Origin of the sequence: Rahnella rivi, assembly GCF_019049655.1 — a bacterium.
Classification (GTDB): Bacteria; Pseudomonadota; Gammaproteobacteria; order Enterobacterales; family Enterobacteriaceae; genus Rahnella; species Rahnella rivi.
Genome location: NZ_JAFMOX010000060.1, coordinates 1 through 115,343, shown reverse-complemented (window position 1 = coordinate 115,343; position 115,343 = coordinate 1). Strand labels below are relative to the sequence as shown.

Here is a 115,343-nt window from a genome sequence, read left to right as displayed (position 1 = left end):
CGCGTGTTCAGGGGCTGTCTGAAGTCTTCGAGCGTTACGTTAAAAATCGTATCATCGCGGAATCCATCAGCCTGCCGGAAATTCCTGCTGACGTGCTGGCGCGTTACCCGGGCGTGGTGGAAGCCATCGCTAAACTGGAAGAAGAAGGGTTCCCGATCCTTTCTTACGACGCTTCACTGGGCGGCAATTACCCGGTCATTTGTGTGGTGCTGTTCAACCCTGCAAACGGTACCTGCTTCGCTTCCTTTGGCGCACACCCAGATTTCGGTGTGGCACTTGAGCGTACTGTCACCGAATTACTACAGGGCCGCAGCCTGAAAGATCTGGACGTGTTCACCGCCCCGACCTTTGATGACGAAGAAGTTGCCGAGCACGCAAACCTCGAAACCCACTTCATCGACTCAAGTGGTTTGATTTCATGGGATATGTTCAAACAAGATGCAGACTACCCGTTTGCAGACTGGAGCTTCAGTGGCAGCACTGAAGAAGAGTTCGCGACGCTGATGGCAATTTTCGACAAAGAAGATGCTGAAGTGTACATCGCCGATTACGAACATCTGGACGTTTATGCCTGCCGCATCATCGTTCCGGGCATGTCTGATATTTATCCGGCTGAAGATTTGCTGCTGGCAAATAACAGTATGGGTGCACATTTGCGTGATCAACTGCTGGCACTGCCGGACAGCGATCTGCCAAAAGAAACCTATCTCGAGATGATTACTCAACTTGATGATGAAGGTCTGGATGACTTTACCCGCGTGCGTGAACTGCTGGGTATTGCCAGCGGCAAGGATAATGGCTGGTACACCCTGCGCGTTGGCGAACTGAAATCTATGCTGGCACTGGCGGGCGGCGATTTCGATCAGGCACTGACCTGGGCTGAGTGGGCTCACGAGTTCAACTCATCGGTCTACAGTGACGAACGCAACAACTACTACCGTTGCCTGCAAACCTTATTGCAGTTGTCACTGGAAGAAGATCGCGAGCCAGCGCAGTATTACAACGCTTTCGTAAAAATGTACGGCCAGAAAGCCGTGGAAGATGCCTCTGCTGCAATCAGCGGCGAAGTTCGCTTCCACAGCCTGTTTGCGGTTGATCCTGACCTCAAAGCGCTGCCCGCCCATCAGGCATTGCTCCGTGCTTATGAAAAGCTGCAGGTCGCTAAACGTCGTCACTGGTCGAAAGCCTGATGTAAACGGCACCCTGACTGAACCTGAACCGGCAGAGCACTCTGCCGGTTTTTTTATTTCTGGTTCGTCTGAGCTCCCTTATTTGGATAGCGGGATTTGACTCGGGGCAGGAAATGGCGTGTAATTTCGCGCGCTATACTGACGGGTTAGCATTTTTACAGGATAAATAAATTCCGAAGCCTGAAAAGTTAATTGGGTGTAAAGAAATCAAATTCAAATCAATGACAATAATTAACAGCCGATGTTTTTTATTTACCTATTAAGAAGAATAATTTAAGTATTCATCAACTTTTTTTGTAAAAATTAAAATGTTTTTATTTAATTAATTTCAACAAGTTAAGTTAAAAAGTACCTATGCAGTAGTAGACAATAATGCATCGAAATCAGCCCCGTATGATCCACGTCAATTTTTACGTTATACTGCTTTGCTAGTATCTCGTTGCGCAGTGCATAGCCCTGAATAAGAGAGTTAATGTGAAAACTGACAACCCCTTCGATCTTATATTACCCGCCGCTACAGCTAAAGTTGCTGAAGATGCCGGCGTTTATAAAGCCACCAAACAGCCGTTAAAAACGTTCTTTTTAGCCATTACTGCTGGCGTCTTTATTTCTATTGCCTTTGCTTTTTATATCACTTCCACCACAGGTACCGGCACCGTTCCTTTCGGTCTGGCAAAACTTGTCGGGGGCATATGCTTCTCTCTGGGTCTTATGCTGGTCGTGGTATGTGGTGCTGATCTCTTTACCTCTACGGTGCTGATTGTCATTGCGAAAGCCAGCGGTCGTATCACCTGGGGGCAACTGGCACGCAACTGGGCCAATGTCTATATTGGTAACCTGATTGGCTGTCTGTTCTTTGTCGCCCTGATCTGGTTCTCCGGTGAATATATGGTGGATAACGGTTTGTGGGGACTCAACGTTCTGCAAACAGCCGACCATAAGATGCATCACACCTTTATCGAAGCTGTGTGTCTCGGGATCCTGGCTAACCTGATGGTTTGCCTGGCTGTCTGGATGAGTTACTCCGGCCGCAGCCTGATGGATAAGATGTTTGCCATGATTCTGCCGGTAGCCATGTTTGTCGCCAGCGGCTTCGAGCATAGCATCGCCAACATGTTCATGATCCCGTTAGGTATTGTCGTTAAGAACTTTGCAACACCCGAATTCTGGCAGGCTGTCGGTGCAACACCGGCACAATTCGCAGAACTGAACGTCAGTAACTTTATCATCGATAATCTCATCCCTGTGACCATAGGTAACATCATCGGGGGTGGCTTGCTGGTAGGGTTAACGTACTGGGTTATATATCTTCGCGATGAGAAAAATCACTGATTCAACGTGGATTCTCGTTACGACAGTTTTACACGCGATTTTTAAAGAAATCCAAATTAGAAGGTAGGTGCAAGATGTCCAAGCTCAATGAAAAATTGACCAACGCATGGCAAGGCTTTAGTGCTGGTGAATGGCAGAATGGCGTAAACGTCCGTGACTTCATTCAGAAGAACTACACCCCGTATGAAGGTGATGAGTCCTTCCTGGCTGGCGCGACTCAGGCGACAACCACCCTGTGGGATAAAGTAATGGACGGTATCAAACTGGAGAACAGCACCAAAGCTCCGGTTGACTTCGATACTGACGTTGCGGCTACCATCACTTCTCATGACGCTGGCTACATCAATAAATCTCTGGAAACCATCGTTGGTCTGCAAACTGACGCGCCATTGAAACGTGCCCTGATCCCATTCGGCGGCATCAAAATGGTAGAAGGTTCATGTAAAGTTTATGGCCGTGAACTGGATCCAGCGCTGAAAAAAATCTTCACCGATTACCGCAAAACGCATAACCAGGGTGTGTTCGACGTTTACACAAAAGACATCCTGAACTGCCGTAAATCTGGCGTGCTGACCGGTTTACCAGATGCCTATGGCCGTGGCCGTATCATTGGTGACTACCGTCGCGTTGCACTTTACGGTATCGACTTCCTGATGGCTGACAAATTCGCTCAGTTTCAGTCTCTGCAAGACGACCTGGAAAATGGCGTGAATCTGGAAATGACCATCCAGCTGCGTGAAGAAATCTCAGAACAACATCGTGCTCTGGGTCAGATTAAAGAAATGGCTGCTAAATACGGTTACGACATTTCTGGTCCTGCAACCAGCGCGCAGGAAGCTGTTCAGTGGACTTACTTCGGCTACCTGGCTGCGGTTAAATCTCAGAACGGTGCAGCAATGTCCTTCGGCCGCGTATCTACTTTCCTTGACGTGTTCATCGAACGTGATATCAAAGCAGGCAAACTGAACGAAGAACAAGCTCAGGAACTGATTGACCATCTGGTTATGAAACTGCGTATGGTACGTTTCCTGCGTACTCCTGAATATGATGAACTGTTCTCTGGTGACCCAATCTGGGCAACAGAATCCCTGGCCGGTATGGGTGTTGATGGCCGTACTCTGGTGACCAAAAACAGCTATCGTTTCCTGAATACCCTGTACACCATGGGGCCTTCACCAGAACCGAACATGACCATCCTGTGGTCTGAAAAGCTGCCAATGAACTTCAAAAAGTACGCAGCCAAAGTGTCTATCGATACCTCATCTGTACAGTATGAGAACGATGACCTGATGCGTCCTGACTTCAACAACGATGACTACGCTATCGCTTGTTGTGTGAGCCCGATGGTTGTGGGTAAACAAATGCAGTTCTTCGGTGCTCGTGCAAACCTGGCGAAAACCATGTTGTACGCAATCAACGGCGGCGTTGATGAAAAAATGAAAATCCAGGTTGGCCCGAAAGAAGCGCCAATGATGGATACCGTGCTGGACTATGACAAAGTCATGGATCGCATGGACCACTTTATGGACTGGTTAGCAAAACAGTACGTGACTGCACTGAACATCATTCACTACATGCATGATAAATACAGCTACGAAGCTGCATTGATGGCACTGCATGACCGTGATGTTTATCGCACCATGGCGTGTGGTATCGCAGGTCTGTCCGTTGCTGCTGACTCCCTGTCTGCTATCAAATATGCCAAAGTAAGCACCATCCGCGACGAAGACGGCCTGGCTGTCGACTTCAAAATTGAAGGCGAATATCCACAGTTCGGTAACAACGATTCTCGCGTAGATGACATCGCTTGTGACCTGGTAGAACGTTTCATGAAGAAAATTCAGAAACTGCGTACCTACCGTGGCGCTGTGGCAACTCAGTCTGTTCTGACCATCACCTCTAACGTGGTTTATGGTAAGAAAACAGGTAACACTCCAGACGGTCGTCGTGCTGGTGCGCCATTCGGTCCAGGTGCAAACCCAATGCACGGTCGTGATCAGAAAGGTGCCGTTGCCTCCCTGACTTCCGTTGCTAAACTGCCGTTTGCTTACGCGAAAGATGGTATTTCTTATACCTTCTCTATCGTTCCTAACGCGCTGGGTAAAGACGATGATGTGCGTAAAGCGAACCTTGCGGGTCTGATGGATGGTTACTTCCATCACGAAGCGTCCATCGAAGGTGGTCAACACCTGAACGTGAACGTCATGAACCGTGAGATGCTGTTAGATGCGATGGAACACCCTGAGAACTATCCTCAGCTGACCATCCGTGTTTCAGGTTACGCGGTACGCTTCAACTCACTGACTAAAGAACAGCAACAAGACGTTATTACCCGTACTTTCACTAAGTCCCTGTAATAACTCGCCCTTTCGTTTAGTGTGATAAAAAGGCTCCACATCGTGGAGCCTTTGTTTCATCCGCCCTACTCTTTACTGTCTTCATGACAGTCTGTTTTGCCAGAGCGCTATGGTTGTGGATCTCTGGCAAAGCAGTTCCGGCAATCGCTGGCAATCAACCTTATTGATTGTCTGGTATCATAAACAGATGGTTCCCAGTTTATCTCTGCCAGGCCAGCATCCGCACTTTTAGACTGCTATTCATTGGTCAATATGGAGAATAACCCGCAATGTCAGTTCAAGGTCGAATCCACTCATATGAATCCTGTGGCACGGTAGACGGCCCAGGTATCCGCTTTATTGTTTTCTTCCAGGGTTGCCTGATGCGTTGCATGTATTGCCACAACCGCGATACCTGGGACACTCATGGCGGCAAAGAAATCAATGTCGACGATTTGATGAAAGAAGTCGTGACCTATCGCCACTTTATGAATGCTTCCGGCGGCGGTGTAACAGCCTCTGGCGGTGAAGCGATCCTTCAGGCGGAATTCGTGCGTGACTGGTTCCGCGCCTGCCAGAAAGAAGGGATCAATACCTGTCTGGATACCAACGGTTTTGTCCGCCGCTATGACCCGGTGATAGATGAATTGCTCGATGCCTCTGACCTGGTAATGCTCGATCTAAAACAGATGAACGACGATATCCATCAGAATTTGGTCGGCGTCTCCAACCATCGCACGCTGGACTTTGCGCGCTATCTGGCAAAACGAAATCAACGCACCTGGATCCGCTACGTTGTGGTGCCGGGCTGGTCTGATGATGATGAATCCGCGCACAAACTTGGCGAGTTCACCAAAGACATGACCAATATCGAAAAGATTGAGCTGCTGCCTTACCATGAGCTTGGCAAACATAAATGGACGGCAATGGGTGAAAAGTACGGCCTGGATGGCGTAAACCCACCAACGACCGAAATTATGGATAGAGTGAAAAACATTCTTGCCAGCTACGGGCACAAAGTCATCTACTGATATTTCTGATCAGACAACAGGCTTTTGAAACTAAAAAGACGCCATCTTCGGCGTCTTTTTATTGGGCTGGGTTCAGGTCAGGTTAGCCATTTTTAAGCATTACGCGGCTGCCACCGGGTTGTGGCTCTGATCGGCCTTGCGCATCAACATCACCAGATAGACCAGTGAAACCACCGCGATCATCACAAACAGCAGGCGGTCGGAATAGCTCTGCATCAGCATCGCTGTCATCGTCGGGCCAGCAAGACTGCCGATGGTGTAGCTCATCAGCAGAGCCTGATTCATTGCCACCAGCTCCTCAGAACTGACCTTCTCGCACGCCCACGACATCGCAACCGGATAAAGGGTGAAACCGGCGCATCCGAGAATAAATAGCGTAGGAGCCATCGCATAACCACTGAGCATTGCAATGCTGCCGAGGATGACACAAAAAATCTGGATGCGTAAAACCATCAGACGGCCATAGCGATCGGCAAGACGTCCTACCGGCCACTGCCCGACAATTCCCGCACTGACCAGCAGCGCCATCCAGTAGCCGACATTGGCATCGCTCATGCCCTGATGCGTCAGGAACAACGGCATCAGCCCATACAGCGATCCCAGAACAATGCCGGAAATAATGCATCCGTTAATTCCAAGACGCGCATTACGACGGCGGAACATGGGTAAAACTGAATGACGGGGCTGTTCGCTGTCCTGATTTTGCAGATGAGCAAACAGCAGCGGTAACATGGCGATAACGATGAGCGAGGTTACCCATGGCAATACGCTGAATATCTGCGTTGGCACAGTACCGACCAGAAGTTGTCCAACCACGGTACCGATGTAATACATGATCATGTATGCCGCCAGCAGTTGCCCGCGGTTCTTCACCGTACCGCTGCGCATCAGCGCGCTTTCCACTACCACCCAAATCAACGCACAGCCAACACCGGCAATAAAACGTGCACCAATCCAGCTCCAGAAACTCATGGAAAGCGCCAGACCGGCGGTAGCACCGGCAAACAGGAAGCACGACAAGTAATAACTGCGGTTAAAACCGAAACGCTTTATCAGGCCACCGGCGATCAGCGTACCGAGTAAATTACCGGTAAAATAAGATGAGCTGACGAGGCCAACCTGCCAGGTCGGCAATTGCTCGTGGCTCAGCCACAAAGGGACAAGCGTGTTCAAAACGGCGATAGAAATCGTCAGCAGAAGAAGTCCGCAAAGCAGCAGTGAAACGGGACGGGAATAGGCGGACATAAGGCGTTGATGACCACAAAGACGAAGAAATTGCGCGCATCATGCCACCGGCGAATAAAATGTCAATCTGGCAAAAACCCGTCTGCGCACAAACTGGAGGGTGATGATTGAAATCGTTAATCAAGCGGTGTGATTATGCTTCATGATGATTTAATGACAATCTGATATCACCATGATAACAAACAAGTTTGCATTTCCCGCAGCCGTCACATTTTTCGTCATCAACGGAGGGCTGATTCTGTTGATTAAAAAATATTGCCGTGCGCGGACACGCAATTTCACACATCCTGCACATATCATCCATTCGCCCGAGACATTGTGGCAAATGCACAGGTCGTAACCCGGTATCCGCCCTGACGGAGGCATCCAGTGCGCCGGTTTCACAAGCCTGAGTGCAGGCTCCGCAGAAATCACAGTCTGCATACTCAATGCTCAAGGCTGGCTTACCTTCCTGAAGGTGCAGCATACCGACCGGACAAGCCTGGGTGCAGTTTCCGCACCCGCTACATCTTTGGAGGAATAAGGATTCTGCCACCGCCTGGGGAGGACGGGGAAGCAGACGCTGCGGGAGTGATTCAGCTGGTGCAGCGGTCTGCTCTTTGGTCTGTTTCGCCGAAGCCAGCAAGCCGCGAAATAATCCGCGACGGCTGACCTGGCGAGCGCTCATTCCGCTTTCAGAATTGCTCATCAGAAATAGAGATCTGCTGAAGGGATTTTCAGCGCCAGTTGCTGCTGCCAGCCTGACAATGTCGACCCGGCAAGGAGGGCAACCCCCTGATAAAGCGGATGTTCGGATTTTTGCTGCAACAATTCGAGGTATCGGCCTGACCACGGCAATAAATGCTGCGCCATAAACTCGTTCAGCAATGACGGGGAATTCTCAGCCAACCATGCGCACATCATCAGTAACAGGCCAATATGATCCTCCGGCTCAGCTTGCGTCAGGAGCGGTTCGATATGGTTTTCACGCATCCACTGGCGCAGTGCCAGGGTTGAATCACCAAACACTACCGATTCTTTATCCAGATAGACCGAACCCCACGGCGGAGCGGGCAAAGCGTACGGCCCGATAAATAACCGCTGATAAGCCTGCCCGGCACTTTCTTCTGCCTCATCGATTTGTGCGAATAATTCGGCTGCCTGAGCCTTAATCTCGGCCGTGGCAAACGGCCATAACGGAGCCCAGTCGCTGGTTTTCAACAACGCAATCAGCGGCTGAACCTCTTCCGACGCTGGCGGATAGTACAGCATCGCACCCAATACTTTACTCGTTAAACTTATTGATTCTGCTGACATAATTCACTCATTTTTACGTGGGGACGCGCCACCGACGGCGAGGCGTCCCCAGACAAAGATAACAGTTCTGTAATTAACCGCTTACCGCCATACCCACGGTCATATGCAGACCGTAGAAAATTGCGCGTCCCACCAGTTCTCCCGAGAAGACCAGCACAAATGCCAGAATCATTGAGAGCAGCGCAGGACGTTTACGCATGATCAACGGACAGAACCAGCAGCCTAATCCCAGAATGACCAGCACCAGCCGCCATGCAGACAAGCTGCCATATTGCGGGATCAATGCAGATGCCGCCTGAACCGAACTGTGGATATTCGCCAGACCTGTACTTTGCATCACCACCAGCACCATACTGATCACCAGCCCTGTCAGGCTGATTACCGGTAACAGACGCAGACCACAACCCTGGATATTCGCGCCACGCAGCAGCAGATAGCCGAGAACCGGGCCACCAATCAGAACTGTCAGTCCGAAGCTGAATGCGGTGTAAAGGTTATTCCAGGTAGGCACAGTATTGATTTCATAAACGCAGCACATCGCGTAAACAAACCCGATACCCGCCAGCATAGTGACCACCAGCCAAATTTTACCCAACAGGCGCGGCATTTTGTTGATCATTGCCAGCAGCCAGTAAATGCCACCAAGCGCAAAGAACAGTGAACCGCTGCCAATCTCGTTACTCAGCGGAGAAGCACCGAGACCGTTGAGCGAGTTAAATGCGCGCAGCGGTGAGCCCAGATGCAAGACCGAAGCAATAAACGCCACCGCCATCAGTGCCCAAAGGAAAAACATCGACAGGTGAATACGGCGTTGCTCTTCTGCAGAGCGCTGAGTCAGTAATGCCATAGCCAGCACGATAAATGCCCCTACAACACACTGCCCCAACACGGTAAAGACCATTAAAGGCCATTCATGCCATCCGTTTCCCATCTCAAACCTCCTTCGGGTTAGCCAGATAACCCGTTGTATCGCCTACAGGACGGCAATTCGCATTGGGTTTAATGACGATATTTGGGTGCGTAAAATGCGCAGCCGGCAAGGGTGCCACTTCTGCCAGATCGCCATATTTCGCACGCAGTTCTTCGATCGGTGCCATATCAAGCGCACGCAGCGGGCAGGACTCGACGCAAATAGGTTTTTTACCTTCCGCAACGCGCTCATAACAGCCGTCGCATTTGGTCATATGCCCTTTCGCTTCGTTGTACTGCGGCGCGCCATAAGGACAGGCCATATGGCAGTAGCGACAGCCAATACAGACGTCTTCGTTGACCACAACAAATCCGTCTTCACGTTTGTGCATTGCACCGCTCGGGCACACTTTGGTACAGGCTGGATCTGCGCAGTGGTTGCAGGAAATTGACAGATAATAAGCGAACACATTCTGATTCCAGCCATCACCGTCCTTCTGCCAGTCGCCACCGGCATATTCATAAATGCGGCGGAAATTAACGTCAGGCGTTAAATTTTTGAAGTCTTTACAGGCCAGTTCGCAGGTTTTGCATCCTGTGCAGCGGCTTGAATCAATATAAAAACCATATTGAGTTGTCATTTATTGCTCCGTTAAACCTTAGCCACTTGCACAAGGTTGGTATGAGAGGGGTTACCTTTCGCCAGCGGTGAAGGTCTTTGAGAAGTCAGTACGTTGATGCTGCCCGCACGGTCGATTCTTTTGCTGTCAGGGGTGTACCAGGCACCTTCGCCAAGCGCGACTACACCCGGCATCATGCGCGGCGTCACTTTCGCGGCAATCTGCACTTCCCCGCGATCGTTAAAGATGCGGATCATGTCGCCATTGGTGATACCGCGCTGCGCAGCATCCATCGGGTTAATCCACATTTCCTGACGGCATGCGGCTTTCAGCACATCCACATTTCCGTAAGTTGAATGCACCCGACCTTTGAAATGGAAACCTGTCAGTTGCAGGGGATAACGGCTGGCCAGCGGATCGTCATAGTTTTCGAATCCGGCGGCGTAAACCGGCAACGGATCGATAATGTCTTCTTTTTCCAGCTGCCATTTCGCTGCGATATCAGCCAGCGCGGCCGAATAGATTTCAATTTTCCCCGACGGCGTTTCCAGAGGATTGGCAAGCGGATCTTCACGGAATGATTTGTACGCCACGTGGTGTTGCTCAGGGTCACGCTGCTTGAAAATCCCCTGCTGGCGGAAGGTATCGAAATCTGGAAGCGCGGGAATGGCCTGCACAGATTGCTGGTACAGGTGACGCATCCACTCTTCCTGCGTGCGGCCTTCCGTAAATTTCTGCTCAACGCCCATACGTTTTGCCAGTTCGCTGGTCATCTCATAAATGTTTTTGCATTCAAAACGAGGTTTGATGACCTGATCGGCAAAAATGACATACGCCATATTCCCGGATGAGGCATCGAGACAGAAATCCATCTGCTCAGAGGCCGTGCAGTCGGGCAGGATAATATCCGCGTATCGGGCAGACGCCGTCATGTGATTGTCGATGACCACGATCATTTCACACTGCTTGTCATCCTGCAGGATGTCGTGCGTGCGGTTGATCTCAGAGTGCTGGTTTATCAGACTGTTACCGGCATAATTCCAGATAAACTTAATCGGTACGCTGAGTTTATCTTTTCCGCGAATACCGTCTTTTAAAGCGGTCAGTTCCGGCCCGCGTTTAACCGCATCGGTCCACAGGAAAAACGGAATGCTGGTCGTTACCGGGTTTTCAAAAGCAGGCATGCGTACAAAGGGCAGGCTGTAGAATCCTTCACAGGCACCGGAGTTACCGCCATTGATCCCTACGTTGCCGGTAAGAATTGCCAACATTGCGATGGCACGGGTCGCGAGTTCACCATTGGCATGACGCTGCGGCCCCCAGCCTTGTGCGATAAACGCAGGTTTTGCCTGACCGATTTCACGGGCAAGTTTGACAATTTTGTCTACGGTGATGCCGGTGATCTTTGACGCCCATTCAGGTGTTTTGGCCGTTGCGTCTTCCCCGCTACCCAAAATGTAGGCTTTGTAATGCCCGTTGGCAGGCGCGCCTGCAGGTAAGGTTTTTTCATCGTAGCCGACGCAATACTTATCAAGGAACGGCTGATCGACCAGATTTTCAGTGATCATCACGTGAGCGAGGGCCGCAGCAAGCGCAGCGTCTGTTCCGGGGCGAATAGGGATCCACTCATCTTCACGCCCTGCAGCTGTATCGGTATAACGTGGGTCGATGATGATCATGCGGGCATTGGACTTTTCCCGTGCCTGCGCCAGATAGTAAGTCACACCACCGCCACTGAGCCGGGTTTCGCCGGGGTTATTACCGAAAAACACCACCAGTTTGCTGTTTTCGATATCCGACGGGCTGTTACCATCGGCCCATCCGCCATAGGTATAATTAAGGCCTGCCGCGATCTGCGCCGAGCTGTAATCACCATAATGATTCAGATAACCGCCACAGCAATTCATCAGACGGGCAATCAATGTGGAGCCTGGCGGCCATGAACGGGTCATGGTGCCGCCTAACGTTCCGGTACCGTAATTGAGATAAACTGCCTCATTACCGTATTTGCCGATGATGTCTTTCAGGCTGCCAGAAATCGTCTCGAAGGCTTCTTCCCAGCTAATACGAATGAATTTTCCTTCTCCGCGCGCACCCACCCGCTTCATTGGAAACTTCAAACGATCAGGGTTATACACTCGACGACGCATCGAGCGCCCGCGCAGACAGGCCCTGACCTGATGTAATCCTTCGTAATTGTCATCGCCGGTGTTATCGGTTTCGACATAACGAATTTCACCATCAACAACATGCATTCTTAACGGGCAGCGGCTTTCACAGTTAACCGTACAGGCACTCCATACCACTTTTTCGTCGGTAAGTTTGCTGTCGGTGGCAGTGCCGGCCGCCTGCGCTTGCCTGAAAGGCATCGTTACCCCTCCGGCTGCGGCAACCAGTCCCACCAATGCGGAATTTTTCATCAACGTTCGACGACTTATTCCTGCGGCTGTCCCTGCATTTCCTTGCATTTTATTCGACATATCCTTGCTCCTTAATATCCCTTCATAAACAGCAAAGGGATGAAACGTTAACGACCACTTCTGTACGACGCCTTATCGGCCTTCGCTAATTTCTATATTTTTTCTATTTGAATGAGATTCGTATGTTGCGGATTTCCCTTCGCCAGCGGGGATGGGCGTTGGGTGGTCAGCGTGTTCATACACGCGCCATGGTCAATACGGTCACCTTTCATGTTGGCCTGATGCCATGCGCCCTGCCCCATAGCCACAACGCCGGGCATGATCCGTGGCGTCACTTTTGCCGCGACACGCACTTCACCGCGATCGTTAAAGACCTTCACTTTGTCGCCGTTTTCAATGCCACGGGTTTTGGCATCCAGTGGATTGATCCACACTTCCTGACGGCAGGCGGCCTGCAGCACATCAATATTGCCGTAGGTCGAGTGAGTGCGCGCTTTGTAATGGAAACCGAACATCTGCAACGGGAACTGACTGCGTTTCGGATCGTCCCAGCCTTCAAAGGTCGAGGCATACACTGGTAACGGGCTGATGGTTTCGTCTTTTTTCAATTCCCATTCACCGGCAATTTTTGCCAGTGCAGAAGAGTAAATTTCGATTTTTCCGGACGGGGTTTTAAGCGGGTTAGCCTGCGGATCCTGACGGAATTTTTTATAAGCGACAAAATGCCCTGCAGGGTCTTTGCGCTTATAAATTCCCATGTCACGCAAGGCTTCATAGGCAGGCAGCGCCGGGTCCTTCAGCAGCATTTTGGCGTAGAGATATTGCAACCATTCACGCTGAGTACGGCCTTCTGTGAACTTGTCGTAAACATCAGGCCCAAGACGACGCGCCACTTCGCTCATCATCTCGTAAATGCCTTTTCGCCCGAACTTAGCCGAGGTCGCTGGCTGAATGAAAATCAGATAGCCCATATTTCCGGCGTAATCATTCGGGATGATATCTTCCTGCTCAACGGTCATCAGATCAGGCAGCAGGATGTCGGCATACTTAGCTGAGGAGGTCATGAAGTTTTCGATCACGACAATCATTTCGCAGTCCTGATCGTCCTGCAAAATATCGTGAGTTTTGTTGATGTCAGAATGCTGATTGGTGATGGTATTCCCGGCATAGTTCCAGATGAATTTGATCGGCACATCCAGCTTGTCTTTACCCCGTACACCATCGGCTTTAGCCGTCATTTCAGGGCCACGCGCAATGGCGTCGGTCCAGCTGAAACAGGAAATCTGCGTTTCTACCGGGTTTTCCAGCACAGGCATTCGTTCAATGGTGAGGGTATAAGTCGACTCACGCGCGCCGCTGTTACCGCCGTTAATACCCACGTTACCGGTTAAAATTGGCAGCATAGCAATGGCGCGTGACGTCAGCTCACCGTTGGCCTGGCGCTGCGGCCCCCATCCCTGAGAAATGTACGCAGGCTTAGCCTGACCGATTTCCCGCGCAAGCTTAACGATTCGCGATGCCGGAATGCCGGTGATGTGCGAGGCCCATTCCGGTGTTTTGGGCGTGGCATCCGCACCCTGACCCAGAATGTAAGCTTTATAGTGGCTATTGGCGGGTGCATCGGCAGGCAGTGTTTTTTCGTCATAGCCCACGCAATACGTATCCAGGAAAGGCTGATCCACCAAATTTTCGCTGATCAGCACATGTGCAAGGCCGGCGACCAGCGCGGCATCGGTGCCCGGACGGATGGGAATCCATTCGTCTTCGCGCCCTGCTGCAGTATCGGTATAACGCGGGTCGATCACGATCATGCGGGCATTGGAACGCTGACGCGCCTCTTCGAGGTAGTACGTGATCCCGCCGCCACTCATGCGCGTCTCGGCAGGATTATTACCGAAGAGCACCACCAGTTTGCTGTTTTCGATATCAGACGTGCTGTTGCCGTCGTTGCTACCATAGGTGTAGGGCATGGCGCAGGAAATTTGAGCGGTGCTGTAAGTGCCGTAATGACTGAGGAAACCGCCGTAGCAGTTCATCAGGCGGGCTACCAGTGAGGCGTAAGGCGATGAACGGGTGATGTTGCCGCCAACCACGCCAGAGGTGTAGTTGATATATACCGCTTCGTTGCCGTATTTAGCGACGATACGTTTCAGATTATTGGCAATCTCGTCAAAAGCCTCTTCCCAGCTGATGCGGACAAACTTACCTTCTCCGCGCTTACCCACGCGTTTCATCGGATAGTTTAACCGGTCCGGGTGATTCATACGCCGGCGCATGGAGCGCCCACGCAGGCAGGCGCGCACCTGGTGATCACCATAAATATCATTGCCGGTATTATCCGTTTCAACCCAATACACTTCATCGTCGCGAATGTGTAACCGCAATGCGCATCGGCTGCCGCAGTTAACGGAACAGGCACCCCAGACCACTTTATCCTCAGGCGTGGGATGTTTTCCTTCCCCTATCGCCGCGGCTAAAGCACTTCGTCCAAATGGCAGCGAGACGCCTCCTGCAGCAAGAGCCAGCCCGGCCAGTGAGGAGTTTTTCATCAACGTCCGCCGGCTGATACCTGTATTTTCAGGAATAATTTCTGGTTTTATTTCCGACATATTTCCGCTCCGGTAAGTTGCTTCGTCATCCGGACCGGTGCTTACAATGACACCAGACTTTGACGAAGAATTGAGCGGGCAGAAATGCAAAGCACAGGGAGTATTTGGGTACCCACTCGGAATGCATGGATATTACTCACCATGAGGTAGGAAACTTTGTTTGCTATCAAGATTGGAAAGGATTGGGGAGACGGAACAGCAGAACTCTCGTACAACGCACGATTTCAGACATAAAAAAAGCGCCCGGAGGCGCTTTTCGCTATATTGTAAAGTATATAGCGGCATTAGCCGATATATTCTAAACCGCCCATGTAAGGACGCAGCACTTCCGGCACTTCGATACGGCCATCTGCTTGCTGATAGTTTTCCAGCACGGCAACCAGTGTACGGCCAACGGCCAGACCGGAACCGTTCAGAGTGTGAACCAGACGTGGCTTCTTCTCTGTTTTGCTACGGCAGCGAGCCTGCATGCGACGCGCCTGGAAATCCCACATGTTAGAACACGAGGAGATTTCACGGTACGTATCCTGCGCGGGCAGCCACACTTCCAGATCATAGGTTTTGCTTGAACCAAAGCCCATATCGCCAGTGCACAGCAACATTTTGCGGTATGGCAGATTCAGCAGCTGAAGGACTTTTTCGGCATGGCCAGTCAGTTCTTCAAGCGCCTGCATGGAATCTTCCGGACGAACAATCTGAACCATCTCGACTTTATCGAACTGGTGCATACGGATCAGACCACGGGTATCACGGCCATAGGAACCGGCTTCTGAACGGAAACATGGCGTATGCGCAGTCATCTTCAGAGGCAGTGATTCCTCATCGAGGATTTCGTCACGCACCAGATTGGTCAGAGGCACTTCTGCCGTTGGGATCAGCGCATAGTTGCTGCTGCCCGCTTCTTCGTCCAAAGGCTTGGTATGGAACAAGTCTTCGCCAAATTTAGGCAACTGACCGGTACCATAAAGCGTTTCATGGTTGACCAGATAAGGAACGTACGCTTCCAGATAACCGTGCTGCTCAGTATGCAAATCAAGCATGAACTGAGAAAGTGCGCGATGCATGCGGGCAATCTGCCCTTTCATGACAACGAAACGAGAACCGGTCAGCTTAACCGCAGCAGCGAAATCCAGACCGCCCGCCATTTCACCCAGCGATACGTGATCGCGTACGGCGAAATCATACTGGCGCGGTGTGCCCCAGCGGCTGACTTCCTGATTATCGTTTTCATCTTTACCGGCAGGTACGGAATCATCTGGCAAGTTAGGAATAGCAGAAGCGACATCACGGATATCATTTTGCAATGCGTCCAGTTCAGCTTTTGCTGCATCCAGCTTCTCACCCAGCGTAAACACTTCCTGACGCAGGGGTTCGATGTCTTCGCCACGGGCTTTAGCCTGACCGATAGTTTTCGATCGTGCGTTACGTTCAGCCTGGAGAGTTTCCGTTTCTACCTGCAAGACTTTGCGGCGCTCTTCCTGAGAACGCAGCTTTTCCACATCGAGTTTAAAACCTCTGCGAGCGAGTTTTTCTGCAACTGCGTCTAGCTCATTACGCAGCAGATTGGGATCGAGCATGCTAATCCTGTACGTGTCGTTATTGAATGTTAATTTGATGAAGCACGCCGCGTTAAACGGCAGCGTGTCAAAGAGTTATCCAGGTAACCTTACCGCAACGATAAAGTTAGCGGTAGCGTTTTGTCGGGCTATTTTGATCTTGTTCAGCAAGCCAAGCCAGCTTTTCACCGATCTTGCCTTCCAGACCGCGGGAGGTGGGATAATAATACTGAGTTCGGGCCATTTCCGGTGGGAAATAATCTTCTCCGGCGGCGTACGCGTTCGGCTCATCGTGGGCATAACGATATTCTTTACCCAGCCCCATTTCTTTCATCAGCTTGGTCGGAGCATTACGCAAATGTTCAGGAACATCGTAGTCAGATTTTTCACGCGCATCACGCATTGCTGCTTTAAACGCACTGTAAACTGCATTACTTTTTGGCGCGCAAGCCAGATAGACAATCGCCTGAGCTATCGCCCTTTCACCTTCCGCCGGACCGACGCGGGTGAAACAATCCCAGGCTGCAATCGCCACCTGCATTGCGCGAGGATCGGCATTACCCACATCTTCAGACGCGATGGCTAACAACCGGCGGGCTACGTAGAGAGGATCTCCTCCCGCGGTGATAATACGGGCATACCAGTAAAGTGCGCCGTCCGGAGATGAGCCACGAACCGATTTGTGCAATGCAGAAATCAAGTCATAGAAGCGATCGCCTTTGTTATCAAATCGCGCGCTGCGCTCACCGGAAATTTCGGTCAATAATTCGGGCGTGAGTGTCCGGAAACCTTTTGCATCGACTTCTGCCATATCGGCCATCATTTCGATGCTGTTGAGCGCGCGGCGGGCATCGCCATTCACCAGCTCCGACAACATCCTGCGCGTATCTGGCGGAACACGAATTTTTTCATTGGCGTATCCGCGCTCGGCATTGGTGAGTGCCTGGTCGATGACTTTTTCGATATCTTCCGCAGTGAGGGATTTCAGCAGATAAACGCGGGCGCGTGACAGCAATGCAGAATTGAGTTCGAACGAGGGATTTTCCGTCGTCGCACCAATAAATGTAATGGTGCCGTCTTCGATATGCGGCAGAAATGCATCCTGCTGGCTTTTATTAAAACGATGGACTTCATCGACAAACAGAATAGTACGACGCCCGGCATCACGATTTTGACGGGCGCGTTCAATAGCTTCACGGATCTCTTTGATGCCTGAAGTGACCGCTGAAATGCGCTCGACATCAGCATTTGCATAGCGGCCAATCAGTTCTGCCAGCGTCGTTTTCCCGGTGCCCGGCGGCCCCCACAAGATCATCGAATGCAACTGCCCTGCTTCAATCGCGCGTGGCAAAGGTTTGCCAGGCGCTAACAGATGTTGCTGTCCGATATATTCTGCAAGAGTGACTGGCCGCATTCTGGCGGCCAGTGGCTGAAATTCATTCTGGGAAAAATCGAGTGACATATTACTCAAAGGGGCCTCACTGACGCTGGTCGTCCACCGTCACACCTTGTGGTGGAGTAAATTTAAATTTGGCATCGTCAACGGTCGCATTCTGCTCACCTTTGAGAACGTAAGCGCTTTTCTGCCCGTCCTGCTCGATAGCCGAGAAACTCTTGATGGTGCCGGTCGGCGTCACATTGATGGTGAATTGCTTCAGATTACCGGTTGCGCCTTTAGGCGTTAATTCGAAATCATCGCCTTTTTGCTTCACGTTATATTTCGCCCAGTCACTGCTGTCGTTACGGGTGATCAGCATAAACGGCGTGTTACCGGTCGCATTTTTCAACCAGGTTGCAGTCACTTGCTCAACAAACGGATTGTAGAACCACAGGGTTTTGCCATCGGAAACCAAAATGCTTTCATCTGGCGTGGTCATATGCCAGTTGAACAGGTTCGGACGTTTTACCCACAGCTGACCTTCGCCCTGCTGAACAGCGGCGCCATCATCACTGGTCACGGTCTGCGTAAAGCTGGCGTGGAAGGTGTTCAGTTTGCCCAGGCGGGATTTAAGATCGCTGCTGGCATCCGCCAAAACAGAAGCGGAGGTGAATGCAGTCAGTAAACACCCTACCATTAACAATTTTTTCATTCTTATTATTACCTCAGGGATCCAAAAACTCAGACGATGCCTTTCACACTGGCAAAAGACGTATGGTGCGAACTCTATCCGAGGCGGCGCCCCGGCGGTAGCTCAATCATCTGAAAAACATGTGTTTTACGCATCTTTGCACAAGGGCCGCTTTCGCGACCCTTCTTAACCTAATACGAGCAGTTCAGACAAGGCTCATTCATGCGAAGGGGGTGCCAGTACTTCACGGTTGCCGTTATGGCCCGGCGTACTCACGATCCCCTGTGCTTCCATTTGCTCAACGATTCGCGCTGCACGGTTGTAACCGATACGGAACTGACGCTGTACGCCGGAGATTGAAGCACGACGCTTATCAACAACGAAAGCAACTGCCTGATCGAACAACGCATCAAGTTCTTCATCATCACCCAGACCCAGCCCGCCACCTTCACCATCATCGCCACCGGAAATGATGCTTTCGATGTATTTAGGCCGCCCGCGCGCTTTCCAGTCCTGCACAACAGCGTGCACTTCCTGATCGCGGACAAACGCACCGTGAACACGTACGGGTATCGATGAGTTAGGTGCCATATACAACATGTCACCCATTCCCAGCAGAGACTCTGCTCCCCCCTGATCGAGGATAGTACGGGAGTCAATTTTGCTTGATACCGTAAACGCAATACGGGTCGGAATGTTGGCCTTAATCAGGCCGGTGATGACGTCAACCGACGGACGCTGGGTGGCAAGCACCAGATGGATCCCTGCTGCACGGGCTTTCTGGGCCAGTCGGGCAATCAGCTCTTCCACCTTTTTACCCACGGTCATCATCAGATCAGCGAACTCATCCACCAGCACGACGATAAATGGCTCTTTGCCCAGGAATGGCGGCTCAGCAGCCATTCCGTCGCCTGGCTTCCAGAATGGATCAGGGATCGGGCGGCCCATGGCTTCCGCTTCCTGAATACGTTCGTTATAACCGGCCAGATTACGGACACCCAGCGCAGACATCAGTTTGTAGCGGCGTTCCATCTCACCGACACACCAACGCAGTGCATTAGCGGCGTCTTTCATATCGGTAACCACTTCCGTCAGCAAATGCGGGATACCTTCATACACGGATAACTCGAGCATTTTCGGGTCAATCATGATGAAGCGCACTTCTTCAGGCGTAGCCTTATAGAGCATGCTGAGGATCATGGCGTTAACGCCTACCGATTTACCGGAACCGGTGGTACCCGCCACCAGTAAGTGCGGCATTTTCGCCAGATCAGCCACCACAGGCTCACCGGAAATGTCTTTACCCAATACGATAGTCAATGGCGAAGGACTGTCTTTGAACTTAGCGCAGTCCAACACTTCCCGCAGATACACGGTCTGACGCTTTTTATTCGGTAACTCAAGGCCCACGTAAGGTTTGCCTGGAATGACTTCCACAACGCGTACTGCGACAGCAGACAACGAACGCGCAAGGTCACGCGAGAGGTTCGAAATGCGCGCTGCCTTTACACCCGGTGCCAGATCCAACTCGAAACGGGTGATCACCGGCCCCGGCAATTTGCCGACGACGTCCGCTTTGATACGATAATCGTTCAGTCGCGCTTCAATCAGGTTACCCATTTGCTCAAGCGCAAACTCATCCACAGGTTCAGCTTCTGCCGGCGGAGACGTCAGTAAATCCAGTGACGGCAATGGCGTCGTAGGTTTTACCAGCGGCTGCTCATGACGCATCAGGAACGGGTGGATCAGGCTGTCCATATCCGGTTTAGCGGCAGGCGGTGACTGGCGCGGCGCTTCATACTCTTGCGCATGTTGCACAGGCTGAGGCGATTGCGGCCGTTGGTAAGGTTCCTGTGCAAATGCTGCGGGCTGCGGTTCTTCTTCTGCCTGCGCGGACAAGGTAAACAGCGGCTCGGAAGGCGTATCGTCAACCAGATCAGCCATTGGCGAGAAGCTGAATGCGTCATGCTGGCTGAGCTTCATGGCCGCCGCAGCAAAATCATCCGCTGCAGACGTTGTGGACTCTGCCCGCTGCTGCTGTGGATCATTTGCCTGAGAATGATGATGCTGAACTACGCCACTTTGCGGCTCAACGTCTTGCTGGTAACGGGTCTGTTCACGTGCAGCAAATGCGTGACGTAATTCCGCTTCCTGCAAGGCCGCCTCATCATCAGGTTCATCTTGCGCAGCCGTTTCGCCGTAACGCTGTTGCTGCTGATCGGAAAACGCCTGACGTAATGCGGCTTCCTGCATCGCAGCTTCATCCGCCAGAGACTGCTCGTCCTGATAGACAGGTTCCTGAGTGGCACTCTGCTGCGCCGTTTGCTCTTGCTGCTCAGCCATACGCTGAGAAGGCAGTTTTATCCCGTAGGATGCCAGCTCGCGACGCGTCGGGATCCGCACAGGGTTCGGTCTTGGCAATTCAGGGCCAAAACCTTTTTTGACCTGCGGATTTTCATCACTGACGGCGCTGAATGCAGGCATGAAAGTATTACCGGCAGTGGACGCAGCAGACTGCCCGGCTTGCGCCAGACCGGTTGCCAGCGCTGCCGTGGCAGCCACACTCGCAGCGTGAGCGCTGTCAGGAGTAGGAGAACTGAAGTCAAACGGCGAACGGGTATTGTGTTCCGCCGCGGTCTGCCAGTTACCCATACGTGGCCCGTCATCTTCATTGTGTTCAGGTTGCACCGGCGACGGCGATTGCTGAACAGGCTGAGGATGGCGCGGTACCGGTGTTTCTTCCGGAATTTCGAAGCTGTATAACGGCGGCGCGGCTGGTTCATGGGCTGCAGGAGGTAGTGCAATATTCGCGACCGGCGGCTCTGCGGCATAACGACTGACTGCCTCAGGTGCAACGGGCGACGTTTCAGCCACCGGCACGGCATCAGCCACTGCGGGCTGAGGGGCAGATTCATTCACTGACGGGGCCGAGAACAGCACGTCATCTTCATCTGCATCTGCATCTGCATCTGCAGGCGCGGCTACCACAGGTGATGCGGTTGCCGCTGTCGCTGCAACCGTTGCCGGAGCAGCATGCGCTACCGGTTTTGCATCACCCCCTTCTTCCAGCAACGGATCATCGTGTTCGTCGTCATAATATTCATCGTCGTCACGGCGGGAACGGTTGGTCACAATGTTAGTGACACCGAGCACTGCACCACCAATTTTCTCAGCGATGGTCAGCCATGACCAGCCGGTAAACAGCGTCAGTCCGGCAGCCCAGACACACAGCAGAACCAGCGTGGCACCGACATTGTTAAAGTATGGTGTCATCGCCGTGCTCAGCAAACTGCCGATCACTCCGCCTGAGGCGAAATAATAGAGGTCATCGATGTTGACTGAGGCCAGTCCGCAAGACGTGACAATAAGCGCCAGCGTCCCAATGAGACGCAGCGACCAGGCAAAATAGTCGATGAAATCCTGATTATCGCGCTGACGGAAAGCCGCCCAGCACAAACACAGGATAATAGGGGGGATCGCGTAACCAAATACGCCAAAGATGAAGAACAGCGTATCCGCCATCCACGCGCCAACGCCGCCACCCCAGTTATGAATAGGCCCATGCCAGGCGGTTTGCGACCAGCTTGGATCTGAGGGGTTAAAACTCACCAGTGCTGCTATCAAATACGCAGCAAATATCGCCACCACAACCAGCAACGCCTCCACAATACGGCGGCCATTGCTCAGTCTTTTGAGGGTAACGTCTTTATCTTCTGTATATTCCTGGCTCAAGAAAGGCTCTCCAGGTTCCTGTGAACTGAGAAAAAGCAACAGCGCCGAGAGTTGACCCCGGCGCCATAGCTGTATAGATACACAGGAGTGTAGCTAAAGTTACAAGGTTTTGCACCTGACAATTACCGGGTCTTGATGACCAGGCGATTCGTCTGTTTCACTTCTTCCATTACCACATAGGTACGGGTGTCGTTAACACCCGGCAGACGAAGCAATGTCTCACCTAACAGCTTACGGTAAGCAGACATATCCGGTACGCGGGTTTTCAACAGGTAGTCGAAATCCCCTGAAACCAAATGACACTCCTGAATATCTTCGAGTTTTTGTACTGCCGCATTGAACTGCTCAAACACATCCGGCGCACCGCGGTTGAGGGTTATCTCAACAAAAACCAGCAGCGATGCATCAAGATAATGTGGGTTAAGCAGTGCGGTATAACCATTAATGAAGCCCTGACGTTCCAGACGACGAACGCGCTCCAGACATGGCGTTGGAGATAATCCCACACGTTTGGAAAGCTCGACGTTTGAAATCCGGCCATCCTTTTGAAGTTCGTTGAGGATGTTACGGTCAATACGGTCGAGATCTTTTCCCGGACGTTTTTTGTTGTCTACCATTATTATTGTCTCTCTGCTGTCCTTCCCTGCACCTGCCTACCCCAGCCAACTTCAATGTCTAAGGGTTGTCCCAAGCGAAGACCCGATTATTAAGGTTTACGCATCCAAAAGCCGTGTTTATCCCCTGTCATAAGGAACACGGCCAAAACCGGACACTCAAAAGAAATAACTCTGTGGAATTAATAGATTGGAAACAACCAATCTGATTCACCAAACCCTGCGGCAACACAAAAACCCAAAAGCAACACCAGAACGGGTCGGGTAGCAGCCATTTGGATAAATTCAAGTCACTGACAGGCAGTTAATTTCTTCTTACCCTGATGTTTTCGCAAATGCACAGCGGATTGTCAAAGTAAAAGAAGCAAAATCAGAAGAACGTGCCAGATTGAAAAGCCACCGCCCCCTTTTTAGCTATCTTTTCTCTTTGAACAATAACAATTCCGTTCACACGTTATTTCAGCCATATCCCTACAAATTACCGTGATATGTGGCTATTTTAGCGTGTTATAGACAACGTCCAGACTATCCCGACACTCAGACATGCTGGTTTTTTATGCTTACCATCAATCAGTTACCTGAAACATGGTGAAGCGCGAAATCCTTTTTACGCCGGTTGCGCAGTAAAAACTATCAGACAAATCGCTAACAACATCTGAGTTTGCTTTTTTTAACACGCAGTTTTCCCTACAATCGCTTATCGCTAGTCACCATCGCGGAGTTAGATTGCCCATGAGTACGGTTAAACACAGTAAATTATTGATTTTAGGTTCTGGCCCGGCAGGTTATACCGCCGCGGTTTACGCAGCGCGCGCCAACCTCAATCCTGTTTTGATTACCGGCGTGGAAAAAGGCGGTCAGCTGACCACAACCACCGAAGTGGAAAACTGGCCGGGAGATCCCGAAGGTCTGACCGGTCCGGCATTGATGGATCGCATGCATGAGCACGCCACTAAATTCAACACCGAGATCATTTTCGACCATATCAATAAGGTGGATCTGCAAAATCGTCCGTTCCGCCTGACGGGCGACAGCGGCGAATACACCTGTGATGCGTTGATCATCGCCACCGGCGCCTCTGCCCGTTACATTGGTTTGCCATCCGAAGAAGCGTTTAAAGGCCGTGGCGTCTCAGCCTGTGCCACCTGCGATGGTTTCTTCTACCGCAATCAGAAAGTGGCCGTGGTGGGCGGCGGGAATACCGCTGTGGAAGAAGCGCTTTATCTGGCTAACATCGCCTCAGAAGTCCATTTAATTCACCGCCGCGACAGTTTCCGTGCTGAAAAAATTCTGGTTGATCGCCTGAATGACAAAGTCGCCAGCGGCAACATTGTTCTGCACACCCACAAAACGCTGGACGAAGTGGTTGGCGATCAGATGGGCGTGACTGGCGCAAGCCTGATGGATGTCCGTACCGATGAAAAATCTCAGGTTGACGTCGCGGGTGTATTTATCGCTATCGGTCACAGCCCGAATACCGGCATTTTCGAAGGCCAGCTTGAGCTTAAAGACGGCTACATCAAAGTGCAGTCCGGCTCGTACGGAAATGCCACGCAAACCAGCATCCCGGGTGTTTTTGCCGCGGGTGACGTGATGGACCATATCTACCGTCAGGCGATCACGTCCGCCGGGACCGGTTGTATGGCCGCACTGGATGCTGAGCGTTATCTGGATGGCTTATCGCAAGCACCGGATTTGTAATCCTCTTTTCTGCGATTTATTTTCCATCATCCTGATGAATAAGGCGGCTATCTGGCCGCCTTATTCTTTTTGTTTTCTCCCCTCAGCATGTAACATGTTCAGCCTCCGAACCGGATAGCTGCACAGACTGATGCCTGATGAATAAAACACGACAACAAGAACTTATCCGCTGGTTAAAACAACAAAGCTCACGCGCCAAAGGCTGGATCCGTCTGTCTATGATGCTGGGTTTACTCTCGGGTTTACTGATTTTGGCGCAGGCATGGCTGATGGCCGGTCTGCTGCACAACCTGATTATCCAGCACACGCCCCGTGAAGACTTGCTGCAAAGTTTCCTGCTGATGGCGCTGACCTTTGTTTTGCGTGCCGTGGTGAGCTGGCTGCGGGAACAGGTGGGCTTTATTTGCGGACGTGTCATTCGTCAGGAGATGCGTAAATTAGTGCTCGACCGTCTGGAAAAACTAGGGTCAGCCTGGATACAGGGCAAACCGGCGGGCAGCTGGGCGACCATCATTCTTGAACAAATCGAAGATATGCAGGATTACTATGCCCGCTATCTGCCACAAATCGCTCTTGCAGGGATCATTCCGCTGCTGATTCTGGTCAGCATTTTCCCGATCAACTGGGCGGCAGGGATGATTCTGCTGGTCACTGCGCCGCTGATCCCAATTTTCATGGCGCTGGTCGGTATGGGTGCTGCCGATGCGAATCGTCGCAATTTTGTCGCCCTCGCGCGTCTGAGCGGCAACTTCCTCGACAGCCTGCGCGGCCTCGACACCCTTCGCCTCTTCCACCGCGGCACTGCGGAAATCGAACAGATCAAACGCTCTACCGAAAGCTTTCGTGCGCGCACCATGGACGTACTGCGCCTGGCTTTCCTCTCCTCCGCCGTACTCGAATTTTTCGCGTCAATCTCTATCGCCGTTGTGGCGGTTTACTTCGGTTTCTCTTATCTCGGCGAACTGAATTTCGGCAGCTATGGCACGCCGGTCACCCTTTTTGCCGGTTTTCTGGTGCTGATCCTCGCCCCTGAATTCTTCCAGCCGCTGCGTGATTTGGGTGCCTTTTATCATGCCAAAGCGCAGGCGGTGGGTGCAGCCGAAAGTCTGGTGACGTTCCTGACAGCCGAAAGTGCAGAGATGGGCGACGGCAGCCAGAACTGGCCACAGGGTGAGAAAGTGTCACTGCACGCCCGTGAGATGTTGATTCAGTCGCCGCAGGGCAAAACGCTCGCCGGCCCGCTGACGTTCAACATTCATCCTGGCCAACGCATTGCGATTGTAGGGCTGAGCGGTGCCGGAAAAAGCTCGCTGCTCAATGCCCTGCTGGGCTTTTTGCCTTATCAGGGATCGCTGACGGTCAGCGGCATTGAACTGAAAACCTTGCGCAATGAGGAATGGCGTAAGCGGCTCAGCTGGGTCGGACAGAATCCACATCTGCCCGAACATACCCTGCGTGACAATATTCTGCTGAATCAGCCGGATGTCAGCGAGCAGCAACTCCAGTCAGCCATAGAGCGTGCGTATGTCAGTGAATTTTTACCGCTGCTGCCTCAGGGGCTTGAAACCGAACTGGGCGACAGTGCGGCACGGTTGTCGGTCGGTCAGGCACAGCGTGTCGCCGTGGCCCGTGCCCTGCTCTCTCCCTGCGAATTATTGTTGCTGGACGAACCTACCGCCAGCCTCGATGCGCACAGCGAAAAACGCGTGATGAGCGCGCTGAACGAAGCGTCTGAAGCCCAGACATCCCTGCTGGTCACCCATCAGCTGGAGGACACCCGTGACTATGATGAAATCTGGGTAATGGACAAAGGTCAGATCGCTGAGCGTGGCACCTTCCCTGATCTGGTTGCTCAGGGCGGATTATTTGCCAGCCTGTTGTCTCAGCGCAGTAAGGAGCTGTAATCATGAAAATTCTACTGCCTTATCTCGCCCTGTATCGCCGTCACTGGTTCCGTCTCTCACTGGGTATCATTCTGGCGATTGTGACCCTGCTCGCCAGCATTGGCCTGCTGACGCTCTCTGGCTGGTTCCTGGCGGCCTCTGCCGTCGCCGGTATCGCCGGGTTGTACACGTTCAATTACATGCTTCCGGCAGCCGGTGTGCGCGGTGCTGCAATCTTTCGTACTGCGGGGCGTTACGCGGAACGCCTGGTCAGCCACGATGCGACCTTCCGTGTACTGGCGCATTTGCGCGTGTTCACTTTCACTAAAATTATGCCGCTCTCGCCGGGTGGCATTGCGCGGTTTCGTCAGGCTGATCTGCTGAACCGGCTGGTCGCCGATGTGGATACGCTGGATCACCTGTATCTGCGTGTTATCTCTCCGTTGATCAGCGCTCTGGTGGTCATTGCGCTGGTGACCTTTGGGCTGAGTTTCCTTGACGTGAAACTGGCCCTGACGCTCGGCGGCATTATGATGGTTCTGATGCTGCTCCTGCCGGTGATGTTCTATCGCGCAGGTAAACCCGCCGGACGCGAACTGACCGCTCTGCGCAGTGATTACCGGATGCAGTTGACGTCATGGTTACAGGGCCAGTCAGAACTGGTGGTATTCGGCGCGCAAGCGCGGTTCCGACAGAAACTGAATGATATCGAACGGCGCTGGATGCTGCGCCAGCAGCAACAAGCCAGGCTCACCGGGCTGTCACAGGCGGTGGTCATTGCCGCGGCGGGTCTGACCGTAACGCTGATGCTGTGGCTTGCTGCCGGCGGGATCGGGACAATCGCAAATCCCGGCGCACTGATTGCGTTGTTCGTGTTTACCCCGCTGGCTGCTTTCGAAGCGCTGGGGCCCGTCGCCGCGGCTTTCCAGCATCTGGGTCAGGTGATTGCCTCGGCGCAGCGTGTCAGTCAGATCATCGATCAGCCTGCCGATGTCACTTTCCCGGCACAAGGTCCGCAGGCCGCAGAACACGTCACTCTGTCACTGAAAAACGTGAATTTCACTTATCCCGGACAGCCGTTGCCGGTGCTTAAAAATATTACGCTGGAAGTGGCTGCCGGTGAGCACATCGCCCTTCTCGGCCAGACTGGCTGTGGCAAATCGACCCTGTTGCAACTGCTGACGCGCGGCTGGGATATCAACAGCGGCGCATTGAGCATTAACGGTCATGCGATAACGACCTACGATGAAGCGTCGCTGCGTCAGATGATCACCGTCGTCAGTCAGCGCGTGCATATTTTCAATAATACGCTGCGTGAAAACCTGCGGATGGCCTCTCCCCAACGCTCCGATGACCAGCTTGCTCAGGCACTCAGGCAGGTGGATTTACATGTTCTGCTTGAAGACGAAGGCCTGAACGCATGGCTTGGAGAGGGTGGCCGTCAGCTTTCAGGCGGCGAACAGCGCCGTTTAGGCCTGGCGCGTGCCCTGCTGCATAACGGCCCGCTGTGGTTGCTGGACGAACCCACCGAAGGGCTGGATGCAGAAACGGAAAACCATATTCTGGCCTTGCTGCACAAGCATTGTGAAAATAAAACGCTACTCTTAGTGACGCACCGTTTACAAGGTCTTGAAAACCTCGACAGAATTTGTGTGATGGAAGAAGGCGAGATTGTGGAACAAGGTGATCACCCGACGTTAGCTGCCTCACACGGCCGGTACGCCCGTTTTCTTGCGCGCGGCTGATGTCTGTAACTGATTTATGTGGCGGCCTGCCAGCCGCCGGATAAGGAGATCTATGCGGTTAGTTAAACTCGAAGCCAGTTCTGTTCATTTTCCGGATCCTGATACTGCGTTACAGGACCCGAACGGCCTGCTGGCTATCGGTGGCGACCTGACCTCACCACGTTTGCTTTCCGCGTATCAGCATGGCATTTTCCCCTGGTTTGAGCCCGGAGAGATGATCCTCTGGTGGTCACCCGATCCGCGCGCAATTTTAGTCCCTGAAGAGCGCCACATCAGCCGGAGTTTGCAGCGGTTCATGCGTAAGATGCCTTTTCGTTTTACGCTCAATCAACGTTTCGAGCAGGTGATCCACGCCTGTGCGATGCAACGTGAAGAAGGCACCTGGATCGGCCCGCTGGTTCAGCGCGGTTATCAGGAATTGCACGAGGCCGGGCATGCCCACTCAGTCGAAGTCTGGGAGGGTGATGAGCTGGTCGGCGGTTTGTACGGCGTATCCGTCGGAAGTCTGTTTTGCGGTGAATCGATGTTTAGCCGCCGTGAAAATGCCTCCAAGTGCGCGCTCATGATGTTTTGCCAACATTTTTCCCGCAATGGTGGAGAACTGATTGACTGTCAGGTGCTCAACCCTCACACTGCGTCGCTGGGTGCGAGAGAGATCCCCCGCCGCCAATTTTTGCAGCAGTTATCCGAACTTTCGCAACGCGCGTTAGCACCGGATTGCTGGTTGCCACAAGACTTATCCCCACATGATGAAGACCTGCCGGTATTTCCGAAGGATAGGGAATAGGTGCGGTCATGAACCATACTTCTTTACATAATGTGGGTTTTTCGGCATTATCTTGCCGGTTAAAAACTATGGTAGTTAGACCTAGAGGATTCGATGGCCAAAGAAGACAACATTGAAATGCAGGGCACCGTACTTGATACGCTGCCAAACACTATGTTCCGCGTAGAATTAGAAAACGGACACGTAGTTACCGCACACATCTCCGGTAAAATGCGTAAGAACTATATCCGCATCCTGACGGGCGACAAAGTCACTGTAGAGCTGACCCCGTACGACCTGAGCAAAGGCCGCATTGTCTTCCGTAGCCGTTAATAAACGGCTCACTCATCGCTGATTTTCCGGCGATACCCGAGGATACCCTCTTCGCCCTTCCTGCACTTGCAAGGGCGTTTTGTGGTATCCGCAATTCGGCATGTGTTCCACTATCCTTTCTGAAATCCCTCACTGATTCCTGCAATTAAATAAAGAATTTCGGAAAGAAAAAAGGCGATGTTTTCACATCGCCTTTTGTTTTTTCATCACCGATGAAAATTAATGCACCGCACCTTCCGGCTTTTTCTTCTGCGCGCTCATGAAGTGGTAAGTCAGCTTATCGGCTTCCTTATCCAGCGCCACAGATACCGAGCCACCGTCTACCAGTGAACCAAACAGCAGTTCGTTGGCCAGCGGTTTTTTCAGGTTTTCCTGCACGGTGCGGGTCATCGGACGCGCGCCCATCGCACGGTCATAACCTTTCACGGTCAGCCAGTCACGGGCTTCATCACTGACTTCCAGCGAGACGCCTTTGGCATCCAGTTGCGCCTGCAGTTCGACGATAAACTTATCGACCACCAGCTGGATCACATCGGTAGACAGATGGTTGAACCAGATCACGTTGTCCAGACGGTTACGGAACTCCGGTGTAAACACCTTCTTGATCTCTTCCATAGCGTCAGGGCTGTTGTCCTGATGGATAAGGCCAATCGATTTACGTTCAGTTTCACGTACACCGGCGTTCGTGGTCATCACCAAAATCACGTTACGGAAATCAGCTTTGCGCCCGTTGTTATCGGTCAGCGTACCGTTGTCCATGACCTGCAACAGCAGGTTGAAGACATCCGGATGCGCCTTCTCGATTTCATCGAGCAGCACCACCGCGTGAGGATGTTTAAGTACAGCATCCGTCAGTAAGCCGCCCTGATCAAAGCCAACGTACCCCGGAGGTGCACCGATCAAACGGCTTACCGTATGACGCTCCATGTATTCCGACATATCAAAGCGCAGCAGTTCGATATCCATCGCTTTCGCCAGCTGAACCGTCACTTCGGTTTTACCCACACCGGTAGGACCGGCGAACAGGAAGGAACCGACCGGTTTGCGATCCTGACCCAGACCCGCACGACTCATTTTGATCGCTTCTGTCAGGGCTTCGATGGCAGGATCTTGCCCGAAGACCAGCATTTTCAGGCGGTCACCGAGATTTTTCAGCACATCGCGATCGGTTGCTGACACGGTTTTTTCCGGAATGCGGGCGATACGCGCCACCACACTTTCGATGTCGCTGACGTTAACGGTTTTCTTGCGTTTACTGACCGGCATTAACCGGCTGCGCGCGCCTGCTTCATCAATAACGTCAATGGCTTTGTCCGGCAGGTGACGGTCATTGATATATTTGACCGACAGCTCCACCGCCGCACGCACCGCTTTCGCGGTATAACGTACATCGTGGTGCGCTTCGTATTTGGTTTTCAGGCCATTGATGATCTGCACGGTTTCTTCGACGGTCGGTTCAGTAATATCAATTTTCTGGAAGCGACGCGCCAGGGCACGGTCTTTCTCAAAGATATTGCTGAATTCCTGGTACGTCGTCGAACCGATCACCCGAATCTTCCCGCTCGACAGCAACGGTTTGATCAGGTTAGCCGCATCCACCTGACCGCCGGACGCCGCACCGGCACCGATAATCGTGTGGATTTCATCAATAAACAGAATGCTGTTCTTATCCTGTTCCAGCTGTTTGAGCAGCGATTTGAAACGTTTTTCAAAATCACCACGGTATTTCGTGCCTGCCAGCAGAGAACCGATATCCAGAGAATACAGGGTGCAGTCGGCCATTACTTCCGGCACGTCGCCCTGCTCGATTCGCCATGCCAGACCTTCAGCAATTGCGGTTTTACCTACGCCGGATTCCCCCACCAGCAGCGGGTTATTCTTACGGCGACGGCAGAGCACCTGAATGGCGCGCTCCAGTTCTTTGTCACGGCCAATCAGCGGATCGATGCCACCTACACGCGCTAACTGGTTAAGATTAGTGGTGAAGTTCTCCATACGATCTTCCCCCGCCGACTGCTCTTCGTTAACTGGGTTTTCCGCATTGTTTGGCGCCTGGCTACCCGATTCATCTTTACGGGTACCGTGCGAAATAAAGTTCACCACATCAAGGCGGCTGACATCATGTTTACGCAGGAGATAGGCAGCCTGAGATTCCTGTTCGCTGAAAATCGCGACCAGAACGTTAGCGCCGGATACTTCACTGCGGCCAGAAGATTGCACGTGGAATACCGCACGTTGCAGAACGCGCTGGAAACTCAGCGTAGGCTGGGTGTCACGTTCCTCTTCACTGGCGGGTAAGGTGGGTGTGGTTTGCTCGATGAAGGCTTCCAGCTCCTGGCGTAATGCCACCAGATCGACTGTACAAGCTTCAAGCGCTTCACGGGCAGCAGGGTTGCTGAGCAACGCCAGCAACAGGTGCTCCACGGTCATAAACTCATGCCGGTGCTCACGGGCTCTTGCGAAAGCCATGTTGAGACTGAGTTCAAGTTCTTGATTGAGCATAGGCACCTCCCAAATAGATTGCCTTAATCAGGCTTTTTCCAGCGTACACAGCAACGGATGCTCATTCTCCTTGGCGTACTCATTTACGTGTGCGACCTTGGTTTCGGCGACTTCGGCGGTATAAACGCCGCATATCGCTTTGCCTCTATAGTGCACCTGGAGCATCAGTTGCGTTGCACGTTCAATATCATAAGAAAAGAACTTTTGCAGAACGTCAATCACAAATTCCATTGGAGTGTAATCGTCGTTGTTTAATATAACTTTATACATAGATGGCGGTTTTACCTCATCCTTTTGCTTATTCGCCGTCAAATGTTCAAAATTTAGCCAGTCTTGTTTGTCGCCCATTGCCTGCTCGTCACCTGTGAAGATCGTATTGGATGCTAAATACCTGACGTGAAAGCTTTCTGCGGGGCTTCACGCGGCTATTTCCCCATTTTACCATCTCTTGCGTCACGGTGCCGCTGCACAAAATGTCCTCTTTGCCATCAGCCCCGCTGGCATATATTTAACAAAATATGTCAATAGCGTTACCTGCTTCAAAGTTTGGTTATCTGCCCCCTTATGACAAATGCCGTTTCCTTGATCTCTAAACCGTTTCCACTAGAGTGTAAATTCGTGAGCTGAACGTCTTTTGAACAGGCCATCACTGGCCAGGTTCTGGTCTTCCCGCTCACCCAACTGGCTTTCACGCTAACGACCAGACTAGTCATGAGAGGGATGAAGAAGCATGCTGACGGGTACAGTGAAATGGTTCAATAATGCTAAAGGTTTTGGCTTCATCTGCCCGGAAAGTGGCGGAGAAGACATTTTTGCTCACTACTCCACCATTCAGATGGAGGGCTACCGGACATTAAAGGCAGGCCAGCAGGTCAGCTTTGATGTTCATGAAGGCCCGAAGGGGAATCATGCCAGCCTCATTATTCCAGTGGAAAGTGCAGCGGTCGCCTGACCTGTTCTGTTACAGCGGTTCGGATAAAAAATAATGCCTGTCACTCACTGACTGGCATTTTTTATTTATGGGGGAGAATGCGTCAGGCTTCAAGCCCTGAACGATAAATAAAGTACATTTTTTAGACACCGATTGCTAAGACACGACACAAAACAAATTAAATCTAAACACAATCTCAACAAATCGCGTTCAATCTCTCCCTCTTTTTGCCCGTTGCGCCCCTGTTTATTGTTGGCCTGTTGAAATAGCCGTTATTGACATCCGGCCAGACACAACAGGTAAATACCATGACCACATTCAGTTACCCATGCGAAGAAAAGGCTCCGCTTTCGGGTCTTCAGTTGATGACGGCGCTGCTCTCCCGTCGTCTGGTACCGGGACCTGCGTGGAAATTGCCGCGCTACCGTTTTAAATTCCTTTTTCGCGCGCTGACCCATCCGCGCCGCACCTTTAGCATGCTGGATTACCTGGCGCAGCATCCGCAACGTGATGAGATCCTGACGGCGCAGCCGAGCCTGCCCTGCAAGTTACACCGCGTCTATCAGGCCGCCAATATCACGCCGGAGCAGGCGATGAAACGCATCACCGATCATTACGACATGATCGGCCACTGCCTGCCGGACGCCATTAACCACGGTTATCTGGGCAAAAAGCCGATGGCGATTGCCACCCTGACCGGTAAAGATGAGCAACGTTTCGCGATCACCTTCAATTCGGTCAGCCGTCTGGACAAAGAAGGTGAAGCAACGCTGACCTTCAACAACCCGCAGGGTGAACCGATCGCCATTGTGACGTTCTCGTTTATCCACTATCAGGGCCAGCCGACGCTGTTCATCGGTGCGCTTCAGGGGCCCCGTGCGCACGTCGATCATCACGAAATACAAACGGCAACCAAAGCCTGCCACGGTTTATTTCCGAAACGTCTGGTCATTGAAGCGCTGACCACGCTGGCTGAGCTGGCGGGCATGATGCAGATTGTTGCGGTAGGAAATCACACCCACATTTACGAAAACCCGCGCTACAAAAAACGTAAAGGTATGGTGTTTGCGGATTACGACAGTTTCTGGGAAACGATGGACGCCAAACAAGGCGAGGACGGTTATTTCCATCTGCCGCGCCAGATAACACACCGTCCGCTGGAAGAAATTGCCAGTAAACGACGCGCGGAGTATCGCCGCCGTTACCAGTTGTTAGATGAGCTGGAAACCCAAATCCGCCAGACATTTTCCAGCGGACATGGGCACCCAGTGCTCACTGAAGAGAGCCGCGCGGCTTAATCTGCCCTGCCGCGTGCCAGCCAGGCGACGCGTGAAAACATTTGCCGCAACAACGGGGGAATCGATGAGGTTCCCCGCAGCGAAGCCGCCTGCGCCACATCTATCGCCAGATCGGGCTTTGAGCTGCGGTGAATGGCTTTGTCGATGATGCGTCTCGGCGACATCGGCACATTCTCCGCAATGGCGGAATGCTTGCGATACACGTCTTCAAAACCTTCCCGATACAGAAAATATTCGATGTCCTGAGAAGGCAGCGCGGTCAGGCGGTAGCGCAGATTATCATCATGATTCTCAACGTTAGCCTTTACCGTCGCCGCATATTTTCGCCCTGCTTCATCGCCGTCCACCAGGGTATGCCACTCAATGCCCATCTGCCGGGCGAAGCGCAGCAAGGGTTTTAACCCGCACTGGGCAAACTCGATCACCTTGATCCCTTCAGACTCAAAATGATAGCCGCACTGACGTGCCAGCTGATTGAGCAGCCAGACTTCGGTTTCCCCTTCCACCAGCAACCAGCAGCGGGCGAAAAGCGACGACGGGCGGTTAAAACGGATATGAAACGCAATGCGGCGGCTGTCCTCCATACTCAGCCCTTCCGGGCCAATGGCATAAGCCGCCACGCGGGATGACTCGCGCACCAGGCGACAAATCTGTTCAACCGGCACCAGTGAAAGTAAATCGCCGGAGTTGGTGGTTGTGATGCGCTGCAACGGCAGCTGATCCAGTAATCCCCACGCCACGGACAGCATAATCGGATGCAGACGGGTTTCGGGGTCTTCGATCAGCAGCAGTGGCCGCGCATCCGGATGCAGCACCACCGAGCCTTTCGCCTGCAACAGCGTGGAGAACATGCCGAGCAGCATCACGCGCATACTGCGGCTGTTCGGCTCGGCAATCATCCGGTTGATATTATCCAGTGAACGCCATGCCCGGCGGCTTTCCGCACGGCCATGACGCTTCTGCTGCCACGGCGCGCTGCTGGACGTGCCCTGCTCGGCAAAATAATGTTCCAGCAGTTGCTGCATGGCCGACAGCCCGCTGCGCAGTTCGCTGTTGGTCAGCGATTGCGGATTGTGCACCAGCCCGCGCGTCAGCTCATCGAGTTGCTGCGCCAGTTGTTCATTATTGGTGGAAAGTCGCGGTGCCAGCGTGTCACTGCGCAGCCGGCGGATAAAGCGCGCATCCCGCAGGCGTAAGACCGGGTTCAGGCGGATCAACGCCAGCGCCAGCGGGTCGATAGTCGTCAGATTCAGCGGCTGTCCGTTGGATGACAGAAAGCTGCGCAGCGTCATCACGCTGCCGTCATCTTCCAGCTCACCTTCCAGACGGTAATAAATGCGGTTCAGACGATCCGGGCATTTCACCCACAGCGGAGACAGCGTATTAAAGCGCGGCGACATATGATGCCCGGCCTGATTTTCGCAGAAGGTAAACACGATATGCAGATACTGCGATTTCGACTCTTTTTCGCCCGCCGGAAAATAAAAATCTTCTTCTTTGAAGCAATACAGTTTGGCTTCGGGCGAAAGCAGCAACGTCAACGCGTCCAGCAGGCTGGATTTCCCCCAGGCATTTTCGCCGATAAGAACGGTGTTGGTCAGAAAGGATTCGGTCTGCCCCTGCTGCGCCGGGCCGGTGATTGATGCCCCCCGTTGCGCAGGCTGAGTCAGGGTCAGAGAGAGCCGGTTAATACCGCGAAAACCGACAATATCAATATGTTCCAGATACATCAGACGCCTCCTGTGCGCTCAGTACTTAGCTGAGCATGGCGTTAAAAATCGGTTTCCGTCAAGGCTGCCCGACGATCTCTGTGTCGCAAAGCTGCTTTACAGTCAGATAACTTTTGGTTAGCGTGACGGGCGGTATTTTCTGTGCCGCCCTCCTCTCAGGGAGCCTCACTTTTCAGGGATTTGATCTCATGTATTCCGGCCTGTTGATTATTCTTTTGCCGTTGATTCTCGGTTACCTTATTCCGGTTAAAAACCGCGCTCTGCTGCACGTTGTGAACCAGATGTTGAGTTGGATGGTGTATGTCATCCTGTTCATTATGGGGATCAGCCTGGCCTTCCTCGACAATCTCAGCACCAATTTATTACTGATTTTCAAATATGCCGCCGTCTGTTTCCTGTGCATCTTTGTGATGAACTACGCGGCGCTTTGGCTGCTCGAACGCCGCCGTCCGTGGAAAACCCAGCATAAACAGGAAAAGTTACCGTCGCGTTTACACATGGCGCTGGAGTCTCTGAAACTGTGCGGCGTGGTAATCGGTGGCTTCGCGCTCGGCCTGACGCAATGGCACTGGCTGACTTTCGCCTCTCAGGCCAGTGAACTCGCCCTGCTGTTCCTGCTGGCGCTGGTCGGTATCCAGCTGCGCAACAGCAGCATGACCCTGCGCCAGATCATCCTTAACCGCCGCGGCATGATAGTGGCGGTGGTGGTGGCGATCAGCGCGTTGATCGGCGGTGCGCTGGCCGCCCTGCTGCTCGGATTGCCGCTCAAAACCGGGCTGGCGCTTGCCTCAGGGTATGGCTGGTACTCGCTCTCCGGCATCGTTCTCACCGACTCTTTCGGGCCGGTCATCGGCAGCGCCGCATTCTTTAACGATCTGGCGCGTGAGCTGTGCGCAATCATGCTGATCCCGACGCTGGTTCGCAGCAGCCGTTCCACCGCGCTGGGGCTGTGCGGCGCAACGTCAATGGATTTCACCCTGCCGGTCTTACAGCGCAGCGGCGGGCTGGATATGGTGCCGCCTGCGGTGGTGCACGGTTTCGTGCTCAGCCTGTTATCCCCGGTTCTGATGGCCTTTTTCTCGGCCTGATGATGCCGTTTTCCCGCTGCGTGATGCGGCGGGAAACGTCCTTCCCTGCCTGCAAAACTTGCGATAAATCAAGTTCAGCTCACTTCCTTTGAAAATCCCTTCATTTTTGAGCCTGCCGGTCTTAGGCTTGCATTAAAACAAGCATTTCAAATGCAACTTTAAAAAAGGACCTGATGATGTTTTGTGTGCAATGTGAACAAACAGTCCGTACCCCGGCGGGCAATGGCTGCGCGTATGCGCAGGGAATGTGTGGCAAAACGGCAGAAACCTCTGATTTACAAGACTTACTGGTCGCAGTGTTAGAAGGCCTTTCCGCCTGGGCGCTGACGGCACGTGGCTACGGCATCATCGATGAAGAGATCGACAGCTTCGCGCCCCGCGCCTTTTTCTCTACCCTGACCAACGTGAACTTCGATTCTGATCGTATCGTCGGCTATGCCCGTGAAGCCATTCTTTACCGTGAATCGCTGGCCGTTCGCTGTCGCCTGATGGACCCGGAGATCACCGTCAGTCACCCGCTGGCCGCACTGGAACTGGTCAGCGATAATCTCAGCGAACTGCAACAACAGGCGCAACAGTTTGCGCTCAACGGTGATAAAGCGCAGATCGGCGATGACATTCATGGCCTGCGCATGTTGTGTCTGTACGGCCTGAAAGGGGCGGCGGCATACATGGAACACGCCCATGTTCTGGGCGAGTCTGATACCGCCATTTACGCCGAATATCACCGTCTGATGGCGTGGCTCGGTACGCAACCCGCAGACATGGGCGAACTGCTCGACAACGCGATGGCGATCGGCAAAATGAACTTTGGCGTGATGGCCATCCTGGATAAAGGTGAAACCGATGCCTACGGCCATCCGCAGCCTACGGCGGTAAACGTCCGTCCGCTGGCAGGCAAAGCGATTCTGATTTCAGGTCACGATCTGAAAGATTTGCAGATGCTGCTCGAGCAAACCGCCGGTACCGGCATCAACGTTTATACCCACGGCGAAATGCTGCCCGCGCACGGTTATCCGGAACTGAAAAAATTCCCGCATCTGGCCGGTAACTACGGCAGCGGCTGGCAAAATCAGCAGGTGGAATTCGCGAAATTCCCCGGCCCGGTGGTCATGACGTCCAACTGTATTATTGATCCGAACGTCGGCAATTATGGCGACCGCATCTGGACCCGCAGCATCGTCGGCTGGCCGGGCGTGCAGCATCTGGAAGGCGAAGATTTTGCGCAGGTCATCTCACAGGCGTTGCAGCTTCCGGGTTTCCGTTACAGTGAAATCGAACAGGAAATCACTGTCGGATTTGGCCGCCAGACTTTGCTCAGTGCAGCCGATACCGTTATTGATCTGGTCGCCACCAAAAAACTGCGCCACATCTTCCTGATTGGCGGCTGTGACGGCAGCCGCGGCGAACGCAGTTACTTCACCGATCTGGCGGTCAGCGTACCGAAAGACTGCCTGATCATGACCCTCGCCTGCGGTAAATACCGCTTCAACAAACTGGATTTCGGCACCATTGAAGGATTGCCGCGTCTGCTGGACGTCGGTCAGTGTAACGATGCCTATTCCGCCATTATTCTGGCTGTAAATCTTGCCGAAAAATTAGGTTGTGGCGTGAATGAGTTACCGCTGAGTCTGGTGCTGTCGTGGTTCGAGCAAAAAGCCATTGTGATCCTGCTGACCCTGCTGTCGCTCGGTGTGAAAAACATCGCCACCGGCCCGACGGCGCCGGCCTTCCTGACCGATAACCTGCTGGCGATCCTCAATGAAAAATTTGGCCTGCGTGCAATCACTTCGGTGGAGCAGGATCTGAAAACCATGCTGCCGGAGTAAACCGAGATGAATTTTCCGTTATTCCCCGATCAGCCAACGGCGCTGTGCCAGAACCGTATGCAGGTCTATTCGGTTGCACAGGAAACGCCTGATGTCTGGACAATTTCCCTGATCAATCATGATGTTTATGATTATCAGCCCGGCCAGTTTGCGCTGGTGAACATCGGCCAGCGCGGCGATGTTCAGCGCGCTTACACGCTCTCCTCCACGCCGGGGCAAAGCCCGTTTATTCAGCTGACAGTGCGCCGCATCGACGGCGGCGCAGGCTCACAGTGGCTGACAACGCAGATCAAACCCGGTGATTACGTCTGGCTGAGTAACGCCCTGGGAGAATTTACCTGCGAAACCCGGCAGCCGTTGTTATTGCTGGCGGCCGGTTGCGGCGTGACGCCGGTGATGTCTGTCGCACGCGATATTCTGGCGCATCATCCTGCGCAAAGTGTGCAGGTGTTTTACAGCGTGCGCAGCCCGCAGGACATTATCTTTGCGCAGGAATGGCAGCACCTGTGCGCAACATATCCGCAACTGGATCTGACCATTCTTGCGGAAAATGGCGCCGGATCCGGGCACATCGCCGGACGGCTGAGCCAGGATTTGCTGCAAAGTCACGTGCCGGATATCCGTGAACGTCGGGTGATGATTTGCGGGCCTGCACCTTATATGCAACTGGCGGGCGACTGGGCGAAAGAACTCGGTGTGGCGGCGGATAACATCGTTAAAGAGCAGTTTCAGGCGACGGAAACCGGGGTGTCTGCCGATCAGCAACTGACGCTGACCCGCCTGACGCCGTTGCAGAATTACCGCGTGCCGGTCGGTTCCACGCTGCTGGCCGTGATGGAGCAGCATAAAATACCGGTCACCGCCGCGTGCCGCGCAGGCGTGTGCGGCAGCTGTAAAACCCGCATACTTAGCGGCGATTACCAGACCACCAGCCGCATGACGCTGACCGATGAAGACGTCGCTCAGGGATATGTGCTGGCCTGCAGTTGTCAGCTTCAGGGCGACGTCACCCTCGCCTGATCCCCGCGTTAACTCGCTGCCCGCACATGATTTTTTACAGTCTGAGCGGGCAGTTTTACAAAATTTCACCCCCCTCCTCTGCATAATTTTGTATGGTTTAAGGCTGAACATTCAAGGATGTAATCAGTGGACTATGCTTAACCCAGTCTTTTTTATGAAATACACCGAGGGAACTGAAGATGAAGCAAAGCGTAGCGTCATATCTGGCGAAAACATTAGAAGCGGCGGGCGTTAAACGCATCTGGGGCGTCACCGGTGACTCACTTAACGGCCTGAGTGACAGCCTGAACCGTATGGGCACCATTGAATGGCTGGGCACGCGTCATGAAGAAGTGGCTGCGTTTGCCGCCGGTGCTGAAGCACAAATCACTGGTGAACTGGCGGTGTGCGCCGGTTCCTGCGGGCCGGGCAACCTGCATCTGATCAACGGCCTGTTCGACTGCCACCGCAATCACGTTCCCGTGGTCGCCATTGCCGCTCATATTCCGTCGAGCGAAATCGGCAGCGGTTATTTTCAGGAAACCCATCCGACCGAGCTTTTCCGCGAATGCAGCCACTACTGTGAAATGGTGACCAATCCCGAACAGTTGCCGCAGGTGCTGGCGATCGCCATGCGCAAAGCCATTCTCAACCGTGGCGTGTCGGTGATTGTGTTACCTGGCGACGTCGCGCTTAAACCCGCACCTGAAGATGCCAAAATCAGCTGGTATCCGCCGGTGCTGCCAAGGGTGATCCCGCAGCAAACCGAACTGGCAAAGCTGGCTGAACTGCTCAACGGTGCGACCAATATTACGATGATGTGCGGCAGCGGCTGTGCGGGCGCGCACGACGAAGTGATCAGGCTGGCTGAAACGCTGAAAGCGCCGGTGGTGCATGCACTGCGCGGCAAAGAGCATATCGAGTGGGATAACCCTTACAGCGTCGGCATGACCGGGCTTATCGGCTTCTCTTCCGGCTTCCACGCCATGATGAATGCGGACACGCTGATCCTGCTCGGCACACAATTCCCGTACCGCGCCTTTTATCCGACAGACGCGAAAATCATTCAGATTGATATCAATCCGGGCAGCATCGGCTCCCATTGTCATGTCGATATGGCGCTGGTCGGTGACATCAAATCCACGCTGACCGCGCTCATGCCGCAGTTACAGGCCAAAACTGAACGCAAGTTCCTCGACAAAGCGCTGAAGCATTATGAAGAAGCGCGTAAAGATCTCGACGGACTGGCGACGCCGAATGACAAGCAGGCTATTCACCCGCAGTATCTGGCGCAACAGATCAGCCGGTTCGCCGCATCGGATGCCATCTTTACCTGTGACGTCGGCACGCCGACCGTCTGGGCGTGCCGTTATCTGCAAATGAACGGCCAGCGCCGTCTGCTCGGTTCGTTCAACCACGGTTCGATGGCCAACGCCATGCCGCAGGCCATTGGTGCGCAGGCGATTGACCGTTCGCGGCAGGTGGTGGCGCTGTGCGGCGACGGCGGATTCGCCATGCTGATGGGGGATTTTCTGACGCTGGCGCAGCAAAAGCTGCCGGTGAAAATCGTCATCTTTAACAACAGCGTGCTGGGATTTGTGGCGATGGAAATGAAAGCAGGCGGGTATCTGACGGACGGCACTGAGCTGAAAAACCCGGATTTCGCCGCCATTGCCGAGGCCGCCGGCATCAAAGGGATCCGCGTGGAGAAAGCGTCGGACATTGACGCCGCCTTGCAGGATGCGTTTGCTTACGAAGGGCCGGTGCTGGTGGATGTGATCACCGCCACCGAAGAACTGGCGATGCCGCCACAGATCAAATTCGAGCAAGCCAAGGGCTTCAGCCTGTACATGCTGCGTGCGGTGATAAGTGGCCGGGGTGATGAAGTCGTCGAACTGGCAAAAACCAACTGGCTGCGATAACCCTGACAGGGCTATAGTGGAAGGTCAGGCGGGCTCTCAGCCCGTCTGATCTTACATTCTAAAAACACAGCAGAAGGAAGCCCACGTTGATCGACTTACGCAGTGATACCGTAACCCGCCCCAGTGAAGCGATGCGTCAGGCCATGGCCCATGCTGAAGTCGGCGATGATGTCTACGGCGATGACCCAACGGTAAATGCTTTACAGGCGCTGGCGGCAAAAATGTGTGGTAAAGAAGCCGCACTGTTTTTACCGACCGGCACCCAGGCAAATCTGGTGGCATTACTGACCCACTGTCAGCGCGGCGAAGAGTATATCGTAGGCCAGAAAGCCCACAATTATATGTATGAGGCCGGTGGCGCTGCGGTACTCGGCAGCATCCAGCCGCAACCGCTGGATATGTCCGCCGACGGCTCCATTGCGCTGGATAAAATCGCCGCCGCCATCAAACCTGATGACATCCATTTCGCCCGCACGCGCCTGCTGAGCCTGGAAAATACGCACAGCGGTAAAGTGCTTCCGCTCGATTATCTGCAAAAAGCTTACGCGCTGACCCGTGAAAAAGGGCTGGCACTGCACATCGACGGGGCACGCATCATGAATGCCGCCGTGGCTCAGGGCGTTGAGTTACGCGAAATCACCCAATATTGCGATACCCTGACCATCTGCCTTTCAAAAGGTCTGGGTGCGCCGATCGGCTCGCTGCTGGTCGGCAGCAAAGAGTACATCCACCGCGCTAACCGCTGGCGTAAAATGACCGGCGGCGGCATGCGCCAGTCCGGCATTCTGGCAGCAGCGGCGATCTATGCGCTGGAAAATAACGTTGCGCGGCTCAAGGACGATCACGATAACGCTCAGTGGCTGGCAGAAGAGCTGACCAAAATCGGCGTGGAAATCGCAGAGCCGGGTGCGCAAACCAACGTGCTGTACATCAGACAAAGCGCTGAGCTGGCGGCCAAAATGGGCCCGTGGATGCGTGAACGCGGCGTGATCATCAGCGCCGGACCGCTGACGCGCGTGCTCACCCACATCAACATCAGCCGTGAAGATCTGCAAAAAGTCGTCGCACTGTGGCAGGAATTCCTGCACCAGCACGCCTGACCACTGCCAGCCTGCGGCGATAATCTCCGGGTTATTGCCGCATTTCCATGATTCCTTTTACCCCTAGCAAAACGGATTATGCACATGCCACGGATCGTCATACTCGGTGCCAGCGGATACATCGGCCAACACCTGACTGCCCACCTGAGCCAAAACGGTTTTCAGGTCACAGCCGCCGCGCGCCGCATTGAATGGCTGCAACAACAGAAATGGCAAAACGTCCGCTGTTGTTTTGCCGACGTCTACCAGAGTAAAACGCTGGCTGCGGCCTTTGAAGGGGCCGACGTACTGGTGTATCTGGTTCACGCCATGACGGAAGACGACGATCTGCTGGAAAAAGAGCGGCAGGCAGCCCAGCACACCTTGCTGGCGCTGAAAGAGTCGTCGATCAAACACATTGTTTACCTCGGTTCGATGCAGCCGGAAGACAGCGATTCTCCGCATTTACAGGCACGTAAACTCACCGGCGATCTCCTGCGTATGAGCCATATTCCGGTGACCGAACTGCGTGCGGGCATCGTGATTGGCGCAGGGTCGGCGGCGTTCGAAGTGATGCGCGACATGGTGTATAACCTGCCGGTTCTCACGCCGCCGCGCTGGGTTCGCTCAAAATCTTCCCCCCTGGCACTGGAAAACCTGCTTGTGTATCTGCGCGAACTGGTGGCGTTACCTGCGCATGGCAATCGCATTCTCGAGGCTGCCGGGCCGGAGTACATCAGCTATCAGACGCTGTTCGAACGCTTTATCGCCATGAGCGGAAAGCGCCGCTGGCTGATCCCCCTGCCGATGCCGACATCGTTCGTCTCCGTCTATTTCCTCAGCCTGATCACCTCGGTACCGACACCGCTGGCAAAAGCGCTTATTCAGGGGCTGAAGCACGATCTCCCAGCCGACAGCGCGCCACTGCAACAGCTGATCCCACAAGAACTGATCCCCGTCGATGAGGCGATCCACACTACGCTGGAAAAAGAACAGCAGCAGGTGATGGATTCACCCGACTGGGGATACGACGCCGACGCCCGTGAACGCTGGCGCGCAGGCTACGGCTATTACCCGAAACAGGCCGGATTTACTCTGGAAACGTCTGCCTCAAAAGCCGCGTTGTGGAAAGTGGTGCAGCAACTGGGTGGCAGCGAAGGGTATTTTTATGCCAACGGCTTATGGAAAACACGGGCGAGAATGGATGATTTGCTCGGCGGCAAAGTGAAATATGGCCGCCCCGAACGCGATTTCCTTAAGCCGGGTGACAAAATTGATGGCTGGAAAGTGATTGGTTTGAAACCACAGCGCGAACTGGTGCTGCTTTTTGGTATGAAAGCACCGGGGCTGGGGCGGCTGACCTTTACCATCACTGATAACGGCGAAAGCCGCAGCCTGGATGTGCGTGCCTGGTGGCATCCCGCCGGTTTCCGTGGCCTGCTCTACTGGTTCAGCATGATGCCCGCCCATCAGTTTATTTTCCGCGGAATGGCAAAACGTATCGCCAGCCTTGCGCGACAGAAAGATCGTTGCGGGCGATAAAGGGTTATTTTACGCGCTTTCAGACATTGCTCACCCCCTTTCCCATTGCAAGCCGCACAAATTCACGAAAGAATGGCACCCTTATTGCTGCGGGGTGTCATCACTTCACAGCTGACAACAATTTTTCTCCATTTATGAAGGCATTGGCCTGTTTATGAAGGTATTGGTCACCGGCGCGAGCAGCGGCCTTGGGCGCAACGCGGTCGAGTTTCTGCGTAATAAAGGCATCAGCGTCAGGGCGACGGGTCGCAACGCCGCGATGGGCTCACTTTTGCAGAAAATCGGTGCGGAATTTATTCATGCCGATCTCACCACCCTGGTGTCTTCGCAGGCTAAAGCGCTGCTCGCCGACATCGATACCGTCTGGCACTGTTCCGGACTGATGTCGCCGTGGGGCAGTGAAAAGGAATTCGAACTGGCAAACGTGCGCGCTACGCGACGTCTTGGAGAGTGGTCGGCGGCCTATGGCGTGGAAAACTTCGTCCACATTTCCTCCCCGGCCATCTACTTCGATTTTCATCATCACCGCGATATTCAGGAAGACTTCCGCCCTCACCGCTTCGCCAACTCTTTCGCCCGCAGTAAGGCGGCCGGAGAACAGGTGATCCACACACTGGCGCTCTCCAACCCGCAAACCCATTTCACCATTTTGCGTCCGCAGGGCCTGTTCGGGCCGCACGATAACGTGCTGCTGCCGCGCCTGCTGCAAATGCTGAAATACGGCGGCACGCTGATGCTGCCACGCGGGGGGGAAGCGCTGGTTGACATGACCTACGTCGAAAATGCCGTTCATGCTATGTGGCTGGCGACGCAGACTGACGCGACAGAATCGGGGCGGGCATTCAACATCACCAACCAGCAACCGCGGCCATTGCGCACGCTGGTCAGGCAGCTGATGGAAAATCTGGACATCAAATACCGCATCCGTTCTGTGCCCTACCCGCTGCTGGATGTGATGGCGCGCGGCATGGAGCGCATCAGCAAAAGCTCGCATAAAGAGCCGGTGCTGACGCATTACAGCGTGGCAAAACTGAATTTTGATCTGACACTTGATACCCGGCGCGCACAGAAAGAACTCGGCTATGTACCGGTGATTTCGCTCGATCAGGGGATTATCCGCACCGCCGACTGGCTGCGTGATCACGGCAAACTTCAGGGCCTGCACGGCATCGGCCCGAAACGCGACTGACCCTTCTCGTCAGCCGCTTTTCTCAGTCATTCTTATCCGGAAACTGCTGCAATAACGCCTGCACAATCGCCTGAGTTTGTGCATCGGCATTGCCGCGGTAGTCGCTCTGCCTGAAATGCATCTGAAACGCGGCAATTACCCGGCGTTGCTGGGCCTGCGTCATGTCATCCGTCACCGTATAACCGTACTGTTTCAGCAAGGCTAGCAGCTGTGCCTGATCAACCGGCTGCTGCGGATCGCGCCCGGCGAGTCTGGCCTGCACGATACCGGCGTCCGGCCATGCGCCAACTCCGCGCTGAGCCATTTCCTGCCACGGGAACAGCGGACCGGGATCGTCTTTACGCTGCGGCGCAATATCGCTGTGTGCCACCACATTGCGCGGCTCTATCTGATAGCGCGCAACAATTTCTTTGCTCAGGTTAGCCAGCAGATCGATTTGTGCAGGCGGAAAAGGATAAAACTTCTTGCCCAGCAAATGTTTACTGTAGCCTTTATTTTCCAGCTCAATGCCGACAGACGTATCGTTCAAATTGGTCCGCCCGCGCCAGCCGCTGGCCCCCGCATGCCACGCGCGCATCTCTTCCGGCACCAGTTGCCACGCCACCGGCTTGCCCTGTTCCAGCGGCGGTTTGGCCGGGATCAGGTAATGCGCGCTGACGTGTTCATCGGTAAGGGTCGTTAATGCGTTGTGGAAATCTTCAGCAGTGTAATGGATCACCAGAAAGCGGACCCGCTGATCCGCGCCCTGTGCCTGATGAGTCGTTTCCAGCCGGAACGGTGAGTTCACCGCTGACGGGCTGCCGTTCTGGCAACCGGCCAGCAGGAGCAGCAAGGCCGCGCACGCACCGGCCTTCAGGCCACGGCACATCATTTGCGATGCACAATCACAGCGGTGCCGGAGATGCTGACCATCAGCATACTGGCGTTTTTACCCACGGTTTCGTAATCGATATCCACGCCGACCACCGCATTCGCTCCGCGCTCTTTGGCCTGTTCTTCCAGCTCGCTGAACGCGATTTCACGGGCTTTACGCAGCTCTTTCTCATAAGCCCCGGAACGTCCGCCGACGATATCGCGCACACCGGCGAAAAAATCGCGGAAAATATTGGCACCTAAAATCGCCTCACCGGTCACCACGCCGCAGTATTCCGCAATGATGAAACCTTCCAGCGTCGGAGTCGTTGAAATTTGCATGAGTATTCCTTATCAGTTGTCGTCCGGGATTCATTTAAAAGCGCCTGAATAGCATAAAGTATGCGCAGGGGAAAAACGTATCATTTTCTCTTCGCCATGCATTAAGCCAAATCGGTTTTATACTGTATGGTAAAGAAAGTCATGGTGAAAACGTTCAATCTTTCAGTAAGGAATACAATGAAAAAGAAAATTCTTGCCGCCACCATCCCGCTGGTGCTGATGCTCAGCGCCTGTACCACGGTCGAACCTGCGTATAAGGATATCGGCAGCCGCGCGGCTCCCTGCATCGACGGCGGCCCGGACAGCGTTGCCCAGCAATTTTACGATTTCCGCATTAAACAAGGCGGCAGCGGTGTACCCAATTCCAGCCAGCTGGCCGCCTACCGCCCTTACCTGAGCACCGGTCTGTATAACGCGCTGCAAAAAGCGCAGTCCCAGCCGAAAGTCGATATCGCCGCCTCTCCGAACGAGAAAGCCGGTGCCGGTTCCGGTGATGGCGACGTGTTCTCCAGCCTGTTTGACGGGCCGACCTCCGCCTCTGTAGACAGCGCCTCGACCATTCCTAATACCGATGCCCGCAATATTCCTCTGCGCGTGACTTTCACGCATGAGAAAGACAAAGGCGCCTCCAGCACCTGGAAAGATGAAGTTCTGATGGTGCGCGAAGGCACCTGCTGGACTGTCGATGACGTCCGTTACATGGCCGATCTCGACTTCGCCTCAAGCGGCACTTTGCGTCAGGTTTTGGAAAATCAGTAACATTATCCTTTCCTGAATAAACGCAATAACGCGTATGCATAATGTTGGTCAAGGGTGAATAACATCATTGACCAACATCTGCGTCACAGTGATGCAACAATATCTTGTGCTACACTTTGGCATTCCTGCGGCTACAGATAATTTTTAAGCCGCGATCGTTGCATAACTATGCTGTGGAAGTTACCATCTGCGGCATCAATGGCTATTCACTATTTGCGCATGAGTATTCAACTTAATAGCATCAACTGCTTCTACGGCGTGCATCAGGCGCTTTTTGACATCCAGCTCAATTGTCCCGCCGGTGAAACCCTGGTTTTACTTGGGCCAAGTGGTGCAGGCAAAAGCTCCCTGTTACGTGTTCTGAACCTGCTGGAAATGCCCCGTTCAGGCACACTGCAAATCGCCGGTAACACCTTCGATTTCACCCGCAAACCGGATGAAAAAGCGATCCGCGAACTGCGTCAGAATGTCGGCATGGTTTTCCAGCAATACAATCTGTGGCCGCACCGCACCGTGCTCGACAACTTACTGGAAGCCCCGATGCGTGTATTGGGTCTGACCAAAGAGGTGGCGGTGCAACGCGCTCAGAAATTGCTGACCCGTCTGCGACTGACTGATTATGCCGATCGTTTTCCGCTGCATCTTTCCGGTGGCCAGCAACAGCGTGTGGCCATTGCCCGTGCGCTGATGATGGAGCCTCAGGTTCTGCTGTTTGATGAACCGACCGCCGCGCTTGACCCGGAAATCACCGCCCAGATCGTCAGCATTATTCGTGAACTGGCTGGCACCGGCATTACTCAGGTTATCGTGACCCACGAAGTGGAAGTCGCGCGTAAAACCGCGAGCCGCGTGGTGTACATGGAAAACGGACGGATCGTGGAACAAGGCGACGCCTCTGTTTTCGCCCAGCCGCAAACCAAAGAGTTTGCCAGCTACCTGTCCCATTAATTTGGTTGTCTATAAATACATTAATTGATGTTTTCTACGGAGTTAGCGATGAAAAAATTAGTAATTGCCGCGGTTCTGGCTACCGTCAGTTTGTCAGCCAGCGCTGCTGACACCATCCGTTTCGCGATGGAAGCGTCTTATCCTCCGTTTGAGTTTGTAGACTCCAGTAACCAGATCCAGGGCTTTGATGTCGATCTGGCGAACGCCATGTGTAAAGAGATGCAGGCGACCTGTACCTTTACTAACCAGGCATTCGACAGCCTGATCCCAAGCCTGAAATTCCGTCGTTTTGACGCTGTTATCTCCGGTATGGACATCACCCCTGAGCGCCAGAAACAAGTGGCGTTCACCAACGCGTACTACGACAACTCCGCCTTGTTCATCGCGCACTCCGGCCAGTTCACTGACGTCGCTGCGCTGAAAGGCAAACGTGTCGGTATGCAAAACGGCACCACGCATCAGAAATACCTGATGGATAAGCACCCTGAAATCACCGCTGTGCCTTATGACAGCTATCAGAATGCCGTGCTGGATCTGAAAAATGGTCGTCTGGACGCGGTGTTCGGTGATACAGCCGTGGTCAACGAGTGGCTCAAGCAGAACAAAAACCTGGCCGCCGTGGGTGACAAAATCACTGACGCGACTTACTTCGGTACCGGTCTGGGTGTTGCTGTTCGTCAGAACAATACCGAATTGCTGACGAAGCTCAATGATGCACTGGCGAAAGTCAAAGCTGACGGCACCTACAAGACGCTGTATTCAAAATGGTTCCAGCAATAAGTTTGCCTATCAATGAATGAATTCCAACCTTTAGCCAGCGCCGCCGGGATGACCGTCGGCCTTGCCGTTTGTGCGCTGATCCTCGGCCTGGTGCTGGCGATGATTTTCGCTGTCTGGGAATCCGCACCCTGGAAGCCGCTCAGCTGGCTGGGCACCGCGTGGGTCACCGTGCTGCGCGGCCTGCCGGAAATTCTGGTGGTGCTGTTCATCTATTTCGGCTCCTCACAGTTGCTGATGGTGCTGGCCGATGGCTTTAGCATCAACCTCGGCCTGTTTGCCATTCCGATCAAGTTGCCCATCGAGAACTTCGAAGTCAGCCCGTTCGTTTGTGGCGTGATCGCCCTTTCCCTGCTCTATTCCGCCTATGCCTCGCAGACATTGCGTGGCGCGCTGAAAGCCGTACCGCAGGGCCAGTGGGAATCCGGTCAGGTGCTGGGCATGAAAAAATCGGCGATTTTCTTTCGCCTGATCATGCCGCAAATGTGGCGTCACGCGTTACCGGGCCTGAGTAATCAGTGGCTGGTGCTGTTGAAAGACACCGCGCTGGTGTCGCTTATCAGCGTGAACGATCTGATGCTGCAAACCAAAAGCATTGCGACCCGCACTCAGGAGCCGTTTACCTGGTACGTGATTGCGGCCTGCATTTATCTGCTTGTCACCCTGTTCAGCCAGTTCGTGATTAAACGCATCGAACTGCGTACCACCCGCTTTGAACGGAGTGCTTCGTGATGTGGGAATATTTACCTGAAGTCCTCAAAGGATTGCACACCAGCCTGACGCTGACCGTGGCAGCATTGGTTGTGGCGCTGATACTGGCCATGCTGTTTACCGTGATCCTGACGCTGAAAGTGCCGGTCGTCAGCCAGATCGTGAAAGCCTATATCACGCTGTTTACAGGTACCCCGCTGCTGGTACAAATCTTCCTGATTTACTACGGTCCGGGCCAGTTTCCGTCGATCCGTGAAATTCCCTGGTTGTGGGAAGTGCTGTCACAGCCGTGGCTTTGCGCGATGTTTGCGCTGGCGCTGAACAGCGCCGCGTACACCACGCAGCTGTTTACCGGCGCGGTGCGGGCCATCCCGTCCGGCCAGTGGCAATCCTGTGAAGCGCTAGGCATGTCGAAACCGCAAACCCTGCGCATTCTTCTGCCGTACGCGTTTAAACGTGCACTCTCGTCCTATTCCAATGAAGTGGTGCTGGTCTTTAAAAGTACCTCACTGGCTTACACCATCACCCTGATGGATGTAATGGGCCACAGCCAGCTGATGTATGGCCGCACCTACGATGTGATGGTGTTTGGCGCCGCAGGCCTGGTCTATCTTTGCGTTAACGGGTTACTGACCCTGATGATGCGTCTGATAGAACGCCGCGCGCTGGCCTTTGAACGCCGCAACTGATTCTGATATGCAAAACGAAAGGGACGAGAAATCGTCCCTTTTTTTACATCCAAATTTCGGTGCACATTCTGCTTTATAATTTTTTAATCAAATTTATTGCATATAAATTCATTTAATGGCACTTTAAACGAAGCCTCACTTCCTGCCAGTTAGCCGATTACATTAATAAAATCAGTAAACTGTATCATGAAGGGAATGTCATTTTTTGAACAGGAATGTATTGCATGAAAAAGCTGATCCTCGCTGCCCTCTTGTCTGCCACTGCTTTTGCCGCCACCGCTGCGGATACGATTCGTTTCGGCACATCGGCGACTTATCCGCCGTTTGAATCGATCGGCGCTGACAATCAGATTATTGGTTTTGATATCGATCTGGCGAACGCGCTGTGTAAGCAGATGCAGGAAACCTGCACCTTTACCAATCAGCCTTTTGACGGCCTGATCCCGGCACTGAAATTCCGTCGTTTTGACGTGATCATCTCCGGGATGGATATCACCGAAGAGCGCAGCAAGCAGGTGACGTTTACTCAACCGTACTACGCCAATACCGCAATGATCATCGGGCCGAAGGGCAAATTCTCTTCAATGGCCGATCTGAAAGGCAAACGTGTCGGGCTGGAAAATGGCACCACGCACCAGAAATACCTGATGGAAAAACACCCTGAAATCACCACCGTCGGTTATGACAGCTATCAGAATGCGATTCTGGATCTGAAAAGTGGTCGTCTGGATGGCCTGCTGGGCGATACGGCGGTGCTGAACGGCTGGCTGAAATCCAACCCGAATTTAGGCGAAGTTGGCGAGCTTATCAAAGACCCGCAATACTTTGGTACCGGTGTCGGTATGGCAGTGCGTCCTGATAATAAGGAACTGCTGGCGAAGCTGAACACGGCGCTCGAAGGCATTAAAGCGAACGGCGAATTCCAGAAGATTAATGACAAGTGGTTCCCCGCTCACTGATTTCTGTCTGATCCTTCTTTAACAGCCGTCTTAAAAGACGGCTGTTATGCGTAACATCTCTCAAAAATGCAAACCAGCTAAAGTTATTACATTCAAAAAGTGACATCCGTCACACTTAGTTCATGAAATGACTTCTACACTGTGAAACCGTAACTACTTCGAGATCGAATGTTTATGCACGCACGTTTTCACACCGCCTTTGCGGCACTCCCTGAAAATCTGTCCTCCGCGCTTGAGCCGCTTTTACGACATGATGACTTCCCGGCAATGCTCACCGCGGCTGACGTTGCGCATGTAAAACAGGCGACCGGACTGGACGACGACGCACTGGCCTTTGCGCTGTTACCTCTGGCAGCGGCCTGTTCCGTTACCCCGATATCGCATTTCCACGTCGGCGCGATTGCACGCGGCATCTCCGGCAACCTCTATTTCGGTGCCAATATGGAGTTCGCCGGTGCGCCAATGCAGCAAACCGTTCACGCGGAGCAGTCTGCGGTCACGCATGCCTGGCTGCGCGGCGAAACTCGTCTGGCTTCCATCACGGTGAATTACACGCCTTGCGGCCACTGCCGTCAGTTTATGAACGAACTGACCAGCGGCACGGCGCTGGATATCCATCTGCCGGATCGTGATGTCGCCACACTCGGCGATTATCTGCCGCACTCTTTCGGGCCGAAAGATTTAGACATCACCACCCTGCTGATGGACAAGGTCAATCACGGTTATCAGCTTGAAGGGGCTGACTCACTGGCTCAGCTGGCGCTGGATGCCTGCAATCAGAGCCATGCGCCTTACAGTCAGTCGCACAGCGGCGTGGCGCTGGAAACCCACAGCGGCAAACAGTTTGGCGGCCGCTACGCCGAAAACGCCGCATTCAACCCGGGCCTGCCTCCGCTCCAGGCGGCACTGATCCTGCTGAATATGTCCGGTGAGGATTGCCTGAAAGTACGCCGCGCCGTGCTGGTGGAAAACGCCGGTGCGCTTATCACGCAAAATGACGCCACCCGCGCCACGCTCAACGCCATCGGTTGCGGGGACGTCACCACCCTGACCTGCTGATAATTCGTGATCGGCATAACACTAATGACTACGTCACCGTAGTCATTAGTTACATAACAGTGCCAGATTTGAATTCCCCGTTTCCTCTCTGTTACCCTCATGCATCTAAAATATAAAAATTAACATTCTGAGCACCGGAAGAGTAAAACGATGGAACTTGAATACGAAAGTAAACGCCCCCTGTATATCCCGCATGCCGGCCCTATCCTGTTAGAATTTCCGTTACTGAATAAAGGCAGCGCGTTCACTGAAGAAGAACGCAACAACTTCAACCTCCACGGTCTTTTACCCGAAGCGGTGGAAACCATTGAAGAGCAGGCAGACCGCGCCTACCGTCAGTTTCAGAATTTCAAAACAGATATCGATAAACACATTTATCTGAGAAACATTCAGGACACCAACGAGACGCTGTTCTACCGTCTGCTGGACAGTCATCTCAGCGAAATGATGCCGGTCATTTACACGCCGACCGTGGGTGAAGCCTGCGAGCATTTCTCTGATATTTATCGTCGCGCCCGTGGCCTGTTCATCTCCTACCCGAACCGCGCACACATCGACGACATGTTGCAAAACGCCACCAAACAGCACGTTAAAGTGGTGGTCGTGACCGACGGCGAACGCATTCTTGGCCTGGGCGACCAGGGCATCGGCGGCATGGGCATTCCGATCGGTAAACTGTCGCTGTATACCGCCTGTGGTGGCATCAGCCCGGCCTATACCCTGCCGGTGGTGCTGGATGCCGGTACCAATAACCCGCAACTGCTCAATGACCCGCTGTACATGGGCTGGCGTCATCCGCGCATCACCGGCGAAGAGTACGATGCCTTTGTGGATCAGTTCATTCAGGCGGTGAAAATTCGCTGGCCAAATGTGCTGCTGCAGTTCGAAGATTTCGCCCAAAAAAATGCGATGCCGATCCTCGCCCGTTACCGCGATGAGTTGTGCTGCTTTAATGATGACATTCAGGGTACCGCGTCCGTGGCGCTGGGCAGCCTGATTGCTGCCAGCAAAGCCGCCGGTGGCAAGCTGAGTGACCAGACCGTTGCGTTCCTCGGTGCCGGTTCTGCCGGTTGCGGGATCGCCGAGCAAATCGTCGCACAGATGAAATCCGAAGGTCTGAGTGAAGAAGAAGCGCGCGGGAAAGTCTTCATGGTAGATCGTTTCGGTTTACTGACCGACAAACTGCCGAACCTGCTGGATTTCCAGAGCAAACTGACGCAAAAAAGCAGCACGCTGACCGGCTGGGGAATGGAAAATGACAGCATTTCACTGCTGGATGTGGTGCGCCACGCCAAACCTACCGTGCTTATTGGCGTCTCCGGCCAGCCGGGGCTGTTCACCGAAGAGATCATCCGCGAGATGCACAAACACTGTGCGCGCCCGGTGGTCATGCCGCTGAGCAACCCGACTTCCCGCGTGGAAGCCACACCGGCGGATATCCTGAACTGGACCGACGGTGCCGCACTGGTCGCCACCGGCAGCCCGTTTGCCCCGGTCAATTACAAAGGCAAACTCTATCCTATCGCGCAGTGCAACAACTCCTTCATCTTCCCTGGCATCGGGCTGGGTGTCATCGCCTCGGGCGCAACCCGCGTCACCGATGGCATGCTGATGGCTGCCAGCCGCACGCTGGCCGAGTGTTCCCCGCTCGCTACCGAAGGTACGGGTTCTCTGCTGCCGGACGTGGATGATATTCAGGGCGTCTCAAAATGTATCGCGATGGAAGTCGCCAAAGCCGCGCAACTGCAAGGTGTGGCGATGGTAACCTCAGAAGATACGCTGTCAAAAGCGATCGAACACAACTTCTGGGCTCCTCAGTACCGCACGTACAAACGTACGTCGTTCTGACGGAGTAATCAGACTGACCTGATCCTGACCAATGCCTTGTGCATTGGTCTTTTTTTTGGCGAAAAATGCAACTCTCTACGCATATCACTAAGTAATTCACTGAAAAGCGCTGAAAAAAACGGCGAAGCCCGAGGATGCAGACTTCAACGTATTGCGTCACCCTGACAGGTACAGTAGCCTTGGATCCGATTTCCATCCGATCATAAACAGGGATAACTATGATTAAGCGAATTATAGCTGGCATTACCGGCATCTTTATTCTGATGCTGGCGGTCGCTATCGGGCTTGATCGGTGGATCAGTTTGCGTACGCAACCCTACATTTATGACGAGGTGCAGTCGTTACCGCACCGTCAGGTCGGCGTGGTGCTCGGTACCTCCAAATACTACCGTACCGGCGTTATCAATCAGTATTATCTCTACCGGATCCAGGGCGCGATCAACGCTTACAACAGCGGCAAAGTAAAATATCTGCTGCTCAGCGGTGATAACGCACAACAAAGTTACAACGAACCGAGCACCATGCGTCGTGACCTGATCGCCGCCGGGATCCCTTCCAGCGACATCGTGCTCGACTACGCCGGTTTCCGCACCCTCGATTCCATCGTGCGCACCCGCAAGGTGTTCGACACCAACGATTTCATCATTATCACCCAGCGCTTCCACTGCGAACGCGCCCTGTTTATCGCCCTGCACATGGGCATTCAGGCGCAATGCTTCGCCGTGCCTTCTCCGAAAAATATGCTCAGCGTGCGCAGCCGTGAGATCTTCGCCCGCCTCGGCGCGCTGACGGATTTGTATTTGCTCAAACGCGAGCCGCGCTTCCTGGGCCCGCTGATCCCGATCCCTGCCATCCACAACGTTCCCGATGATGCTCAGGGCTATCCTGCCGTCACGCCGGAGCAGGTTCTGGCATTGCAGCAGCAACTGGAAGCTGAGAAAAAAGCCGCCATCGCCAAAGCGGCAGCCGAAAAGGCCGCTGCTGACAAAGCCGCAGCCGATAAAGCCGCGGCGGATGAAGCACAAAGACTGAAAACGGAACAGGAAGAGAATGACGCGGCGCAGGATGAAACCGAAGAGGTTGAACCAGCGGCGAAGCCCGAACCGGCGAAACCGGTGGGCAGAAATCCTTTCAGGCAGTGATCGCAGGACCACGCCCTCCCCAGCAAAGGCTGAGCGAGTGACACACCGTCTTTCTTCGCCAAAACAAAAGGCCGCATAAGCGGCCTTTCTTTTTACTGCCTGATATCTTATTTCTTCTTGGCGTACTTCAGGGAATCCAGCGCTACCGCGAAGATGATGATGCTGCCCTTGATGATGTACTGCCAGTACGGGTTGACGCCGATGTACGTCAGGCCGTAGTTGATGACGGTGAAGATCAGTACCCCGGTCACCACCCCTGCCACAGAACCTACGCCACCGGCGAATGACACGCCGCCGACCACACAGGCTGCGATGGCATCCAGTTCATACATAAAGCCGAGGTTGTTGGTCGCACTGCCGATACGCCCTGCTTCCAGCAAACCGCCGAACGCATAGAACACACCAGACAACGCATAAATCATGATCAGGTTTAACGGAACGTTAACGCCGGAAACTTTGGCCGCTTCCGGGTTACCACCGATAGCAAAGATGTTTTTACCAAAGCGGGTTTTGTTCCACAGCACCCAGACGAAACCGATAGCGATCAGCGCGTAGAAGGTGATGTAGGAGATTTTCAGCCCCCCCAGATGGATAAAGCCCTGAGCAAACTGTGAGAAGCCCGGATCAAAACCGGCCACCGGTGAGGAACCCACATAGTCGTAATACAGTGAGTTAATCCCGTAAACGATAATCATGGTGCCCAGGGTGGTAATAAACGGGGTCACGTTCAGGTAGGCGATGATCACGCCGTTGAGCAAACCAATCAGCGCGCCAACGATACACACGGTCAGAATAACCAGCGGGATCGGCACCACGTCAAGATGCGGGAAGACTTTGTTTACGTTGTCCATCGCCTGCAGCATGGTGGCCGCGACAACGGCCGCTAACCCCACCTGACGCCCGGCTGACAGGTCAGTACCCTGCGTGACAATCAGACCCGCGACGCCCAGTGCGATAATAACGCGCACGGAAGACTGCGTCAGAATGTTACTTAAGTTGACCAGACTGAGGAAACTTGGATCCTGGATGATAATAATGGCCAGCAGGACCAATAACACCACATAAATCCCGCCCTCTTTTAAATAAGTGAGCACACTTTTCTTATTTAATGCTTTCATAATAAGAACCCTTAAAAATTAGAGATGCAAGGAAGCCAGGCGTAAAATTTCGTTCTGCGAGGTATGTTTGGTTTCAACAATACCCGCAACCTGTCCATTACTCATAACCAATATTCTGTCAGTAATACCCAGCAACTCCGGCATTTCAGAGGAGATAATAATGATCCCCTTTTCTCTTTTCGCCAACTCGGTGATTAACTGGTAAATTTCAAATTTCGCCCCAACGTCAATCCCGCGCGTCGGTTCGTCCAGCATCAATATTTCCGGTTTGGTGAGTAACCAGCGCCCGATAATGACTTTTTGCTGATTCCCGCCAGACAATGAACCAATACTGGTTTTATGCCCCGGCGTTTTTACCCGCATGGAGTCGATAACCCATTGGGTATCGCTTTTCATTCGGGCGGTATCGAGCAAGCCGACTTTATTTTTATATTGACGAATATTTGAAATCAGCGAGTTAAAACCAATATCCAGATACGCATAGATACCGGTTGAACGTCGTTCTTCCGTCACCAGCGCAAAGCCGTGGTTAATGGCTTCATTCGCACTGTGATTATTAATTTTTTTGCCGTGCAGTTTAATGGTTCCGGAGACTTTCTCACGAATACCAAATAACGTCTCGACGATATCCGTACGCTTTGCACCCACTAATCCGGCGATCCCCAGAATTTCACCTTTGTGCAAATCAAAGGAAATATCACGGATCGACGGCTGGCGCATTGAGGTCAGATTGCGCACTTCGAGGATAACTTCACCCGGCACATTCAGGCGGTCAGGGAAACGCTGGCTCAGTGAACGACCGACCATCATGGAGATAATTTTATCCATGTCGAGGCCTTCGAGCGGCTGCGTGATGATCCACTGGCCGTCGCGCAGGATGGTGATTTCATCGCACAGCTGGAAAATTTCTTCCATCTTATGAGAGATATACACAATACCGCAGCCGCGATCCTTCAGCTTACGGATGATAGTGAACAGATGGTTCACCTCTTTTTCCGTCAGCGAGGAAGTGGGTTCGTCCATGATGACGATTTTTGCATTGTAGGAAAACGCCTTGGCGATTTCGATCATCTGCATCTGCGAAACGGACAATTTACCGACCTTGTCGCGCGGGTCGATATCAATGTCCAGCTCGTCAAAAATCGCTTTAGTGTCTTTGTACATTTTGTCCTGATCGACAAAAATGCCTTTCGTCGGGTAACGTCCCAGCCACATGTTGTCCATGACGGTACGTTGCAACACCAGGTTTAATTCCTGATGCACCATCGACACGCCCGTTTCGAGCGCTTCTTTTGAACTTTTAAAATTGACTTCCTGTCCCTGAAAAAGAATCGTACCGGAGTCTTTGCTGTAAATCCCAAAAAGGCATTTTAATAATGTGGATTTACCGGCGCCATTTTCACCCATCAGGGCATGAATAGAGCTGGGGCGCACTTTTAAATTCACATTATCCAACGCCCTGACGCCAGGAAATGATTTATTGATACCACTCATTTCCAGCAGGAATTCGTCCGGCTTTTCTGTTGGTGTGTCAGATAACGAATTATCGGCCATAGTTATACCTGGCTAAAGATAAAAATAAACGGGTGTATTAATACCTGATGTCAGCCCTGCGTGCGGTCAGTAAACTCACCACACGCAGGGCGACATGACGTCCTGTCAGATAAGCATTAACGTCTAATAACACTTAGTCTTTATTTACGGCTTAACCGCAATTATTTATGCCACTGCTTAGCTTTGTTTTTTATTGCTGTCTGTCTTTACTGCTTGTGCCGTATTTTTTTATTTCACGAAAGAAGACAGATTGTCTTTATCTACCGCTACGTAAGGAATACGAACCACTTTATTTTCGAGCTTCCAGTTGGTGCCATCGGCGGCTGGTTTACCTGCGGCCAGATTTCTTGCCAGATCAAACGTGGCTTTCGCCTGGTTGTTGGCATCGTTAAGCACGGTACCGGCCATCGCACCGGATTTCACCAGCGCCAGCGCTTCTGCCAGGGCATCCACACCGAAGACAGGAATGCTGGATTTGTTATGAGATTTCAGTGCTTCTACTGCGCCCATTGCCATGGCGTCGTTGTTGGCAATAACCACTTCGATTTTGTTAGCATTCGGACCAGACAACCATGCATCCATCTTGTCTTTCGCCTGTGCGGTATCCCACATTGCGGTATCAAGTTGCAGCTGGTCAGTTTTCAGGCCTTCTTTGCCATTCAGGGTACTGATGACGTACTTGGTACGCGCTTCAGCATCCGGGTGGCCCGGCTCGCCTTTGATCAGCACATATTGGATCACGCCGTCTTTGTTCAGATCCCAGGCCGGGTTCGCTTTCCAGTGCTTAGCAATCAGCTCGCCCTGGATAACGCCAGACTCTTTAGAGTCAGTACCGACGTAGTAAGCTTTATCGTAGCTGTCGAGATCTTTACGGGAAGGTTCTTTGTTATAGAAAACAACCGGAATGCCAGCGCCGCGGGCTTTCTCGATGATGACCGGGGCTGCAGCCGGGTCAACCAGGTTGATGGCTAACGCCTTCACACCCTTCGCCAGCATTACATCTACCTGGTCATTCTGGGTGGACTGGCTGTTTTGCGAGTCATTCATCAGCAGTTGCACATCTGGCGTCGCTTTCGCATCTTTCTCGATGGCTTTACGAACTTCAGACATGAAGTTGTCGTCATATTTATAGATGGTGACGCCAATTTTAGTGTCAGCAGCATGCGCGGCAAAACCAAACATCATGCTTGCAGCCAGAGTCGCCAGGGTGAAGACCTTCTTATTCATTTGTATCTCCGGTTATGTAGGGTGTTACAGAATTTGGCACCGGAACTCCATGCGGGAGCAGTACAGTTCCACATCATGTTTGTGGGTGCCTGCCATCCTTGACCTGTCACGTCCTGACTCGCTGTGAAACCAGTCCGGTGATCCGGACTCAAAGTGAATCATGTTGAAAACGAATGAATCATAATGTGCGCGATGTTAATAAACTGTGAAAGTTCTCACAGATTGAAAACGGTTACATCGCGTTATTTGATCAATAAGTGACGGGCGCCACATTTTGCCACGGCGCAACCGAGTGGCGTCTGACCAGCGTCGGCATAAAACAGTGGGAAATGCCTTCTGACAGCTGTTCTGCCGCCCCTTTCAGCGCCAGTTCGGTCGCCAGGGTCGCCATAGAAACAATCGGATAGCGCACTGTGGTCATTTTCGGGCTGGTGTAACGGGCGATCGGAATATCATCAAAGCCCACCAGTGAAAAATCAGCCGGCACATTAATTCCGTTTTCTTTCAACACTGCCATGGCACCGGCGGCCATTGAATCGTTGTAGGTAAACACCGCGCTGAGGTGCAGATTACGCCCCAGCAACTCCACCATGGCTGCTTCGCCCCCCTGCAGATCCGGGGACCCCTGCGCACGCCAGATGGCAGGCGGTGGCTCGGATGTCTGATGTGCCTGCGTCAGCGGCTGCGTCATCGCCTGTAAATACCCCTGATAACGCTGCACATCGTCCTCAATGGCGTGGCTGGAACCGATGTAACCAATGCGCTGATGCCCCTGCGAAAGCAGTAAACGGGTCGCCATTTCCGCGCCGCTGACGTTGTTAAGCCACACGCAGCGGTGCTCGTAGCCGGGGATCACCCTGTTAATCAACACCATACCGGAAACCTGATCCATAAAGCGCGACAGCTCGTCATCGCCCAGCGCCTTGGAATGCACGATCAGCGCGTTACAGCGTTGACGAATCAACACTTCAATGGCGTGCCTTTCTTTTTCAGCAATATGATAGCTGTTGCCTATCAACACATATTTTTGATGCAACTGCGCGACGGTATCCACCGCTTTCACCAGCGCTCCAAAAAAGGGATCGGACACGTCCATGACCACCACACCGATGGTATCGCTGCTTTGGGTCGCCAGCGCCTGGGCATTGGCATTTGGCCGGTAACCTAAGGTTTCAACAGCGCGCAGCACCTGTTCACGCGCCTCTTTACTGGCAATAGAAGGATTGTTCAGAACGCGGGACACGGTGGCGACTGACACCCCCGCGAGCCGGGCGACATCACGAATGGTGACCATGCGTCGCTCCGTGATCTGCCAGGGTTTGGTAAGGAGGAATACGGAAATTAATCACCCAGGAGGTAAGTAATGCAGATAAAGAGAAGCGAGGTGAAGTGCTCATGGCGTTTCCTTATTAGAGTAGTGGTCGTCAGACTGGCACGACCGCTATCCTAATCATTTTGAGGAAACGCCTGCGTGAATCTCGTCACAGGAAAGAAAACGTTTACATACAATTATGCAACGTCCATCCCAAATCTATCATTTAGGATGATGTGACAGTACAAAAATCAGTCAGCCTTGAGTTCAGTGCCCGATGCGCGAAGCGTCAGTTTACGCCACAGCCATTCGACCGGACCCTGACGGAAATGCCGTAACCACAGCAGCGTCACCAGCAGATTGCACGCCCACACCAGCGGTACCAGCGCGACCAGTTGCAACCTGTCGAAGTGCATAAAGAAGCCGAACACATTGAAGAACGTGGTGCAGATGAGGGTCTGTAACAGATAGTTGCTCAGCGCCATGCGCCCGACCTGCGAGATCCAGTGAGTGATGCGCCAGCCGGAAATCACCGACCAGAAACCGTAGCACAGCGCCAGATAGCTGACAGCCTGCATCAGCGAGCCGATTTCACGCGGCACCTGTAACAGAAAACCGCTCCAGCGATAGTCCCAGCCGGTCTTCCATTGCATATAAATCGCCGGGATCTGAATGAGCAATGAAAGCGGTAACAGTGCCGCTGCCACTTTACGATAATGCGACTCGCGAAATTCCCCTTTCAGCCAGCCACTGCGCATCAGCCCTGCCCCTGTCATCATCGCCCCCGCCAGCTCCCAGCCGTATTGCGCGCCAATCGCCAGCAGGCTTGAAGACAACAAGTCGAGCCGGTTTTGTATCGCTTCCCAGCCGCCTTTCAGCTTCCAGAACTGTTCATATTGGATCTCTGCCGGGCCGGGCATCCAGAATGTGCCGGGTGAAGGTGAGGTGATCAGGCCGAGCATCGCCAGCACGGCCACGCCAATCAGATACAAAATGATGCCGGTGGAAATCATCGACTGGCTGCTGCGCCCTTCCCGCACCATGCGCCAGCACACCAGACCGATAAGGCCGTAAGAAAGCAGAATGTCGCCGTCCCACAGAAAAATGGCGTGCAGAAATCCGCATAACAGCAACAGCGATAATCGCGCCTGGATCCAGTGTTTGCCGCGTGGCAGCAGTAAATACAAGCCGCCGCCGAACAGCATCGCGAACATCATCAGGAATTTACCCTGCGCCACGGCGTCGAGCACCGCCCAGGTCCAGACATCTGACGTTGAAGGTGCACCGGCAAAACCTGGATTCAGGTAGGCGGCCTTCGGCAAGCCAAAGGCACTGATATTGAGCAGAAGAATGCCAAAAATGGCGAGGCCACGGGCAAAATCGAGCGTGGCAATACGTGAGCGCATACCAGACGTTCCTGTTAGATAAGGGGGCAAAAAGTTGCGGGCTTCAGACAGACTAACGGCACCCGTAAGGTGCCGCAATATCAAACTTTCTGACCGGTTAACGCGCCGCCGCTTAGCTGGCGTGTCTTACGGTACGCAGGAATTCCTGACGCGTATTCTGGCTCGATTTGAACAGTCCGCCCAGCGATGTGGTGGTGGTGGCGCTGGTCGCGTCCCGCACGCCACGCGCTTTCACGCAGTAGTGCACGGCATCAATAGAGACAGCCACGTTGGTGGTGCCAAGCAACGTTTGCAGCGCCACCAGAATCTGCTGGGTCAGGCGTTCCTGAACCTGCGGGCGCTGGGAGAAGAACTGCACGATGCGGTTGATTTTCGACAGGCCGATCACCGTGTCTTTCGGGATATATGCCACGGTCGCTTTGCCGTCGATGGTCACAAAATGATGTTCACAGGTGCTGGTCAGCGTGATGTCGCGCACCGTCACCATTTCATCCACTTTCATCTTATTTTCGATGACGGTGATTTTTGGGAAATTGGCGTAATCCAGCCCGGAGAAGATTTCATCGACATACATTTTCGCGATGCGGCTTGGCGTTTCCATCAGACTGTCGTCGGAGAGATCCAGATTGAGAAGCTGCATGATGCCGGTCATGTGTTCCTGAATACGCTGTTTGCGCGTCTCATTGTCGATCGGCAGCGCTTCACGCAAAGGGGTTTCCAGACCACGGGCTAACAGGGCATCGTGAACTAAAATGGCTTCTTTACTCAGGGTAGGCATTCTTTCTTCTCCGGCAGATGTAATCACTTTGACGCAGATCACGCTAAAGTGAGGTGGCTTACTGTAGTGGAGAGCGGATTCAGAATCCAGTGATTGTGTTTCATGATGGATGAAATCGCCGCAAGTTATCAGCGGCGGCGAAACACCAGAGCACCTGCAATAATAAATCCTGCCAGGGCGACATACAGCGCAGGTTCCAGACGGTGCGTGAGCGCCGTAGAGATGGCCGACAATATCGGGCCACACAATTGCCCCACGGCGTAGCCGGTGGTCAGCAGCCCCGCCATGTAACGGCTATGATTCGGCGCCAGTTCGCGGCTGCATTGTAAGGCCAGTTGCACCACGCTCAGGAACCCGCCGCCGGTCAGTAACGCTCCCAGCACCAGCCCGCTGACCCCCGGCACCACTTCCGCACATAAAATCCCCAGCGCCTGGATCCACAATGTCAGCGCCAGACGCCGGTGAGTGGTCAGGCAATGACGCGTCAAAATCCCTATTACAATGCCAATGACCGCCGCACCGCCGAACACCGGCCAGACAAACTGTGCAAACAGGCTGTCAGGAAAACGGGCATTCGCCATCTGCGAAAGAAAAGTGGCAGGCAGAATGTAGCCAAACCCCGCCAGACTGTAGCTCCACACCAGGCGTTTCAGCGCGGGCGTCATCACCAGCGGTTCCGTCGCCACGTGCGAGCGGTGCAAATCTCCCTTCCGCGGCAGATTCGGTGTGATGATCGCCACGAAAATCAACGCCAGCACGCCGTATACGCACCAGGCCTGCGCCGAACTGAGCTGCAAACTGTGAATGCCCACGGCTAACATGCCGCTCAGGAAAATCCCCGCGCCCGGCCCGGCAAACACCGCCGCGCTCATTGCCGGACGGCCATAGTGCGCCAGCCGCTCGTTACACCACGCCGACACCATCACCATCGCCCAGCCGCTGGTCCAGCCAATCATAAACCGCACAATGCTGTGCAGCACTTCGCCGGAAATCACCGCCGACAGCAACGTCAGCACCACTCCGCCCCATACGCCGAGCCAGAGACGACGCTCAAGGTGGCGGGTCGCGCGCATGGCGTCAAAAGCACCACACAGATAACCGAGATAATTGAACGCGGCCACCAGCCCCGCACCGGTCAGGCTGAACTGATGTTCAGCTATCATTAAAGGAACCTGCGGCGTAAAGGCAAAGCGCCCGATGCCCATCGCGACCACAAAGGCCAGAAAACCACTTAACGCAATACGAAAAGCCATAACCGCTCCGAAAGGTGAAACCGCGACGCAACATTATAGAAACAGTGGGTAAACATACTGAAAGCGGATCTCCGTTAACAGTGCCTTTCTGAAAAAGAAAGTTGTCATGCATGATGCAGTAAAGTTACAATCACGAAAACTGAATAATACAAACCAAGTTGTTTACGATAAGAGAACACAGGAACTCATCATGGATCTCACCCAGTTGCGAATGTTTTGCTGCGTGGCAGAAACGGGCTCACTGGCGCGTGCGGCAGAGCAGTTACATCGCGTGCCGTCAAACCTGACCACCCGTCTGCGCCAGCTCGAACTCGAACTGGGCACCGATTTGTTTATCCGTGAGAAGCAGCGCATCCGCCTTTCCGCGATGGGCCATAACTTTCTTAATTACGCCGAGCGTATTCTGGCGCTGAGCGAAGAAGCGATGAGCATCACGCATGCAGGCGAACCCGCCGGGAACTTCGCCTTAGGCTCAATGGAAAGCACCGCCGCCACCCGTCTGCCGTCACTGCTCGCGGCCTATCATCAGGCGTACCCGCAAGTGGCCCTTTCGCTGGTCACCGGCACGTCCGGCGAGATCATCGACAGCGTGCGGGCAGGACGTCTTGCGGCTGCGCTGGTCGACGGCCCGATCGACTTTGACGATCTCAACGGCTGTATTTCGTATCGTGAACGGATGGTGGTGATCACCCCGCCGGGTGAATCGCCCCTTGAAGCCCCCGCAGGCCGCAGCGGCCATACCGTTTTCGCCTTCCGCCCGAGCTGTTCGTATCGCCAGCGTTTACAGGGGTGGATTAAGCAGATGAATGTGCCGGTGGCGAACACCCTGGAAATTCAGTCCTACCATTCCATGATGGCGTGCGTTGCCAGCGGTGCGGGCATCGCCATGGTGCCGCGATCGGTGCTGGAGCAACTGCCCGGCCACGAGCGCGTAAATATTCACGAAATCCCGGATGAATTCGCCGATACCGCCACCTGGCTTATCTGGCGGCGGGATGCTTTCAGCCCCAACGTGCGGGCGCTGAAAGAACAGATCATCGTACAAAATGACGGGGTGGTCCCGTTACTGAAACACCCGCTTGCCGGTGAACATGACCCGGCACTGCATCCCACCTATTAAGTAAAAACACCTGACTGGAGCTACATAATGAAAATGATCAAAACGCGCGCGGCCGTCGCCTGGGGCCCGAATCAACCTCTTTCCATCGAAGAAGTGGATTTGATGCCACCGCAAAAAGGCGAAGTGCTGGTGCGTATCGTCGCCACCGGTGTTTGTCATACTGATGCTTACACGCTGTCCGGCAAAGATCCGGAAGGCGTATTCCCGGCGATCCTCGGCCATGAAGGCGGCGGCGTGGTAGAAGCGGTCGGCGAAGGCGTCACCACTCTGGCCGTGGGCGACCATGTGATCCCGTTGTACACGCCGGAATGTGGCGAGTGTAAATACTGTAAATCCGGCAAAACTAACCTGTGTCAGGCAATCCGCACCACGCAGGGCAAAGGCCTGATGCCGGATGGCACCACGCGTTTCTCTAAAGATGGCAAGCCGATTTTCCATTACATGGGCACGTCCACGTTCTCCGAATACACCGTAGTACCGGAAATTTCACTGGCGAAAATCAACAAAGAAGCGCCGCTGGAAGAGGTCTGCCTGCTGGGTTGTGGCGTCACTACCGGTATGGGCGCGGTCATGAACACTGCAAAAGTGAAGAAAGGCGACACCGTGGCGATCTTCGGCCTCGGCGGTATCGGTCTTTCTGCGGTGATCGGTGCCGTGATGGCGGGCGCAGGCCGCATTATTGGTGTTGATCTGAACACCAGTAAGTTCGATCTGGCACGCAAACTTGGCGCAACCGACCTGATCAATCCGAAAGATTTTGATAAGCCGATTCAGGAAGTGATCGTCGAAATGACCGACGGCGGCGTGGACTTCTCCTTCGAATGCATCGGTAACGTCAACGTGATGCGTTCAGCGCTGGAATGCTGCCATAAAGGCTGGGGCGAATCCGTCATCATCGGCGTGGCCGGTGCGGGTGAAGAGATCTCCACCCGTCCGTTCCAGCTGGTGACAGGCCGCGTATGGCGCGGTTCCGCTTTCGGTGGCGTCAAAGGCCGCAGCGAATTGCCGGGCATCGTGCAGCGTTATCTGGATGGCGAATTCGCCCTCAACGATTTCATCACGCACACCATGCCACTGGAAGACATCAATGAAGCCTTTGATTTGATGCACGAAGGTAAGTCGATCCGTACGGTGATTCATTTCAACAAGTAAGGAAGTGTCGATGAGCAGCTCAATTGAACTCCTCGAAGAACACCGGATGTTTGGCGGCTGGCAGCAGCGCTACCGCCATACCTCGGCGAGCCTGAATTGCAGCATGACGTTCAGCATTTACCTGCCGCCGGCGAAGGACGACACGCCGCCGCCGGTGCTGTACTGGCTGTCGGGCCTGACCTGTAATGACGAAAACTTTACCGTTAAAGCCGGGGCGCAGCGCGTCGCGGCAGAACTCGGTCTGGTGCTGGTGATGCCGGATACCAGCCCGCGCGGGGAAGGCGTCGCCAACGATGAGGGTTACGATCTCGGTCAGGGTGCAGGCTTCTATCTGAACGCCACGCAGGCGCCCTGGGCGTCTCATTACCGGATGTACGATTATCTGGTGGATGAACTGCCTGCGCTGATTAACAGCCACTTTAAGGTCAGCGATCGTCAGTCGATTTCCGGCCACTCCATGGGCGGCCACGGGGCATTGATGCTGGCATTGCGTAACCCGCAGCGCTTCCTTTCAGTGTCTGCTTTTGCGCCGATCGTGAATCCGTCACAGGTGCCATGGGGGCGTAAAGCTTTCAGCGCGTATCTGGGGGATGACGAGAGTCAGTGGCTGCAATACGACAGTTGCCACCTGCTGAGTTCACTGCCAGCGGATCAGTACCCGTTCCCGATTTTAGTCGATCAGGGCGACGGTGATCAGTTCCTGGCGGATCAGCTGCAACCCTCAAAACTGGCAGAAATCGCCCGTCAGCGCGGATGGCCGTTACAGCTGCGCGCGCAGCCGGGTTATGACCACAGTTACTTTACGATTGCGTCATTTGTGGAAGATCACCTGAGATTCCATGCGGAGTTTTTGCATCCGAAGGTGTGAGCGCGTAATGCCTTTCGATGCTGAGTGAGAAATTTTTGGTTTCTCAATAACGGTTACCACGTCGCAATGAGTGCAAAACCGGCCAGAGAGGGCGATGACAGCCCTCTCTGGCATTTCCACGTCTTAATCTCCACGCTGCGCGATCCCTTAATTCTTCAGTTTTGGATCCAGCGCATCCCGTAATCCATCGCCCAATAAATTAAACGCCAGCACGGTCAGGAATATTGCCAGGCTTGGGAATATGGCCACGTGCGGTGCCATGACCATGTCGGCGCGGGCTTCGTTAAGCATCGCGCCCCACTCCGGCGTTGGCGGTTGCGCACCCATGCCAAGGAACGACAGGCTGGCCGCGGTGATAATCGACGTGCCGATACGCATGGTGAAATAGACCACGATCGAGGAAAGCGTGCCGGGCAGAATGTGGCGGAAGAGGATTGTGGCATCTGAGGCGCCGATGCTGCGTGCAGATTCAATGTAGGTCTGCTGTTTAAGCACCAGCGTGTTGCCACGCACCAGCCGCGCGAACGCCGGGATGCTGAATATCGCCACGGCAATGATGACGTTCGACATGCCGTTACCCATCACCGCCACCACGGCGATCGCCAGCAGAATGCCGGGGAAGGCGAACAATACGTCGCAAACGCGCATGGTGATGCGATCCCACCAGCCTTCGTAATATCCCGCCAGCAGCCCGAACACCGTGCCGATCGCCGCGCCGAGCACCACAGAAAGCACGCCCGCCGTCAGTGAAATCCGCGTCCCCATCAGAATACGGCTGAAAATATCGCGCCCGAGAGAATCGACGCCCAGCCAGTGAATCATTGACGGGCCTTCGTTCAGCCGGTCGTAATCAAAGTAATTTTCCGGATCAAAGGGCACCAGCCACGGCGCAAGAAGCGCCGCAGCAATCAGCAGCAGGATAAAAACGCCCGCTATCATCGCGATATGCTGACGGCGAAAACGACGCCAGAACGCCTTCCACGGCGTCCTGACAGATTGCGCGCTGGCCGTTTGTGCAGTGACCATCGGCAGACCCGCGAGTACGGCATTTCGCCGCCAGTTTTTCATGCGCTTGCTCACTTGTATCGGATGGAAGGGTTAATCACGGCGTACAACATGTCCACCAGCAGATTGATCAAAATGAATTCCAGCGAGAACAGCAACACTTCGGCCTGGATCACCGGGTAATCACGCATCTCCACCGAATCCACCAGCAACCGCCCTAACCCCGGCCAGTTGAAGACTTTTTCTACCACAATAGAACCGCCGAGCAGGAAACCAAACTGCAACCCCATCATGGTGACCACCGGGATCATCGCGTTACGCAAGCCGTGTTTGACGACCACAAACCCCTCGTGGACGCCCTTCGCGCGCGCGGTGCGCATGTAATCTTCCTGCATCACTTCGACGAACGAGGCGCGGGTAAAGCGCGCCATGATGGCCGCCACCGCCGCCCCCAGCGTAATGGAAGGCAGAATGTAGTGTTGCCAGGTGTCGGCACCCACGGTTGGCAGCCAGCCCAGTTCGACGGAGAACACCTGCATCAGTAACATGCCCAGAGCAAAAGCCGGAAAGGAAATACCGGAGACGGCCAGCGCCATACCGAGACGATCGGGCCAGCGGTTGCGCCAGACGGCTGACACCACGCCAATCACCAGCCCGAAAATCACAGACCACACCATGCTGGTCAGCGTCAGCCAGAAAGTCGGCATAAAACGGGAACTGATTTCATCGATCACCGGGCGCTTCGACACCATCGAGTGGCCGAAATCGCCGGTCAGCGCATTGCCGAAGAAAGTGAGAAATTGCTGATACAGCGGCTTATCCAGCCCCAGATCCTGACGCACCAGCGCCACAACGCTGGCATCCGCGTCCTGACCGGCCATCAGCCGTGCCGGATCGCCGGGCAAAAGATGAACAAACAAAAAGACCAGCACGGCCACGATCAGCAGTGTGGGGATCAATCCAAGCAGTCGTTTTAGAAAATAATTAAGCATGATTCGCTGTCTGTGATTTCACGGTACGACATCCATGTTCCGGCCACACGGAACACACGACTTCAGGGCGTACGGCACTCACGCCGCACGCCCTGAAAACTCCATCGCGAATTATTTCACATCAGCTTCATCAAAGCTGAATGCCGTATCAGGCATGACGTAGAACCCGGTCAGACGTTTGTTTTTAGCCGATACCAGACGTTCGGTCACCAGGAATGCCCAGGGTGCATCTGTCCAGATTTGTTTCTGAGCATCCGCATACAGTTTGGCTTTCTCGGCTTTGTCGGTGGTTTTCAGGGCATCGGACAAATCTTTATCGACCTGCGCATTGCTGTAAAACGCCGTGCCGAACTGTTTCGGCGGAGCCGCCTGCGTGGAGAACAGCGGCGATAACGCCCAGTCTGCTTCACCGGTAGAGGCCGACCAGCCGGTGTAGAACATGCGGACACCCGCTTCTTTCTGCCCGACGTTCTCGACCTGAGCCGCACGCTGCGCGGCATCCATCGCGGTCACGTTCACTTTGATGCCCACCTGCGCCAGCTGCTGCTGCGTGAACTGCAAGACTTTCTGCGAGGTGCTGTTGTTATGCGACGACCACAGGGTGGTCGTGAAACCGTCCGGGTAGCCCGCTTCTTTCAGCAGTGCTTTCGCTTTGGCCGGATCGTAAGGCCAGGGTTTGAATTTTGCAGCGTATTCGATGCCCTGTGGCAACGGCCCTTCCGACGGCACGGCATAACCGGCAAACGCCACTTTGATCAGCGCCTGTTTATTGATGGCATAGTTGATTGCCTCACGCACTTTCACGTTATCAAACGGTTTTTGCGTGACGTTCAGGCTGATGTAACGATGCAGAATCGACGGCGCGGTCACCAGATCCAGCTTCGGATTTTTCTCCAGCAAGGCCGCCTGCTCATAAGGCACCGGGAAGGCGAAATCCGCTTCGCCGGTTTGCAGCATCGCCGCACGGGTGTTGTTATCAACCACCGGACGCCAGGTGATGGTGTCGAGTTTTGTTTCGTCTTTCTTCCAGTAGCCATCAAATTTCTTCACTTTCACGAAGTCAGTCTGATTCCACTGATCCAGCGTATACGGACCGGTACCGACCGGATGGAAACCGATCTCTTTACCGTATTTGGTCAGCGCCGCCGGGGAAATCATCACCGCAGACGGGTGCGCCAGAATGTTGATGAACGCCGAGAACGGTTCTTTCAGCGTGATTTTCACCGTGGTGTCATCCACCGCTTCGGTGCTGGCGATATTTTTGAACAGGTTATAACGCTTGAGGTGGCTGTCCGGGTTGCTGGCGCGGTCGAAGTTCACTTTTACCGCCGCCGCGTTGAAATCCGTGCCGTCCTGGAATTTGATCCCCGGATGCAGTTTAACGGTGTAAACCAGACCGTCCGGGCTGACCGTGTAGCTGTCTGCCAGCACGTTCTCCAGTTTCATGTTTTTATCAAAGCCAAACAGACCCTGATAGAAGGATTTGGCGACCGCCTGAGACAGCGTGTCGTTGGCGTCATAAGGATCGAGCGAGGTAAAATTAGAGCCTACCGCCACCACCACGTCTTTTGCTGCCCACGCCGAAGCGGACGCCAGCGAACCGAAAACAGCGGCAGCGAGCACGGCCTGACGAATAACGTTCTTACCTTTACGTTTCTGCTGATTCATCTCAGTTCCTTTTCCTGTCTAACCCGTTTGTCTTACGAAGATTGGCGGCTCAAAATAAGCCGCCACAAAAATCAATACACGCCGGCAATCGCATGCCGCGCCACGAAATGCCCTTCCGCCACCTGCACCAGCGGCGCAACCAAAGGCTCATCATGCAAATCATGGATCGGGCTGGGAATGTCATCGACCAGCAGCGCCTGCTCTTTTCGTTTATGCGCCGGATCGGCCACCGGCACGGCCGCCATCAGTTTGCGGGTGTAAGCATGCTGCGGATTTTCAAACACCGCGCGGCGCGGGCCGATCTCAACGATCTGCCCGAGATACATCACCGCCACGCGGTGACTGATGCGCTCCACCACCGCCATGTCGTGCGAAATAAACAGAAAGGCCAGGCCAAACTCTTTCTGCAGATCCATCAGTAAATTGATGATCTGTGCCTGGATAGACACGTCCAGCGCCGACACGGATTCGTCAGCGATGACCACTTTAGGATTGAGCGCCAGCGCGCGGGCGATGCAAATGCGCTGGCGCTGCCCTCCGGAAAATTCGTGAGGATAGCGCTGCGCGTGCTCCGGCAGCAGCCCGACTTTTTCCAGCAGCCAGGCAACGCGTGCCTCCGCCTCTTTCCCCTTCGCGATGTGGTGAACCAGCAAGGGTTCCATGATCGAATACCCCACCGTCAGGCGCGGATCGAGCGAAGCGTAGGGATCCTGAAAGATAAACTGAATGTCGCGGCGCAGATGTTGCAGCGCGCTGCCGCTGACGTAGGTCAGCGGCTCGCCGTTAAAGGTGATCGTTCCACCCTGACTTTTCACCAGTTTCAGCAACGAGCGGCCGGTGGTGGATTTTCCGCAGCCGGATTCACCGACCAGCGCCAGCGTTTCGCCGGGGTATAAATCGAAACTGACTTTTTCCACTGCGTGAATGCGCCGGGTGACGCGGTTAAAAATACCGCTGCGCACATCAAAGCGGGTGACCAGATTTTTCACCTGCAAAATCGGCGCGGCGCCCGGCGTCAGGGTATTTTGCACCAGCGCCGGATCGCTCTCTTGTTGCTCAGGCAGCGGAAAGCGCGCAGGGAGCGGTTTGCCGTGCATCGAACCGAGTTTCGGCACCGCCGCCAGCAGCGCCTGGGTATACGGCTGCTGCGGGGCATGGAAAATTGCCGTGACGTCGCCGGTTTCCACGCTGTTGCCTTTATGCATCACCAGCACGCGGTCGGCAATTTCAGCCACCACGCCCATATCGTGGGTGATAAAAATGACGCCCATCTGCATCTCTTTTTGCAGCACGCGGATGAGTTGCAGGATCTGCGCCTGAATCGTCACATCCAGCGCGGTAGTCGGCTCGTCGGCAATCAGCAACGCAGGTTTGCATGACAGCGCCATCGCAATCATCACCCGCTGGCGCATACCGCCGGAAAGCTGATGTGGAAAGCTGTCGAGAATATTTTTGGCTTCGGGAATGCGCACCAGATCCAGCATCCGCAACGCTTCGGCACGGGCGGCGCGATGGTCTTTCCCCTGATGCAGACGGATGGATTCGGCAATTTGTTCGCCCACCGGAAATACCGGATTGAGCGACGTCATCGGCTCCTGAAATATCATCGCCATATCGGCACCGCGCAGGCTGCGCATCTGCGACTGCGACGCGGCCATCAGTTCAACCACTTCGCCGTTACGACGCCGAAACTGCATGTTGCCCTGTGAAATCTGCCCGCCGCCCTGCTCCACCAGACGCATCAGCGCCAGCGAAGTGACCGATTTACCGGAACCGGACTCGCCAACAATCGCCAGCGTTTCGCCGCGCCCGACCTCAAAGCTCAGACGGTTAACCGCCGGGATCACCTGACCCTCATGCGAAAACTGTACGCTGAGATTATTCACCGCCAGAACCTGGCCGGGCGGCAGGATCAGAGATGGGTTCATGGCATCCTTCATGAACGGTAGATACTGACGCTCGGCACGTCGCCCACGCGGGCAAATCCGCGGTACATGCCTTCGCTGTTAAAAGGTAAAACGACGTTGCCGAAACGGTCGATGGCGATCATGCCGCCGATACCGCCGAGCGGCAGCAGCTTTTCCTGCACCACTTTGTGCGTCGCTTCTTCAAGGGATAAACCGGCGTATTCGATCAGCGCCGCCACGTCGTAAGCCGCCACCATGCGCATAAACACTTCGCCGGTGCCGGTGCTGGAAATGGCGACTGTTTTGTTGCTGGCATAGCAGCCCGCGCCGATGATTGGTGAATCACCCACGCGGCCAGCTTGTTTGTTGGTCATGCCGCCGGTGGACGTCGCCGCGGCCAGATTCCCCAGCGCGTCCATCGCCACCGCGCCCACGGTGCCAAATTTATGTTCCGGATCGAGCGGATCGCCGGACGGCGTGGCGCTCTGTGATGCGCCATCGTGATCGAGGATAACGCCGCTGTCTGCGGCGATGGCCCGTTGCAGCTGGTCGTAGCGTTCCTGCGTAAAGAAGTAGTCCGGCCCGACCATCTCCTGCCCCTGTTCGCGGGCAAAGGCTTCGGCGCCCGCGCCGGTGAACATCACGTGCGGGCTGACTTCCAGCACTTTACGGGCGGTGAGGATAGGGTTACGGATGTGATTGACGCAGCTGATGGCACCGGCATCCAGCGTGCGGCCATCCATGATGCAGGCGTCTAATTCGTGGGTGCCCTGATGGGTGAAAACAGCGCCCTTTCCGGCATTAAACAGCGGGCACTCTTCCAGTAAACGCACCGCCTCGGTCACCGCATCCAGCGCGCTGCCTCCCGAGGCCAGAATGGCCTGCCCGCTGGCGACAATGCGCTCCAGCTCGGCTAAATAAAGTTGTTCTTTTTCGGCACTCATCGCCGCGCGGGTGATCGCCCCTGCACCGCCATGAATCGCAATGACCGGACACAACGTGTTCGAAACGGAAGCCGCTGAATTATCAGTAGAAGAACTCATTAGCACTGCATCCTGTGTTGTTGTATTTATGTAAAGAGAAATGCTGACCTGTTTTTGACTATATTTAGCCCGCTACAGTATGTAAAGCAGAAATGTAAAACCACTGATAACGCGCTAATTGCTTAGATTGTTTAAGAAAATTAAATAAGGGGATCGAATAAACATCCAAGACAAATGACTAAAGAACGGGAATAATAAACGTCCTAACCGTGGATAAAAGCACCTCTGGCTAAGCTTCCTGCGGCCTTTTTATATTTTTTCTTTTTAGGAAATCAGTTATGGAAACTGTCTATAACCGCCGTCGGATCAATGTGATCTCCTGGCTCAGTTACTTCTTTACCGGTGGACTGGTTTCCACCCTCGGTATCGTTATCGGGCCAGTGGCAACCGCATTCAACAAAGATCCGGGCTTTATCGGGCAAATGTTCTCATTAATGAATATTGGTTTGTTCCTGCCGATTATGGTCAGCGGCATCCTGATGCGGAAATTTGATCTCGGCAAACAGCTGATGACCGGCTCGCTGGTTTCTGTGCTGGTGTGTATCGCGCTGTTCGTGATGCCGTCTATCACGCTGTTTGGTGTGGGTGTCTTCCTGATTGGTGCCACTGCTGGCCTGATGATGTCTATCGGCAGCTATCTGGTGGTGCGCATTAATGACGATCCGAAAAAGCGCTCGGCCAACCTTATTTTCACCGATTTCTTCTTTGCCCTCTCCGGCATGACGCTGTCGCTGGTGCTCGGTTTCCTGTTCAAGCACGGCGCAAGCTGGCTGGCGATGTACGGCATTATGGGCGTACTCAGCCTGCTGATGATCCTGCTGTGTGCAGGCCAGAAATTCCCGACCGTAGCCCGCCCGGTGAAAACCGAGAAAAACAGCAGTGTCGCGCAGGAACCCTGGGGCATCGCGGTGTTTTTCCTGTGTATCGCACTGTTCGCCTTCGTGTTCACCGAACTGGTCTTTACGCTGTGGATGCCAAGCTGGCTGCATGAGCATTTCGCCATGGAAACCGATCGCGCCGCGATTTACATCACCACCTACTGGATGGTGAAAGCGATTGGCCTGTTCCTGAACCAGTTCACCGTTCGCTTCGTCAAACTGCGCACCTTCCTGCTGGTGTCCGTGGTAGTCGGCATGGCGAGCCTGAGCGTGCTGACCACCAGCAACTCGGCGTCGCTGGTGCTGTTTGCGGTCGGTCTGTTCGGTTTCTGTAACTCCGGCCTGTTCTCCGGCCTGATGAGCTACGGCAGCCTGCAGGTGAAAAACTCTCCGCCAACGCTGACCTCTGCGCTGCTGACCACCAGCTCCGTCGGTACGCTGATTTTTGCGTCGTTCTCTTCGTTCATCTACAACCGATACGGCTTGTTCTGGGCGCTGAACATCGCGACCATTTCCTACGCGTTACTGGTGCTGATGGTGATTTTCGCCAGCCTGAAAAGTAAGGCCGAAAAGATTAACCACGACGTTTCCGCGCACTAAGATGTTCCCTCACAGCAGGGCTCCGGCCCTGCTGCTTCAGACGTCCTCCCCCAGTGAATCCAGAAAACGTGCCGCCGCCGGTATCAGCGAGTCCGCCTGATACAGGGCATACAAATCTACCGGTAACCGTTCGCTCAGCGCGCAGAAACGCACGCCCGGCCAGTGGATCCGCGCATAGCTTTCCGGCAGCAGCGTGATGCCATAACCGTTCGCCACCAGCGCCAGCGCGGTTTGTGGCTCGTTCACCTGATGCCTGACCTGCGGCAAAAAGCCGTGCTGACGGCACATCGAATAGAGATAACCGCCGAGGCTGGACGTGTTCATCGGCATCAGAATGAAATCCTCATGCGCCAGCTCGCCCAGCACCACGCTGTTTTTCGCGGCCAGCGGATGATTTTCCGCAATCGCCAGAGCGACGTTTTCGCGCCCCATCAGCCTGCTGGATAACCCCTGCGGCAGCGTCAGTTTGGCTTCGCGCCAGATACCGATATCAATCCTTTGCAGTTGCAGGGCATCAATTTGCTGCAACGGCGTCAGTTCGGTAATCGACCAGGTGATCTCCGGCGCACTCTCACCGAACCGGTTCAGTGCGGGCATCAGCGGCCCCCACGCGGCGGTGCCCACGGTGCCGAACTGAATATGGCCGACCTCACCGCGCCCGATTTTACGTACCTGATGCAACGAACGGTTGATGCCGTCGAGCATCAGCCCGGCTTCACGCATCAGCGCCGCACCGGCAGGCGTCAGCGCCACCGAACGCGTGGTGCGCAAAAACAGCGGCGTGCCGAGCATCACTTCCAGCTCTTTAATATGCAGGCTGAGCGGCGGTTGCGACATATTCAGCCGCACCGCGGCTTTGCTGAAACTCAGCTCCTCCGCCACCACGCGAAAATAGTGCATAAGCCGCAGATTGATCTGACCCAGATCGAACACCGAATCCGTAAAGGGGCGCGTCATACTTCTCTCCAAAACATCCGTTTATCCCGCATTCATGGCGCATCCGATTTATAGATTTTGACTATAAATCCCGGCCCCGAACGGTATTAGACCTGAACAGCCGCTCACCCTAGCATTGCTGTTAACTCCCACCTACTGTCAACAATGAGAGAAGTGATCATGCTCAATAACCATGCTTTTGACTGCGCAGCGATTATCCGCCAGCGTGCGCCCGGCTTTATTCCTCAGGCTGCGCTGATTTTAGGCTCCGGCCTCGGGACGTTGTGTGACGATATGACCGATGCCATCACCCTTCCCTACAGCGAACTGCCGGGATTCCCGCAGAGCAGCGTCGCCGGTCACGCCGGTGAACTGGTGCTCGGGACGCTGGAAGGCATTCCGGTGATGTGTATGAAAGGTCGCGGCCATATGTACGAAGGCCACGGCATGTCGGTGATGACCAGCGCGGTTCGCACCTTCAAACTGCTCGGCTGCGAGTTCCTGCTGGCGACCAATGCCGCCGGTTCGATGCGTAAAAGCGTGGCGCCCGGTCGGCTGGTTGCGCTGACCGACCATGTCAGCTTTATGCCGGAATCCCCGCTGGCAGGCCCGAATGACGATCGTTTCGGCCCGCGTTTCTTTAGCCTCGCTAACGCCTATGACAAAGACCTGCGTGCGCAGCTCCACGCCGTGGCGGGCACGCTGGGCATCGACGTCGCCGAAGGCGTCTTCGCGGCCTATACCGGCCCGAACTTCGAAACGCCGGCTGAGATCCGCATGATGCAAACTCTCGGCTGTGACGTGGTCGGTATGTCCATCGTGCCGGAAGTGATTTCCGCCCGTCACTGCGGCCTGAAAGTACTGGCGATTTCTGCCATGACCAACTTCGCCGAGGGCCTTTCCGATACGCCGCTTTCACACGAACAGACCCTGAGCTGCGCCAGACTGGCGGTGGGCGATTTCACCCGCCTGATCCGCGCGTTCTTCGCCAGCTTGTCAGCCACTGCAAAATAAGGAACGGCAATGGAACAGACATTCAACCGCCAGCGGATCAATATGATCTCATGGCTCAGTTACTTCTTTACCGGTGCACTGGTTTCCACACTCGGCATCGTGATCGGGCCGGTTTCACAGGCTTTTGGCAAAGATCCGGGCTTTATCGGTCAGATGTTTACGCTGATGAACATCGGCCTGTTTCTGCCGATCATGATAAGCGGCGTGCTGATGCGCAGATTCAATTTGGGCAAACAGCTGATCACCGGCTCAGCGGTTTCCGTGCTGACCTGCGTGGCACTTTTCCTGATGCCGACCATCACCATGTTCGGCATCGGCGTTTTTCTGATTGGCGCCGCCTCCGGCATCATGATGTCCATCGGCAGCTATCTGGTGGTGCGCATTAATGAAGATCCCAAAAAGCGTTCGGCGAACCTGATCCTCACCGACTTTTTCTTCGCGCTGGCAGGCGTGGTGTTATCGCTGCTGCTGGGCTACCTGTTCCAGCACGGCGCAAGCTGGCTGGCCATGTACGGCGTAATGGCGGTGCTGAGTCTGGCGATGATTGTGTTGTGCGTCGGGCAAAAATTCCCGTCGATTCCGCAGGTCGCGGATAGTAAGCCAGGGTCTGAAAGCCAGCAACACCACTGGGGCGTTTCCGTGTGGGTGCTGTGTTTCGCCCTGTTTGCTTTCCTGCTGGCGGAACCGATTTTCACCATGTGGCTGCCAAGCTGGCTCAAAGAGCACTTCGGCATGGCGGCAGACAACGCGGCGTTTTACATCACGACTTACTGGACGGTGAAATCCATCGGCCTGTTTGTGAATCAGTTTACGGTGCGCTTTGTGAAGTTGCGGACTTACCTGCTGCTTTCCGCCATCGTGGGTCTGGCCTGTCTGGCCACTGCGGCGAACAGCGCAAACCCGACGCTTATCCTGATTTGCGCCGGTCTGTTTGGATTCTGCAACTCCGGGCTGTTCTCCGGCATCATGAGTTACGGCAGTCTGCAGGTGAAGAATTCTCCGCCAACGCTGACGTCTGCCCTGCTGACTATCGGCACGATAGGCACGCTGATTTTCTCCACGCTGTCGTCGCTGGTCTACAGCCGTTACGGTTTGTTCTGGGCGCTGAATACCGCCACTCTCGCCTATGTATGCCTGCTGGCCGCGCTGATTATTGCCTCGGTGAGCAGCAAGGCCGAAGCGCTGGAGCAGCAATCCGCGCATTGAGATGAAAACTGACGCATAAAAAAGGGAAGGCATTGAATTGCCTTCCCTTTTCTTATTGTCACTGCCCGATCACATCTGAGGACAGCGCTGCAAACTGTTGAGCCAGGATGTCTGAGGCTGCGCGACCAGACGGCGTGCACGTCCGTGACGACGCAGGATCAGACCTTTATCCTGCATTTCACTGAGATCGCGGCGAATGGTTTCGAGACTCACATCCAGCGATTGTGCCAGTTCGCTTACCTGTAACACTTCATGCTGTTCGACCAGCTGAAGGATGGCCTGATGGCGATTTTTTTTAAGCACCGGTTATTCCTGTTTGTATGACAGTTGTGTGACGGATGTCACAAATAACGGTAAACATCATACCTGCGTTACATTGTTAATTTTGGGATCGATCTCAATTTTTCGAAAATACCCTCAAAGTTTTTCCGCCTGCCGCGATTTTTGGTTCGTCCCGATTCTCTGTCATACTGTGCGCATGCTTTTATAACCGCCCGGCTCCGGCGCAGACACCCGCACCACCGGGACGGTATCACTGAGGAATTTTTATGGAATTCAATACCGCCGGTTTGATCTCACTCCAGGAAGCGCTGGATAAAATGCGCGCTCATGTGCCGCCAAAGCACGCACAAGATGCCGAATCAGTTGCTCTGAATATGGCCGCTGGCCGCATTACCGCCGCGCCGGTGCTTTCTCCGGTGTTCGTGCCTCCTTTTGATAATGCGGCCATGGACGGTTATGCCGTCCGCTGTGGCGATCTGCACGACGACGCCGTGTTACCGGTGGCGGGCAAAGCCTTCGCGGGTGCGCCCTTCCACGGTGAATGGTCTGCCGGAAGCTGTATCCGCATCATGACCGGCGCGCCGGTCCCCCGGGGTGCCGACGCTGTGATCATGCAGGAACACGCCGAGGTGACCGATGCGGGCGTGCGTTTCACCCACACAGCGGAGAACGGCCTGAATATCCGCCTGACGGGCGACGACATCAAACAAGGCGACAGCGTGTTGCCGCAGGGCGTACGTCTGGGTGCGGCGGAATTGCCGCTGCTGGCATCGCTCGGCGTCACGCACGTTGAAGTCTGGAAGCCCCTCAACGTTGCCGTTTTCTCCACGGGCGACGAACTGCAACCGGTGGGGACGCCATTGCAGGAAGGCCAAATTTACGACACCAACCGTTTTGCCGTACGCCTGATGCTGGAACAACTGGGATGCAACGTACTGGATCTGGGCATCATCCGCGATGATCCGCAGGCGCTGCGTAACGCCTTTGAAGAAGCCAATGCCTTCGCCGATCTGGTGATTTCCAGCGGCGGTGTCTCGGTCGGAGAAGCGGATTACACCCGGCAAATGCTGGATGAACTGGGCGAGATTGGTTTCTGGAAACTGGCCATGAAACCCGGCAAACCTTTCGCTTTCGGCAAACTGAAAAACAGCTGGTTCTGCGGTCTGCCGGGGAACCCGGTGTCTGCTGCGCTGACGTTTTATCAACTGGTGCAGCCGTTTATTGCGCAACTGGCAGGCCATACCGCGTGGCAGTTCCCGCCGCGTTTGCAGGCTGTTTCGGTTTCGGGGCTTAAAAAATCAGCGGGCCGTCTCGATTTCCAGCGCGGTATTTTCAGCACCAACGCGCAGGGCCAGCTCGAAGTCCGTACCACCGGCCATCAGGGTTCGCACGTCTTCAGTTCTTTCAGCCAGGCGAATTGCTTTATCGTACTGGAGCGCGAACGCGATAATGTCGCGGCAGGTGAACTCGTTGAAATCGAACCGTTTAACGCCCTTTTACGGAGCTGAATATGGCCACTCTGCCGGAACTGACGGACGCTGAAACCCTGCGTTATAACCGCCAGATCGTCCTGAAAGGGTTTGATTTTGACGCGCAGGAACAGCTGAAAGCCAGCCATGCGCTGATTGTCGGATTAGGCGGTTTAGGCTGCGCGGCGGCGCAGTATCTGGCCGCCGCGGGAACCGGCACGCTGACGCTGCTGGATTTCGACAAGGTATCGCTGTCTAACCTGCAGCGCCAGACGCTGCACACCGACGCACGCATCGGCATGTCGAAAGTGGAATCTGCCGCCATCGCCCTTTGCGCAATGAACCCGCACATCCGTCTGAATCAGATCAATGCGCAGGCCGACGACGACATGCTGAGCGAACTGATCGCCGCCTGCGATGTGGTGGTCGATTGCACCGATAACGTCACCACGCGCAATCAGCTGAACCGGGAATGTTTTGCGCAGAAAAAACCGCTGGTGTCCGGCGCCGCCATCCGCATGGAAGGCCAGCTCAGCGTCTTTACTTATCAGCCGCAGGAACCCTGCTACCGCTGCCTGAGCCGCTTATTTGGCGAAAATACCCTGACCTGCGTGGAAGCCGGTGTCATGGCGCCCCTGGTGGGTACCATCGGCAGTTTACAGGCCATGGAAACCATCAAACTGCTGACAAAATTCGGTGAAACTCCGCGCGGCAAACTGCTGATGTTTGATGCCATGACGTTACAGTTTCGGGAAATGAAACTGATGAAAGATCCGCATTGTGAGGTGTGTGGTTGTCACTGATAGTCGAAAAATAAATGGAACAAGGAATGAAGGGTATTTAGGTTGTTGAACATGGTAGCCGCTACGCAATCCGTTTAACCGATAAAGAATTCACCTTTCTGGAATAAAAAAAAGCCGCAACGTTAACCGTTGCGGCCTTTTTATCGACATCAATAATCAGCTATTAATGCCCTGGCTACGGAGATAGTCTTCGTAGTTACCCGAGAAATCGATAACACGGGTCGGTGTCATTTCCAGAATACGGGTTGCCAGTGAGCTCACGAATTCACGGTCATGGGAAACGAAGATCAGTGTGCCTTCGTACATTTCCAGCGCCATGTTCAGTGACTCGATAGATTCCATATCAAGGTGGTTGGTTGGTTCATCCATGATCAGGATGTTAGGACGCTGCATCATCAGTTTCCCGAATAACATACGACCTTTTTCACCACCGGAAAGCACTTTGACTTTCTTCTTGATATCGTCCTGACCGAACAGCAGACGGCCCAGCACGCCGCGTACAGCCTGCTCGTCGTCTTTCTCGGATTTCCACTGGCTCATCCAGTCAAATACGTTCATGGAGTCATCGAATTCATATTCGTGATCCTGCGCGTAGTAACCGATTTTTGAGTTTTCGGACCATTTCACTGAACCGGTTTCCGGCTCATGCTCGCCGACCAGCGTTTTCAGCAGCGTCGATTTACCGATACCGTTCGCGCCCAGAATGGCGACTTTCTCGCCCACTTCCAGCATCAGACCGAGGTTTTTAAACAGCGGGCCGTTATCGAAACCTTTGGTGATTTTTTCCACTTCCAGCGCATTACGGAACAATTTCTTGTCCTGTTCAAAACGCATGTAAGGGTTCTGACGGCTTGAGGCTTTGATTTCGTCGAGCTGAATTTTATCAATCTGACGGGCACGGGAAGTCGCCTGTTTAGATTTGGAGGCGTTGGCGCTAAAGCGGCTGACGAAAGATTGCAGTTCAGCAATCTGCGCTTTCTTCTTGGCGTTATTGGCGCTCAGAAGTTCACGAGCCTGCGTTGCCGCCGTCATGTATTCGTCGTAGTTGCCCGGATAAACGCGCAGCTCGCCGTAGTCCAGATCCGCCATGTGCGTACACACCATGTTCAGGAAGTGACGGTCATGCGAAATGATGATCATGGTGCTGTTACGTTCGTTCAGCACCTGCTCCAGCCAGCGAATGGTATCGATGTCCAGGTTGTTCGTTGGTTCGTCGAGCAGCAGAATTTCCGGGTCAGAGAACAGCGCCTGCGCCAGCAATACGCGCAGTTTAAAGCCCGGTGCGATTTCGCTCATCAGGCCATAATGTTGCTCTACCGGAATACCCACGCCGAGCAGCAGCTCGCCCGCACGGGATTCAGCGCTGTAACCGTCCATCTCGCCGTATTCAACTTCGAGATCTGCCACTTTATAGCCGTCGGCTTCGCTCATTTCCGCCATCGCGTAAATGCGGTCGCGCTCTTCTTTCACAGCCCACAATTCGTTGTGGCCCATGATCACGGTGTCCAGCACGGTGAATTCTTCGAAGGCGAACTGATCCTGACGTAATTTACCCAGACGCTCGTTCGGGTCGAGTACGACGTTACCCGCTGAAGGCACTAAGTCGCCACCGAGGATCTTCATGAAAGTGGACTTGCCACAACCGTTCGCGCCGATAAGGCCATAACGGTTACCGCCGCCAAATTTCACGTTAATGTTTTCAAATAACGGCTTGCTGCCGAATTGCATGGTGATGTTGTAAGTACTTAGCACAACGCTCGCTCTTAATTGGGAAATGTGATTTGGCGCGCATTATGCCACAACGGCGCGTCGGGATCGCCTCTCGTTGTGTACAAATTTCACTCGATAGTAAAAAAATTCGTCATGCGCGGGAAAATGTTTGAATTACACACACAAAAAACCCGGCCTCAGCCGGGTTTTCCAGTACAACGCCTGAAATCAGAAGTTGTAACCGATCACGCCGTAGTAACCCCAGCCGGTAGATTTCACATCGAAATTACCGTTACCGAAGTTCAGCTCAGCGCCGTCAGCCCACTGGCCGCCGTTGTGGAAGTAACGCGCCACAAACGAGTAATGCCAGTGTGTATAGTTCAGCGAGAGGATATGGCTGGACGCGATAGAGTTGTTAGAACGCGCTTTGTTGCCGTTCAGGTCACGGAAATCGTCGTCGCCCAGTGAGGAACCCCAGTCGAAGTTGGTGAACCCGATGTAGCTCAGGTTACCGCCCCACATTTCAGTCAACGGAACGAAGTATTTCACTTTGAAACGGTAACCGTCCCAGCTGTTTTCGTTGGCCGCGCTGTAGTTTTCCCACTGGTATTTTGCATACACGTTCAGAGACAGGCTCATCGGCAGATGGGTATCAATGTCGGTGCCCAGACCCATGTACCAGGTGTTCTGACGGTTATCGCTGTCCGGACCCATATCGTAGATATAGTTGTTGGCGAAGTACCATTCTTTGAACGGACCGAAGCTCAGATCGGTGCCGGTCAGCTTATCAATAGAGAAACGCGGTTCGATCTCCATAAACAGCGGAGAACCGTTTTTGTCCCAGATACCGGTGTCGTTGCCGTTACCGGCGCCGAAGGTTTTAGGAATATCGATATAGCCGTAGAAATCAAACCAGTCTTTGTGCGCAAACGCTTCATATTCAAGGTAAACGTCGTTACGCAGGGTCGGTCCGAAACGGGTATCGGCGCTGCCTACAACGTTTACACTCTGGTGCCACCAGTCAGAAACAAATTCGCCCTTGCTATCATCAGCGAGCACGGTCGCGCTGTAGGACAAAGCCATCAAAGCGCCTGCTGCAATAATTTTATTTTTCATATTTATACCAGAAGCGGGGGAGGAACAGCGCCTTGCCACTTTCAGACGCTGCATATATCAAACCCTAAAACTGTGATCCGCAACCGATTGCTGCACATAGTATAAAAACATGCAATTACCAGCGACTTCCTACAAGAGTTAACTTTTCTTAGCTAATAAATAGATTTGGTCAAGGTTTGTCAATTTGTGTTTCATCCTGATACATCCTCAATGTGATATCGATCACAGATATGTTTCAGGACGAATTCATTCAGCCGCCTGAAGCGGTGATAAACCCGTGCTGATAAAATGACCATTCGTTATTTGTCATGCTATAATCATGACAAATAACGGTGCGGAGGCACACATCATGAATATCAAAAATACCGGGCTGTCTTCAGGCTCTGTGCAAGATTCTGCAACGCCGCTCTGGCAGTCTGCGGGACTTCCCGCAAGCAGCGGAATCAGTTTGGTTAACGCCATACAAAAGGGCTTTCCGGTTGATAGTATTAGCCGTCTTAATACTGAGCTGGGATGGCCGAAAATGGTGTTACTGGAAATAATGGGCATTAACGAACGCAACTATGCGCGTCGTAAGGCCGGAAACGGATTACTGAAAAGTGAAGAGAGCGAGCGTGTGGCGCGTCTGGTGCGCATTGTGGATGCCGCAACGGATTTGTTCGAAGGGGATCGTATCTCCGCGCTCGAGTGGTTCACCCGCCCTGCGCCGGCGCTGGACGGTTCACGTCCGCTGGAGTTGCTGTCTTCTGAAGCGGGCGCGGTGGAAGTGAGCCGCCTGATTGGTCGTCTGCAACACGGTGTCTTCAGTTGAAGCTGTTTCGCATCGTTCAGAACCGCCATCTGGCAACGGCCTGGTCGGGCGCGGGTGCGCAGCTTTATGGCGGGCGCTGGAATCCACCGGGCAGGCCGGTCGTTTATGTCACCACCAGCATTTCGCTGGCCATACTGGAAATGCTGGTGCACTTACAAAACAGCATGCTGATGCGGTCCTACACGTTGCTGAGTATTGAGGTGCCGGAAGAATTGCTCGACAGGCTGGATGTGTCGGAACTGGCCGCAGACTGGCGAAGCGCATCTCCGCCGGACAGCACACAACGTCAGGGTGACGCCTGGCTGGCGGAAGGTGATTACGTCGGGCTGAAAGTGCCGTCGGTCATTGTCCCGACGGAATACAACGTGCTGCTCAATCCGCAGCATCCTGCGTTTGCGGATTTACTGAGTTCAGTACAACGTGAGCCGATGATGTTTGACCCGCGCCTGCAATAACCTTTGCAACGCGGGCCGGACACTTACTCTGCTTTTCTGTTGCTGCGATAAATCAGGGCCAGCGCGATGACCAGACAAGGTATCGCCGCCAGACGGTGCCATGAGAACGGGATAGACGGATTATCCAGCCAGCCGAAGTTATCAATCAGCATGCCCATCGCCAGTTGTCCCAGAATAACCGCGACCGTCGCCACCGCCGTCCCCACTCGCGGTACTGCCGTCACCATAATGATGATGTAAGGCACGCCAAACAGTGCGCCAGCCAGCTGCCATTTCGGTACGGTCAGTAACGTCGCCTGCTGCGGCGTTTGCAGGAACAGGATCAGCACAGCCGTGATCGCCGCGCCCACGCTGAAGGTCAGGAAGGCACTTTTCAGGACGCCCACTTTTTCACCCAGCTGACCGTTTACCGCCGCCTGCATACTCAGCGCAGCCCCCGCCACAATTGCCAGAATAATCATAATCAGTTCAGTCATCGGTTAACTCCAGGCAATCAGAACAAGGGCGACAACGATAAACAGCAGAGCCAGTAAACGCTCCCTGCCGACTTTCTTGTGAGGCGTACCGAACCAGCCGTAATGGTCGATCAAGACGCTTTTCGCCACCTGCCCTGACAAAATCGCGATCATGGTCATGCCGATGCCAATCACCGGCGTCGCCAGCGTCAGCACCACGACATACACCGGCCCCAGCAAGCCGCCAAGCAGTGTCCAGCCGGGTTGTTCGGTAAACGACGGCGCATTGCGCGGGCTGAAAAACAGCACCAATAATCCGGTCAGCACTGCGCCGACCCCAAAAATACTCAGCGTGGCCCACAGGTGCCCCACTTCCGTCCCTAACGGCCCGATTAAACCGGCCTCCAGCGATAGACCCATCCCCGCCAGAACGACCAGCGGAATTAACATCAGATTCATTAGTAGTGTGCTCATATTATTTTAAGAAGCGGGACTATAGCGTGGCACTGCTTTGCGAAAAACAGCACAATAAGGAAAATACCTTTGCGGATATTGCACAGATGAAAAGTTTCAATCAGATCAACATCCAGTCTTTACGGCTGTTTGTTGCGGTGCTCGACCAGGGAAATTTCTCGGAAGTGGCCCGCCGCGAAGCGATGTCGCCCTCGACGGTATCGCGCGTCATTTCACAGCTGGAGCAGGCATTACAAACCCAGTTGCTGTACCGGAATACGCGTGCAGTCAGCCCGACCGAATCCGGAAAATTGCTGGCTGAACGCGCACGTCAGGTACTGGCTCAGCTTGAACTGGCAGAACTTGATCTGCAGGAGCAGGACAGCGAGCCGGGTGGCCTGATACGCATCAATGCGCCGGTAGTTTTTGGCCAGCGGCATATCGCCCCCTGGCTGCATGAGCTGAGCGCGCGTTATCCGCGTCTGAATATTGAGCTGATGCAGACCGACGATTTCATTGATCCGTTACAGGACAGCATTGATCTGCTGATCCGAATCGGCGTCATGGCAGATTCCACCCTGCAGGCCCGCACGCTCGGACAGCAGAACTTCCGTCTCGCCGCCAGCCCCGCCTATCTTGCCAGTACAGGCACACCACAAACGCCGGAAGAGTTAGCCGCTCACAGTTGTCTGGTGTTTAAAGGATTCGCCGGTTCGCAACGCTGGTACTTCCGCCAGCCTGAACAGGAATGGCGTTCGTACAGCCTGCGCGGCGTCCTGACCAGTAATAATGCGGAAACCCTGACAAAGGCAGCCGTGGATGGCATGGGGCTGGTGGTATTCCCCACCTGGTTAATCGGCGACGCCCTGCGCGACGGGCGGCTGGTCAGCGTGCTGGAAGATCATCAGGTATCCACCTCGCCCGAGCCGCAGACCATATCTGCGCTGTACCCCAATGCACGAAAAGCCTCAATCAAAGTGCGGGCGGTGATTGATTTTCTGGTGGAGAAATTTGGCAGCCCGGCATACTGGGAATGAGTCTGTTGCACTGAAGCTTTTTTAAAGACAGATCGAGAATATTTCGGTTTCTCAGGTGCGGTGATCACTTAACTCACCGCGCCGAAACCGACCAGAGGGGAAAGGCTTTTCCCCTCTGAACTCCCCTCGCTTTTTTCAACACGCGCTCTGCCTGCTGGCTATGTTTCAGGTATCACCGCGACAGGCTGGAAATCTTGCCGCTGCGCGGTGCCTTCTCTCGGTCCTGAAGCCTTAGGTCTTCAGGCCACTCCGTTCAGCAAGATTTCTGAATCGCCCGCAGGATCTTAAATTCAGGAACAGAACAGATTTATCATTTTAGAAAAAGTCGATTGGCGTGCTCAAAATTCTGCTGAACAGAGCGGCTTCGGGACCTATGGCTTCAGGCCACTCCGTTCAGCAAGATTTCTGAATCGCCCGCAAGATCTTAAATTCAAGAACAGAACAGATTTATCTTTTAGAAAAAGTTGATTGGCGTGCTCAAAATTCAGCTGAACGGAGCGGCTTCGAGACCTATGGCTCGAAGACCGAGAGAAGGCAGTGCGAAGCACCTGAATTTACGCCACTCACTGATGCGTCAGAACATGTCCATCGTCCCAGCGAAGCGCGCAGTAAAAAGAGCCCGGGATTCTTAAGGGTGGCGGCGATAAGCCACCCTTAAGGCCGGTGTGGGTGGCAACCCACGGTGTTGACCTTAAAGCTTAAAGCTGAAAGCTGAAAGCTAAAAGCCCCCCAACACCATCCCCACATGCGCTATCCCATCTTCATCATAAATGTCGGTATTCGCCACAAACCCCAGCCGGCCGTAAAACCCTTGTAAATGCGCCTGTGCGGAAATCACCACGCGCGCACCCGGCCAGTGTTTATGGCAGGCTGCCAGCGCCTGTTCCATCAGCTGATACCCCAGCTTCAGGCCGCGGGCTGACGGGGCGACAATCACCCGCCCGATCGCCACGTCATCGGCATGGCGCAGGATCCGCGCGTAGGCGGCAGGTTTTCCCTCCAGCCAGGCGACGATATGCCGGTTTTCACCGGCCAGATCCTGCCCGTCGATATCCTGGTAAACACAGGTTTGTTCCACGATAAAAACTTCCGTTCTCAGCGCCAGAATGGCGTAAAGCTGCGCCGTGTTCAGGTCGCTGTGATGATAATCCTGCCAGTGAAGCGATGATGAGTCGGTCATAAAGAAGTGCCCTGCCTGTTTCTGAAAGCCAAAAAAAAGAGATATTCCTGAGAATATCTCTTTTTAACACAGATTTTACAGCCAAATTATCAGGCGGTTTTTTTCATCGGCTCGGTGCGAACCGGTGCATCGCCTGCGGTGTAATACTCCGCGGTGCTGCGCGGCAGGGGCTTACGGCCACGGATTTTATCGGCAATTTTTTCGGCGATCATGATGGTTGTCGCGTTCAGGTTGCCGGTAATGATCTGCGGCATGATGGACGCATCCACCACGCGCAGGCTTTCGATTCCATGAACGCGCCCTTCGCCGTCCACGACCGCCATCTCATCGCTGCCCATTTTACAGGTACACGACGGATGGAAGGCGGTTTCCGCATGTTCGCGGATAAACGCATCCAGTTCTTCGTCAGTCTGCACGTTCTCGCCCGGACTGATTTCCCGGCCACGGTATTTATCCAGCGCCGGCTGATTCATGATTTCACGGGTGATGCGGATGGCATCGCGGAACTCATGCCAGTCCTGCTCTGTCGACATGTAGTTGAACAAAATGCTCGGGTGCTGGCGCGGATCTTTTGATTTCACCTGCACACGGCCACGGCTTGGTGAGCGCATGGAACCGACGTGAGCCTGGAAACCGTGCTCTTTCACCGCGTTGCTGCCGTTGTAATTGATCGCCACCGGCAGGAAGTGATACTGAATATTCGGCCAGGTGAATTCTTCACGGCTGCGGATAAAACCGCCCGCTTCAAACTGATTGCTGGCCCCCACGCCGGTGCCTTTAAACAGCCACTCAGCCCCAATCGCGGGCTGGTTATGCATCTGCAATGCCGGGTACAAAGACACCGGCTGGGTGCAGCTGTATTGCAGGTACATTTCCAGGTGATCCTGCAGATTTTCGCCGACACCCGGCAGATCATGCACCAGCGGGATCTCCAGACGGTTCAGCAGTTCAGCCGCGCCGACGCCGGAACGTTGCAGGATTTGCGGCGACGCAATCGCGCCGCTGCACAGCAGCACTTCGCGTTTCGCGTTCGCCGTTTTCGCGTTGTAGTCGTCGCCTTTGAAATAGCTGACGCCCACGGCACGCTTGCCGTCGAACAGAATTCTGTCGGTCAGCGCGTGCGTCACAATGGTCAGATTGGCACGCGGTTTGGCCTGATCCAGATAGCCACGGGCAGTGCTGGCGCGGCGACCTTTTGGCGTCACGGTACGGTCCATCGGGCCGAAACCTTCCTGTTTGTAGCCGTTCAGATCGTCAGTGCGGGAATAGCCCGCCTGCGCACCGGCTTCGATCATCGCTGCAAACAACGGATTGTTGCCATTTTTTGGCGTCGCGACGCTTACCGGGCCTTCACCGCCGTGGAAATCGTTCGGGCCGATATCACGGGTTTCCGCTTTACGGAAATACGGCAGGCAGTCCAGATAACTCCAGTCTTCCAGACCCGGCGCTTTCGCCCAGTTGTCGAAATCCATCGCGTTACCGCGGATGTAGCACATGCCGTTAATCAGCGATGAGCCGCCCAGACCTTTCCCGCGCCCGCATTCCATACGGCGGTTGTTCATGTGCGGTTCCGGGTCAGTTTCATACGCCCAGTTGTAACGGCGCCCCTGCAGCGGGAACGCCAGCGCCGCAGGCATTTGTGTGCGGAAATCCAGACGGTAATCCGGGCCACCGGCTTCGAGTAACAGCACGCTCACGCTGCTGTCTTCGGTCAGGCGGGTGGCGAGTACGTTGCCGGCGGAACCGGCACCGATAATGATGTAATCGTAATCCATTAAAATCTCCTCTGTTGCGGCGGATTAAAAGACTGAGCTGAATTCGCCCAGTTCGACCTGCACGGATTTGATTTGGGTGTAATGCTCAAGCGTGGTGATGCCATTTTCGCGCCCGACGCCGGAATGCTTATAGCCACCCACCGGCATTTCTGCGGCGGATTCGCCCCAGGTGTTGATCCAGCAAATCCCAGCTTCGAGTTTGTGGATCACGCGGTGCGCGCGGTTGAGATCCTGCGTCACCAGTCCGGCCGCCAGACCGTATTCGGTATCATTGGCGCGGCGGATCACTTCTTCTTCGCTTTCATAGGTCAGGATGCTCATCACCGGCCCGAAGATCTCTTCACGGACAATCAGCATGTCATCGCGGCAGTCGGTAAAGACCGTCGGCGCAACGTAAGCGCCTTTGGCGTATTCCCCGCCGGTCATGCGCTCACCGCCGGTCAGCAGCGTCGCGCCTTCCTGTTTGCCGCTTTCGATGTAACGCAGCACGGATTCCATGTGCGCAAAGCTCACCAGCGGGCCGAAGTTGACGTTTTCGTCAGTCGGATCGCCCGCACGGATGCGTTTCACGCGCTCCAGTATTTTGGCTTCAAAGGCTTTATGTAACGTTTTTGGCACAAACACGCGGGTGCCGTTGGTGCACACCTGGCCGGAGCTGTAGAAGTTCGCCATCATCGCGATGTCAGCGGCTTTGTCGAGATCCGCATCGTCAAAGATGATCAGCGGCGACTTGCCGCCCAGTTCCATGGTCACTTCTTTCAGCGTGGAAGCCGAGGCGCTGGCCATGACTTTTTTGCCGGTTTTGATGCCGCCGGTGAACGAGACTTTAGCGATATCCGGATGATCGGTTAACGCCTGCCCGACGCTGGCCGCACCTGTCACCACGCTGAACACGCCATCCGGCACGCCCGCTTCGCTGTAAATTTCGGCCAGTTTCAGGGCGGTCAGTGAGGTATTTTCGCTCGGTTTAAACACCATCGCGTTACCCGCCGCCAGCGCCGGAGCAGATTTCCACAGCGCTATCTGAATCGGGTAGTTCCAGGCACCGATCCCGGCGACCACGCCCAGCGGCTCGCGGCGGGTGTAGACGAAGGAAGAATCGCGCAGCGGAATTTGCTGGCCTTCAATCGCCGGGATCAGGCCTGCGTAATACTCCAGCACATCCGCGCCGGTCACGATATCGACGGCCAGCGTTTCAGACAGCGGTTTACCGGTGTCGGCGGTTTCGATGGCCGCCAGTTCGTCGTTACGCTCACGCAGAATGTCCACGGCGCGGCGCAAGATGCGCGAGCGGCTCATGGCGGTCATCGCTGCCCAGACTTTCTGGCCTTTCTGCGCGGATTTCACCGCCAGATCGACATCTTCCTGCGTGGCGGATGGCAGGGTCGCAATCACCTCGCCGTTGGCCGGGTTCACTGCATCGAAGGTTTCATCACCGGTGCTGTCCTGAAAACGCCCGTTGATATAAAGTTTTTGCTTGCCGTAGCGGGACATACATCTCTCCTCGGTCTGTGCGGTCTGAAAGTTTTCTGCTGTGCTCAGGTGAGCTGTGATTCAATGTGGCGGCGGGTGATTTGCATCGCCTCGGCGCGGTTGAACTCTTTACCGCTGAGTGCGCCGCGCAGCCACAGGCCATCAATCAGTGCGGCAGTGCTTTGCGCCGCAAGACGCGCCTCTTTTTTCGGCAGAAAACGTCTGAATTCAGAACATAAATTTGAATAGAGCCGGCGGCTGTTGACCTGTTGCAGCCGGTACAACTGCGGGTGATGCATACTGCTCGCCCAGAAGGCCAGCCAGGTTTTCATCGCCGCGCTGTTGGTCTGACTGTCGTCAAAATTGGCTTCTGCAATCGCATGCAGCCGCGCCGTCGGTGCGGTATCCGTCAGCTGCGATAACCGCAACTGCACCCCTTCCCCCAGATGACTGAGCAAATAACGCATGGTCGCTTCCAGCAGCCCATTCTTGTCACGAAAGTAGTGACTGATGATGCCGTTGGAGACGCCAGCCCGGCGGGCGATTTGCGAAATCGAGGCATCATGCATGCCGACTTCGTTCACCGCTGCCAGGGTTGCCTCAATCAATTGCTGCCGTCTAATGGGCTGCATTCCTACTTTGGGCATGGTTCCGGCTCCTGAAAATGAGCGGGTTGAAACGCGCTTAAAAAACCTTTTTTTTACGCTGTCGCTCAACCTTGTTAACGCTCTGACGTCACCTATTTAACTTTTTTTTGATTGAACGTTCAATTAAAAATGCATATATTTTATTACCAATACGTTAGTAATTTGTATGAATTTTGAGATGAAGTAGCGTCTATTTTATTGAAAATTAGAAAGTAATTAACACATCAGGGGAAAACATGGCGACTGCCGATACGACAGAAAAACATGCTGAGAAACCTCGGGACCAGCTGAACAAGGTGGTGTTCTTCACCTCCGCCGGTCTGATTTTAGCCTTCACATTAATGACCATTTTCTTCACCGATTTTTCCGGAAAATGGATAAGCCTGACCCTTAACTGGGTATCCGCCACCTTCGGCTGGTATTACATGCTGGCGGCGACGCTGTACATCGTGTTTGTAGTGTTCATTGCCTGCTCGCGCTTCGGCTCGATCAAACTCGGTCCTGAACAATCCAAACCCGAATTCAGCATGATGAGCTGGGCGGCCATGCTGTTTGCCGCCGGGATCGGTATCGACCTGATGTTCTTCTCGGTCGCCGAACCGGTGACGCAATACATGCTGCCGCCGGAAGGCAACGGGCAAACGCTGGAAGCGGCGCGGCAGGCAATGACCTGGACGCTGTTCCACTACGGCCTGACTGGCTGGGCGATGTACGCGCTGATGGGGATTGCGCTCGGCTATTTCAGCTACCGCTATAACCTGCCGCTGACCATCCGTTCGGCGCTGTACCCCATTTTCGGCAAACGCATTAACGGGCCTATCGGCCACAGCGTGGATATCGCTGCCGTGGTCGGCACCATTTTTGGTATCGCCACCACGCTCGGTATCGGCGTGGTTCAGCTGAATTACGGGCTGAAAGTGCTGTTCCAGATCCCGGAAAACCTGACCGTTCAGGCGGCACTGATCCTGCTTTCGGTGATTATGGCGACGGTGTCGGTGACCTCCGGCGTGAACAAAGGCATCCGTATTCTGTCGGAACTCAACGTGCTGCTGGCGCTGGGGCTGATTCTGTTCCTGCTGTTCTTCGGCAATACCGAATTCCTGCTCAATGCGCTGGTGCTCAATATCGGCGATTACATCAACCGCTTTATGGACATGACGCTCAACACCTTTGCCTTTGACCGCCCGACCGAATGGATGAACAGCTGGACCCTGTTCTTCTGGGCCTGGTGGGTGGCCTGGTCGCCGTTTGTCGGCCTGTTCCTGGCGCGTATTTCGCGCGGGCGCACCATCCGTCAGTTCGTGCTCGGCACGCTGATCATCCCGTTTGTCTTCACCCTGCTGTGGCTGTCGATTTTCGGTAACAGCGCGTTGTACCAGATCCTGCATGGCAATCTGGATTTCGCCAACGAGGTGATTGCGCACCCTGAGCGCGGCGTTTACAGCCTGCTGGCGCAGTATCCGGGCTTTACCCTGAGTGCTTCTGTCGCCACCATCACCGGCCTGCTGTTTTATGTCACGTCGGCGGATTCCGGCTCGCTGGTGCTGGGGAACTTCACCTCTAAACTGGCTGACATTAACAACGATGCCCCTAACTGGCTGCGGATCTTCTGGTCGGTCACCATCGGCGTGCTGACGCTGGGCATGCTGATGACCGACGGGGTTTCCGCGCTGCAAAACACCACGGTGATCATGGGGCTGCCGTTCAGTTTTGTGATCTTCTTCATCATGGCCGGCTTGTATAAATCACTGCGTCTGGAAGATTACCGCCGCGCCAGCAGCCAGCAGACAATGGCTCCGCTGCCCGCAACCAGTGACGCCGCGCTGAACTGGAAACAGCGTCTGTCACGGGTGATGAATTATCCGGGCACGCGCCATACCCAGAAAATGATGGATAACGTGTGCCGCCCTGCGATGCAGGAAGTGGCGCAGGAACTGGAACTGCGCGGGGCAAAAGTGACCTTTAACGAGCACGAGCCTCAGGAAGACGAGAAAATCGGGCCGCTGGAATTGCAGGTCGCGCTGGGCGAAGAGCAAAACTTTGTCTATCAGATCTGGCCGGTGCGCTATGCGGTTCCCGCCTTTACCTATCGCGCACGCGCCGGTAAATCGCATTATTACCGTCTGGAAACCTTCCTGCTGGAAGGCACGCAGGGTAATGACCTGATGGACTTCACCAAACATCAGGTGATCAATGACATTCTTGATCAGTACGAACGTCATCTGAACTTCCTGCACATCAACCGCGAAGCGCCGGGTAACACCCTCACCTTCCCGGAACAACCGGTATAAACTGAGCTCACAAAAAACCCGCGCAATGCGGGTTTTTTTATACACGTCAGAACATCCGCCACGTCAGCGAAGAAACGGCAGCACTTTCTCCAGCAACAGTTGCGGTTGTTCTTCAGCAAGATAATGCCCGCACGGCAACGCCTCTCCCTGAACGTCTTCCGCCACCTTTGCCCATTCCTCCAGCGGCGCAAAACAGGTGCCGACAGTGCCTTTTTCACCCCACAGGATCAACAGCGGACAACGCACTTTGCGGGATGCATTCCGGTCAATCTGATCGTGTTGCAGGTCTACCGCAGCAGAAGCCCGATAGTCCTCGCAAATTCCGCGCGCCGTTCCATCAAGTTGCAGACAACGCAAATAATCTGCGTAAGCTTCGTCGGTGAAAGGTTGCATACCGGCGCTGCGGCTGCCCATTACGCTGCGCAGGTAGAGATCAGGATCTGCCCGGATAAGGGTTTCCGGCAGCGGTGCCGGGCGGATCAGAAAGAACCAGTGCCAGTAAGCGCGCGCAAAGACTTCGCTGGTTTGCTGATACATCGCAAGCGTCGGCGCGATGTCCATCAGCACCATCCGCTTCACTGCCTGCGGGTGGTCGAGCGCCAGCCGGTGTGCGACCCGCGCTCCGCGATCGTGGGCGATCACGCTGAACTGGCTGAAACCGAGCGCGGCCATCAGCTCGAGCTGGTCCTGCGCCATTTCGCGCTTGCTGTAGCGCAGATGCTCCGCGTCCGGTTCGGGTTTACCGCTGTCGCCGTAACCGCGTAAATCAGCCAGTACCACGGTGAACTGAGAAGTGAGGTGCGGCGCGACGCTATGCCAGATCGCCTGGGTTTGCGGGTGTCCGTGCAGCAACAACAGCGGCTCGCCCTGCCCGGCGATGCGGTAGGCAATCTCCGTTCCGCTGACCGCCATCCGGCCTTGGGTAAAATGTTCAAACATGGGTTTTCTCCTTTTTTACCCATCTTAGCCGCTGGCCGGTCAGCAACAAGGCCACAAATGAAGATCGCCGGTTTACGAACTGTGTTTTGACGCATCACACTCAGGCCGTTGCCCGATAACCGCGAAGTTGCGACGCTGGCATTATCCGTTACGTTTATCAGGGCAATAAAATGAAGCCAAAAACGCTGTATGAAAAACATATCGACAGCCACAGCGTCCGCGCGCTGGATGATAAAGGCCACGTGTTGCTTTACATCGACCGGCAGGTGATTAACGAATACACCAGCCCGCAGGCATTCAGCGGTTTGCGCGAGGCGAACCGTCGCGTCTGGCGGCCTGAAACCTCGCTGGCGGTGGTCGATCACGTTAACCCGACGACGCCGTTACGCACCCGCCAGATGCCGGATGCCGGGGGGGCGCGTCAGGTGTCCTATCTGGCAGAAAACTGCGCCGAATTTGGCATTGAGCTGTTTGATATTCTCGATAAGCGTCAGGGCATCGAACATGTGGTGGCACCGGAACAGGGCTTTATTTTGCCCGGCATGGTGATTGCTGCGGGAGACAGCCACACCACCACCTACGGCGCGTTAGGCGCGTTTGGTTTTGGTATCGGCACGTCCGAAATTGAGCACCTGCTGGCCACGCAGACGCTGGTCTATAAACGCCTGAAAACGATGCGTGTCACCGTCAGCGGTGAACTGAAAACCGGCATCACCGCCAAAGACGTGGTGATGGCGCTGGTGGCAAAAATCGGCGCGGCGGGCGCGACCGGTTATGCCATTGAATTCTGCGGTCAGGGCATCGACATGCTGAGCGTGGAAGGCCGCATGACGATATGCAATATGGCCGTTGAAGCCGGAGCGCGCGGGGCGTTTATGGCACCCGACGACAAAGTGTTTGATTACCTGAAAGACAAGCCGCGTGTGCCGAAAGGTCAGCAATGGACGGATGCCGTGAATGTCTGGCGTGAATTGCACAGTGATGCGGACGCCGTGTTTGACCGCGAAGTTGAACTGAGCGCCGCAGAAATTGCGCCGATGGTCAGCTGGGGCACCAGCCCCGATCAGGCGCAGGCGATTAACGGCCAGGTACCGGACCCGCTGGCAGAATCAGATGCCTCACGCCGTAAGGATTTACAGCGTGCGTTGCAGTACATGGGGCTGCGCGCCGGTCAGGCGCTGAACAGCATCCGCATCAGCCATGCGTTTATCGGTTCCTGCACTAACGCGCGCATCGAGGATTTACGCGCTGCCGCCGAGGTGGTTCGCGGGAAAACCGTCGCACCGACCGTACGCGCAATGATCGTGCCCGGCTCCAGCCAGGTGCGCGCGCAGGCTGAGCAGGAAGGTCTGGCAGACATATTTATTCAGGCCGGTTTCGAATGGCGGCAATCAGGGTGCTCGATGTGTCTGGCGATGAACGACGACGTGCTCGCCCCCGGCGACCGCTGCGCATCCAGCACAAACCGTAATTTTGAAGGCCGTCAGGGCGCGGGCGCACGTACCCACCTGATGAGCCCGGCGATGGTGGCAGCGGCGGCCATTTGCGGCCATCTGACCGATGTCCGCGACCTGTAAGGAGAAATCATGGAAGCATTTAACGTACTGACCGGTATTGCCGCGCCGTTGCCTGCGGCAAACGTAGATACCGATGTGATCATGCCGAAACAGTTTCTCAAGGGCATCGACCGCAACGGGCTGGATCGCGGGGTGTTTTTCGATTTGCGTTTCCTGGCGGACGGCTCGCCCGATCCGGCGTTTATTCTCAATCAGCCTGAGTGGCAGAATGCCAAATTTTTACTGGTCGGCCCGAATTTTGGCTGCGGCTCCAGCCGTGAACATGCGGTGTGGGGACTGAAACAGCTCGGGATCCGGGCGCTGATCGGCACGACGTTTGCGGGGATTTTCTTCGATAACTGTCAGCGTAACGGCGTGCTCACGGTACAGCTGGATCCCAAGCCGTGGGCGCAGATTGCGCAGGAAGTGGTTCACGGCGACAAAAACAAAATTACCCTGGATCTGCCGGCGCAACAGATTGGCCTGCAAAACGGTGAAGTGATTGATTTTGCAATCGATGAGCTGAGTAAGGTTTCGCTGCTCAACGGGCTGGATGCTATCGGCACCACGCTGCAATATCGCGATGACATCCGTGAGTTTCAGCAAGGGCATTTGCAACGCAATCCGTGGCTGGCGTAACGCTAACCACGAAACCGGCGTCAGCCCAGTAACTGGCTGAAACGCTGATGCAGAAACTCAACGCACACCCGCAATTTTGCCGAGTCCGCCAGCCGCGTAGGGTACACCGCCCAGACGCTGGCGGGCTGGGAGAATTGCGGTAACACCTGCACAAGCTCGCCCCGCGCAATGTAAGGCTGCACGTCCCACTGCGAGCGCAAAATGATGCCATGGTGGCGGAGCGCCCACTGCAACACCACTTCGCCACTGTTAGACGACAGCGCCCCTTTCACCCTGACCCGGTGCTCCTCGCCTTCTGCGGTCAGCGACCAGAGTCCGAAAGGATTGTCGCGCTCTTTGAGCACCAGACACTGATGCTGTGCGAGCGCTTCCGGCGAATCCGGCTCGCCGTGGGCGGCCAGATACTCCGGGGATGCGCAGAGGATCCGCTGATGCTCTGCCAGTTTTTTACCGATGTGCTGCTCCGGAATGTCATCGCCCACCAGGATTTCCAGATCAATACCTTCTGCAACCAGATCGACCACGCGGTCAAACAGATCAAGGCGGAGATTCAGTTGCGGATAACGCTCGGCCAGCTCGGCCACTGCCGGCGCCACATGACAGCGTCCGAAACCGAACGAGCTGCAGATATGCACGTTGCCACGCGCTTCACTGCGCGAATCCGACAGGTCGCCGATGAAGTGATCAAACGTATCGAGGATTTGCAGTGCCCAGCGCTGCGTGCGTTCGCCGTCTTCGGTCAGCCGTACCCCGCGAGTCGAACGGTGCAGCAAACGGCAATTCAGCGACTCTTCGAGGATCTGAATGCGTTTGCTGACATAGGCCGGAGACTGCCCGAGCTCCGTGGCGGCGGCGGCAAAACTCTGCTTATTCACGACCGCCAGAAAAACCCGTAAGTCTTCGGCCAGTGGCAAACGCGCACGTTCGCTGGTCATGATTACAGACCGAAGACCGGCTGGTTCAGTTTTTCCGCCCTGTGCACGTCGCTGGTTTTCACACCCGCGATCTGCATTTTTTCTTCGGCTTCTTCAATGTCTTCATTATCGATTTCCAGCGATTCCTGATCCTGCCCTTCCTGAGGCGTCAGCGCCAGTTCGACCATGATGGGAAAGTGATCCGAGCCCATGAATCCGAGGCGTTGCAGGCCGATGAGCGTGAAATGTTTACTGTGGAAAACGTGATCCAGCGGCCAGCGCAGGAACGGATAACTGGCGTGGAAGGTGTTGTACATGCCACGGCCACGACGCGGATCGAGCAGACCGCTGACTTTCATGAACAGGCGCGTGGTGCGCGACCATGCGACGTCGTTCAGGTCGCCGGTCACAATGGTCGGATAGGTCGCTTTGGCCGCGGTGTGCCCGACGGCGATAAGCTCACCGTCGCGGTCAGTGGATTCATCGGCTTCGGTCGGGCTTGGCGGCATCGGATGCAGGCAGTGCAGCACGACCTGTTCCCCGGAGGCCAGTTCGGCGCGAAAATGCATCGACGGAATATCGTCGGCCACCAGATACTGAATCTGTGCGTCGTGCAGCGGCAGGCGCGAGTAAACGTGCATGCCGTAGAGATTATCCAGCGGGCAGCGCAGGCTGTGCGGGTAATCCGGCTCAAGCGGTGCCATATGATCTTCCCACCACTGATCCGTTTCCAGCAGGACCACGATATCAGGCTTATTTTGCTGGATAAGGCTCAGTAATTTACCGGCCTGACGGTTGGTGGTCAGCACGTTGCTGTTGATAATTTTGATGCGGGAATGCCCGTTCGGCGCGACTTTTTTGACCTGCACCGGATGCAGACGCGTGTAGGGCAAAATCCACCAGCTCTGATAGAGCATGCAGGCCACCGTCAGCACGATGGTGATGGTCGAGAGCACGCCGCCAAACGGCAGAATATACAGCTCAGTCAGCAGGAAAAGTAAGCATAAAGACGCCATTTGCAGGCGGGGGAAATCCCATACCCGCACCCACCAGTGTTGATTGCGGGAGAGGGGCAGCAGCGTCAGGAGGGTCATTATGACCGTTAGTACGCAAACTGTAATTCGAAGTGCTTCCATCGGTCATCAGCCCTGATAAAAAAATAGCAGAAGAGAATACTCTCAATACCTTGTTAAGCGATTGTGACTTAAAAAACGAGGAACGACCAGAAGGATGTCGCCACCTTTTCTGGTTGAAGAAAAAGATGGCGACGTCGGGCGAGGGTTATTTTGCCGGTGCGACCGGATCGGCTACATGGCACCAGTTATGCTGCTGGACAATCCCGCCGTCCGGAGACGTGTAGCCGATACAACCGAGCAGGGTGTCATACAGTTTTTCATGGAAAGCAGGCTTCTTCTGCGCAGCCATTTTTTGCAGCTGTTCGAAACCGGCTCGGTTCTGATCGTTGGCGAGGAATTTGTCCGACGCCCAGACCATAATCGGCACGGTACGCTGCTCAGGTGGCGCGTGATCGCGCGGTGTGCCGTGGAAGTGCATACTTTTTGAAATCGACTCGCCGTGATCGGATGCGTAGAACACGATGGCGTTTTTATCACGCAACTGGTCAAACACCTGCGACAGGAAATAATCGGTATACAGCAGTGAGTTGTCGTAGGCGTTGATCATCTCCTGGGTAGAACAGGAGTCATCAATGCCCATGCATTCCGGCTGATATTTGGCGAATGAACGCGGATAGCGGTCGGAATAGAGATAATGCGACCCTTTGGTGTGCAGGATGATCAGATGTTTACCGTTCGGATGGTTATTCAGCGAATCTTTCATTTCATCGATCAGCAACATGTCATCGACTGGCTTACCGGCGTTGCGCTTCTCAGAAGCAATGTTTTCACGCAGGGAATAATCGTCAGCGCGGGTTTTGTTGTAGAACCAGGCTTCACTTTGCATGGAATACAACTCTGAGCTCCAGCCTTTGCTTTTCAGCACGGAGAACACATTGGCTTCCTTGAGCGTACGCTGCGGCGCTTCAGACGCCCCGCCCTCGCGCACAAACATACAGCGCAGGGAAAGCTTGGTGGCGGTGTCGCAGGAATAGCCCTGCAAGGCCACAAGATTCTTCTCTTTATCGAGATTCGGCGTGTTATCACGATCATAGCCATACAGCCCCATGTGATCGCGACGTGCACTTTCACCAATCACAAACACCACGTACATGTCTTTGGCATCTGCCGGTTCGTTATAGGTGAAGTGTTTGGCCGGATCGAACAGGTTTTTGGTGTCTTCCGCCTGGCTGTAGCTGCTGTAGACATACAGCCCCAGCGCCGAAAGCCAGTTGGACGGCGAATAAGTACCCGCCACCACGCCGCCGTAGCTTGCCATCATGCGGTTATTCACCAGATCATGACGATCCTGCACTTTGCCCATCATTTGCAGCGGCAGGTAACAGAGCAAACCGGAGACGACCAGCAGAACGAGTTTCACTGCCAGTTTTTTCAGGGTGGTTTCTCTGAATGCCGCGCCGGGCATGGTGCTCAGCCACAACAGCAGTACCGGGATCAGGCTGACCAGCACCGTCCAGGCGATGAAATGGGTTCCGATGGATTCTTTCGATAAATCAATGGAATCTGACGCCAGTGCCGCCGCCAAAATACCGTAACCGATATCGACGTTGAACAGGATCATGTAGTAGCTGGCCGCGGCGGAAGAGATCACCACCACGCTCATCAGAATGCGGAAGACCGTTTTCCCGGTAAACGACAGCAGCACACACAGGAAATAGACCAGCGCAAAGGCGGCCAGCATTTCAACGGCGATCGACAACGCATTGTCATAGTGCAACTGGGAGTAACGTCGGAAGAAAATCGGAAGGTTAAGCAGGATCCCAAGATAAAGCGCAATGAACAGAAAAATGCTCTGTTGCGAAAGTAATCGTAATTTTTGCATTGGTAATAAATGGCTCTTTGGTGAGTCTGTTTACGTCATGTTGACCGCTCGTACCGGAGGATTGAAAACACTCCTTAGGACTATTCAGACTCCGGGCCGCGTATTTTCGTTCAAATTCATTCGTTTCTTCCAATGTGATAATGTAACAGGATTAACGAAACCTTTATCTTTCAGTGAGATAATGCTGATAATTTTCTTACACCTGCTGCCCGTTTCTTACGTTTATTGAGAAACTACTGAGAAAGCTTGTGCTCTTCGCGCGGGAAAGTGAGCGTGAAGCGGGTTTCCCCCTGCGCGGAACTCACCACCCGAACGCTGCCCTGATGCAGCGCCATAATGGCCTGCACGATGGACAACCCCAGCCCGCTGGAGCTGCCGCCTTCGCTGCGCGAAGCATCGGCGCGATAGAAACGGTCAAACAGTTTGCCGAGTTTTTCAGGCGGGATCGGGTCACCCTGGCTAATCACATGGATATCCATGCCTTTCCCATGAGACTCTGCGCGCACGCAGATTGCCGTTCCCTGATGCGCATAGCGCACGGCATTAGCGACCAGATTGCTGAGCGCACGCTGGAACAAAATGGCATCGGCGTAAACAATTCCCTCGCCCGCGCTGTGCAACGTCATCTCGCGCTCTTCCGCCAGTCCTTCGAAATACTCCTGAATACGGGTCATTTCCGCCGACACATCAATACTGGTGAGGGTCAGCACCGAACGCGCATCGGTGGCGCGCGCCAGGAACAGGATGTTTTCCACCATGCGCGAAATACGCTCCAGTTCTTCCATGTTGTTCGCCAGCAGCGTTTCATATTCCTCGGTGCTGCGCGGCTGATACAGCGCCACCTGACAATGCCCCATCAGCGCGCCCACCGGCGTGCGGATCTCATGCGCCAGATCGGCGGAGAACTGCGTCAGACGCTGATAACCTTCCGCCAGCCTTTCCAGCATGTCGTTAAAAGAAAAGATCAACTGCTGCAATTCCTGCGGCGCATTTTCACTGCTCAGACGGGTGGATAAACTGGCCGGATGAATTTTCGTTGCCTCCTGCGCCATATGCCGCAGCGGACGCAGCCCCCGGCGGATGACGCCATAGCCCAGCGCAGCAATCAGAAAATAGGCAAACAGCACTGCGCCGGTTATCTGCCAGCGGAACGTTGACAGCATCCGCGCTTCGCCGGTCATGAAGTGCGCCGCGGTGATCTCCACCGTGCTGCCATCCTGCATTCTGACGGCGGCACGGGCGAAACGCACCGGCGTGCCGTCGGGCGCAGAGAGGCTATGCACGGTGCCAAGGGTTAACGGCTGGCCGTCCGGCACCGGTGCCACTGCCGGTAACTGTAAACGCGAAGGATTGACGTTAATCAGCGCGGGCTGCCCGCTGAGGCGGAAGGTCAGAATATCGCGCTCGTTGCCGAGCATATTTTCGAACAGGCCGGGGTTGTGGCTGAGCTGTGACAGCGGAAATTCGCTCGCCAGCAAATGACGAAAATACTGCACGCGCCCGCTGACCTGATAATCGGCGCGGCGCACCAGCTCTTTTTCCAGCGAGTAATAGAGGTACACCCCGACGGCGCTCACCACCAGAGAGGCTAACAGCGCAAACAGCAGCGTGGCCCGCAGCGTCAGGGACATCGCGCGTTGTGGTGTTGATTTCGCAGCAAATTCAGTCATGGCGCACTTCGCAGACATAGCCGATGCCGCGCACGGTATGGATCAGTTTGACCTCAAAGGCGCGGTCGATTTTGGCGCGCAGGCGTTTGATGGCCACATCCACCACGTTGGTGTCGCTGTCAAAATTCATATCCCACACCTGAGAAGCGATCATGGTGCGCGACAGCACTTCGCCTTCGCGGCGCATCAGCAAATGCAGCAGCATAAATTCTTTGTTGGTCAGCGCGATGGTCTGATCCTGACGGGTGACGCGCCGGCGAAGCAGATCGAGATTGAGATCGGCGACGCTGTAGATATCCGGCTCACGGGCGGCGGGACGGCGCAGCAGCGTGCGAATACGCAGCACCAGTTCGGTGAAGGAGAAAGGTTTGATGAGGTAATCGTCTGCGCCCAACTCCAGACCGTGAATGCGATCCTGCACTTCGTCGCGTGCGGTCAGGAACAGCACCGGCACGTCGCTTTTTTTACGCAGCACTTCCATCACCTGCCAGCCATCAAGCCCCGGCAGCATGACGTCAAGGATCACCGCGTCGTAACCGTCCTCGAGCGCCAGAAACAGCCCGTCAGCGCCATTACGCGCCAGATCCACGCTGTAACCTGCTTCGGTCAGCCCTTTTTTCAGGTAATCGCCTGTGCTGACATCATCTTCTATCACCAGTATCCGCATTCAGGCCCTCAGCGCCGCATGACCATTCACCCAAAGAATGATTCCTGGGAAGTTTATCAGTTTCGTCAGACACCTTTGATGACAATTTTGTCATCAACTTGTCATCTGCCAATCCCGGTTTATCGTCCACTCTTAATGAAGTCATTCCTCACTGCCTCGTGCAGTGATACCTCTACCTGAATGAAAATACGTAAGAAACTGGAGAGTTAAACATGAACACACCAACACGTCTGGCCGGTCTGTTACTCGGTTCATTGCTGATGTGCAGCGGCATGACATCTGCCTTTGCTGCGGACAACGTCATCAAACCTACGCGCGGAACCATTGAATCCGTTAATGATTCCTCCATGCAGATCACCACCCGTCAGGGCGATAAGCTGGACGTTAAACTGACCGATCAGACCAAAATCAACGCGGTGACGAAAGGCCAGATCAGTGACATCAAAGCGGACAGCTTCATCGGTACCGCGGCCGTTCCACAGGCCAACGGCACCCTGAAAGCGCTGGAAGTGCACGTCTTCGCGCCAAGCCTGCGCGGCAGCGGCGAAGGGTTCAACCCGTTTGAATCCGCCGATGGCAAAATCAATACCATGACTAACGGTACCGTCGGCAAACTGGTGAACACCAATGGCCGCACGCTGACCGTGAAATACCATGACGCAGAAAAAACGGTTGTAGTGCCTGACGATGTGCCGGTGGTTCTGCTGGCGCCGGGCGACCGCAGCCTGCTGAAACCTGGGACTAAAATCGTGCTGTTTGCGATGAAAGACGATAAAGGCGCACTGGTTGCCCGTGGTATCGCCGCCGGTAAAGATGGCGTCGCACCGCCGATGTAACCCTTTAGCACGCTGCTCCGGCGGGCCGTGTCTGTCAGCCGCAAGCAGTGGTTCCTGAAGAACTGCGCAGGGTGAATCCTCCCTCATTCACGTTGCGCAGTTTCTCATTACGCAGGAGTTTATCCGTGAAATCTCAACCCTCCCCGCTGCGTACCTCCTCTGCACAAAGTGCCTCCCCGCCGCCCTCTTTGCCGAAAAAAAAGCGTATTCATCCCTGGCCGGTTCGTCTGTGCCACTGGATTAATCTTTTCGCGATGATCGGCATGGTGATGAGCGGCTGGGGAATTTATAACGCCGATCCGATTTTTTCTTTTACCTTTCCGCAAAGCACCACCCTCGGCGGCTGGCTGGGTGGCAACATTGCCTGGCATCTGGCGGTGATGTGGCTGATGGCGGCCAATGCCCTGTTTTATGTGCTGTGGGGGCTGTTCACAGGCCATTTCAGGCGTGACTTTTTCCCGTTCAGCCCACGTTCTGTCTGGCGGGATACGGTCCGTGCCGTGACGTTCAGGCTGCCGCACAAACTCGGCCAGTACAACGCGGTGCAAAAGCTGATGTACGTCGGCGTGCTGCTGCTCGGCCTGCTGCTGGTGCTCTCAGGGTTGTCTATCTGGAAACCGGTTCAGTTCAGCGGCCTGGTGTGGCTGTTTGGCGGTTTTGATATCGCCCGTTATGTCCATTTCTTTGCCATGAGCGGCGTGATGCTGTTCGTGGTGGTTCACGTGGTGATGGTGTTGCTGGTGCCGAAAACGTTCGTTGCCATGATCACCGGTGGCAAAAAAATCAGTACGCAGGAGAACACGGATGAGTGATAAATCAGACCGGCCAAAAATCATTGTTGACCCCGACCAGCGCAAACAGCTGGTGAATATTCAGCGCCGTCTTTTGCTGCGTTCCGGCCTGACGCTGGGCGCGGTATCGATGCTGACCGGCTGTAATTTGCAGGACGGCGATCAGGTCGACAAAGTGCTGTGGGCGATGTCGCGCTGGAACGATCGGGTTCAGGGCTGGCTGTTCAGCGGTCAGAAACTGGCGCAAACCTACCGCGAAGATCAGATAACCACGCCGTTCCGCTTCAATGCTTTTTATCCGGAATACAACGTTCCGGAAATAGACATCCCCAATTACCGGCTGGAAGTCTCCGGGCTGGTGCAGAAAAAAGCGCCGTGGACGCTGGAACAATTGCAGCGCCTGCCGCAGGAAAGCCAGATCACCCGTCTGATTTGCATTGAAGGCTGGAGCGCCATCGGCCAGTGGAAAGGCGTGCCGCTGAAAACCTTCCTGCAACATATCGGGGCGGATCTCACCGCCAAATATGTCGGGTTTAAATGCGATGACCGCTACTATTCCAGCATTGATATGGCGACGGCGCTGCATCCGCAGACCATTCTGGCACTGGATTTTGGCGGCAAACCGCTGCCACCTGATTTCGGTTACCCGTTACGCCTGCGCATGCCGACCAAACTGGGCTTTAAAAATGCCAAACACATCGGCGCGATTTTCGTCACCAATGAATATCCGGGCGGATACTGGGAAGATCAGGGGTATAACTGGTTTAGCGGGATTTAAGTCTCCATAGACGCCCTCATCCCGGCTGGAAAAAAGGCATAAAAAAACCGCTCAATGAGCGGTTTTTGTTTTCTCGGGATGGTAACGGCAAAGCGTTACGCTGCAGCGAAGAATTAGAAGCTGTAACCTACGCCAGCGATCCAGGTGCCAACATCAACACTGCGGATACGGGACTGTTCGTAAGAAACGTCCAGAGCAACGTTCTGGATTGGGTTGAACTGCAGACCTGCGCCGTAAGATACGCCGTAGTCGCTGTTGTCAAATTTCTGACGGTTTGCAGTAGATGCTGCGTTGTCGTTCTGCTGGAATTTACCGTAGCCCACACCTACAACACCGTAGATGGAAACCCAGTCAGCCAGACGGTAAGCAGGACCCGCAGTCAGACCGTAGTATTGTGCTTTACGGTAGTCACCAGAAGACGGAGTGCTGTCGTCTTCAATGTAGGTGAAAGAACCGATAACGCCCAGTGGGTTGTTATCTTGTTCCCAACGGTATTTCAAGTTGAAGCCGTTTGCTTTGTTAGCAACGCCTTGCATATCACCCTGAGCGTAACCAGCGGTTACGGTGCTGGTGTCAGCGAATGCGCTTGTTGAAACGCCCAGTGCTACTACGCAAGCTAATGCGGAAAGACATGCAATTTTTTTCATAAACCACCTCAAAATGGGAAACCAAAGTAACCTTCACGTTTGAAAATATAACAAAAACCAGCGTGAAACTCTGCCTGAATATAGATGTCCAAAGCACTCTATCGTGTAACATAAAGTTTCCAATACACTATATCTTATTAATTTTACTGTGATTTTCGTCACTAAAACTATAAGAAAAACTTATTGAACTTTTTAAGATTAGCAGATAATTCCTAAAGTTTTGGACGAAAAATCGACATTTTTTCGCAACATTTTCGGCTTTTTAAATTTTTTTTCGGAAAATCCGCTGCCGAAAAAAACTTTTTTCACTGATTTTTTCTTCCCCCATTTCCCTCTACACTGACGGTGCTTTACCTTTCTTTTCAAAACTATAAATCTCAAGATAATCGTTAAAACGGATCACCTCCTAAGGCGCTATGGATGACACAGTCAGGAAAAAAAATGCAGGCCGCCGTGCCCGCAGAAGAACACAACAACAGCCCGCCGGTGCCGGCATTACCTAAGAAAGCCTCACCTCTGGTCGCCATCCTGCTGCTGCTCATCGCCATGCTTTCCTTACAGGGCGGCGCGTCACTGGCGAAAACGCTGTTCCCGGTCGTCGGCCCGCAGGGCGTAACGGCACTGCGTCTCGGGCTGGGTTCCATTCTGCTGCTGATCTATTTCCGACCGTGGCGCTTTAAAATGCGCGGCGGTAATTTTCGCGCACTGCTGATGTACGGGCTTGCGCTGGGTTGTATGAACTACAGCTTCTATCTGGCGCTGCGCACCGTGCCGCTCGGGATTGCCGTTGCGCTCGAGTTCACCGGGCCGCTGGCGGTGGCGATGTTCTCTTCCCGCCGCCCGGTGGATTTTGTCTGGGTGGCGCTGGCCGTGGCCGGATTACTGTTTTTGCTGCCGCTCGGACAAAGTGCCGGTGGCGTTGATCTCAAAGGGGCGTGCTTTGCGCTGATCGCCGGTGCCTGCTGGGCTATCTATATTCTTGCCGGGCAGCGTGCAGGCAGCAGCTACGGGCCGGGGACTGCCGCGATGGGCTCGGTTATCGCCGCCCTGATCTTCTTCCCGATTGGCATCGCGCAGGCGCACACCTCTATATTCAGCTGGGAAATCTTGCCGCTCGGCTTACTGATCGCCCTGCTCACCTCTGCCATCCCTTATTCGCTGGAAATGATGGCGCTGACCAAGCTGCCCGCCAAAACCTTCGGCACGCTGATGAGCATGGAACCGGCCATGGCCGCGCTCTCCGGGATTATCTTCCTGGGCGAGTTCCTGACGGCGTCACAGTGGCTGGGGCTGGCGGCGATTATCGCGGCTTCTGCCGGTTCAACGCTGACGATCCAGCGTAAAACCAAAATCGAAACGGTGGATGTGCCCGGAAATAATCCGTCGGGGAAATAATCTCTGCGTTATTCCAATAAAAAACCACGCCAATGCGCGCGGTTTTTTTATTGATAATCAATGTGTTGAAAATAACGTTCGTTTATTTCACTTTTTTTCATCTTTTCCTGCATCCAAAAGCGGGGTGTCGTTCGTATGTATAGATGTGAGGCAAGACCTTACCTACTCAACTTACGAAGGACTACATCATGAAAACATTAATCCGTACCGCTATCTGTGCTTCGCTGCTGCTGAGCACCGCGTCAATGGCTGCAATGATGTCTCAAAACACCACCATGGTGGGTGGCGCTGAAATGTATCCGTCCAAAAATATCGTAGAGAATGCCCTGAACTCCAAAGACCACACCACGCTGGTTGCCGCCGTGAAAGCTGCCGGTCTGGTGGACACGTTGCAGGGTAAAGGTCCGTTCACCGTGTTTGCCCCGACCAATGCCGCGTTTGCGAAATTGCCGGCGGGCACCGTCGAGAATCTGGTGAAACCTGAAAACAAAGCCACACTCACCAGCATCCTCACCTACCACGTGGTGGCCGGTAAATATGAAATGAAAGATCTGGAAAAACTGCTGAAAAAAGGGAACGGCACCGCGGAACTGAAAACCGTTAACGGCCAGCCACTGTGGATCCTCAACAACGGCCCGCACAATATTCAGCTGAAAGACGGCAAAGGGAATATCGCCAATATCAGTACCTATGACGTTCAACAGAAAAACGGTGTAATCGACGTGGTCGATACCGTACTGATGCCTAAATAATACCGGCTGCCCCTTCATACTTCGCGTTGCAGAGGCGTCCGCTGAAGGCTGTGATCAGCTTCTGCCCAGGCACTGCAACACGAATTATTTTGGGGACTATACTGAGAGCTGGATTTCCTTATGAAACAGTATCTCAGAAAGTCAGGATGGGCGAATGCATGACCCTTTATTGAAAAATACGACACCAGAGAAAGCGCTGGAAGTTCAGCGTGAACTGATGAGCGCCATGGCCAGTGGCGACCGTCAGGCATTCGAGCAACTCTACCGTCTGACTTCCCCGAGACTTTTTGCCGTGGCATTACGCATGTTGCGGCGACACGCCTGGGCAGAGGAAGTTTTGCACGACAGCTACATCACCGCGTGGAACCGGGCGGCGTCTTATAACCCCGCCCTCAGTTCCCCGATGACCTGGCTCACTCACATTGTCCGCAACCGCGCCATCGACTGGATGCGCGGCAGCGATAACCAGACAGACGAACTGGACGACAGCGTGGCGGACCGTTACGTCGAAGAAAGTGATGAACCCCTGCAAAGATTGCAACAAGACAGCGATGCCAAAGTGCTGGCGAACTGTCTGGCGCACCTTCCCGCCGAACAACGACAAAGCCTGATCCTTGCCTATTATCAGGGTCTGTCTCACGGCGAGGTTTCATCTCATCTACAACAACCCCTGGGGACGATAAAAAGCTGGATCCGTCGCGCCCTGGATCACTTAAAGAGCTGCGTGGGACTATGAAAAGCAGAAGCCATTATCATGCTGCCCTCGCCGCTGAATATGCGCTCGGCACGTTGCGCGGCGCAGCAAAAATTCAATTCGAGCAAAAAATGCAGGAAGACCCTGAACTGGCGGCCGAAGTGGCGCGCTGGCAGGAAGCCTTCACACAACTGGATAACCAGATCATCCCGGTGATCCCACCCGCTTCGGTGTGGAAGCGCATTCAGCATAACCTTGCGCTGCAACCAGCAAAACGCGTGGCTCCCGCCAAAACGCCGCTGCGCGGTTATCTTGGCTGGGCACTGGCCGCCGGGCTGGCGGCGCTGCTGCTGATCCCGCGTCTGCTGGTACAACCGGGCGTGCCTATGCCGGTGGCAATCCTCGCCAGCAGTGAAGGCGCTCCGGGCGGGCAATGGGTGGTGAGTGCGGATGCCAGCACGCGCAGCCTGATGCTGACCCCGCTCAATGCGCAGCGCGTGGCGGATGACCGCAGCCTGGAGCTCTGGGCCATCCCGCCGGGCGGCAAACCGCGTTCGCTGGGCTTACTCAATACCCGGCAACCCACTCAGCTGGCGCTGGCGGCAAAAATGCCGGATCCGGGTTACCAGCTTGCGATCAGTGTTGAACCACGCGGCGGCTCTCCTACCGGGCAACCGACCGGTGCCGTGCTGTACAGCGGTGCGCTGACGCTCTGAAACGGGTATTGAGCAGGCAGTGAAACCTCTTAATAATCAACGGCGGGAAATATTTCCCCCGTTGATTATTCTCACCGGAAAATAGTGTTAAATTGGCAATCATTCTCAGGCGAGAATATTTATCATTCTCTGTTTTTGCTGTCATAAATATAGACATAACATGTCATGTTACATTCAGGAATAATTCAACACCCCGGTTGACCCACTATTTACGCGAATTCAGGAACATTCCTATTCACCTTAAAAATCAACATGATAAATTAATAAACATCGTCTGGCAGGCAATATATGGCACACGCTATCGGAACGATAGGAACGACTTTCCTGCAAAACTGAAATTTATTGCTATACTGGATCCAGTTACGAGATATATGCATTAACTAATAAGTAAATCTAACAAGGAGATATAAATATGAGTACCGCTAAACTGGTCAAAACGAAATCTTCTGAACTTATCTATACACGCAACGATTTAGATGAAAACGTTAAACTGAGCACCATCAAAGTGCTGAACCGCCTGGTGGCGGAATACATCGATCTGTCGCTGATCATCAAGCAGGCACACTGGAACATGCGTGGCGCAAACTTCATCGCCGTGCACGAAATGCTCGATGGATTCCGTACCGCAGTTATCGATCACCAGGACACCATCGCAGAACGTGTGGTGCAGTTAGGTGGCGTTGCGCTGGGTACCGTGCAAGTGGTTAACGATAAAACCCCACTGAAAAGCTACCCGACTAACATCCATACCGTGCAGGAACACCTGAAAGCGCTGGCAGATCGTTTTGCCGTTGTCGCCAACGACACGCGTAAAGCCATCGGCGAAGTGGAAGACGAAGACACCGCAGATATCTTTACCGCCGCATCACGCGATTTGGATAAATTCCTGTGGTTCATCGAATCTAATATCGAGTAATCAGGACTCGGTAACCGCAGCCTGATCAAGGCTGCGGCAAATCATCGGATCAATGCAAAAAATAAGGCCAGTGGCGTAAGCGACTGGCCTTTCCTATTTTCATCCCCCTCCCCTCCCGATACCTCGTTTTGCACTGAAATCCCTGACTCATAACAGTTTTTGTAAGAACTTTGAATAATAACTTATATGAATAGTTTCTATGTAAACCAATTCAGAACTAATTAGTCATGAAACCGGTACCACTAGCCGACTGATAAATAAGAGTTTTATTAGACGTGTCAGAAAACTCTTAGATCAATAGGTGTGATGAATGTTTAAAGGCAAATTAATAGACCAAAGCAATTTTACATGAATGCGATATGACCTGTAACTTGCTGAAATATTTAGTCGTAACCTTTACTTTTTTGTGAATTTAGGCATTGAAATAAAACACTGAAAGTTAAGAGAATTCTTACAATGGACGTTCACTCCGGCATGGCCCCTCCAATAGTAACTTATGGAAAAGTGACACTCCTTCTGCGGCTACCTCACTGAGGTGAAATACCACGCCGTTTCCCACAATCTGACCCTGATTTCAGCACATTGGTAGCCATAAGCCAGGGGCGGTAGCGTGGAAAATCGAATAAAAACTGGACAAAACAGATGGCACGTAGTGGCTTGGAAGTACAAAAAGCGGCCGTTAAAGCGCTTTTTTTAAGAGAGATTAAGACCCGTTTTGGTAAGTACCGGTTGGGGTACCTGTGGGCAGCGCTGGAGCCAATGGCGCATATGCTGATTCTGCTGGGCATTTTTGGCTATGTGATGCATCGCACCATGCCAGATATTTCGTTTCCGGTGTTTTTGATTAACGGGATTATTCCTTACTTCGTCTTTAGCAATATCAGTAATCGTTCAATTGGAGCTATTGAAGCTAATCAGGGATTATTCAACTACCGACCTGTAAAACCAATTGATACGATTCTCGCGCGAGCGATGTTAGAAACCGTAATTTATGCCGTAGTATATGTTCTGTTAATGGCTATTGTTGGATTGCTGGGTGAAGAATTCGAAGTCACTAAAATAATTACGTTGATCGTGGTATGGATGCTGTTAGTTCTTTTCTCCTGCGGTGTAGGGTTAATATTTATGGTAGTTGGAAAATCATTTCCAGAAACCGAGAAATTCCTGCCGATCTTGATTAAGCCACTCTATTTCATCTCATGCATCATGTTTTCTCTGCATACTATTCCCAAAGAGTACTGGCCTTATTTGCTGTGGAATCCAATCGTTCACGTTGTTGAGTTATGCCGTGAGGCGGTTGTTCCCGGTTATATCAGTGAAGGCGTTAGCCTGAACTATCTGGCAGGTTGCACGCTGGTTGTCTTATTTATTGGCCTGGCACTCTACCGTAATCGTGAAGAGGCGATGCTCACATCATGATTAAAATTGAAAACCTCACAAAATCCTATCGCACGCCTAAAGGCCGCCACTACGTTTTTAAAGATCTGAATGTCGAGTTACCCTCGGGTAAAAGCGTTGCATTAATAGGTCGCAACGGCGCAGGTAAATCAACCCTGTTACGCGTAATTGGTGGCATTGACCGTGCTGATTCAGGCCGTGTCCAGACTGATAAAACAATTTCCTGGCCGGTCGGTCTTGCCGGCGGATTTCAGGGCAGCCTGACAGGCCGTGAGAACGTCAAGTTTGTCGCTCGTCTGTATGCCACGCCCGAAGAATTACGTGAAAAAGTTGCGTTCGTCGAAGAGTTTGCCGAACTGGGTAAATACTTTGATATGCCGATTAAAACCTATTCTTCCGGTATGAAATCCCGTCTGGGTTTTGGCCTGAGCATGGCATTCAAATTTGATTACTATCTTGTCGATGAAGTCACAGCAGTCGGCGATGCGAGGTTTAAGCAGAAATGCGCAGACCTCTTTAAAGCCCGCCATAAGGAAGCCAGTTTTCTGATGGTTTCTCATAGCTTGGGATCACTGATAGAGTTTTGCGATGTGGCGTTGTTTATTGGCAGAGATAATGTTGTTAAGTATTACGAATCTGTGGATGAAGCCATTGCCACATATAAAATTGATGAAAACATATAAATACAGAGGAAAAATAAATGCGCACTGTAATTACTTTCGGTACTTTTGATGTTTTACATATTGGACATATTAACATTTTACAACGTGCGAAAAAACACGGAGACCGCTTAGTTGTAGGTGTTTCCTCTGATGCCCTCAATTTTTCTAAAAAAAGCAGAAATCCGGTTTATTCAGAGATTGAAAGAAAAAGTATTATCGCGGCGCTCAATTGTGTTGATGAAGTTTTTATAGAAGAGTCTCTTGAGCTCAAAGGTGAATACATTCAAAAATACAATGCAGATGTTTTAATAATGGGTGATGATTGGGCTGGACGATTTGATATGTTTAAAGAACTGTGTGAAGTGCTCTACCTTCCAAGAACAGAAGGAATTTCTACCACACAATTGATTGAAGTAATCAAAGCTTATGGCGAAAATGTAATAAATAGTTCAGTAATTAACGCCAACCCAGTCTAATGCGTGATATTGGCCAGGATAAAAACAGCACACCTGGCTAGTAAATCAGACTCTCGAACGTTACAACTAGCTAATATTTTGAGTATGAGGTTTTTTTGTCAGCAATAAATTTAGCGTTCAAAAAGGCCTATCGAGAATGTAGGTTTTTTGGAAAAGTTACGCCATTAAACATTCTTTATGCCTTATCCTTTAATTTTTTTATATCAAGGGGTAAGACTAATATAATGCATAATTTTTTGAATTGGAAAAATACTGATAAAAACCCTCTCTTAAAATATTATGCCGCTCATCTTAACTTTTTATTCGGAGAATATTCCAAAACAATACTTATTTTAAAAAAACTTAACCGACGGTATCCTAAACATGCGGATATGGCGTATCTGCTTAGTGAAACTTATAGATTAGAAGGTAAAAACGAGTTAGCGAGAGATATTTTAGAAGAAACCCTTGAAAACTCGCATAGGTTAAAAACATGGCTATTGCTGGCGAACTTAACAGTCAATAATAGTGATCATCAGAGATTAAAATCGCTTTGGGTACTGTTCAAAAACAAAGGGAAAATTCCAGGTTATCATTACGAACTTCAGAGCTATATTTCAACTTCGGCAATGCGTTCGAAAAACTACGGTGATGCAATAGCATTATGGAAAGATTTTATCCAAAAGACTATAAATAAAGAAGTTGTCTTTCCTTCCAATGTTAGCAAAAAGAAATTTTCCTCTGGTAGTGCATCAAAAGCTTTAATTGATTTGAAGAAAGTATTCAAAAATGCAGGAATAGATTTCTTTCTCGTTAGTGGAACATTACTAGGGTGTATACGGGAGAGAAAACTGCTAGGCCATGACAAAGATATTGATGTTGGTGTCTGGAGTGACGTCAGCACTGAAAATATTATTAATCAGGTTAAAAAGTCTGGGCTGTTTTACATCCAGGCTACCCGCTCATCGTTAGCTCTTAGAATAAAACATGTAAATGGTACAGCTATAGATATATTTCTCCATTTTAGAGAAGAAGGTAATTACTGGCATGGTGGTTCAAAATTAAAATGGAATAATACACCATTCTCATTGATTACATGTGATTTTTTGAACGATGAATATTTAATCCCTGCCGATTATGACCTATATCTCACAGAAAATTACGGTGATTGGAGAACAGAAAAATCAAATTTTGATTCAGCTTTTGATACACCGAATGCAACAGTTATAAACAATGCAGAGTTGATTGTACATACCTACAGACAATTAGCTAAATCTATACACTTAAATGAAAGCCAGAAAATCGAAACACACATAAAAATGCTTAAAAAGCATGGCGAAGAAAAAATATACTTTTAGAATAATCAAACTATTAGGTTGAAAAA

99 protein-coding genes (1 of these 99 running past the window's edge) are annotated in these 115,343 nt (G+C 53.7%); 53 read left to right on the top strand and 46 right to left on the bottom strand.

Annotation, left to right across the window (positions count from 1 at the left end; translation table 11 throughout):
• The 4 genes from ycaO to pflA all read left to right on the top strand — a co-directional run.
• Positions 1-1,190, top strand: the 3' portion of a protein-coding gene (ycaO, locus tag J1779_RS13590) for a 30S ribosomal protein S12 methylthiotransferase accessory factor YcaO (RefSeq protein ID WP_056771810.1). 574 nt of this gene lie to the left of the window's left edge; the window shows 1,190 of its 1,764 coding nt (coding positions 575-1,764); its start codon lies off the left edge, out of view; it ends in the stop codon at positions 1,188-1,190.
• A 474-nt stretch (positions 1,191-1,664) separates the two neighbouring features.
• On the top strand, positions 1,665-2,522 hold the full coding sequence (focA, locus tag J1779_RS13585; RefSeq protein WP_056769256.1) for a formate transporter FocA: 858 nt from the start codon (positions 1,665-1,667) through the stop codon (positions 2,520-2,522).
• A 74-nt stretch (positions 2,523-2,596) separates the two neighbouring features.
• A complete protein-coding gene (gene pflB / locus J1779_RS13580) occupies positions 2,597-4,879 on the top strand; it encodes a formate C-acetyltransferase (RefSeq protein WP_122094770.1) in 2,283 nt (760 codons plus the stop codon).
• 269 nt (positions 4,880-5,148) lie between these two features.
• Complete coding sequence (gene pflA, locus J1779_RS13575) at positions 5,149-5,889, top strand: pyruvate formate lyase 1-activating protein (protein WP_056769253.1); 741 nt, start codon at positions 5,149-5,151, stop codon at positions 5,887-5,889.
• Positions 5,890-5,988: 99 nt separating this feature from the next.
• Here the strand turns inward: pflA and J1779_RS13570 are convergent, their stop codons facing one another.
• The 12 genes from J1779_RS13570 to lrp form a co-directional block, all read right to left on the bottom strand.
• The gene (locus tag J1779_RS13570) at positions 5,989-7,134 is read right to left on the bottom strand and encodes an MFS transporter (protein ID WP_056769251.1); all 1,146 of its coding nucleotides are present in this window, start codon (positions 7,132-7,134) and stop codon (positions 5,989-5,991) included.
• A 133-nt stretch (positions 7,135-7,267) separates the two neighbouring features.
• Positions 7,268-7,801, bottom strand: coding sequence for a ferredoxin-type protein NapF (napF, locus tag J1779_RS13565; protein WP_238485162.1), 534 nt, complete (start codon positions 7,799-7,801; stop codon positions 7,268-7,270).
• Positions 7,802-7,821: 20 nt separating this feature from the next.
• Positions 7,822-8,430, bottom strand: coding sequence for a Tat proofreading chaperone DmsD (dmsD, locus tag J1779_RS13560; protein ID WP_217203997.1), 609 nt, complete (start codon positions 8,428-8,430; stop codon positions 7,822-7,824).
• Positions 8,431-8,503: 73 nt separating this feature from the next.
• Positions 8,504-9,361 (bottom strand): dimethyl sulfoxide reductase anchor subunit family protein, encoded by an 858-nt coding sequence (locus tag J1779_RS13555; RefSeq protein WP_217203996.1) that lies wholly within the window; start codon positions 9,359-9,361, stop codon positions 8,504-8,506.
• 1 nt (position 9,362) lies between these two features.
• Positions 9,363-9,980: a DMSO/selenate family reductase complex B subunit gene (locus J1779_RS13550; protein WP_056769245.1), complete on the bottom strand. Its 618-nt coding sequence runs from the start codon at positions 9,978-9,980 to the stop codon at positions 9,363-9,365.
• Between the two features lie 11 nt (positions 9,981-9,991).
• Positions 9,992-12,427, bottom strand: a complete 2,436-nt coding sequence (dmsA, locus tag J1779_RS13545; protein ID WP_420804208.1) for a dimethylsulfoxide reductase subunit A — start codon at positions 12,425-12,427, stop codon at positions 9,992-9,994.
• 104 nt (positions 12,428-12,531) lie between these two features.
• Positions 12,532-14,988 (bottom strand): selenate/tellurate reductase subunit YnfE, encoded by a 2,457-nt coding sequence (ynfE, locus tag J1779_RS13540; protein ID WP_217203994.1) that lies wholly within the window; start codon positions 14,986-14,988, stop codon positions 12,532-12,534.
• A 284-nt stretch (positions 14,989-15,272) separates the two neighbouring features.
• Positions 15,273-16,565 (bottom strand): serine--tRNA ligase, encoded by a 1,293-nt coding sequence (gene serS, locus J1779_RS13535; protein ID WP_122094757.1) that lies wholly within the window; start codon positions 16,563-16,565, stop codon positions 15,273-15,275.
• A 106-nt stretch (positions 16,566-16,671) separates the two neighbouring features.
• Positions 16,672-18,015, bottom strand: coding sequence for a replication-associated recombination protein A (locus J1779_RS13530; RefSeq protein WP_056769240.1), 1,344 nt, complete (start codon positions 18,013-18,015; stop codon positions 16,672-16,674).
• 7 nt (positions 18,016-18,022) lie between these two features.
• Positions 18,023-18,634, bottom strand: coding sequence for an outer membrane lipoprotein periplasmic chaperone LolA (lolA, locus tag J1779_RS13525; RefSeq protein ID WP_122094753.1), 612 nt, complete (start codon positions 18,632-18,634; stop codon positions 18,023-18,025).
• A 195-nt stretch (positions 18,635-18,829) separates the two neighbouring features.
• Entirely contained in the window at positions 18,830-22,345 is a 3,516-nt protein-coding gene (locus J1779_RS13520; RefSeq protein WP_217203993.1) for a DNA translocase FtsK 4TM domain-containing protein, read from the bottom strand.
• A 122-nt stretch (positions 22,346-22,467) separates the two neighbouring features.
• Entirely contained in the window at positions 22,468-22,962 is a 495-nt protein-coding gene (gene lrp / locus J1779_RS13515; RefSeq protein WP_013574775.1) for a leucine-responsive transcriptional regulator Lrp, read from the bottom strand.
• 729 nt (positions 22,963-23,691) lie between these two features.
• Here lrp and trxB point away from each other — a divergent pair.
• The 5 genes from trxB (at position 23,692) to infA (ending at position 29,387) form a co-directional block, all read left to right on the top strand.
• Positions 23,692-24,660: a thioredoxin-disulfide reductase gene (gene trxB / locus J1779_RS13510; RefSeq protein ID WP_056769235.1), complete on the top strand. Its 969-nt coding sequence runs from the start codon at positions 23,692-23,694 to the stop codon at positions 24,658-24,660.
• Positions 24,661-24,797: 137 nt separating this feature from the next.
• Positions 24,798-26,564, top strand: a complete 1,767-nt coding sequence (gene cydD, locus J1779_RS13505; protein ID WP_217203992.1) for a heme ABC transporter permease/ATP-binding protein CydD — start codon at positions 24,798-24,800, stop codon at positions 26,562-26,564.
• A gap of 2 nt (positions 26,565-26,566) precedes the next feature.
• Positions 26,567-28,288 (top strand): heme ABC transporter ATP-binding protein/permease CydC, encoded by a 1,722-nt coding sequence (gene cydC, locus J1779_RS13500; RefSeq protein WP_217203991.1) that lies wholly within the window; start codon positions 26,567-26,569, stop codon positions 28,286-28,288.
• Positions 28,289-28,340: 52 nt separating this feature from the next.
• On the top strand, positions 28,341-29,075 hold the full coding sequence (gene aat / locus J1779_RS13495) for a leucyl/phenylalanyl-tRNA--protein transferase (RefSeq protein ID WP_217203990.1): 735 nt from the start codon (positions 28,341-28,343) through the stop codon (positions 29,073-29,075).
• Positions 29,076-29,168: 93 nt separating this feature from the next.
• Positions 29,169-29,387, top strand: coding sequence for a translation initiation factor IF-1 (gene infA / locus J1779_RS13490; protein ID WP_002211347.1), 219 nt, complete (start codon positions 29,169-29,171; stop codon positions 29,385-29,387).
• Positions 29,388-29,606: 219 nt separating this feature from the next.
• Here the strand turns inward: infA and clpA are convergent, their stop codons facing one another.
• A complete protein-coding gene (gene clpA / locus J1779_RS13485) occupies positions 29,607-31,889 on the bottom strand; it encodes an ATP-dependent Clp protease ATP-binding subunit ClpA (protein ID WP_056769228.1) in 2,283 nt (760 codons plus the stop codon).
• Positions 31,890-31,916: 27 nt separating this feature from the next.
• Positions 31,917-32,237, bottom strand: coding sequence for an ATP-dependent Clp protease adapter ClpS (gene clpS / locus J1779_RS13480; protein ID WP_056769226.1), 321 nt, complete (start codon positions 32,235-32,237; stop codon positions 31,917-31,919).
• A gap of 382 nt (positions 32,238-32,619) precedes the next feature.
• On the opposite strand from clpS, the gene cspD reads away from it, so the two are divergent.
• Entirely contained in the window at positions 32,620-32,841 is a 222-nt protein-coding gene (gene cspD / locus J1779_RS13475) for a cold shock-like protein CspD (protein ID WP_056769224.1), read from the top strand.
• Positions 32,842-33,128: 287 nt separating this feature from the next.
• Complete coding sequence (locus J1779_RS13470; protein ID WP_217203989.1) at positions 33,129-34,118, top strand: VirK/YbjX family protein; 990 nt, start codon at positions 33,129-33,131, stop codon at positions 34,116-34,118.
• Here J1779_RS13470 and J1779_RS13465 read toward each other — a convergent pair.
• A complete protein-coding gene (locus J1779_RS13465; RefSeq protein ID WP_136375940.1) occupies positions 34,115-35,848 on the bottom strand; it encodes an ATP-dependent nuclease in 1,734 nt (577 codons plus the stop codon). The genes J1779_RS13470 and J1779_RS13465 overlap by 4 nt on opposite strands.
• A 188-nt stretch (positions 35,849-36,036) precedes the next feature.
• Here J1779_RS13465 and J1779_RS13460 point away from each other — a divergent pair, with 188 nt between their 5' ends.
• The 7 genes from J1779_RS13460 to J1779_RS13430 all read left to right on the top strand — a co-directional run bounded on the left by J1779_RS13460 (position 36,037) and on the right by J1779_RS13430 (position 45,496).
• On the top strand, positions 36,037-36,936 hold the full coding sequence (locus J1779_RS13460) for a LysO family transporter (RefSeq protein WP_122094736.1): 900 nt from the start codon (positions 36,037-36,039) through the stop codon (positions 36,934-36,936).
• Between the two features lie 176 nt (positions 36,937-37,112).
• Positions 37,113-38,765, top strand: a complete 1,653-nt coding sequence (gene hcp / locus J1779_RS13455) for a hydroxylamine reductase (protein WP_217204034.1) — start codon at positions 37,113-37,115, stop codon at positions 38,763-38,765.
• 6 nt (positions 38,766-38,771) lie between these two features.
• Positions 38,772-39,785: an NADH oxidoreductase gene (hcr, locus tag J1779_RS13450; RefSeq protein WP_217203988.1), complete on the top strand. Its 1,014-nt coding sequence runs from the start codon at positions 38,772-38,774 to the stop codon at positions 39,783-39,785.
• 179 nt (positions 39,786-39,964) lie between these two features.
• Complete coding sequence (gene poxB, locus J1779_RS13445; RefSeq protein ID WP_217203987.1) at positions 39,965-41,686, top strand: ubiquinone-dependent pyruvate dehydrogenase; 1,722 nt, start codon at positions 39,965-39,967, stop codon at positions 41,684-41,686.
• Positions 41,687-41,772: 86 nt separating this feature from the next.
• Positions 41,773-42,786, top strand: coding sequence for a low-specificity L-threonine aldolase (gene ltaE / locus J1779_RS13440; RefSeq protein WP_072158017.1), 1,014 nt, complete (start codon positions 41,773-41,775; stop codon positions 42,784-42,786).
• 78 nt (positions 42,787-42,864) lie between these two features.
• Positions 42,865-44,307, top strand: coding sequence for a DUF2867 domain-containing protein (locus J1779_RS13435; RefSeq protein WP_217203986.1), 1,443 nt, complete (start codon positions 42,865-42,867; stop codon positions 44,305-44,307).
• Positions 44,308-44,461: 154 nt separating this feature from the next.
• Complete coding sequence (locus J1779_RS13430) at positions 44,462-45,496, top strand: NAD-dependent epimerase/dehydratase family protein (protein ID WP_056769211.1); 1,035 nt, start codon at positions 44,462-44,464, stop codon at positions 45,494-45,496.
• A 22-nt stretch (positions 45,497-45,518) separates the two neighbouring features.
• Here the strand turns inward: J1779_RS13430 and J1779_RS13425 are convergent, their stop codons facing one another.
• Positions 45,519-46,367: an N-acetylmuramoyl-L-alanine amidase gene (locus tag J1779_RS13425; RefSeq protein ID WP_217203985.1), complete on the bottom strand. Its 849-nt coding sequence runs from the start codon at positions 46,365-46,367 to the stop codon at positions 45,519-45,521.
• A complete protein-coding gene (locus J1779_RS13420; protein ID WP_056769207.1) occupies positions 46,364-46,690 on the bottom strand; it encodes a heavy metal-binding domain-containing protein in 327 nt (108 codons plus the stop codon). Before J1779_RS13420 ends, J1779_RS13425 begins: the two co-directional genes overlap by 4 nt.
• 177 nt (positions 46,691-46,867) lie before the next feature.
• Here J1779_RS13420 and J1779_RS13415 point away from each other — a divergent pair, with 177 nt between their 5' ends.
• The 9 genes from J1779_RS13415 (at position 46,868) to sanA (ending at position 55,582) form a co-directional block, all read left to right on the top strand.
• Positions 46,868-47,449, top strand: coding sequence for a lipoprotein (locus J1779_RS13415; protein WP_122094727.1), 582 nt, complete (start codon positions 46,868-46,870; stop codon positions 47,447-47,449).
• A 219-nt stretch (positions 47,450-47,668) separates the two neighbouring features.
• Complete coding sequence (gene artP, locus J1779_RS13410; RefSeq protein WP_217204033.1) at positions 47,669-48,397, top strand: arginine ABC transporter ATP-binding protein ArtP; 729 nt, start codon at positions 47,669-47,671, stop codon at positions 48,395-48,397.
• Positions 48,398-48,445: 48 nt separating this feature from the next.
• Positions 48,446-49,177, top strand: coding sequence for an arginine ABC transporter substrate-binding protein (gene artJ, locus J1779_RS13405; RefSeq protein ID WP_056769202.1), 732 nt, complete (start codon positions 48,446-48,448; stop codon positions 49,175-49,177).
• Positions 49,178-49,189: 12 nt separating this feature from the next.
• Positions 49,190-49,906: an arginine ABC transporter permease ArtQ gene (gene artQ, locus J1779_RS13400; protein WP_056769200.1), complete on the top strand. Its 717-nt coding sequence runs from the start codon at positions 49,190-49,192 to the stop codon at positions 49,904-49,906.
• Positions 49,906-50,574 (top strand): arginine ABC transporter permease ArtM, encoded by a 669-nt coding sequence (gene artM, locus J1779_RS13395; RefSeq protein ID WP_056769198.1) that lies wholly within the window; start codon positions 49,906-49,908, stop codon positions 50,572-50,574. The genes artQ and artM overlap by 1 nt, the downstream gene beginning before the upstream one ends.
• 224 nt (positions 50,575-50,798) lie before the next feature.
• A complete protein-coding gene (locus J1779_RS13390) occupies positions 50,799-51,533 on the top strand; it encodes an arginine ABC transporter substrate-binding protein (protein ID WP_056769196.1) in 735 nt (244 codons plus the stop codon).
• A gap of 174 nt (positions 51,534-51,707) precedes the next feature.
• Positions 51,708-52,592 carry a cytidine deaminase gene (cdd, locus tag J1779_RS13385; protein ID WP_122095603.1) on the top strand — a complete coding sequence of 295 codons (885 nt, stop codon included), beginning with the start codon at positions 51,708-51,710 and terminating at the stop codon, positions 52,590-52,592.
• A 150-nt stretch (positions 52,593-52,742) separates the two neighbouring features.
• Positions 52,743-54,440, top strand: coding sequence for an NAD-dependent malic enzyme (locus J1779_RS13380; protein ID WP_217203984.1), 1,698 nt, complete (start codon positions 52,743-52,745; stop codon positions 54,438-54,440).
• 218 nt (positions 54,441-54,658) lie between these two features.
• Positions 54,659-55,582, top strand: coding sequence for an outer membrane permeability protein SanA (gene sanA / locus J1779_RS13375; RefSeq protein ID WP_056769193.1), 924 nt, complete (start codon positions 54,659-54,661; stop codon positions 55,580-55,582).
• Between the two features lie 107 nt (positions 55,583-55,689).
• Here sanA and mglC read toward each other — a convergent pair whose 3' ends face one another.
• From mglC to J1779_RS13340, 7 genes are all read right to left on the bottom strand, one after another.
• Positions 55,690-56,700 carry a galactose/methyl galactoside ABC transporter permease MglC gene (gene mglC / locus J1779_RS13370; RefSeq protein ID WP_056769191.1) on the bottom strand — a complete coding sequence of 337 codons (1,011 nt, stop codon included), beginning with the start codon at positions 56,698-56,700 and terminating at the stop codon, positions 55,690-55,692.
• Between the two features lie 18 nt (positions 56,701-56,718).
• Positions 56,719-58,254: a galactose/methyl galactoside ABC transporter ATP-binding protein MglA gene (mglA, locus tag J1779_RS13365; protein WP_056769190.1), complete on the bottom strand. Its 1,536-nt coding sequence runs from the start codon at positions 58,252-58,254 to the stop codon at positions 56,719-56,721.
• Between the two features lie 228 nt (positions 58,255-58,482).
• Entirely contained in the window at positions 58,483-59,481 is a 999-nt protein-coding gene (mglB, locus tag J1779_RS13360; RefSeq protein WP_056769188.1) for a galactose/glucose ABC transporter substrate-binding protein MglB, read from the bottom strand.
• A gap of 250 nt (positions 59,482-59,731) precedes the next feature.
• A complete protein-coding gene (gene galS, locus J1779_RS13355; RefSeq protein WP_056769186.1) occupies positions 59,732-60,775 on the bottom strand; it encodes an HTH-type transcriptional regulator GalS in 1,044 nt (347 codons plus the stop codon).
• Between the two features lie 269 nt (positions 60,776-61,044).
• On the bottom strand, positions 61,045-62,199 hold the full coding sequence (yeiB, locus tag J1779_RS13350) for a DUF418 domain-containing protein YeiB (RefSeq protein ID WP_183847656.1): 1,155 nt from the start codon (positions 62,197-62,199) through the stop codon (positions 61,045-61,047).
• A gap of 112 nt (positions 62,200-62,311) precedes the next feature.
• Positions 62,312-62,977, bottom strand: a complete 666-nt coding sequence (gene folE, locus J1779_RS13345; RefSeq protein WP_056769184.1) for a GTP cyclohydrolase I FolE — start codon at positions 62,975-62,977, stop codon at positions 62,312-62,314.
• A 128-nt stretch (positions 62,978-63,105) separates the two neighbouring features.
• Complete coding sequence (locus tag J1779_RS13340) at positions 63,106-64,230, bottom strand: YbfB/YjiJ family MFS transporter (RefSeq protein WP_056769182.1); 1,125 nt, start codon at positions 64,228-64,230, stop codon at positions 63,106-63,108.
• Positions 64,231-64,420: 190 nt separating this feature from the next.
• Between J1779_RS13340 and ptrR the strand changes: the two genes are divergently transcribed.
• From ptrR to fghA, 3 genes are read left to right on the top strand one after another with little or no spacing between them, the layout of a single operon-like run.
• Positions 64,421-65,350 carry a putrescine utilization regulator PtrR gene (ptrR, locus tag J1779_RS13335; protein WP_056769180.1) on the top strand — a complete coding sequence of 310 codons (930 nt, stop codon included), beginning with the start codon at positions 64,421-64,423 and terminating at the stop codon, positions 65,348-65,350.
• A gap of 27 nt (positions 65,351-65,377) precedes the next feature.
• The gene (locus J1779_RS13330) at positions 65,378-66,502 is read left to right on the top strand and encodes an S-(hydroxymethyl)glutathione dehydrogenase/class III alcohol dehydrogenase (protein WP_122094711.1); all 1,125 of its coding nucleotides are present in this window, start codon (positions 65,378-65,380) and stop codon (positions 66,500-66,502) included.
• Between the two features lie 10 nt (positions 66,503-66,512).
• Positions 66,513-67,370: an S-formylglutathione hydrolase gene (gene fghA / locus J1779_RS13325; protein ID WP_217203983.1), complete on the top strand. Its 858-nt coding sequence runs from the start codon at positions 66,513-66,515 to the stop codon at positions 67,368-67,370.
• Positions 67,371-67,517: 147 nt separating this feature from the next.
• Here the strand turns inward: fghA and gsiD are convergent, their stop codons facing one another.
• From gsiD to J1779_RS13300, 5 genes are all read right to left on the bottom strand, one after another.
• Positions 67,518-68,438, bottom strand: a complete 921-nt coding sequence (gsiD, locus tag J1779_RS13320) for a glutathione ABC transporter permease GsiD (RefSeq protein WP_122094707.1) — start codon at positions 68,436-68,438, stop codon at positions 67,518-67,520.
• Positions 68,439-68,446: 8 nt separating this feature from the next.
• Positions 68,447-69,367 carry a glutathione ABC transporter permease GsiC gene (gene gsiC, locus J1779_RS13315; protein ID WP_056769173.1) on the bottom strand — a complete coding sequence of 307 codons (921 nt, stop codon included), beginning with the start codon at positions 69,365-69,367 and terminating at the stop codon, positions 68,447-68,449.
• Between the two features lie 111 nt (positions 69,368-69,478).
• The gene (gsiB, locus tag J1779_RS13310) at positions 69,479-71,035 is read right to left on the bottom strand and encodes a glutathione ABC transporter substrate-binding protein GsiB (RefSeq protein WP_183847662.1); all 1,557 of its coding nucleotides are present in this window, start codon (positions 71,033-71,035) and stop codon (positions 69,479-69,481) included.
• A 71-nt stretch (positions 71,036-71,106) separates the two neighbouring features.
• Positions 71,107-72,963, bottom strand: a complete 1,857-nt coding sequence (gene gsiA, locus J1779_RS13305; RefSeq protein WP_420804207.1) for a glutathione ABC transporter ATP-binding protein GsiA — start codon at positions 72,961-72,963, stop codon at positions 71,107-71,109.
• An 8-nt stretch (positions 72,964-72,971) separates the two neighbouring features.
• The gene (locus J1779_RS13300; RefSeq protein WP_217203981.1) at positions 72,972-73,985 is read right to left on the bottom strand and encodes an isoaspartyl peptidase/L-asparaginase family protein; all 1,014 of its coding nucleotides are present in this window, start codon (positions 73,983-73,985) and stop codon (positions 72,972-72,974) included.
• Between the two features lie 278 nt (positions 73,986-74,263).
• On the opposite strand from J1779_RS13300, the gene tsgA (J1779_RS13295) reads away from it, so the two are divergent.
• Positions 74,264-75,463, top strand: a complete 1,200-nt coding sequence (tsgA, locus tag J1779_RS13295) for an MFS transporter TsgA (RefSeq protein ID WP_056769167.1) — start codon at positions 74,264-74,266, stop codon at positions 75,461-75,463.
• Positions 75,464-75,499: 36 nt separating this feature from the next.
• Here the strand turns inward: tsgA (J1779_RS13295) and J1779_RS13290 are convergent, their stop codons facing one another.
• Entirely contained in the window at positions 75,500-76,420 is a 921-nt protein-coding gene (locus J1779_RS13290) for a LysR family transcriptional regulator (protein ID WP_056769166.1), read from the bottom strand.
• A 159-nt stretch (positions 76,421-76,579) separates the two neighbouring features.
• Between J1779_RS13290 and xapA the strand changes: the two genes are divergently transcribed.
• Together xapA and tsgA (J1779_RS13280) are read left to right on the top strand one after the other, a co-directional pair.
• On the top strand, positions 76,580-77,413 hold the full coding sequence (xapA, locus tag J1779_RS13285) for a xanthosine phosphorylase (protein ID WP_056769164.1): 834 nt from the start codon (positions 76,580-76,582) through the stop codon (positions 77,411-77,413).
• A 9-nt stretch (positions 77,414-77,422) separates the two neighbouring features.
• On the top strand, positions 77,423-78,619 hold the full coding sequence (gene tsgA, locus J1779_RS13280) for an MFS transporter TsgA (RefSeq protein ID WP_217203980.1): 1,197 nt from the start codon (positions 77,423-77,425) through the stop codon (positions 78,617-78,619).
• Between the two features lie 69 nt (positions 78,620-78,688).
• Here tsgA (J1779_RS13280) and J1779_RS13275 read toward each other — a convergent pair whose 3' ends face one another.
• Positions 78,689-78,922, bottom strand: a complete 234-nt coding sequence (locus J1779_RS13275; protein WP_056769160.1) for a DeoR family transcriptional regulator — start codon at positions 78,920-78,922, stop codon at positions 78,689-78,691.
• A gap of 245 nt (positions 78,923-79,167) precedes the next feature.
• Between J1779_RS13275 and moeA the strand changes: the two genes are divergently transcribed.
• Positions 79,168-80,409 carry a molybdopterin molybdotransferase MoeA gene (gene moeA / locus J1779_RS13270; protein WP_217203979.1) on the top strand — a complete coding sequence of 414 codons (1,242 nt, stop codon included), beginning with the start codon at positions 79,168-79,170 and terminating at the stop codon, positions 80,407-80,409.
• 2 nt (positions 80,410-80,411) lie between these two features.
• Positions 80,412-81,173: a molybdopterin-synthase adenylyltransferase MoeB gene (moeB, locus tag J1779_RS13265; RefSeq protein WP_217203978.1), complete on the top strand. Its 762-nt coding sequence runs from the start codon at positions 80,412-80,414 to the stop codon at positions 81,171-81,173.
• Positions 81,174-81,329: 156 nt separating this feature from the next.
• Here the strand turns inward: moeB and J1779_RS13260 are convergent, their stop codons facing one another.
• Together J1779_RS13260 and J1779_RS13255 are read right to left on the bottom strand one after the other, a co-directional pair.
• Positions 81,330-82,925 (bottom strand): ABC-F family ATPase, encoded by a 1,596-nt coding sequence (locus J1779_RS13260; protein ID WP_072158016.1) that lies wholly within the window; start codon positions 82,923-82,925, stop codon positions 81,330-81,332.
• A gap of 186 nt (positions 82,926-83,111) precedes the next feature.
• Positions 83,112-83,999, bottom strand: coding sequence for a nucleoside-specific channel-forming protein Tsx (locus J1779_RS13255; RefSeq protein ID WP_056769154.1), 888 nt, complete (start codon positions 83,997-83,999; stop codon positions 83,112-83,114).
• Positions 84,000-84,348: 349 nt separating this feature from the next.
• On the opposite strand from J1779_RS13255, the gene parS reads away from it, so the two are divergent.
• Both parS and J1779_RS13245 read left to right on the top strand, forming a co-directional pair.
• Entirely contained in the window at positions 84,349-84,810 is a 462-nt protein-coding gene (parS, locus tag J1779_RS13250) for a type II RES/Xre toxin-antitoxin system antitoxin (RefSeq protein ID WP_122094690.1), read from the top strand.
• Entirely contained in the window at positions 84,807-85,265 is a 459-nt protein-coding gene (locus tag J1779_RS13245; protein WP_122094688.1) for an RES family NAD+ phosphorylase, read from the top strand. Before parS ends, J1779_RS13245 begins: the two co-directional genes overlap by 4 nt.
• A 23-nt stretch (positions 85,266-85,288) precedes the next feature.
• Here J1779_RS13245 and J1779_RS13240 read toward each other — a convergent pair whose 3' ends face one another.
• Positions 85,289-85,741, bottom strand: coding sequence for a DMT family transporter (locus J1779_RS13240; RefSeq protein WP_056769150.1), 453 nt, complete (start codon positions 85,739-85,741; stop codon positions 85,289-85,291).
• A 3-nt stretch (positions 85,742-85,744) separates the two neighbouring features.
• Positions 85,745-86,179 (bottom strand): DMT family transporter, encoded by a 435-nt coding sequence (locus J1779_RS13235; RefSeq protein ID WP_217203977.1) that lies wholly within the window; start codon positions 86,177-86,179, stop codon positions 85,745-85,747.
• 101 nt (positions 86,180-86,280) lie between these two features.
• Here J1779_RS13235 and J1779_RS13230 point away from each other — a divergent pair, with 101 nt between their 5' ends.
• Positions 86,281-87,210, top strand: a complete 930-nt coding sequence (locus tag J1779_RS13230) for a LysR family transcriptional regulator (protein ID WP_217203976.1) — start codon at positions 86,281-86,283, stop codon at positions 87,208-87,210.
• Positions 87,211-87,928: 718 nt separating this feature from the next.
• On the opposite strand, the gene J1779_RS13225 is transcribed toward J1779_RS13230, so the two are convergent.
• From J1779_RS13225 to betI, 4 genes are all read right to left on the bottom strand, one after another.
• Entirely contained in the window at positions 87,929-88,390 is a 462-nt protein-coding gene (locus J1779_RS13225) for a GNAT family N-acetyltransferase (protein ID WP_217203975.1), read from the bottom strand.
• Between the two features lie 89 nt (positions 88,391-88,479).
• On the bottom strand, positions 88,480-90,165 hold the full coding sequence (gene betA / locus J1779_RS13220; protein WP_056769145.1) for a choline dehydrogenase: 1,686 nt from the start codon (positions 90,163-90,165) through the stop codon (positions 88,480-88,482).
• 24 nt (positions 90,166-90,189) lie between these two features.
• On the bottom strand, positions 90,190-91,659 hold the full coding sequence (gene betB / locus J1779_RS13215) for a betaine-aldehyde dehydrogenase (protein WP_136377498.1): 1,470 nt from the start codon (positions 91,657-91,659) through the stop codon (positions 90,190-90,192).
• A 44-nt stretch (positions 91,660-91,703) separates the two neighbouring features.
• The gene (gene betI / locus J1779_RS13210; RefSeq protein WP_122094679.1) at positions 91,704-92,285 is read right to left on the bottom strand and encodes a transcriptional regulator BetI; all 582 of its coding nucleotides are present in this window, start codon (positions 92,283-92,285) and stop codon (positions 91,704-91,706) included.
• A 236-nt stretch (positions 92,286-92,521) separates the two neighbouring features.
• On the opposite strand from betI, the gene J1779_RS13205 reads away from it, so the two are divergent.
• Positions 92,522-94,576, top strand: coding sequence for a choline transporter (locus J1779_RS13205; protein ID WP_217203974.1), 2,055 nt, complete (start codon positions 92,522-92,524; stop codon positions 94,574-94,576).
• Positions 94,577-94,639: 63 nt separating this feature from the next.
• Here J1779_RS13205 and J1779_RS13200 read toward each other — a convergent pair whose 3' ends face one another.
• On the bottom strand, positions 94,640-95,515 hold the full coding sequence (locus J1779_RS13200) for an alpha/beta fold hydrolase (RefSeq protein WP_217203973.1): 876 nt from the start codon (positions 95,513-95,515) through the stop codon (positions 94,640-94,642).
• A gap of 170 nt (positions 95,516-95,685) precedes the next feature.
• On the opposite strand from J1779_RS13200, the gene leuC reads away from it, so the two are divergent.
• Positions 95,686-97,092 (top strand): 3-isopropylmalate dehydratase large subunit, encoded by a 1,407-nt coding sequence (leuC, locus tag J1779_RS13195; RefSeq protein WP_217203972.1) that lies wholly within the window; start codon positions 95,686-95,688, stop codon positions 97,090-97,092.
• A gap of 9 nt (positions 97,093-97,101) precedes the next feature.
• On the top strand, positions 97,102-97,710 hold the full coding sequence (leuD, locus tag J1779_RS13190) for a 3-isopropylmalate dehydratase small subunit (RefSeq protein WP_056769135.1): 609 nt from the start codon (positions 97,102-97,104) through the stop codon (positions 97,708-97,710).
• A 20-nt stretch (positions 97,711-97,730) separates the two neighbouring features.
• Here leuD and J1779_RS13185 read toward each other — a convergent pair whose 3' ends face one another.
• From J1779_RS13185 to J1779_RS13165, 5 genes are all read right to left on the bottom strand, one after another.
• Positions 97,731-98,645 (bottom strand): LysR substrate-binding domain-containing protein, encoded by a 915-nt coding sequence (locus J1779_RS13185; RefSeq protein WP_183847691.1) that lies wholly within the window; start codon positions 98,643-98,645, stop codon positions 97,731-97,733.
• Between the two features lie 2 nt (positions 98,646-98,647).
• Positions 98,648-99,760, bottom strand: a complete 1,113-nt coding sequence (locus J1779_RS13180; protein WP_217203971.1) for an endonuclease/exonuclease/phosphatase family protein — start codon at positions 99,758-99,760, stop codon at positions 98,648-98,650.
• Positions 99,761-99,905: 145 nt separating this feature from the next.
• Positions 99,906-101,582, bottom strand: a complete 1,677-nt coding sequence (gene eptB, locus J1779_RS13175) for a kdo(2)-lipid A phosphoethanolamine 7''-transferase (RefSeq protein WP_217203970.1) — start codon at positions 101,580-101,582, stop codon at positions 99,906-99,908.
• A gap of 233 nt (positions 101,583-101,815) precedes the next feature.
• The gene (locus J1779_RS13170; protein WP_238485161.1) at positions 101,816-103,252 is read right to left on the bottom strand and encodes a heavy metal sensor histidine kinase; all 1,437 of its coding nucleotides are present in this window, start codon (positions 103,250-103,252) and stop codon (positions 101,816-101,818) included.
• Positions 103,245-103,919 (bottom strand): heavy metal response regulator transcription factor, encoded by a 675-nt coding sequence (locus J1779_RS13165; protein WP_056769126.1) that lies wholly within the window; start codon positions 103,917-103,919, stop codon positions 103,245-103,247. Before J1779_RS13165 ends, J1779_RS13170 begins: the two co-directional genes overlap by 8 nt.
• A gap of 212 nt (positions 103,920-104,131) precedes the next feature.
• Between J1779_RS13165 and J1779_RS13160 the strand changes: the two genes are divergently transcribed.
• The 3 genes from J1779_RS13160 (at position 104,132) to J1779_RS13150 (ending at position 106,324) form a co-directional block, all read left to right on the top strand.
• Positions 104,132-104,755, top strand: coding sequence for a hypothetical protein (locus tag J1779_RS13160; RefSeq protein WP_056769125.1), 624 nt, complete (start codon positions 104,132-104,134; stop codon positions 104,753-104,755).
• Positions 104,756-104,901: 146 nt separating this feature from the next.
• Complete coding sequence (locus J1779_RS13155) at positions 104,902-105,567, top strand: cytochrome b/b6 domain-containing protein (RefSeq protein WP_082465684.1); 666 nt, start codon at positions 104,902-104,904, stop codon at positions 105,565-105,567.
• Positions 105,560-106,324, top strand: a complete 765-nt coding sequence (locus J1779_RS13150) for a molybdopterin-dependent oxidoreductase (RefSeq protein ID WP_217203969.1) — start codon at positions 105,560-105,562, stop codon at positions 106,322-106,324. The genes J1779_RS13155 and J1779_RS13150 overlap by 8 nt, the downstream gene beginning before the upstream one ends.
• Before the next feature lie 113 nt (positions 106,325-106,437).
• Here J1779_RS13150 and ompX read toward each other — a convergent pair whose 3' ends face one another.
• A complete protein-coding gene (ompX, locus tag J1779_RS13145) occupies positions 106,438-106,971 on the bottom strand; it encodes an outer membrane protein OmpX (protein ID WP_056769121.1) in 534 nt (177 codons plus the stop codon).
• 486 nt (positions 106,972-107,457) lie between these two features.
• Here ompX and rhtA point away from each other — a divergent pair, with 486 nt between their 5' ends.
• The 9 genes from rhtA to J1779_RS13100 all read left to right on the top strand — a co-directional run bounded on the left by rhtA (position 107,458) and on the right by J1779_RS13100 (position 115,317).
• A complete protein-coding gene (rhtA, locus tag J1779_RS13140) occupies positions 107,458-108,366 on the top strand; it encodes a threonine/homoserine exporter RhtA (protein WP_183848227.1) in 909 nt (302 codons plus the stop codon).
• A gap of 188 nt (positions 108,367-108,554) precedes the next feature.
• Positions 108,555-109,118 (top strand): fasciclin domain-containing protein, encoded by a 564-nt coding sequence (locus tag J1779_RS13135; protein ID WP_056769118.1) that lies wholly within the window; start codon positions 108,555-108,557, stop codon positions 109,116-109,118.
• A gap of 154 nt (positions 109,119-109,272) precedes the next feature.
• Positions 109,273-109,854, top strand: coding sequence for an RNA polymerase sigma factor (locus J1779_RS13130; protein ID WP_056769116.1), 582 nt, complete (start codon positions 109,273-109,275; stop codon positions 109,852-109,854).
• On the top strand, positions 109,851-110,528 hold the full coding sequence (locus J1779_RS13125; RefSeq protein WP_217203968.1) for an anti-sigma factor: 678 nt from the start codon (positions 109,851-109,853) through the stop codon (positions 110,526-110,528). Before J1779_RS13130 ends, J1779_RS13125 begins: the two co-directional genes overlap by 4 nt.
• Before the next feature lie 412 nt (positions 110,529-110,940).
• Positions 110,941-111,444 carry a DNA starvation/stationary phase protection protein Dps gene (gene dps / locus J1779_RS13120; protein ID WP_056769114.1) on the top strand — a complete coding sequence of 168 codons (504 nt, stop codon included), beginning with the start codon at positions 110,941-110,943 and terminating at the stop codon, positions 111,442-111,444.
• 642 nt (positions 111,445-112,086) lie between these two features.
• Entirely contained in the window at positions 112,087-112,863 is a 777-nt protein-coding gene (locus J1779_RS13115) for an ABC transporter permease (RefSeq protein WP_217203967.1), read from the top strand.
• Positions 112,860-113,525, top strand: a complete 666-nt coding sequence (locus tag J1779_RS13110; RefSeq protein WP_217203966.1) for an ABC transporter ATP-binding protein — start codon at positions 112,860-112,862, stop codon at positions 113,523-113,525. The genes J1779_RS13115 and J1779_RS13110 overlap by 4 nt, the downstream gene beginning before the upstream one ends.
• Positions 113,526-113,542: 17 nt before the next feature.
• Positions 113,543-113,980, top strand: a complete 438-nt coding sequence (locus J1779_RS13105; RefSeq protein ID WP_217203965.1) for an FAD synthase family protein — start codon at positions 113,543-113,545, stop codon at positions 113,978-113,980.
• Positions 113,981-114,204: 224 nt separating this feature from the next.
• Positions 114,205-115,317, top strand: a complete 1,113-nt coding sequence (locus J1779_RS13100; RefSeq protein ID WP_217203964.1) for a tetratricopeptide repeat protein — start codon at positions 114,205-114,207, stop codon at positions 115,315-115,317.
• Positions 115,318-115,343 lie beyond the last annotated feature (26 nt).

What these genes read in the sequence shown, in the direction of transcription:
- J1779_RS13255 (WP_056769154.1), bottom strand. Translation starts at nt 83,999, where the DNA reads ATGAAAAATAAAATTATTGCAGCAGGCGCTTTGATGGCTTTGTCCTAC.
- J1779_RS13160 (WP_056769125.1), top strand. Translation starts at nt 104,132, where the DNA reads ATGAACACACCAACACGTCTGGCCGGTCTGTTACTCGGTTCATTGCTG.
- J1779_RS13330 (WP_122094711.1), top strand. Translation starts at nt 65,378, where the DNA reads ATGAAAATGATCAAAACGCGCGCGGCCGTCGCCTGGGGCCCGAATCAA.
- J1779_RS13240 (WP_056769150.1), bottom strand. Translation starts at nt 85,741, where the DNA reads ATGACTGAACTGATTATGATTATTCTGGCAATTGTGGCGGGGGCTGCG.
- gsiC (WP_056769173.1), bottom strand. Translation starts at nt 69,367, where the DNA reads ATGCTTAATTATTTTCTAAAACGACTGCTTGGATTGATCCCCACACTG.
- J1779_RS13340 (WP_056769182.1), bottom strand. Translation starts at nt 64,230, where the DNA reads ATGGCTTTTCGTATTGCGTTAAGTGGTTTTCTGGCCTTTGTGGTCGCG.
- cspD (WP_056769224.1), top strand. Translation starts at nt 32,620, where the DNA reads ATGCTGACGGGTACAGTGAAATGGTTCAATAATGCTAAAGGTTTTGGC.
- leuC (WP_217203972.1), top strand. Translation starts at nt 95,686, where the DNA reads ATGAAGCCAAAAACGCTGTATGAAAAACATATCGACAGCCACAGCGTC.
- J1779_RS13550 (WP_056769245.1), bottom strand. Translation starts at nt 9,980, where the DNA reads ATGACAACTCAATATGGTTTTTATATTGATTCAAGCCGCTGCACAGGA.
- tsgA (WP_217203980.1), top strand. Translation starts at nt 77,423, where the DNA reads ATGGAACAGACATTCAACCGCCAGCGGATCAATATGATCTCATGGCTC.
- J1779_RS13180 (WP_217203971.1), bottom strand. Translation starts at nt 99,760, where the DNA reads ATGGAAGCACTTCGAATTACAGTTTGCGTACTAACGGTCATAATGACC.
- serS (WP_122094757.1), bottom strand. Translation starts at nt 16,565, where the DNA reads ATGCTCGATCCCAATCTGCTGCGTAATGAGCTAGACGCAGTTGCAGAA.
- J1779_RS13380 (WP_217203984.1), top strand. Translation starts at nt 52,743, where the DNA reads ATGGAACTTGAATACGAAAGTAAACGCCCCCTGTATATCCCGCATGCC.
- parS (WP_122094690.1), top strand. Translation starts at nt 84,349, where the DNA reads ATGAATATCAAAAATACCGGGCTGTCTTCAGGCTCTGTGCAAGATTCT.
- J1779_RS13430 (WP_056769211.1), top strand. Translation starts at nt 44,462, where the DNA reads ATGAAGGTATTGGTCACCGGCGCGAGCAGCGGCCTTGGGCGCAACGCG.
- J1779_RS13460 (WP_122094736.1), top strand. Translation starts at nt 36,037, where the DNA reads ATGTATTCCGGCCTGTTGATTATTCTTTTGCCGTTGATTCTCGGTTAC.
- artQ (WP_056769200.1), top strand. Translation starts at nt 49,190, where the DNA reads ATGAATGAATTCCAACCTTTAGCCAGCGCCGCCGGGATGACCGTCGGC.
- cdd (WP_122095603.1), top strand. Translation starts at nt 51,708, where the DNA reads ATGCACGCACGTTTTCACACCGCCTTTGCGGCACTCCCTGAAAATCTG.
- poxB (WP_217203987.1), top strand. Translation starts at nt 39,965, where the DNA reads ATGAAGCAAAGCGTAGCGTCATATCTGGCGAAAACATTAGAAGCGGCG.
- J1779_RS13420 (WP_056769207.1), bottom strand. Translation starts at nt 46,690, where the DNA reads ATGCAAATTTCAACGACTCCGACGCTGGAAGGTTTCATCATTGCGGAA.
- dmsA (WP_420804208.1), bottom strand. Translation starts at nt 12,427, where the DNA reads ATGCAAGGAAATGCAGGGACAGCCGCAGGAATAAGTCGTCGAACGTTG.
- J1779_RS13225 (WP_217203975.1), bottom strand. Translation starts at nt 88,390, where the DNA reads ATGACCGACTCATCATCGCTTCACTGGCAGGATTATCATCACAGCGAC.
- cydC (WP_217203991.1), top strand. Translation starts at nt 26,567, where the DNA reads ATGAAAATTCTACTGCCTTATCTCGCCCTGTATCGCCGTCACTGGTTC.
- J1779_RS13165 (WP_056769126.1), bottom strand. Translation starts at nt 103,919, where the DNA reads ATGCGGATACTGGTGATAGAAGATGATGTCAGCACAGGCGATTACCTG.
- hcp (WP_217204034.1), top strand. Translation starts at nt 37,113, where the DNA reads ATGTTTTGTGTGCAATGTGAACAAACAGTCCGTACCCCGGCGGGCAAT.
- ptrR (WP_056769180.1), top strand. Translation starts at nt 64,421, where the DNA reads ATGGATCTCACCCAGTTGCGAATGTTTTGCTGCGTGGCAGAAACGGGC.
- infA (WP_002211347.1), top strand. Translation starts at nt 29,169, where the DNA reads ATGGCCAAAGAAGACAACATTGAAATGCAGGGCACCGTACTTGATACG.
- sanA (WP_056769193.1), top strand. Translation starts at nt 54,659, where the DNA reads ATGATTAAGCGAATTATAGCTGGCATTACCGGCATCTTTATTCTGATG.
- J1779_RS13570 (WP_056769251.1), bottom strand. Translation starts at nt 7,134, where the DNA reads ATGTCCGCCTATTCCCGTCCCGTTTCACTGCTGCTTTGCGGACTTCTT.
- J1779_RS13205 (WP_217203974.1), top strand. Translation starts at nt 92,522, where the DNA reads ATGGCGACTGCCGATACGACAGAAAAACATGCTGAGAAACCTCGGGAC.
- dmsD (WP_217203997.1), bottom strand. Translation starts at nt 8,430, where the DNA reads ATGTCAGCAGAATCAATAAGTTTAACGAGTAAAGTATTGGGTGCGATG.
- hcr (WP_217203988.1), top strand. Translation starts at nt 38,772, where the DNA reads ATGAATTTTCCGTTATTCCCCGATCAGCCAACGGCGCTGTGCCAGAAC.
- lolA (WP_122094753.1), bottom strand. Translation starts at nt 18,634, where the DNA reads ATGAAAAAATTGTTAATGGTAGGGTGTTTACTGACTGCATTCACCTCC.
- ynfE (WP_217203994.1), bottom strand. Translation starts at nt 14,988, where the DNA reads ATGTCGGAAATAAAACCAGAAATTATTCCTGAAAATACAGGTATCAGC.
- J1779_RS13415 (WP_122094727.1), top strand. Translation starts at nt 46,868, where the DNA reads ATGAAAAAGAAAATTCTTGCCGCCACCATCCCGCTGGTGCTGATGCTC.
- J1779_RS13390 (WP_056769196.1), top strand. Translation starts at nt 50,799, where the DNA reads ATGAAAAAGCTGATCCTCGCTGCCCTCTTGTCTGCCACTGCTTTTGCC.
- J1779_RS13435 (WP_217203986.1), top strand. Translation starts at nt 42,865, where the DNA reads ATGCACATGCCACGGATCGTCATACTCGGTGCCAGCGGATACATCGGC.
- mglB (WP_056769188.1), bottom strand. Translation starts at nt 59,481, where the DNA reads ATGAATAAGAAGGTCTTCACCCTGGCGACTCTGGCTGCAAGCATGATG.
- moeB (WP_217203978.1), top strand. Translation starts at nt 80,412, where the DNA reads ATGGCCACTCTGCCGGAACTGACGGACGCTGAAACCCTGCGTTATAAC.
- J1779_RS13105 (WP_217203965.1), top strand. Translation starts at nt 113,543, where the DNA reads ATGCGCACTGTAATTACTTTCGGTACTTTTGATGTTTTACATATTGGA.
- ompX (WP_056769121.1), bottom strand. Translation starts at nt 106,971, where the DNA reads ATGAAAAAAATTGCATGTCTTTCCGCATTAGCTTGCGTAGTAGCACTG.
- J1779_RS13555 (WP_217203996.1), bottom strand. Translation starts at nt 9,361, where the DNA reads ATGGGAAACGGATGGCATGAATGGCCTTTAATGGTCTTTACCGTGTTG.
- J1779_RS13290 (WP_056769166.1), bottom strand. Translation starts at nt 76,420, where the DNA reads ATGACGCGCCCCTTTACGGATTCGGTGTTCGATCTGGGTCAGATCAAT.
- pflA (WP_056769253.1), top strand. Translation starts at nt 5,149, where the DNA reads ATGTCAGTTCAAGGTCGAATCCACTCATATGAATCCTGTGGCACGGTA.
- xapA (WP_056769164.1), top strand. Translation starts at nt 76,580, where the DNA reads ATGCTCAATAACCATGCTTTTGACTGCGCAGCGATTATCCGCCAGCGT.
- gsiB (WP_183847662.1), bottom strand. Translation starts at nt 71,035, where the DNA reads ATGAATCAGCAGAAACGTAAAGGTAAGAACGTTATTCGTCAGGCCGTG.
- artP (WP_217204033.1), top strand. Translation starts at nt 47,669, where the DNA reads ATGAGTATTCAACTTAATAGCATCAACTGCTTCTACGGCGTGCATCAG.
- fghA (WP_217203983.1), top strand. Translation starts at nt 66,513, where the DNA reads ATGAGCAGCTCAATTGAACTCCTCGAAGAACACCGGATGTTTGGCGGC.
- gsiD (WP_122094707.1), bottom strand. Translation starts at nt 68,438, where the DNA reads ATGAAAAACTGGCGGCGAAATGCCGTACTCGCGGGTCTGCCGATGGTC.
- mglA (WP_056769190.1), bottom strand. Translation starts at nt 58,254, where the DNA reads ATGGCCGATAATTCGTTATCTGACACACCAACAGAAAAGCCGGACGAA.
- leuD (WP_056769135.1), top strand. Translation starts at nt 97,102, where the DNA reads ATGGAAGCATTTAACGTACTGACCGGTATTGCCGCGCCGTTGCCTGCG.
- clpS (WP_056769226.1), bottom strand. Translation starts at nt 32,237, where the DNA reads ATGGGCGACAAACAAGACTGGCTAAATTTTGAACATTTGACGGCGAAT.
- artJ (WP_056769202.1), top strand. Translation starts at nt 48,446, where the DNA reads ATGAAAAAATTAGTAATTGCCGCGGTTCTGGCTACCGTCAGTTTGTCA.
- gsiA (WP_420804207.1), bottom strand. Translation starts at nt 72,963, where the DNA reads ATGAACCCATCTCTGATCCTGCCGCCCGGCCAGGTTCTGGCGGTGAAT.
- betB (WP_136377498.1), bottom strand. Translation starts at nt 91,659, where the DNA reads ATGTCCCGCTACGGCAAGCAAAAACTTTATATCAACGGGCGTTTTCAG.
- J1779_RS13230 (WP_217203976.1), top strand. Translation starts at nt 86,281, where the DNA reads ATGAAAAGTTTCAATCAGATCAACATCCAGTCTTTACGGCTGTTTGTT.
- J1779_RS13100 (WP_217203964.1), top strand. Translation starts at nt 114,205, where the DNA reads ATGCATAATTTTTTGAATTGGAAAAATACTGATAAAAACCCTCTCTTA.
- pflB (WP_122094770.1), top strand. Translation starts at nt 2,597, where the DNA reads ATGTCCAAGCTCAATGAAAAATTGACCAACGCATGGCAAGGCTTTAGT.
- cydD (WP_217203992.1), top strand. Translation starts at nt 24,798, where the DNA reads ATGAATAAAACACGACAACAAGAACTTATCCGCTGGTTAAAACAACAA.
- napF (WP_238485162.1), bottom strand. Translation starts at nt 7,801, where the DNA reads ATGAGCGCTCGCCAGGTCAGCCGTCGCGGATTATTTCGCGGCTTGCTG.
- betI (WP_122094679.1), bottom strand. Translation starts at nt 92,285, where the DNA reads ATGCCCAAAGTAGGAATGCAGCCCATTAGACGGCAGCAATTGATTGAG.
- aat (WP_217203990.1), top strand. Translation starts at nt 28,341, where the DNA reads ATGCGGTTAGTTAAACTCGAAGCCAGTTCTGTTCATTTTCCGGATCCT.
- J1779_RS13465 (WP_136375940.1), bottom strand. Translation starts at nt 35,848, where the DNA reads ATGTATCTGGAACATATTGATATTGTCGGTTTTCGCGGTATTAACCGG.
- J1779_RS13130 (WP_056769116.1), top strand. Translation starts at nt 109,273, where the DNA reads ATGCATGACCCTTTATTGAAAAATACGACACCAGAGAAAGCGCTGGAA.
- galS (WP_056769186.1), bottom strand. Translation starts at nt 60,775, where the DNA reads ATGGTCACCATTCGTGATGTCGCCCGGCTCGCGGGGGTGTCAGTCGCC.
- trxB (WP_056769235.1), top strand. Translation starts at nt 23,692, where the DNA reads ATGAGTACGGTTAAACACAGTAAATTATTGATTTTAGGTTCTGGCCCG.
- J1779_RS13135 (WP_056769118.1), top strand. Translation starts at nt 108,555, where the DNA reads ATGAAAACATTAATCCGTACCGCTATCTGTGCTTCGCTGCTGCTGAGC.
- J1779_RS13300 (WP_217203981.1), bottom strand. Translation starts at nt 73,985, where the DNA reads ATGAGTTCTTCTACTGATAATTCAGCGGCTTCCGTTTCGAACACGTTG.
- eptB (WP_217203970.1), bottom strand. Translation starts at nt 101,582, where the DNA reads ATGCAAAAATTACGATTACTTTCGCAACAGAGCATTTTTCTGTTCATT.
- tsgA (WP_056769167.1), top strand. Translation starts at nt 74,264, where the DNA reads ATGGAAACTGTCTATAACCGCCGTCGGATCAATGTGATCTCCTGGCTC.
- J1779_RS13170 (WP_238485161.1), bottom strand. Translation starts at nt 103,252, where the DNA reads ATGACTGAATTTGCTGCGAAATCAACACCACAACGCGCGATGTCCCTG.
- dps (WP_056769114.1), top strand. Translation starts at nt 110,941, where the DNA reads ATGAGTACCGCTAAACTGGTCAAAACGAAATCTTCTGAACTTATCTAT.
- J1779_RS13185 (WP_183847691.1), bottom strand. Translation starts at nt 98,645, where the DNA reads ATGACCAGCGAACGTGCGCGTTTGCCACTGGCCGAAGACTTACGGGTT.
- J1779_RS13200 (WP_217203973.1), bottom strand. Translation starts at nt 95,515, where the DNA reads ATGTTTGAACATTTTACCCAAGGCCGGATGGCGGTCAGCGGAACGGAG.
- J1779_RS13110 (WP_217203966.1), top strand. Translation starts at nt 112,860, where the DNA reads ATGATTAAAATTGAAAACCTCACAAAATCCTATCGCACGCCTAAAGGC.
- J1779_RS13235 (WP_217203977.1), bottom strand. Translation starts at nt 86,179, where the DNA reads ATGAATCTGATGTTAATTCCGCTGGTCGTTCTGGCGGGGATGGGTCTA.
- J1779_RS13125 (WP_217203968.1), top strand. Translation starts at nt 109,851, where the DNA reads ATGAAAAGCAGAAGCCATTATCATGCTGCCCTCGCCGCTGAATATGCG.
- J1779_RS13150 (WP_217203969.1), top strand. Translation starts at nt 105,560, where the DNA reads ATGAGTGATAAATCAGACCGGCCAAAAATCATTGTTGACCCCGACCAG.
- yeiB (WP_183847656.1), bottom strand. Translation starts at nt 62,199, where the DNA reads ATGCGCTCACGTATTGCCACGCTCGATTTTGCCCGTGGCCTCGCCATT.
- J1779_RS13470 (WP_217203989.1), top strand. Translation starts at nt 33,129, where the DNA reads ATGACCACATTCAGTTACCCATGCGAAGAAAAGGCTCCGCTTTCGGGT.
- mglC (WP_056769191.1), bottom strand. Translation starts at nt 56,700, where the DNA reads ATGAAAGCATTAAATAAGAAAAGTGTGCTCACTTATTTAAAAGAGGGC.
- clpA (WP_056769228.1), bottom strand. Translation starts at nt 31,889, where the DNA reads ATGCTCAATCAAGAACTTGAACTCAGTCTCAACATGGCTTTCGCAAGA.
- betA (WP_056769145.1), bottom strand. Translation starts at nt 90,165, where the DNA reads ATGGATTACGATTACATCATTATCGGTGCCGGTTCCGCCGGCAACGTA.
- artM (WP_056769198.1), top strand. Translation starts at nt 49,906, where the DNA reads ATGTGGGAATATTTACCTGAAGTCCTCAAAGGATTGCACACCAGCCTG.
- lrp (WP_013574775.1), bottom strand. Translation starts at nt 22,962, where the DNA reads ATGGTAGACAACAAAAAACGTCCGGGAAAAGATCTCGACCGTATTGAC.
- J1779_RS13425 (WP_217203985.1), bottom strand. Translation starts at nt 46,367, where the DNA reads ATGATGTGCCGTGGCCTGAAGGCCGGTGCGTGCGCGGCCTTGCTGCTC.
- folE (WP_056769184.1), bottom strand. Translation starts at nt 62,977, where the DNA reads ATGCCTACCCTGAGTAAAGAAGCCATTTTAGTTCACGATGCCCTGTTA.
- moeA (WP_217203979.1), top strand. Translation starts at nt 79,168, where the DNA reads ATGGAATTCAATACCGCCGGTTTGATCTCACTCCAGGAAGCGCTGGAT.
- J1779_RS13115 (WP_217203967.1), top strand. Translation starts at nt 112,087, where the DNA reads ATGGCACGTAGTGGCTTGGAAGTACAAAAAGCGGCCGTTAAAGCGCTT.